This window comes from Limnohabitans sp. (assembly GCF_031539105.1).
In the GTDB taxonomy this organism is placed as follows: domain Bacteria; phylum Pseudomonadota; class Gammaproteobacteria; order Burkholderiales; family Burkholderiaceae_C; genus Limnohabitans.
Window position 1 is genome coordinate 1 of the sequence record NZ_JAVKLM010000009.1, and the last position, 114,092, is coordinate 114,092.

General features: G+C 56.7%; 113 protein-coding genes and 2 tRNA genes (1 of these 115 running past the window's edge). 46 read left to right on the top strand and 69 right to left on the bottom strand.

Translation table 11 applies throughout. The features are described from left to right. Position 1 precedes the first annotated feature (1 nt). A complete protein-coding gene (locus RMR24_RS01890) occupies positions 2-3,010 on the top strand; it encodes an Rne/Rng family ribonuclease (protein WP_310613400.1) in 3,009 nt (1,002 codons plus the stop codon). An 89-nt stretch (positions 3,011-3,099) separates the two neighbouring features. Here the strand turns inward: RMR24_RS01890 and RMR24_RS01895 are convergent, their stop codons facing one another. From RMR24_RS01895 to hemC, 4 genes are read right to left on the bottom strand one after another with little or no spacing between them, the layout of a single operon-like run. Then, the gene (locus RMR24_RS01895; RefSeq protein ID WP_310613401.1) at positions 3,100-4,398 is read right to left on the bottom strand and encodes a heme biosynthesis HemY N-terminal domain-containing protein; all 1,299 of its coding nucleotides are present in this window, start codon (positions 4,396-4,398) and stop codon (positions 3,100-3,102) included. Between the two features lies 1 nt (position 4,399). After that, positions 4,400-5,500, bottom strand: a complete 1,101-nt coding sequence (locus RMR24_RS01900; protein ID WP_310613402.1) for a uroporphyrinogen-III C-methyltransferase — start codon at positions 5,498-5,500, stop codon at positions 4,400-4,402. After that, a complete protein-coding gene (locus RMR24_RS01905) occupies positions 5,497-6,297 on the bottom strand; it encodes a uroporphyrinogen-III synthase (RefSeq protein WP_310613403.1) in 801 nt (266 codons plus the stop codon). The genes RMR24_RS01900 and RMR24_RS01905 overlap by 4 nt, the downstream gene beginning before the upstream one ends. Before the next feature lie 16 nt (positions 6,298-6,313). Next, positions 6,314-7,189, bottom strand: a complete 876-nt coding sequence (gene hemC / locus RMR24_RS01910; protein WP_405023298.1) for a hydroxymethylbilane synthase — start codon at positions 7,187-7,189, stop codon at positions 6,314-6,316. A 176-nt stretch (positions 7,190-7,365) separates the two neighbouring features. Here hemC and argH point away from each other — a divergent pair, with 176 nt between their 5' ends. The 10 genes from argH to RMR24_RS01960 all read left to right on the top strand — a co-directional run bounded on the left by argH (position 7,366) and on the right by RMR24_RS01960 (position 17,714). After that, entirely contained in the window at positions 7,366-8,814 is a 1,449-nt protein-coding gene (argH, locus tag RMR24_RS01915; RefSeq protein WP_310613405.1) for an argininosuccinate lyase, read from the top strand. Then, positions 8,814-9,293, top strand: a complete 480-nt coding sequence (locus RMR24_RS01920; protein ID WP_310613406.1) for a DUF2127 domain-containing protein — start codon at positions 8,814-8,816, stop codon at positions 9,291-9,293. Before argH ends, RMR24_RS01920 begins: the two co-directional genes overlap by 1 nt. An 86-nt stretch (positions 9,294-9,379) precedes the next feature. Further along, a complete protein-coding gene (locus tag RMR24_RS01925; protein ID WP_310613407.1) occupies positions 9,380-10,627 on the top strand; it encodes a hypothetical protein in 1,248 nt (415 codons plus the stop codon). 6 nt (positions 10,628-10,633) lie between these two features. Then, positions 10,634-11,170 carry a hypothetical protein gene (locus RMR24_RS01930; RefSeq protein ID WP_310613408.1) on the top strand — a complete coding sequence of 179 codons (537 nt, stop codon included), beginning with the start codon at positions 10,634-10,636 and terminating at the stop codon, positions 11,168-11,170. 101 nt (positions 11,171-11,271) lie between these two features. Next, positions 11,272-12,426 (top strand): alpha-hydroxy acid oxidase, encoded by a 1,155-nt coding sequence (locus RMR24_RS01935; RefSeq protein ID WP_310613409.1) that lies wholly within the window; start codon positions 11,272-11,274, stop codon positions 12,424-12,426. 40 nt (positions 12,427-12,466) lie between these two features. Beyond that, positions 12,467-12,997, top strand: a complete 531-nt coding sequence (locus RMR24_RS01940; RefSeq protein WP_310613410.1) for an anti-sigma factor domain-containing protein — start codon at positions 12,467-12,469, stop codon at positions 12,995-12,997. A 32-nt stretch (positions 12,998-13,029) separates the two neighbouring features. Continuing rightward, positions 13,030-14,304, top strand: a complete 1,275-nt coding sequence (dinB, locus tag RMR24_RS01945; RefSeq protein ID WP_310613411.1) for a DNA polymerase IV — start codon at positions 13,030-13,032, stop codon at positions 14,302-14,304. Positions 14,305-14,357: 53 nt separating this feature from the next. Beyond that, positions 14,358-15,218 (top strand): phosphate/phosphite/phosphonate ABC transporter substrate-binding protein, encoded by an 861-nt coding sequence (locus RMR24_RS01950; protein ID WP_310613412.1) that lies wholly within the window; start codon positions 14,358-14,360, stop codon positions 15,216-15,218. A 1-nt stretch (position 15,219) separates the two neighbouring features. Next, positions 15,220-16,641, top strand: a complete 1,422-nt coding sequence (locus RMR24_RS01955; protein WP_310613413.1) for an ATP-binding protein — start codon at positions 15,220-15,222, stop codon at positions 16,639-16,641. Between the two features lie 2 nt (positions 16,642-16,643). Next, positions 16,644-17,714, top strand: a complete 1,071-nt coding sequence (locus RMR24_RS01960; RefSeq protein WP_310613414.1) for an HD domain-containing phosphohydrolase — start codon at positions 16,644-16,646, stop codon at positions 17,712-17,714. Between the two features lie 10 nt (positions 17,715-17,724). Here the strand turns inward: RMR24_RS01960 and queF are convergent, their stop codons facing one another. Together queF and yaaA are read right to left on the bottom strand one after the other, a co-directional pair. Further along, entirely contained in the window at positions 17,725-18,570 is an 846-nt protein-coding gene (gene queF / locus RMR24_RS01965) for an NADPH-dependent 7-cyano-7-deazaguanine reductase QueF (RefSeq protein ID WP_310613415.1), read from the bottom strand. A 4-nt stretch (positions 18,571-18,574) separates the two neighbouring features. Next, positions 18,575-19,351: a peroxide stress protein YaaA gene (gene yaaA / locus RMR24_RS01970; RefSeq protein ID WP_310613416.1), complete on the bottom strand. Its 777-nt coding sequence runs from the start codon at positions 19,349-19,351 to the stop codon at positions 18,575-18,577. 133 nt (positions 19,352-19,484) lie between these two features. On the opposite strand from yaaA, the gene RMR24_RS01975 reads away from it, so the two are divergent. Both RMR24_RS01975 and galU read left to right on the top strand, forming a co-directional pair. Next, the gene (locus RMR24_RS01975) at positions 19,485-22,529 is read left to right on the top strand and encodes a valine--tRNA ligase (RefSeq protein ID WP_310613417.1); all 3,045 of its coding nucleotides are present in this window, start codon (positions 19,485-19,487) and stop codon (positions 22,527-22,529) included. Positions 22,530-22,569: 40 nt separating this feature from the next. Then, a complete protein-coding gene (gene galU, locus RMR24_RS01980; protein ID WP_310613418.1) occupies positions 22,570-23,469 on the top strand; it encodes a UTP--glucose-1-phosphate uridylyltransferase GalU in 900 nt (299 codons plus the stop codon). A gap of 1 nt (position 23,470) precedes the next feature. Here galU and RMR24_RS01985 read toward each other — a convergent pair whose 3' ends face one another. Genes RMR24_RS01985 through RMR24_RS01995 form a run of 3 tightly spaced genes read right to left on the bottom strand, consistent with a single transcriptional unit; the run spans position 23,471 to position 24,870 of the window. Continuing rightward, entirely contained in the window at positions 23,471-23,698 is a 228-nt protein-coding gene (locus tag RMR24_RS01985; RefSeq protein ID WP_310613419.1) for a sulfurtransferase TusA family protein, read from the bottom strand. Further along, positions 23,695-24,609 carry a cysteine synthase CysM gene (gene cysM / locus RMR24_RS01990; protein ID WP_310613420.1) on the bottom strand — a complete coding sequence of 305 codons (915 nt, stop codon included), beginning with the start codon at positions 24,607-24,609 and terminating at the stop codon, positions 23,695-23,697. Before cysM ends, RMR24_RS01985 begins: the two co-directional genes overlap by 4 nt. Positions 24,610-24,651: 42 nt before the next feature. After that, positions 24,652-24,870 carry a hypothetical protein gene (locus RMR24_RS01995; RefSeq protein ID WP_310613421.1) on the bottom strand — a complete coding sequence of 73 codons (219 nt, stop codon included), beginning with the start codon at positions 24,868-24,870 and terminating at the stop codon, positions 24,652-24,654. A 217-nt stretch (positions 24,871-25,087) separates the two neighbouring features. Here RMR24_RS01995 and RMR24_RS02000 point away from each other — a divergent pair, with 217 nt between their 5' ends. From RMR24_RS02000 to RMR24_RS02020, 5 genes are all read left to right on the top strand, one after another. After that, positions 25,088-25,960: an AEC family transporter gene (locus RMR24_RS02000; RefSeq protein WP_310613422.1), complete on the top strand. Its 873-nt coding sequence runs from the start codon at positions 25,088-25,090 to the stop codon at positions 25,958-25,960. Positions 25,961-26,200: 240 nt separating this feature from the next. Then, positions 26,201-26,285 (top strand) — tRNA-Leu (locus RMR24_RS02005). A gap of 48 nt (positions 26,286-26,333) precedes the next feature. After that, positions 26,334-27,782, top strand: coding sequence for a hypothetical protein (locus tag RMR24_RS02010; protein WP_310613423.1), 1,449 nt, complete (start codon positions 26,334-26,336; stop codon positions 27,780-27,782). Positions 27,783-27,875: 93 nt separating this feature from the next. Next, positions 27,876-28,997 carry an NADH:flavin oxidoreductase/NADH oxidase gene (locus RMR24_RS02015; RefSeq protein WP_310613424.1) on the top strand — a complete coding sequence of 374 codons (1,122 nt, stop codon included), beginning with the start codon at positions 27,876-27,878 and terminating at the stop codon, positions 28,995-28,997. Between the two features lie 20 nt (positions 28,998-29,017). Further along, positions 29,018-30,019 (top strand): tripartite tricarboxylate transporter substrate binding protein, encoded by a 1,002-nt coding sequence (locus RMR24_RS02020; RefSeq protein WP_310613425.1) that lies wholly within the window; start codon positions 29,018-29,020, stop codon positions 30,017-30,019. Here the strand turns inward: RMR24_RS02020 and RMR24_RS02025 are convergent. Beyond that, complete coding sequence (locus tag RMR24_RS02025) at positions 30,016-30,930, bottom strand: NAD-dependent epimerase/dehydratase family protein (protein ID WP_310613426.1); 915 nt, start codon at positions 30,928-30,930, stop codon at positions 30,016-30,018. The two genes, RMR24_RS02020 and RMR24_RS02025, sit on opposite strands and share 4 nt — an antisense overlap. Before the next feature lie 34 nt (positions 30,931-30,964). On the opposite strand from RMR24_RS02025, the gene RMR24_RS02030 reads away from it, so the two are divergent. The 4 genes from RMR24_RS02030 to RMR24_RS02045 are packed head-to-tail and all read left to right on the top strand — an operon-like array spanning position 30,965 to position 34,009. Then, entirely contained in the window at positions 30,965-31,996 is a 1,032-nt protein-coding gene (locus RMR24_RS02030) for a CDP-6-deoxy-delta-3,4-glucoseen reductase (protein ID WP_310613427.1), read from the top strand. A 13-nt stretch (positions 31,997-32,009) separates the two neighbouring features. Further along, a complete protein-coding gene (locus RMR24_RS02035) occupies positions 32,010-33,020 on the top strand; it encodes a tripartite tricarboxylate transporter substrate binding protein (RefSeq protein ID WP_310613428.1) in 1,011 nt (336 codons plus the stop codon). Positions 33,021-33,025: 5 nt separating this feature from the next. Beyond that, positions 33,026-33,802 (top strand): DUF2189 domain-containing protein, encoded by a 777-nt coding sequence (locus tag RMR24_RS02040; RefSeq protein WP_310613429.1) that lies wholly within the window; start codon positions 33,026-33,028, stop codon positions 33,800-33,802. Between the two features lie 6 nt (positions 33,803-33,808). After that, positions 33,809-34,009 carry a DUF2788 domain-containing protein gene (locus tag RMR24_RS02045; protein ID WP_104801216.1) on the top strand — a complete coding sequence of 67 codons (201 nt, stop codon included), beginning with the start codon at positions 33,809-33,811 and terminating at the stop codon, positions 34,007-34,009. A 25-nt stretch (positions 34,010-34,034) separates the two neighbouring features. Here RMR24_RS02045 and RMR24_RS02050 read toward each other — a convergent pair whose 3' ends face one another. From RMR24_RS02050 to RMR24_RS02085, 8 genes are all read right to left on the bottom strand, one after another. Further along, on the bottom strand, positions 34,035-34,763 hold the full coding sequence (locus tag RMR24_RS02050; protein ID WP_310613430.1) for an ABC transporter ATP-binding protein: 729 nt from the start codon (positions 34,761-34,763) through the stop codon (positions 34,035-34,037). Between the two features lies 1 nt (position 34,764). Beyond that, complete coding sequence (locus tag RMR24_RS02055; RefSeq protein WP_310613431.1) at positions 34,765-35,535, bottom strand: ABC transporter ATP-binding protein; 771 nt, start codon at positions 35,533-35,535, stop codon at positions 34,765-34,767. Beyond that, on the bottom strand, positions 35,532-36,623 hold the full coding sequence (locus RMR24_RS02060) for an ABC transporter permease subunit (protein ID WP_310613432.1): 1,092 nt from the start codon (positions 36,621-36,623) through the stop codon (positions 35,532-35,534). The genes RMR24_RS02055 and RMR24_RS02060 overlap by 4 nt, the downstream gene beginning before the upstream one ends. 2 nt (positions 36,624-36,625) lie before the next feature. After that, entirely contained in the window at positions 36,626-37,555 is a 930-nt protein-coding gene (locus tag RMR24_RS02065; RefSeq protein ID WP_310613433.1) for a branched-chain amino acid ABC transporter permease, read from the bottom strand. Positions 37,556-37,558: 3 nt separating this feature from the next. Beyond that, the gene (locus RMR24_RS02070; RefSeq protein ID WP_310613434.1) at positions 37,559-38,848 is read right to left on the bottom strand and encodes a replication-associated recombination protein A; all 1,290 of its coding nucleotides are present in this window, start codon (positions 38,846-38,848) and stop codon (positions 37,559-37,561) included. Between the two features lie 76 nt (positions 38,849-38,924). Then, positions 38,925-39,455: a DNA-deoxyinosine glycosylase gene (locus tag RMR24_RS02075; RefSeq protein ID WP_310613435.1), complete on the bottom strand. Its 531-nt coding sequence runs from the start codon at positions 39,453-39,455 to the stop codon at positions 38,925-38,927. Between the two features lie 2 nt (positions 39,456-39,457). Next, positions 39,458-40,108 carry an outer membrane lipoprotein chaperone LolA gene (lolA, locus tag RMR24_RS02080; RefSeq protein WP_310613436.1) on the bottom strand — a complete coding sequence of 217 codons (651 nt, stop codon included), beginning with the start codon at positions 40,106-40,108 and terminating at the stop codon, positions 39,458-39,460. Next, positions 40,101-42,452: a DNA translocase FtsK 4TM domain-containing protein gene (locus RMR24_RS02085; RefSeq protein WP_310613437.1), complete on the bottom strand. Its 2,352-nt coding sequence runs from the start codon at positions 42,450-42,452 to the stop codon at positions 40,101-40,103. The genes lolA and RMR24_RS02085 overlap by 8 nt, the downstream gene beginning before the upstream one ends. A gap of 104 nt (positions 42,453-42,556) precedes the next feature. Here RMR24_RS02085 and trxB point away from each other — a divergent pair, with 104 nt between their 5' ends. From trxB to rpmG, 3 genes are all read left to right on the top strand, one after another. After that, entirely contained in the window at positions 42,557-43,513 is a 957-nt protein-coding gene (gene trxB, locus RMR24_RS02090) for a thioredoxin-disulfide reductase (RefSeq protein WP_310613438.1), read from the top strand. A gap of 114 nt (positions 43,514-43,627) precedes the next feature. After that, positions 43,628-43,861: a 50S ribosomal protein L28 gene (gene rpmB, locus RMR24_RS02095; protein WP_100131507.1), complete on the top strand. Its 234-nt coding sequence runs from the start codon at positions 43,628-43,630 to the stop codon at positions 43,859-43,861. Between the two features lie 25 nt (positions 43,862-43,886). Then, positions 43,887-44,057 carry a 50S ribosomal protein L33 gene (gene rpmG, locus RMR24_RS02100; protein WP_100131508.1) on the top strand — a complete coding sequence of 57 codons (171 nt, stop codon included), beginning with the start codon at positions 43,887-43,889 and terminating at the stop codon, positions 44,055-44,057. A 62-nt stretch (positions 44,058-44,119) separates the two neighbouring features. Here the strand turns inward: rpmG and RMR24_RS02105 are convergent, their stop codons facing one another. Beyond that, positions 44,120-45,331 carry a fatty acid desaturase gene (locus RMR24_RS02105; protein ID WP_310613439.1) on the bottom strand — a complete coding sequence of 404 codons (1,212 nt, stop codon included), beginning with the start codon at positions 45,329-45,331 and terminating at the stop codon, positions 44,120-44,122. Positions 45,332-45,383: 52 nt separating this feature from the next. Then, positions 45,384-46,718 carry an RsmB/NOP family class I SAM-dependent RNA methyltransferase gene (locus RMR24_RS02110; RefSeq protein ID WP_310613440.1) on the bottom strand — a complete coding sequence of 445 codons (1,335 nt, stop codon included), beginning with the start codon at positions 46,716-46,718 and terminating at the stop codon, positions 45,384-45,386. A gap of 20 nt (positions 46,719-46,738) precedes the next feature. Here RMR24_RS02110 and RMR24_RS02115 point away from each other — a divergent pair, with 20 nt between their 5' ends. Then, positions 46,739-46,975, top strand: a complete 237-nt coding sequence (locus RMR24_RS02115) for a DUF1653 domain-containing protein (RefSeq protein ID WP_310613441.1) — start codon at positions 46,739-46,741, stop codon at positions 46,973-46,975. 45 nt (positions 46,976-47,020) lie between these two features. Beyond that, positions 47,021-47,611 carry a phosphoribosylglycinamide formyltransferase gene (gene purN / locus RMR24_RS02120; RefSeq protein WP_310613442.1) on the top strand — a complete coding sequence of 197 codons (591 nt, stop codon included), beginning with the start codon at positions 47,021-47,023 and terminating at the stop codon, positions 47,609-47,611. 131 nt (positions 47,612-47,742) lie between these two features. Here purN and RMR24_RS02125 read toward each other — a convergent pair whose 3' ends face one another. Then, on the bottom strand, positions 47,743-48,300 hold the full coding sequence (locus RMR24_RS02125; protein WP_310613443.1) for an HNH endonuclease: 558 nt from the start codon (positions 48,298-48,300) through the stop codon (positions 47,743-47,745). A gap of 108 nt (positions 48,301-48,408) precedes the next feature. On the opposite strand from RMR24_RS02125, the gene RMR24_RS02130 reads away from it, so the two are divergent. The 4 genes from RMR24_RS02130 to RMR24_RS02145 all read left to right on the top strand — a co-directional run bounded on the left by RMR24_RS02130 (position 48,409) and on the right by RMR24_RS02145 (position 53,701). Beyond that, entirely contained in the window at positions 48,409-49,383 is a 975-nt protein-coding gene (locus RMR24_RS02130) for a bifunctional riboflavin kinase/FAD synthetase (protein WP_310613444.1), read from the top strand. Between the two features lie 117 nt (positions 49,384-49,500). Then, positions 49,501-52,413, top strand: coding sequence for an isoleucine--tRNA ligase (ileS, locus tag RMR24_RS02135; RefSeq protein WP_310613445.1), 2,913 nt, complete (start codon positions 49,501-49,503; stop codon positions 52,411-52,413). Between the two features lie 35 nt (positions 52,414-52,448). Then, entirely contained in the window at positions 52,449-52,949 is a 501-nt protein-coding gene (gene lspA / locus RMR24_RS02140) for a signal peptidase II (protein WP_310613446.1), read from the top strand. A 2-nt stretch (positions 52,950-52,951) separates the two neighbouring features. Continuing rightward, positions 52,952-53,701: a 2OG-Fe dioxygenase family protein gene (locus RMR24_RS02145; protein ID WP_310613447.1), complete on the top strand. Its 750-nt coding sequence runs from the start codon at positions 52,952-52,954 to the stop codon at positions 53,699-53,701. 16 nt (positions 53,702-53,717) lie between these two features. On the opposite strand, the gene RMR24_RS02150 is transcribed toward RMR24_RS02145, so the two are convergent. Continuing rightward, positions 53,718-54,701: a quinone oxidoreductase gene (locus RMR24_RS02150; protein ID WP_310613448.1), complete on the bottom strand. Its 984-nt coding sequence runs from the start codon at positions 54,699-54,701 to the stop codon at positions 53,718-53,720. A gap of 109 nt (positions 54,702-54,810) precedes the next feature. On the opposite strand from RMR24_RS02150, the gene RMR24_RS02155 reads away from it, so the two are divergent. Further along, positions 54,811-55,731 (top strand): DMT family transporter, encoded by a 921-nt coding sequence (locus tag RMR24_RS02155; protein WP_310613449.1) that lies wholly within the window; start codon positions 54,811-54,813, stop codon positions 55,729-55,731. Between the two features lies 1 nt (position 55,732). On the opposite strand, the gene RMR24_RS02160 is transcribed toward RMR24_RS02155, so the two are convergent. Further along, positions 55,733-56,527 carry an SDR family oxidoreductase gene (locus RMR24_RS02160; protein ID WP_310613450.1) on the bottom strand — a complete coding sequence of 265 codons (795 nt, stop codon included), beginning with the start codon at positions 56,525-56,527 and terminating at the stop codon, positions 55,733-55,735. After that, complete coding sequence (locus tag RMR24_RS02165) at positions 56,527-57,435, bottom strand: DMT family transporter (RefSeq protein WP_310613451.1); 909 nt, start codon at positions 57,433-57,435, stop codon at positions 56,527-56,529. The genes RMR24_RS02160 and RMR24_RS02165 overlap by 1 nt, the downstream gene beginning before the upstream one ends. 92 nt (positions 57,436-57,527) lie before the next feature. Here RMR24_RS02165 and RMR24_RS02170 point away from each other — a divergent pair, with 92 nt between their 5' ends. Next, positions 57,528-59,297 carry a cation:proton antiporter gene (locus RMR24_RS02170; RefSeq protein WP_310613452.1) on the top strand — a complete coding sequence of 590 codons (1,770 nt, stop codon included), beginning with the start codon at positions 57,528-57,530 and terminating at the stop codon, positions 59,295-59,297. Between the two features lie 34 nt (positions 59,298-59,331). Here RMR24_RS02170 and RMR24_RS02175 read toward each other — a convergent pair whose 3' ends face one another. The 9 genes from RMR24_RS02175 to RMR24_RS02215 form a co-directional block, all read right to left on the bottom strand. Continuing rightward, on the bottom strand, positions 59,332-59,754 hold the full coding sequence (locus tag RMR24_RS02175; protein WP_310613453.1) for a hypothetical protein: 423 nt from the start codon (positions 59,752-59,754) through the stop codon (positions 59,332-59,334). Between the two features lie 13 nt (positions 59,755-59,767). After that, positions 59,768-60,268, bottom strand: a complete 501-nt coding sequence (locus RMR24_RS02180) for an EndoU domain-containing protein (protein ID WP_310613454.1) — start codon at positions 60,266-60,268, stop codon at positions 59,768-59,770. Between the two features lie 20 nt (positions 60,269-60,288). Further along, positions 60,289-62,163: a gamma-glutamyltransferase family protein gene (locus RMR24_RS02185; protein ID WP_310613455.1), complete on the bottom strand. Its 1,875-nt coding sequence runs from the start codon at positions 62,161-62,163 to the stop codon at positions 60,289-60,291. Between the two features lie 14 nt (positions 62,164-62,177). Continuing rightward, positions 62,178-63,452 carry a DUF3422 domain-containing protein gene (locus RMR24_RS02190; protein WP_310613456.1) on the bottom strand — a complete coding sequence of 425 codons (1,275 nt, stop codon included), beginning with the start codon at positions 63,450-63,452 and terminating at the stop codon, positions 62,178-62,180. A gap of 115 nt (positions 63,453-63,567) precedes the next feature. After that, positions 63,568-65,079: a tripartite tricarboxylate transporter permease gene (locus RMR24_RS02195; RefSeq protein ID WP_310613457.1), complete on the bottom strand. Its 1,512-nt coding sequence runs from the start codon at positions 65,077-65,079 to the stop codon at positions 63,568-63,570. Positions 65,080-65,096: 17 nt separating this feature from the next. Next, positions 65,097-65,582 carry a tripartite tricarboxylate transporter TctB family protein gene (locus RMR24_RS02200; RefSeq protein WP_310613458.1) on the bottom strand — a complete coding sequence of 162 codons (486 nt, stop codon included), beginning with the start codon at positions 65,580-65,582 and terminating at the stop codon, positions 65,097-65,099. A gap of 120 nt (positions 65,583-65,702) precedes the next feature. Then, a complete protein-coding gene (locus tag RMR24_RS02205) occupies positions 65,703-66,461 on the bottom strand; it encodes a spermidine synthase (RefSeq protein WP_310613459.1) in 759 nt (252 codons plus the stop codon). Between the two features lie 17 nt (positions 66,462-66,478). Continuing rightward, the gene (recJ, locus tag RMR24_RS02210) at positions 66,479-68,188 is read right to left on the bottom strand and encodes a single-stranded-DNA-specific exonuclease RecJ (RefSeq protein WP_310613460.1); all 1,710 of its coding nucleotides are present in this window, start codon (positions 68,186-68,188) and stop codon (positions 66,479-66,481) included. A 4-nt stretch (positions 68,189-68,192) separates the two neighbouring features. Beyond that, positions 68,193-69,224 carry a phosphoglycerate mutase gene (locus RMR24_RS02215; protein WP_310613461.1) on the bottom strand — a complete coding sequence of 344 codons (1,032 nt, stop codon included), beginning with the start codon at positions 69,222-69,224 and terminating at the stop codon, positions 68,193-68,195. A gap of 73 nt (positions 69,225-69,297) precedes the next feature. On the opposite strand from RMR24_RS02215, the gene RMR24_RS02220 reads away from it, so the two are divergent. Together RMR24_RS02220 and lolD are read left to right on the top strand one after the other, a co-directional pair. Then, positions 69,298-70,569 (top strand): lipoprotein-releasing ABC transporter permease subunit, encoded by a 1,272-nt coding sequence (locus RMR24_RS02220; RefSeq protein ID WP_310613462.1) that lies wholly within the window; start codon positions 69,298-69,300, stop codon positions 70,567-70,569. An 8-nt stretch (positions 70,570-70,577) separates the two neighbouring features. After that, positions 70,578-71,261, top strand: a complete 684-nt coding sequence (gene lolD, locus RMR24_RS02225; RefSeq protein ID WP_310613463.1) for a lipoprotein-releasing ABC transporter ATP-binding protein LolD — start codon at positions 70,578-70,580, stop codon at positions 71,259-71,261. 41 nt (positions 71,262-71,302) lie between these two features. On the opposite strand, the gene nhaR is transcribed toward lolD, so the two are convergent. After that, positions 71,303-72,199 (bottom strand): transcriptional activator NhaR, encoded by an 897-nt coding sequence (nhaR, locus tag RMR24_RS02230; RefSeq protein ID WP_310613464.1) that lies wholly within the window; start codon positions 72,197-72,199, stop codon positions 71,303-71,305. A 105-nt stretch (positions 72,200-72,304) separates the two neighbouring features. On the opposite strand from nhaR, the gene RMR24_RS02235 reads away from it, so the two are divergent. From RMR24_RS02235 to RMR24_RS02265, 7 genes are read left to right on the top strand one after another with little or no spacing between them, the layout of a single operon-like run. After that, positions 72,305-72,820, top strand: coding sequence for an Rrf2 family transcriptional regulator (locus tag RMR24_RS02235; RefSeq protein ID WP_310613465.1), 516 nt, complete (start codon positions 72,305-72,307; stop codon positions 72,818-72,820). 30 nt (positions 72,821-72,850) lie between these two features. Next, the gene (locus RMR24_RS02240; RefSeq protein ID WP_310613466.1) at positions 72,851-73,669 is read left to right on the top strand and encodes a TatD family hydrolase; all 819 of its coding nucleotides are present in this window, start codon (positions 72,851-72,853) and stop codon (positions 73,667-73,669) included. A 4-nt stretch (positions 73,670-73,673) separates the two neighbouring features. After that, positions 73,674-74,531, top strand: coding sequence for a 3',5'-nucleoside bisphosphate phosphatase (locus RMR24_RS02245; protein ID WP_310613467.1), 858 nt, complete (start codon positions 73,674-73,676; stop codon positions 74,529-74,531). Further along, positions 74,531-75,166, top strand: a complete 636-nt coding sequence (locus tag RMR24_RS02250; RefSeq protein ID WP_310613468.1) for an L-threonylcarbamoyladenylate synthase — start codon at positions 74,531-74,533, stop codon at positions 75,164-75,166. Before RMR24_RS02245 ends, RMR24_RS02250 begins: the two co-directional genes overlap by 1 nt. A gap of 46 nt (positions 75,167-75,212) precedes the next feature. Beyond that, positions 75,213-75,884: a site-2 protease family protein gene (locus RMR24_RS02255; RefSeq protein ID WP_310613469.1), complete on the top strand. Its 672-nt coding sequence runs from the start codon at positions 75,213-75,215 to the stop codon at positions 75,882-75,884. A gap of 20 nt (positions 75,885-75,904) precedes the next feature. Continuing rightward, positions 75,905-77,101, top strand: a complete 1,197-nt coding sequence (locus RMR24_RS02260; protein ID WP_310613470.1) for a tryptophan--tRNA ligase — start codon at positions 75,905-75,907, stop codon at positions 77,099-77,101. Between the two features lie 22 nt (positions 77,102-77,123). Then, a complete protein-coding gene (locus RMR24_RS02265; protein WP_310613471.1) occupies positions 77,124-77,714 on the top strand; it encodes a response regulator transcription factor in 591 nt (196 codons plus the stop codon). Between the two features lie 54 nt (positions 77,715-77,768). On the opposite strand, the gene ccmI is transcribed toward RMR24_RS02265, so the two are convergent. The 10 genes from ccmI to RMR24_RS02315 are packed head-to-tail and all read right to left on the bottom strand — an operon-like array spanning position 77,769 to position 85,685. Further along, positions 77,769-79,100, bottom strand: a complete 1,332-nt coding sequence (gene ccmI / locus RMR24_RS02270) for a c-type cytochrome biogenesis protein CcmI (RefSeq protein ID WP_310613472.1) — start codon at positions 79,098-79,100, stop codon at positions 77,769-77,771. Between the two features lies 1 nt (position 79,101). Beyond that, entirely contained in the window at positions 79,102-79,566 is a 465-nt protein-coding gene (locus tag RMR24_RS02275; RefSeq protein WP_310613473.1) for a cytochrome c-type biogenesis protein, read from the bottom strand. Beyond that, a complete protein-coding gene (locus RMR24_RS02280; RefSeq protein ID WP_310613474.1) occupies positions 79,563-80,144 on the bottom strand; it encodes a DsbE family thiol:disulfide interchange protein in 582 nt (193 codons plus the stop codon). Before RMR24_RS02280 ends, RMR24_RS02275 begins: the two co-directional genes overlap by 4 nt. Beyond that, positions 80,141-82,060: a heme lyase CcmF/NrfE family subunit gene (locus tag RMR24_RS02285; RefSeq protein WP_310613475.1), complete on the bottom strand. Its 1,920-nt coding sequence runs from the start codon at positions 82,058-82,060 to the stop codon at positions 80,141-80,143. The genes RMR24_RS02280 and RMR24_RS02285 overlap by 4 nt, the downstream gene beginning before the upstream one ends. Further along, positions 82,057-82,524, bottom strand: a complete 468-nt coding sequence (gene ccmE, locus RMR24_RS02290) for a cytochrome c maturation protein CcmE (RefSeq protein ID WP_310613476.1) — start codon at positions 82,522-82,524, stop codon at positions 82,057-82,059. Before ccmE ends, RMR24_RS02285 begins: the two co-directional genes overlap by 4 nt. Continuing rightward, a complete protein-coding gene (ccmD, locus tag RMR24_RS02295; RefSeq protein ID WP_310613477.1) occupies positions 82,524-82,715 on the bottom strand; it encodes a heme exporter protein CcmD in 192 nt (63 codons plus the stop codon). Before ccmD ends, ccmE begins: the two co-directional genes overlap by 1 nt. Next, positions 82,712-83,455 (bottom strand): heme ABC transporter permease CcmC, encoded by a 744-nt coding sequence (ccmC, locus tag RMR24_RS02300; RefSeq protein ID WP_310613478.1) that lies wholly within the window; start codon positions 83,453-83,455, stop codon positions 82,712-82,714. The genes ccmD and ccmC overlap by 4 nt, the downstream gene beginning before the upstream one ends. Continuing rightward, positions 83,452-84,123, bottom strand: a complete 672-nt coding sequence (ccmB, locus tag RMR24_RS02305) for a heme exporter protein CcmB (protein ID WP_310613479.1) — start codon at positions 84,121-84,123, stop codon at positions 83,452-83,454. Before ccmB ends, ccmC begins: the two co-directional genes overlap by 4 nt. Then, the gene (gene ccmA / locus RMR24_RS02310; protein ID WP_310613480.1) at positions 84,120-84,758 is read right to left on the bottom strand and encodes a cytochrome c biogenesis heme-transporting ATPase CcmA; all 639 of its coding nucleotides are present in this window, start codon (positions 84,756-84,758) and stop codon (positions 84,120-84,122) included. The genes ccmB and ccmA overlap by 4 nt, the downstream gene beginning before the upstream one ends. Positions 84,759-84,761: 3 nt before the next feature. Beyond that, a complete protein-coding gene (locus RMR24_RS02315) occupies positions 84,762-85,685 on the bottom strand; it encodes a GNAT family N-acetyltransferase (protein WP_310613481.1) in 924 nt (307 codons plus the stop codon). Between the two features lie 20 nt (positions 85,686-85,705). Here RMR24_RS02315 and RMR24_RS02320 point away from each other — a divergent pair, with 20 nt between their 5' ends. After that, a complete protein-coding gene (locus RMR24_RS02320) occupies positions 85,706-85,903 on the top strand; it encodes a hypothetical protein (protein WP_310613482.1) in 198 nt (65 codons plus the stop codon). A gap of 28 nt (positions 85,904-85,931) precedes the next feature. On the opposite strand, the gene RMR24_RS02325 is transcribed toward RMR24_RS02320, so the two are convergent. The 10 genes from RMR24_RS02325 to RMR24_RS02370 form a co-directional block, all read right to left on the bottom strand. Continuing rightward, a complete protein-coding gene (locus tag RMR24_RS02325) occupies positions 85,932-86,366 on the bottom strand; it encodes a hypothetical protein (RefSeq protein ID WP_310613483.1) in 435 nt (144 codons plus the stop codon). A 10-nt stretch (positions 86,367-86,376) separates the two neighbouring features. Beyond that, positions 86,377-87,621, bottom strand: coding sequence for a voltage-gated chloride channel family protein (locus RMR24_RS02330; protein WP_310613484.1), 1,245 nt, complete (start codon positions 87,619-87,621; stop codon positions 86,377-86,379). Between the two features lie 36 nt (positions 87,622-87,657). Further along, positions 87,658-88,443 (bottom strand): hypothetical protein, encoded by a 786-nt coding sequence (locus tag RMR24_RS02335; RefSeq protein WP_310613485.1) that lies wholly within the window; start codon positions 88,441-88,443, stop codon positions 87,658-87,660. After that, the gene (locus tag RMR24_RS02340; protein ID WP_310613486.1) at positions 88,443-88,892 is read right to left on the bottom strand and encodes a hypothetical protein; all 450 of its coding nucleotides are present in this window, start codon (positions 88,890-88,892) and stop codon (positions 88,443-88,445) included. Before RMR24_RS02340 ends, RMR24_RS02335 begins: the two co-directional genes overlap by 1 nt. Before the next feature lie 25 nt (positions 88,893-88,917). Next, positions 88,918-91,362, bottom strand: coding sequence for a CHAT domain-containing tetratricopeptide repeat protein (locus RMR24_RS02345; protein WP_310613487.1), 2,445 nt, complete (start codon positions 91,360-91,362; stop codon positions 88,918-88,920). Between the two features lie 885 nt (positions 91,363-92,247). Then, positions 92,248-92,337: transfer RNA gene (locus tag RMR24_RS02350), tRNA-Ser, on the bottom strand. Between the two features lie 34 nt (positions 92,338-92,371). Then, on the bottom strand, positions 92,372-92,851 hold the full coding sequence (locus tag RMR24_RS02355) for a hypothetical protein (RefSeq protein ID WP_310613488.1): 480 nt from the start codon (positions 92,849-92,851) through the stop codon (positions 92,372-92,374). 32 nt (positions 92,852-92,883) lie between these two features. Beyond that, positions 92,884-94,206, bottom strand: a complete 1,323-nt coding sequence (serS, locus tag RMR24_RS02360; RefSeq protein ID WP_310613489.1) for a serine--tRNA ligase — start codon at positions 94,204-94,206, stop codon at positions 92,884-92,886. Between the two features lie 15 nt (positions 94,207-94,221). Further along, positions 94,222-95,157, bottom strand: coding sequence for a 4-hydroxy-3-methylbut-2-enyl diphosphate reductase (gene ispH, locus RMR24_RS02365; RefSeq protein WP_310613490.1), 936 nt, complete (start codon positions 95,155-95,157; stop codon positions 94,222-94,224). 6 nt (positions 95,158-95,163) lie between these two features. Beyond that, positions 95,164-95,622 carry an FKBP-type peptidyl-prolyl cis-trans isomerase gene (locus tag RMR24_RS02370; protein WP_310613491.1) on the bottom strand — a complete coding sequence of 153 codons (459 nt, stop codon included), beginning with the start codon at positions 95,620-95,622 and terminating at the stop codon, positions 95,164-95,166. A gap of 64 nt (positions 95,623-95,686) precedes the next feature. Here RMR24_RS02370 and radC point away from each other — a divergent pair, with 64 nt between their 5' ends. Next, positions 95,687-96,364 (top strand): DNA repair protein RadC, encoded by a 678-nt coding sequence (gene radC / locus RMR24_RS02375; RefSeq protein ID WP_310613559.1) that lies wholly within the window; start codon positions 95,687-95,689, stop codon positions 96,362-96,364. Further along, on the top strand, positions 96,361-97,002 hold the full coding sequence (locus RMR24_RS02380) for a Smr/MutS family protein (RefSeq protein WP_405023297.1): 642 nt from the start codon (positions 96,361-96,363) through the stop codon (positions 97,000-97,002). The genes radC and RMR24_RS02380 overlap by 4 nt, the downstream gene beginning before the upstream one ends. 12 nt (positions 97,003-97,014) lie before the next feature. Here RMR24_RS02380 and RMR24_RS02385 read toward each other — a convergent pair whose 3' ends face one another. The 15 genes from RMR24_RS02385 to RMR24_RS02455 all read right to left on the bottom strand — a co-directional run bounded on the left by RMR24_RS02385 (position 97,015) and on the right by RMR24_RS02455 (position 112,060). Next, a complete protein-coding gene (locus tag RMR24_RS02385; RefSeq protein WP_310613492.1) occupies positions 97,015-97,419 on the bottom strand; it encodes a group II truncated hemoglobin in 405 nt (134 codons plus the stop codon). A gap of 43 nt (positions 97,420-97,462) precedes the next feature. Beyond that, positions 97,463-100,051 (bottom strand): FtsX-like permease family protein, encoded by a 2,589-nt coding sequence (locus tag RMR24_RS02390; RefSeq protein ID WP_310613493.1) that lies wholly within the window; start codon positions 100,049-100,051, stop codon positions 97,463-97,465. Next, on the bottom strand, positions 100,048-100,932 hold the full coding sequence (locus RMR24_RS02395) for a formate dehydrogenase accessory sulfurtransferase FdhD (RefSeq protein ID WP_310613494.1): 885 nt from the start codon (positions 100,930-100,932) through the stop codon (positions 100,048-100,050). The genes RMR24_RS02390 and RMR24_RS02395 overlap by 4 nt, the downstream gene beginning before the upstream one ends. 72 nt (positions 100,933-101,004) lie before the next feature. Continuing rightward, on the bottom strand, positions 101,005-101,343 hold the full coding sequence (locus RMR24_RS02400) for a hypothetical protein (RefSeq protein WP_310613495.1): 339 nt from the start codon (positions 101,341-101,343) through the stop codon (positions 101,005-101,007). Between the two features lie 22 nt (positions 101,344-101,365). After that, positions 101,366-102,505, bottom strand: a complete 1,140-nt coding sequence (locus RMR24_RS02405) for a formate dehydrogenase subunit gamma (protein ID WP_310613496.1) — start codon at positions 102,503-102,505, stop codon at positions 101,366-101,368. Between the two features lie 15 nt (positions 102,506-102,520). Beyond that, the gene (locus tag RMR24_RS02410) at positions 102,521-102,742 is read right to left on the bottom strand and encodes a hypothetical protein (RefSeq protein ID WP_310613497.1); all 222 of its coding nucleotides are present in this window, start codon (positions 102,740-102,742) and stop codon (positions 102,521-102,523) included. After that, positions 102,739-103,368, bottom strand: coding sequence for a formate dehydrogenase FDH3 subunit beta (fdh3B, locus tag RMR24_RS02415; protein ID WP_310613498.1), 630 nt, complete (start codon positions 103,366-103,368; stop codon positions 102,739-102,741). Before fdh3B ends, RMR24_RS02410 begins: the two co-directional genes overlap by 4 nt. Before the next feature lie 10 nt (positions 103,369-103,378). Then, positions 103,379-106,342: a formate dehydrogenase subunit alpha gene (locus RMR24_RS02420; RefSeq protein WP_310613499.1), complete on the bottom strand. Its 2,964-nt coding sequence runs from the start codon at positions 106,340-106,342 to the stop codon at positions 103,379-103,381. A gap of 10 nt (positions 106,343-106,352) precedes the next feature. Beyond that, positions 106,353-106,583 (bottom strand): formate dehydrogenase, encoded by a 231-nt coding sequence (locus tag RMR24_RS02425; protein ID WP_310613500.1) that lies wholly within the window; start codon positions 106,581-106,583, stop codon positions 106,353-106,355. Between the two features lie 185 nt (positions 106,584-106,768). Beyond that, positions 106,769-107,386: a molecular chaperone TorD family protein gene (locus RMR24_RS02430; protein WP_310613501.1), complete on the bottom strand. Its 618-nt coding sequence runs from the start codon at positions 107,384-107,386 to the stop codon at positions 106,769-106,771. Between the two features lie 8 nt (positions 107,387-107,394). Then, complete coding sequence (locus RMR24_RS02435) at positions 107,395-109,494, bottom strand: 4Fe-4S dicluster domain-containing protein (protein ID WP_310613502.1); 2,100 nt, start codon at positions 109,492-109,494, stop codon at positions 107,395-107,397. Next, positions 109,421-109,975 carry a DUF3306 domain-containing protein gene (locus RMR24_RS02440; RefSeq protein ID WP_310613503.1) on the bottom strand — a complete coding sequence of 185 codons (555 nt, stop codon included), beginning with the start codon at positions 109,973-109,975 and terminating at the stop codon, positions 109,421-109,423. The genes RMR24_RS02435 and RMR24_RS02440 overlap by 74 nt, the downstream gene beginning before the upstream one ends. Then, entirely contained in the window at positions 109,965-110,555 is a 591-nt protein-coding gene (locus RMR24_RS02445; protein ID WP_405023299.1) for a DUF3305 domain-containing protein, read from the bottom strand. Before RMR24_RS02445 ends, RMR24_RS02440 begins: the two co-directional genes overlap by 11 nt. An 8-nt stretch (positions 110,556-110,563) precedes the next feature. Further along, entirely contained in the window at positions 110,564-111,655 is a 1,092-nt protein-coding gene (apbC, locus tag RMR24_RS02450) for an iron-sulfur cluster carrier protein ApbC (RefSeq protein WP_310613505.1), read from the bottom strand. A 123-nt stretch (positions 111,656-111,778) separates the two neighbouring features. Beyond that, on the bottom strand, positions 111,779-112,060 hold the full coding sequence (locus RMR24_RS02455) for an AraC family ligand binding domain-containing protein (protein ID WP_310613506.1): 282 nt from the start codon (positions 112,058-112,060) through the stop codon (positions 111,779-111,781). Positions 112,061-112,116: 56 nt separating this feature from the next. Here RMR24_RS02455 and metG point away from each other — a divergent pair, with 56 nt between their 5' ends. After that, positions 112,117-114,092 carry the 5' portion of a methionine--tRNA ligase gene (gene metG / locus RMR24_RS02460; RefSeq protein ID WP_310613507.1) on the top strand. Its footprint extends 112 nt past the window's final position, so the window shows 1,976 of its 2,088 coding nt (coding positions 1-1,976); it begins with the start codon at positions 112,117-112,119; its stop codon lies beyond the right edge, outside the window.

The following is a 114,092-nucleotide window of genomic DNA, read 5'->3' on the forward strand; positions in this document are numbered from 1 at the left end:
GATGCTCATTAATGCAACCCAGTCGGAAGAACGCCGCCTGGCCATCGTCGACGGCCAAAAGCTGCTCGACTATGAAATTGAAATCGAAGGCCGCGAACAGCGCAAAGGCAATATCTACAAAGCCGTTGTGACCCGTGTAGAGCCCTCGCTCGAAGCTTGCTTTGTGGACTACGGCGAAGACCGCCACGGCTTCTTGCCATTCAAAGAAATTTCCAAACAGTACTTTGCTGAAGGCGTGTCTGCGAGCCAAGCCCGCATCCAAGACGCCATCAAAGAAGGCCAAGAACTCTTGGTCCAAGTGGAAAAAGAAGAGCGTGGCAACAAGGGCGCAGCCCTGACCACCTTCATCAGCTTGGCCGGTCGCTATGTGGTGCTCATGCCCAACAACCCACGTGGTGGTGGCGTCAGCCGCCGCATCGAGGGCGACGACCGCGCAGAACTCAAAGAAGCGATGGACCAATTGGAATACCCCAAAGGTATGTCCATCATCGCGCGCACTGCTGGCATTGGCCGCAGCGCCCCCGAGTTGCAATGGGACTTGAACTACTTGCTCAAGTTGTGGACCGCCATCGACGGCGCCAAGGGTGCCAAAGGCGCGTTCTTGATTTATCAAGAATCCAGCTTGGTCATCCGCGCCATCCGCGACTACTTCAACCATGACATCGGCGACATCTTGATCGACACCGATGACATCTATGAGCAAGCGCACCAGTTCATGGCCCACGTCATGCCTGAGCACGCCGCTCGTGTGAAGCGCTACAGCGACGAAACGCCGTTGTTCAGCCGCTTCCAAATCGAACACCAAATCGAATCGGCCTACGCCCGCACCGTCAACCTGCCATCGGGCGGCGCGATTGTGATTGACCACACCGAAGCCTTGGTGTCGGTGGACGTCAACTCAGCCCGCGCCATCAAAGGCGGCGACATCGAAGAAACCGCCACACGCACCAACCTTGAAGCTGCGGACGAAGTGGCCCGCCAAATGCGCTTGCGCGACTTGGGCGGCCTGATCGTCATCGACTTCATTGACATGGACGAAAGCCGCAACCGCCGTGACGTGGAAAACCGCTTGCGCGAAGCCTTGCGCCACGACCGTGCCCGCGTGCAATTTGGCACCATCAGCAAATTCGGCTTGATGGAAATGAGCCGCCAACGCCTGCGCCCAGCGCTGAGCGAAGGTGCTTCGATTCCTTGCCCACGCTGCGGCGGCTCTGGCCACGTGCGTGACACCGAGAGCTCGGCGCTGCAAATCTTGCGCATCATCCAAGAAGAGTCCATGAAGGACAACACGGCTGCCGTGTACGCCCAAGTGCCGGTGGAAGTGGCCTCGTTCTTGTTGAACGAGAAGCGCACTGAAATTGCCAAGATTGAAATTCAACAACGCTTGAACGTGTTGCTCGTGCCGAACAAGACACTGGAAACACCGAACTACAAGTTGGAGCGTCTGAAGCATGACGACCCGCGCCTCGACCGCGTGGAAGCCAGCTACAAAATGGCCGAGGAGTTTGAAGACCCCACCGCCGTGACACGCCGCTCACAAGAGCCTACAAATAAGCAAACGCCCGTCATCAAAGGCGTGTTGCCTGATGCACCTGCGCCAGCGCATTTACCCAAGCCAGCAGCACCGGTGAAAGCCGCGGCTCCTGCGCACGCCGCACGCGGCGCCAAGCCAGCAGCCAAAGCACCCGAAGCCAAAACTGGCCTGTGGGGTTGGTTCACCGGTTTGTTCAGCAGCGACTCAAAAGAAGAAACCAAGCCAGCCGTAGGTGACAAAAAGCCAGGCGAACGCGGCGAGCGCCGTGATGGCCGCAGCGCCAATGGCCGAGGCGGCCGTGGTGGTCGCGGCGGTCGTGGTGGTGATCGCGCTGAGCGCGGGGACCGTCCAGAACGCAGCGCTGAAGGCCGCAACGAACGTAACGTCGAAGGCCGCAATGAGCGCAACGCCGAGGGCGTTGAGACCCGTGGCGAACGCCCTGCACGCGGCGAGCGTACAGAACGTGGTGAACGCAATGTGGAACAACGCGGTGAAGGTGGTCGCAGCGAGGGTGGCCGCGAAGGCCGCGGCCCACGCCAAGACCGCAACCGCGGTGGACGCGGCGAAGGCCGAAATGGTGAAGCCCGTCAGGTTGAAGGCCAAGCCGCGCTCGACAACAACGCATCACCTGAAGCCCAAGCAGAAGCTCGCGCCAAAGCACGCAACGAACGCATGGCCCGCGAAGAACGCGGCGAAAGCACCGAAGGCGGCAACGAGCCACGCGAACCTCGCGGTGAACGCACAGAGCGCGGCGAACGTACTGAAGGTGGCCAAGGCCGTCGCGAACGCAGTCCACGCGGTGAACGCAACGACGGTCGCCGTGAACGCGCCCCTCGCTTGGACGAAAACGGCAACCCAGAAGTCTTGCCACTCGACCCAGCTGCTGGCACCGAAGGCCAAGCACCGCAAACCGACGAAAACGGTGGCGAGCGTCGTGAGCGCCGCTCACGCGACCGTTACGGCCGTGACCGCCGTGAGCGTGGCGACCGCGCACCGCGTGAAGAAGGTTCTGCAGAACACGCCGACAACGGCCAAACTGCTGAACACGACCACGCAGCGCATGACCACACGTCAAACGAGCAAGCCCCACAAGAAGCCCGCGAGCCACGTGAACCACGTGAGCCACGCCAAGCCCGTGAACCACGCGGTGAACGTGCTGAGCGCCCTGAGCGTTCAGACCGCGCACCACGCCACGCGCCGCGTGAAGAAGTGCAACCATCAGCACCTGTGGCCCAAGCCTCAGCCCCCGCTGGCATGCCACGCATTCAAAGCTTCACACTGCCTTTGACAGAAATGCAAGCCGTGGCCCAAGGCAGCGGTTTGGAATGGGTCAACTCCAATCCAGACAGCATCGCCGCCGTGCAAGCCGCCATTGCAGCCGAGCCAAAGCCCGTGCATGTGCCACGTGAACGTGCGCCGCTGGTGATCTTGGATGAAGGCCCACTGGTGTTGGTTGAGACCCGCAAGGATCTGTAAACCATCCACACCCCGTAAGGGGTGATGAGCCCCAAACAAAAAGGCCTAGAGTGATCTAGGCCTTTTTTATTTGTGCACGCAACGCAGTTTTATGCAGCCACTTCAGCCGCTCGTTTCCAACACAACTGGGCACGCGCCGTGTCTTCTTTTTGCTCGGCCAATTGGGCCAAGATACGCCAAGCTTGGCGCTTCATATCTGCGTTGGCCAGTTGCGGTGCAGCTTGCTCCAACATCTGTTGGGCTTTGCCCCACAGGGCGTGATGCCAGCACACCATGCCAGCCAAGTAGTGCAACTCCACCCAACGTGGGTAGGTTTGCCGTGCGCGGTCGATGCTGGCCAGCCACTCGGGATCGGCGGGCAACAACACCAAGGCGCGAGCCAAAGCTTGAGCCACGCGCTCGCGAATGGCGGGCGCGCAGCTGTCGGGCTGCTGCACCATGCGGTTCCACAGGGGCGTGAGCCAGGGCATCACAGCCGTGGCTTCGCCGCTGAGTTTGATCATGCGGTGCGCTGCATGCAGCACCACTTCGGGTTGGTTGCGTTCGGTCGCTTCTAGGCTGTCCCACGCGCGCTGCAATTGGGCACTGTCGTGCGCTTCGTTCAAGCTGGCCACAGCCAACTCACGCAACAAGCTTTGTGCGGCCGTCTCTGAAAACGCGCCATGCTTGGCCAGCAAACGCGCTGTGTCTAACGCCAAAGTGTGTTGCTGATCCAAACGCGTGGCTTTGAGGCGCATGCGCAGCGCGAGGGTGCGACGTGCGGGGCCATGACGCAGACCATCCAACCACCGCAGGGCTTCGGGCGCGTCACGGTCGCTCAAGGCCCAACGGGCTGCGCCCAAATAGGCCGACTCCATCGCAGCTTCGACCGCATCATCCTTTTGGTTATGCCCCAAGGCCATGACCGATTGCAGATGTGACACACGGGCGTCCCGGTCACGCAAGGCGTGTGCGCTTTCGGCCGCCACCAGATGTGACAAAGCGCGCAACTGTTGTGTGTGTCGCAAGGGGGCGTCATCAGCGGTGCGCACCGAAGTCAGCAAGGCTTCCAACGCCAACGCTTGCTCAGCAGACTTGACGGCTCGCACATAACGGCCGCTCCACAGTTCAGACAAAGCATCCAACAAAGCCGCGTGCATCGCACGCTCTTTTTGTTGCAGGCGCCAGCGACGGGCTTGGTGGGGCAATTCAAACAAAGCCGACATGGCACGCCATGCCAAGTGCATCACCACAAACAGCACCACCAACACCAGCAACACCAAGTTGAGCGACAGGTCCACACGGTGCGGCGACCAAAATACAGTCACCGTGCTTTGGTTACCACCCGCGAACAAAGCCGAAGCGACGGCCACACCAAACAAGGCCACAAACCAGAGCGCGGCTTTCATCTCAACGCCCCGCTGCTGCAGTGGTGAGGGCCGCGATGGTGTCATCCACGCGCGGAATCTCGATTTGTTTGGACTGCGCCAGCACCTCACGCGCCAGTGCCAAAGTGGTTTGGCCTTGACGGGTTTGCATGTCAAAGTAATGGGCCAAATCGTCGTTGGCTTGCTTCATGTCGGACTGCACCACATCAAAGTGACGGGCCAACAAACCCAAACGGGCGTTGAGCAAACGCAGCTTGAGGTTTTCACGCACAAAATAGCTTTGGTCGGGCGCGAGCATGCTGGCTTCGGGTTTGTCGATGCGGCTCACGCGAATGAGGTTTCTCGCGTCGTCCCATATGTCAGACAGCACCTTCTCCCACCAGCTCATGCTGATGGCTTTGGCCCAACTTGTGGCGGGCACAGGTTGCACGGGCTTGTCTTTGGTGACCACGCCCACAGCGTTGACCATGGGCAGGGTGTCCACCACGCGCACCAGCTCGTCCAGTTTGAACAGCAAGGCAGGTGTGTCGGCCACAGCGGTGGCTTTGATGCGTTCGATGTCACGGGTCACAGCACGCATCACGGGGGCGAGGCGGGGTTGCGCGACTTTGGTCAATCGTTGCTCGGCCGAGTTGAGTGCGGCCAGCAAAGGTTGAACGCTGCCGGTGAGCTGCGCTTGTTGCTGAGCCAAACGAATGGCCGACTCAATGTCGACCACCAAGTTTTCGTCACGCGAACGCGAGAGGCTTTGCATCAGCTCTTCGAGTTGGCTGCGTTGCAGCGACACTTCACCGAGTTTGGCGTCGGTCACCGCCAAACGTGCGGCGGTTTCACGCGCCAGCTCTTCGGCTTGTTTGGACATCACACGTGCTTCCACGGCTTGGCTGCCCGTATCGGCGCTTTGGCGTGCCAGTTGTTCTTGAATGCCCGAGAGCTTGGCCCACATCAGGCCCGAGCCCACAGCACCCACCACAGCCAACACACCGATGCTGCGCGTGAACCACTGACTTGTGTCCGTTGTGCCACCGGTGTTCGCGCTATTGAACTCACTCGCGTTGGCAAGCGGTTCAGTCGTGGGGCCCAAGGGCGGGAGGTTGGAGGTGTCGTCGTGCTCTGGCTTCATGCCAGAGATTCTAATGAGACTAACAAGTCTGGTAGTGACGGCTTAGACATCTGAATCTCGCCAAAACCCAAGGCCTGCGCCGTTTGGGCAATGCGTGGATGGGTGGCGATGCAACGGGCTTTGGCCCAGCTTTGGGCTGGCAAAGCATGCCCGAGGTTTTGAATGGCCTGCGAACTACTGAAGCACCACACGCTGCCATCCGTCGCAGCTTGAACGGCTTGCGTTGTTTGCTCATGCGACCACTCAGGCGCACGTCGCTCATAAGCCACCACAAACTGAGCGCATGCACCTGCGGCTTGGAGTTGCTGGGCCAGCCAATCGCGGCCTGTGCCATTTAGCGCGGCGTCCGGCTCGGTGTTGACGTCTTGGCCCCGCACGATGAGCACAGGCTTGCCCGCCTGCACTTGGGCTGACACGCGTTGCCACAAAGCCTCTGAATCAAACTGCGCGGCGTCAACGGCAGGGCTGGCTATGCACGCCTCGGGCACACCCGCTTGCAGCAAGGCTTTGTGGGTGCCGGGTCCGGTGGCCCAACAGCGTGGGCCGTTCACCCAAGTAGCGCTGGTCGCTTGCAGCGCAGCCGGCTGGCGTTCAAAGAAATAACGCACGGCTTGAGCGCTGACAAACATCACCGCTTGAAACTCTGGCCATTGCGCCCATGCCTGCAACACAGGTTGCGCGTTGTGCATGGGCCCCACATCAATCAAAGGCAGCGCCAGCGCTTGATGGCCAGCGTTTTGCAGCGCATCCACCCACGTTTGCGCATCGCCTGCGGGTCGGGTGATGACAACGCGCATAACTGGCCGCGCAGCTTTAGTGAGCGCCTTGTTCGCGCAACTGGGCAGCCACCGATTCGCCCAGCAAGTTGGCGGCATCACGCGAGGCGGGGTCAGCCGCATTCAACGCTTGCTTGACTTCAGCACGCAGCAACACCGGCGCGCCCGATGGGTCGCCCCAAGCAGCTTGCAAGTGCAGCACGCCATCGGTCAAGGTGGCGTGTGCGGCCAAAGGCATGGAGCAGCTGCCGCCCATAGCGCGGCTCACGGCACGCTCGGCGGTCACGGTCAACCAAGTGGCGGCATCGGCCAGCGGGGCCAAGGCTTGAGCTACATCGGCGCGGTTGCTGCGCACTTCAATGCCCAAGGCGCCTTGCCCTGCAGCGGGCAACATCTCAGTGGTTTCAAAAATGTGACGAATGCGCTCGCCCAATCCCAAACGCTTCAGACCCGCAGCAGCCAACACAATGCCGTCGTACTGGCCTTCGTCGAGCTTGCGCAAACGGGTGTCGAGGTTGCCGCGCAAGGGCTCAATTTTTAAATCGGGGCGCAAGGCGCGCAGCAGCACGGTGCGGCGCAGGCTCGATGTGCCCACCACCGCGCCATGTGGCAAATCATTCAGGTGTGCGTAGGTGGACGACACCCACGCATCACGCGGGTCTTCGCGGGTCATCACGCATGCCAAGTCAAAGCCTTCGGGCAAATCCATGGGCACGTCTTTGAGCGAATGCACGGCCAAATTGGCGCGACCTTCTTCGAGGGCCACTTCGAGTTCTTTCACAAACAAGCCTTTGCCGCCCACTTTGCTGAGACTGCGGTCCAAAATTTGGTCGCCCTGGGTGGTCATGCCCAACAGCGCCACGCTGTGGCCTTGGGCCTGCAGCAAGGCTTGCACGTGCTCGGCTTGCCACATGGCCAAACGGCTTTCGCGGGTGGCGATGGTCAAGGAAACGGGAGAAGTAGAGGCAGTGGACAAAACAAAACTCACTTTTTCAGGGCCACGACGCGCGTGGCGAAATCAATTGCCGCAAATGTTAGCAGGCGCGCCATAGCGAGAAGCGGCCGCCAGCCCGATAAAATCTCAGACTTATGACAAACCAACTCGACAAAAAATCCCAAGCGTGGTCCGCCCTGTTTTCTGAACCCATGAGCGAGTTGGTCAAGCGCTACACCGCCAGTGTGTTCTTTGACAAGCGCTTGTGGCAAGCCGACATCACGGGCAGCTTGGCCCACGCCGAGATGCTGGGCCACCAAGGCATCATCGGCAAAGACGACCAAGCCGCCATTGAAAAAGGCATGGCGCAAATTTGGTCTGAAATTGAATCCGGCCAGTTCGAGTGGAAGCTCGACCTCGAAGACGTGCACCTCAACATCGAAGCGCGCCTCACCCAACTGGTGGGCGATGCTGGCAAACGCCTGCACACAGGCCGCAGCCGCAACGACCAAGTGGCCACCGATGTGCGCCTGTGGTTGCGCAGCGAGATGGACCTGATCATTGACTTGTTGGTCGATTTGCAAAAGTCACTCGTGGAAGTGGCCGAGAAAAACGTCGAAGTCATCTTGCCCGGCTTCACCCACTTGCAAGTGGCCCAGCCCGTGAGCTTTGCGCACCACCTGTTGGCCTATGTGGAAATGTTTGCACGCGATGCCGAGCGCATGAGCGACGTGCGCCGCCGCACCAACCGCCTGCCTTTGGGCAGCGCTGCTTTGGCTGGCACCACCTACCCACTGGACCGCGAACGCGTGGCCCGCACATTGAGCATGGTCGACGAACATGGCAACGCACAGGTTTGCCAAAACAGCTTAGACGGCGTGAGCGACCGCGACTTTGCCATTGAGTTCACGGCCGCCGCCAGCCTGTGCATGGTGCACATCAGCCGCATGTCGGAAGAGTTGATTTTGTGGATGAGCCAAAACTTTGGCTTCATCAAAATTGCCGACCGCTTCACCACTGGCAGCTCCATCATGCCGCAGAAGAAAAACCCAGACGTACCCGAACTCGCACGCGGCAAAACGGGTCGTGTGGTGGGCCATTTGATGGGCCTCATCACCTTGATGAAAGGCCAGCCCCTGGCCTACAACAAAGACAACCAAGAAGACAAAGAGCCGCTGTTTGACACAGTCGACACACTCAAAGACACGCTGCGCATCTTCAGCGAAATGGTGGGCGGCCAAGTCAACCCTGCCACAGGCCAGAAAGAAGGCGGCATCACCGTCAATGCCCAAGCCATGCAAGACGCGGCCAAAAAAGGCTTTGCCACCGCCACCGACTTGGCCGACTACTTGGTGAAAAAAGGCCAACCCTTCCGCGATGCCCACGAGACCGTGGCCCACGCCGTCAAGGCCGCCGCCAGCCACAACTGTGATTTGTCTGAGCTGCCTCTTGACGTGCTGCAAAGCTTTCACCCCGCCATCGAAAAAGACGTGTACGACTGCTTGAGCCTGCATGGCTCACTGAATGCCCGCAACACCTTGGGCGGTACAGCGCCCGTGCAGGTGCGTGCGCAGATTGAGCGCCATCACCAACGACTGGCTTAATGTCGGCCGCTCAAGATCCGCGTAGCGCCCTTCGCGCTATCGCGATCTTTGATGCAGCCATGGGCTTGGCCGCGCTGGCTGGCTTGATCGCCGTGCTTGATTTGCTGCACCACGATGTGCGTGCGCTGGCGATGTCCTTGATTGGCCGATTTGGGCTTGATCCCGAGTCGCATTACCCCTCGCTGCTGCTGCACTATGCCGATGTGCTGCCAGACACCAATGTGTCCATGCTGGTGTTGCTCTTCTGCGCTTTCATTGCCCTGCGATTCGTTGAAGCCACAGGCCTATGGCTAGGTAAGGTGTGGGGCGAGTATGTGGGCGCGCTGTCGGGAGGCGTCTACATTCCGTTCGAGCTGGTGCATTGGGTGCGCGAGCCCACATGGATCAGCGCGTTTGTTGTGCTGTTGAATGTGCTCATCGTGAGCTACCTCACGCACGCTTTGTGGCAACGAATGCAACTCAAGGCCGCCGCGCAATAGGTCAGCGCTTAATGCCGTCAGTGACACCAAAGCTATAAGCCCCAAATGGGTCATTAAGTTCTCAATTAATTACTTAAAATGCTGAAATGTTTAGCACTTTCAGCATAAATAAATCCGTCAGCCGCCTCATCGTTCTGGCCGTGGTTTTTAAATGCCTGATTGGAAATGCCCAAACAGAAAGTGACCCGCATCGTCGCCACTGGAATTACCAAGCGGGCATTGACACTTGGCATCTTGATGCATCCGTCGACAAAGACCCTTTACCTGGCTACAACGAAGCCAATTCAAACTTGCTGTTGCCCAACTCTTACACCCAGTGGCAATTCAAGCAAACCTCGCCCTTTGGACGCGTGACAGGCACTGAACAGTTATCGCGCAATGTGAGCTTCAATTTCAAAGCGAAAGCTGATCAGTCACAAGGCATCAAGGTCAACGAAGCCAGCTTTCAAAAAGATATCTCCCCCTCCCTAGCGCTTCGGGTTGGCGTGGTGGACTACAAAACCAGCTGGTGCAGAACTTACGACACCGACAACGGCTGGATACAAGACATTGAAGCATTCTGTGTGACACCACAGTTTCGTGACGTTTCAGGCGGAGCACCTGGCCTGCAAGCCGTGACGAATACCAATTGGAAAGACTACCAAATACAGACGCTGGCAGGAATTTACAACCCATTGCTATTGAACTACGCACCCAAGGAGTTTGGCAACGTGGTCCCTAGCCCCCAGTACTCGGTGACATCCAATAAAAAAACCAGCCTTAATTTGAACGTGCTTGACTTGATGACGTCACTCGAAACACGCATTTCATACATCCATACAGACCAAGCGGCGTATAGCCCGGAAAAAAATTTACGAGGTACGACCAAACAGGCTTACGACTTACTCTATTTTGGGCTCAACGTCCCCACGAGATATCCAGATTTAGCTGTTCGCCTCACGCATGTGCTTCAACACCAAAAGGCCACGTGCTGGTCCAGCGTCGCTCAGTTAGCAAGCAGATGCAATCTGAACGCCACCTCACAAAAACACGCGACATCCATTCAGTTGAGCTACAGACACACGAGCAAAAATTTATTTTCTTTGGGTGTGAGTGAAACAAAAATTGCACAACAAGCCGATTTCTTCACGCCTGATCTGCAAGTTTTCACACACTTGGAAGATCAGTTTTATATCCGGCTACACCAAGCATCAGCCGCTTGGCGTCGCGATTGGGGAGATGGTTTCTTTGCTGTCGGGCAATTCATCAAAGCCAAACAAACCAGCGGCCAACTAGGGATCAGAAACCCTTCTGAGGGTTACGCGTTCGGCATACGTTTGGGCTACCAATATTAAGCACCTATGCGCAAATACCTGATCGGCTTATTGGCATCCACTCTTGTGTCTGGTTGTGGAGGCGGTGGCACAGACCCCATCTCCATTCCCCTGACTGACATCGCACAGTTCACTGGCGTTTGGACATATGCGAACACCGCTTATGAACAGTGCTATCCCACTTACGACATTGACAACAACTTTGTTTACGCCCTGAAATACGGGCCCGTCACACAGACCCATCGCCTGCAGCAAACTGAGTATTATTTTTTCTCTGATGCAAACTGCAATCACCAAATGGGAACGATTGCCGATGTCTGTGACATCACTTGGTCAGTCGCAACTGGCGGCACTGACCTGACGAACACGGTCCGAATGCAATGCGCCAACTACACCCGAACTTTCATTGGCATCACACCTCAAGGCCCTGTCAATGCCAACTATGTTTACAAAGACCTCTGGCACATCAGCGATAACCAGGTGTATTTAGGCGTTTCCACTGGGCCCTTGAATGATGGCGGCTACCCAACACAGCTGGAAACCTTTGCGACATATAAGAAGTAGCCAAAACACTTATTTAATTTTTTTCATCCCCACTGTCGCACTCTTCACAGGTCTAACGCACACCTCGGGCTACCATCTGTCTCAAATTTAGGAGACACCCCATGCCCGTGATTACCAACATCGAAGACTTGCGCGTTTTGGCAGAAAAACGCGTGCCCCGCATGTTCTATGACTATGCCGACTCTGGCAGCTGGACCGAAGGCACGTACCGCGCCAACGAAGAGGACTTCCAAAAAATCAAGCTGCGCCAGCGCGTGGCCGTGAACATGGAAAACCGAAGCCTGGCCACGAAGATGGTGGGCATTGATGTGAAGATGCCCGTGGCCATTGCGCCCGTAGGCCTGACCGGCATGCAAAGTGCGGATGGCGAAATCAAAGCTGCCCGCGCTGCTGAAAAATTTGGCATTCCGTTCATCTTGTCCACCATGAGCATTTGCTCCATGGAAGACGTGGCCGCGGCCACCACCGCGCCCTTCATCTATCAGCTTTACATGATGCGCGACCGCGAAGCCATGGCCAACATGATTGAGCGCGCCCGCAAAGTCAAGTGCAGCGCCTTGGTGCTGACCCTTGATTTGCAAGTGATTGGCCAACGCCACAAAGACCTGAAAAATGGCCTGACTGCGCCACCCAGCCCCACCATTGCCAACATCATCAACCTGATGACCAAGCCCCGTTGGTGCCTTGGCATGGCCGGCACACGCCGCCACACGTTTGGCAACTTGGTGGGCCACGTCAAAGGGGTGAGCAACATGAAGTCGCTCTCCTCATGGACCAACGAACAGTTCGACCCACGCTTGTCGTGGGAAGACGTGGCTTGGGTCAAAGCACAATGGGGCGGCAAGCTCATCCTCAAAGGCATTCAAGACGTGGAAGACGCCAAGCTGGCCGCACAAAGCGGTGCAGATGCGATTGTGGTGAGCAACCACGGCGGTCGCCAATTGGACGGCGCGCAGTCGAGCATCGAAGCCCTGCCCGCTATCGTGGCCGCTGTGGGCGACCAAATTGAGGTGTGGATGGACGGCGGCATTCGCTCAGGCCAAGACGTGCTCAAAGCTTGGGCCTTGGGCGCACGCGGCACGTTGATTGGACGCGCCATGGTGTATGGCCTCGGCGCGATGGGCGAAGAAGGCGTGACAAAAGCACTGCAAATCATCCACAAAGAGTTGGACGTGACCATGGCGTTTTGCGGCCACACCAACATTCAGAACGTGAACACCAACATCTTGCTGCCGGGCACGTTTCCAACGGCGTGAGCTTCTGATTGAGGCACATGGATTGAGGCACACTTAAGGGATGAGTGAAGACACAACATCCCCTGCAGCGTCCCCCAAAGCATCCACCGGCGTCAGCGCTTGGTGGCGTGCCCTGAGTATTTTTCTGGCCCTCGTGGTGTTCATCGGCTGGGCGTTCAGCGCCAGCATGTATGAGCAATTGAAAGCGCAAATCCACCACTTGGAAGCCAAGCTGGTTGAGATTCCGCAGGTGCGCGAAGTGTCTGTGTTGTTAGACGACGCACAAGCCCCCGCCATGCTGCTGACCTACGACCCGAAAAATCAAAAGCTACAAGTGCAACGCCTCAACGACGTGCTCGAAGGCCGCGAACAAGCCCTGCATGTCTGGGCCATCGCCGAAGACGACACCCCACGCATGCTGGGCGTGCTGGCCAACAAATACAAAACCCAACAGCTTGATGTGCCGACCCAAGCCCTAGAGGGCGCACGCAGCTTAGCCATCAGCGTGGAAAACAAAGACCGTGGCCCGCGCGACGGGAAGCCACGCCAGCCTTTTCTCTTCAAAGGCTGGTTGGTGCAAAAAGCAATTTAACTCGGTGCAGCCCGGGTTGATGAGGCTGAGCTATGACCACCTCGCCTGACACAACGCACCAACGCCGCATCGCCCACCTCGACATGGATGCGTTTTATGCATCTGTCGAACTGCTGCGCTACCCGCAGCTCAAAGGCTTGCCGGTGGTGATTGGTGGGGGTCGCCGCCGCATTGACGACATGCTGGACCGCTTGCGTGAGGCGCACCCCGACTACGCATGGTCGCAAGACAAGCTGCACGAAATCCCCCTTGACTTCTTTCCGCGCATCGCAGGCTACACAGGACGGGGCGTCATCACCACCGCCACCTATGCGGCGCGACAGTTTGGCGTGGGCTCGGCCATGGGTGTGATGAAGGCCGCCAAGCTCTGCCCCGACGCCATCCTGCTACCCGTGGACTTTGACCAATACCGACACTACTCTCAGCGCTTCAAAGCCATCATCACCGACATCGCGCCATTGATGGAGAACCGTGGCGTAGACGAGGTCTACATCGACTTCACCAACGTGCCCGGTGGCCAACGCGAAGGTGGGCGCGTGTTGGCACGGTTGATTCAAAAAGCCATCTTTGACGACACAGGCCTCACCTGCTCGGTGGGCGTGGCCCCAAACAAGCTGCTAGCCAAGATGGCGAGTGAGTTCAACAAACCCAATGGCATTTCCATCGTGCTACCCGCCGATTTGGAAACCCTGATTTGGCCCCTGCCCTGCCGCAAGATCAACGGCATTGGTCCCAAGGCCGAAGGCAAGCTGGCGAAGCATGAGATTCACACCATTGGCGAATTGGCCCAACGCGACCGCGTGTGGCTGATGCAGCACTTTGGCAAGAGCTATGGCGCATGGCTGCACGACGCGGCCCACGGCAAAGACGACCGCGCGATTGAAACCGAAAGTGAGCCCGTCAGCATCAGCCGCGAAACCACGTTTGAGCAAGACCTGCACGCCGTGCGTGACCGTGAAGCCCTCAGCGCCATCTTCACCAAGCTGTGTGAACAAGTGGCCGCCGACTTACAACGCAAGGGCTATGTGGGCAAAACCATTGGCATCAAGCTGCGCTATGACAACTTTCAAAGCGTCACACGCGACCAAACACTTGGCACTTATGCCAACCAAGCCCATGCCATTCGCGCAGCCGCTGGCCAGTGCCTCAAGCGTGTGGATCTCTCGCGGCGCTTGCGTTTGCTGGGCGTGCGCGTGGGCTCGTTGATGAAGCTAGAAGACTGGCAAGCACAAGGCTTACGGGCGGATGAAGCCCCAAGCCAGCCCTACACAGAATCCTTGTTTGGGGATGAATTACACCAAAAGTGATCAATGCAAACCACAGGCGAAAATAACAAAATCTACAACGTAGGATTTTGCAAATGCACGCTCTCAAACGAACGCTATTTGGACTTTTTGTCAGCGCCTTGTTGGTAGCTAGCGCAGCAAATGCGGCTTGCTTGGGTGAACAAAGCAGCACCAAGGTCTACACCTTTGACGTGGTACCTCAGCACACGGCCGCCAAGATTTACACCACTTGGTCGCCCCTGCTGCAACGTGTGGGCCAAGAAGCGGGTTTGTGCTTTGAGCTGCGCGTGGCTGCCACCATTCCGGAATTTGAACAAAAGTTGCTCAAGGGCGAGCCCGAGTTTGTGTTTCTCAACCCGTACCACGCTGTACTGGCCAACCAAAAGAAAAAATACCAACCCATCTTGGCTGACAGCGAAGATTTGCTGACCGGCATCTTGGTGGTTCGAGCAGACAGCCCCATCAAAAGCTTGGATGAACTGAAGGGAAAGAACATTTCCTTACCCGCACCCAATGCTTTTGCAGCCTCTTTGTTGATACGCGCAGAAATGGCCAAAAGAAAGATCGACATCAACCCCGTGTTCGTGAAGACACACAGCAATGTCTACCGCTCGGTCATTGGCAAAGACGCCATCGCTGGCGGCGGCGTGAACTACACGCTCGACAACGAAGTGCCTGAAGTACGCCAGCAATTGCGGGTGTTGTTTGAATCACAGGCATATACCCCACACCCTGTGGCCACACACCCTTCAGTGCCCGCCGCTGTGCGTGAGCGCTTCCTCAAAGCCATGCTCAAACTCACGCAAGACGAAGAGGGGCGCAAGCTGCTCGATGGCATCAACCTCAGCAAGCCCCAAGCCGTGACGTATGCCAAGCATTACAAACCGCTGGAGTCCTTGCATCTTGAAAAGTTTTTGGTCTTAACCGGACAGTGACATGCGCCAACGTTTGAGCTCTGCGCAGTGGAAAAATATCAAGCCCGCCCTCTTGATTGGGCTGGCTTTGGCGCTGCTGCAAATTGGCTCGGGTGTGGCAGCGTATTACCAATCCAAGAGTTTGTTGTGGGAAGGTAAGTACCAAACCTCACAAAATTTGTCGCGCGGCTTGGTGGTGGCGGTGGCTGACCAAATGGTGTTGAAAGACTATGCCTCGATCGAGTCGCGTATTCTGCAAACCATGTCCAACATCGAAGTGGCATCGGTCATATTGACCGACACCACGGGCAAAGTGCTGTCAGCCCTCAAACGTGCACCTGGTCAAGAACCGCGCTTGATGTTTGACCCCCAATGGGTCACCACACCAGAGGTCGATCAAGCTGTTTTGCAATCTCGCGACAAAGACTTCATCACCACCTGGGTCAAGGTGAGTTTGGGCTCTGACCTCGGTTGGGTGCGCTTGCAAACCTACAACGAACTCGACAGCGCCGACCTAGGCAGTTTGCGGCAACAAAACTTGCTGCTGTCTGTGCTGTCGGTAGTTTCGGGCATCGTCATCTTGGGCGTGTTTTTGTGGCGTGCGTACTTCACAGTGGTCAAGCGTGAACACATGTTTGAAGTCAAGCTCGACGAGGCCACCAAACGCTTGCTGCAGTCAGAAAAACTCGCGTCTTTAGGCGAACTGGCAGCGGGCGTGGCCCACGAAATCAACAACCCCGTCGGCTATGTGTCGTCCAACCTCACCACCTTGCAGAAGTATTTGACGGTCTATGAAAAAGTGCTGGATGCACCCCAGGCAGACAACGATGAAATGACCGCGCTCAAGAAAAAGCTCAACTATGCGTTCATTCGCGACGACTTGCAAAACTTGGTGAAAGAAACGCAAGAAGGCGTGGGCCGCGTCAAGGCCATCATCCAAGACTTGAAAGACTATGCGCGCACCAATGCGGCCACGCACTATGTGGCGTCTGACATCCAAGTGGGATTGAAATCCACCCTCAACATTGCCCGTGTGCAACTGAAAAACCGCTGTGATGTACGCCTGGAGTTGGGCAAGCTGCCTTTGGTCGAATGTGCACCTTCGCAAATTGACCAAGTTTTTTTGAACCTCATTGTCAATGCGGCGCAGGCCATGCCTGAAGGCAAGATGGGCATGATTGACATTCGCACCGACGCCGATGACCAGCAGGTGTGGGTTGAGGTGAAAGACAACGGCCCCGGCATTCCACCCGACGTGTTGAAAAAAATCTTCGATCCGTTTTTCACTACCAAAGACCCAGGCACGGGCACGGGTCTAGGGCTTTCTGTGTCGCAAAACATTATTCAGCAGCATGGCGGCACCCTCACTGTGGACAGCACGGTGGGCGTGGGCACCACATTCAAAATCACACTTCCCATCAAACGCCCTGAGGCCAAAGGATAACGATGAGCGATACCCACGATGCATTTGATGCCAGCCAATACAAAGTATTGTGCGTAGACGATGAGCCCAATATTTTGTCGGCCCTGCGCCGCATGTTGTCGCTCGAAGGCTTTGAAGTGTTCACCGCCGACAGCGGTGCACAAGCCTTAGAGCTGCTGGCACGTGAGTCTGTGAACGTCATCATTTCTGACATGCAAATGCCGGGCATGAACGGCACTGAGCTGCTAGAAAAAGTACGCCAGCAATGGCCACACACGATGCGCCTGATGCTCACTGGTGCATCCGATGTGTCGGGTGCGATTGAGGCCATCAACCAAGGTGCAATTTACCGCTACACCGCCAAGCCTTGGAACGATGAAGAACTGCTGAGTACCCTCAAGTCAGCCATTGCTTTTGGCACCTTGGCCAACGACCACGACCGTTTAGAAGCGCTGACTGTGGCGCAAAAAGAATCGCTCAACGAGATGGTGGACACGCTTGAGTCACGTGTGCAAGAGCGCACAAAAGATCTGCGTGCAGCTTATGTGGCCTCGATCAAAGCCTTTTCCAATATCTTGGAATTGCGCCGTCCCGACTTGCTGCCCCACTCGCGTCGCGTGGCCACACTGTCCATGAAAATGGCCAAGCTCGTGGGCCTGAGTGATGACGAATGTCAATCGGTTTACATCGCAGGCTTGCTGCACGACATTGGAAAAATTGGTTTGAGCGACCGTGTGCTCAACACCAAGTTCATCGAGCTGCCTTTGGCTGACGCCAAGGTGTACCGAACACACACCACCATGGGCGAAAAGACACTCAACACCTTGGATGACATGCAAGTCGTGGCCGCCATCATTCGCTCGCACCACGAGTACTTCAACGGCACGGGATTCCCTGACGCGCTGTCAGGCAAAGCCATTCCCATCGGCGCACGCATCGTGGCCATCGTAGAAGCCTACGAAGAACTGCAATCTGGCGACTACGCCAAAGCCCAGAGCACACCGGCAGACGCAGTGCGCGTGATTTTGAGCAACAAGGGCACGCTGTTTTGCCCCGAGATGACCGACGTATTTGTAAAGGCGTTACGAAGCTAAGTGCGCTGCATCACTGGCGAGCTGTGCGCACATTAGACGGCATGGGCTGCGGGTGGCTGGTGCGCCACGGGTTGATGTCCAAGCCACCGCGACGCGTGTAACGCGCATACACCTCTAGGCGCAGCGGTTTGCAGCGACGCGTGATGTCCATGAAGATTCGCTCCACGCATTGCTCATGAAACTCATTGTGGTTTCTAAAGCTCACGATGTAGCGCAGCAAACCCGCTTGGTCAATTTGCGGTCCGGTGTAGCTGATGCGCACACTGCCCCAGTCGGGCTGGCCGGTGACCAAGCAATTGCTTTTCAACAAGTTGCTGGTCAAGGTCTCAGTCGTGGGCGCTTCGTTGAAGTTGGCTGTGAGCAACTCGGGGTTGGGTTGGTATTGATCACACTCCAAATCTAAACGGTCCAAGCTCAGGCCATCCAGTTCATGCACGGGTTCGCGGTCAAAGTTCTCGGGCATTACCAGTTGCACACCCACGCTGGCTTTGACGGACTCGCCATGCCAAATGCCCGCACTCAGGTCTTGCCGCAGGCGGGTTTGTAAATCAGCGATGTCATCGATGCGCGTGTTGTTGAAGCTGTTCAAGTAGAGCTTGAACGATTTGCTTTCGATGATGTGGGTTGACTCAGCCGGCACGGTAATGCGCGCCAAAGCCACTTGGGGTTTGCCGCGCGTGTTGAGCCAGCTCAACTCATACGCGGTCCACAAATCAGCGCCAAAAAATGGAGGTTGGGCAGGAACGCCGATTTCATCGCGCTTAGCTTGGCGAGGAATCGGAAACAACAAAGATGCGTCGTACTGGTCCACATAGGATGACGATTTACCCAGCTGGGATTGTTCAGGGGTGTTCATTGATTCAAACCTCTAATTTGCGGCGAAACACTTTGCGGTCAGGCTCAGACACTGCTGCGTCAAACGCATAGCCTTCGAGGTGAAAGCCTTCCAAACCTTTGGGCGTTCTGACTTGGTGGCTCACAGCGTAGCGCGTCATCAAGCCACGTGCGCGCTTGGCGTTGAAGCTGATGATTTTGTATTTGCCGCCTTTGAAGTCTTCAAAAACGCACTCAATCACGCGGGCTTTGAGGGCCTTGCGGTCCACCGACTTGAAATACTCTTGCGAAGCAAGGTTGACGATGATGGGCTCTTGCTCAGCACTCAGGCGTTCGTTCAAATAGTTGGCGATCTGCGAGCCCCAAAATTTGTAGAGATTGCTGCCTTTGTCGTTGGCCAATGCCGTGCCCATTTCCAAGCGATAGGGTTGCATCCAATCGAGGGGGCGCAGCACACCGTAGAGGCCGCTCAAAATGGCCACATGCGCTTGCGCCCAGTCCAAATCTTTGGGCTTCAAGGTTTTGGCGTCTAAGCCCTCGTACACATCGCCGTTGAACGCCAGCACGGCTTGCTTCGAATTTTTCGCCGTGAACTTCGGCGCCCATGCTTGGTAGCGGGCCACGTTCAAGGTCGACAGGGCATCACTCAAGCTCATCAAGCTGGCAATGTCTTGTGGGGATTTTTCTTTGAGGATGTCGATCAACTCAGCGGACTGCTTCACGAACAACGGTTGCGTGTGCGGCACATCGCCGGCAGGGGTGTCGTAGTCAAGGGCTTTGGCAGGTGAGAGCAGGAACAACATAGGGCAACAAGGCTTCGCGAAGGATGCATGAATTATCAGGGGTGACGCCTGTTCCCCTAGGTAAAATCTGGCTTTTGCCTTTAGGCTCAACGGCAGCAATGATGCATGCCGTTTTTATTTGTCAAAGACCCCCATGAGCAACACGCCCTCCACCCCAATCGAACAACCCGGCCTTGAGCGCTTGTCCAAATCGTTCGAACCCGCCGCCCTGGAAGCCCATTGGGGCCCCGAGTGGGAAAAACGCGGCTACGGCGTGGCAGGTTTCCGTGGCACGGGCACACCCGCAGCAGACGCACCCGCATTTGCCATTCAGCTGCCGCCACCCAACGTGACCGGCACGCTGCACATGGGCCATGCGTTCAACCAAACCATCATGGACAGCCTGACGCGTTACCACCGCATGTCTGGCTTCAACACCGCATGGATTCCCGGCACTGACCACGCCGGCATTGCCACGCAGATCGTGGTGGAACGCCAGCTGCAAGCCAAAGGCATCAGCCGCCATGACATGGGCACCAGCCCCGCCGAAGCGCGCAAGAACTTTGTGAGCAAGGTGTGGGAATGGAAAGAAGAATCGGGCAGCACCATCACCAACCAGATGCGCCGCATGGGCGACAGCGTGGACTGGAGCCGCGAATACTTCACCATGGACCCCAAGTTGTCCAAAACCGTGACCGAAACCTTTGTGCAGCTCTATGAGCAAGGTCTGATTTACCGCGGCAAGCGCCTGGTCAACTGGGACCCGGTGCTGATGAGCGCGGTGTCAGACTTGGAAGTCGAGAGCGAGGAAGAAGACGGCTCGATGTGGCATATCCGCTATGACTTGGCCGATGGAAGTGGCTCGCTCACCGTCGCCACCACCCGCCCCGAAACCCTGCTGGGCGACGTGGCCGTGATGGTGCACCCAGAAGACGAGCGTTACAGCGCTTTGATCGGCAAACAAGTCAACCTGCCTTTGTGCAACCGCACCATCCCCGTGATCGCCGACGACTACGTGGACAAAGAGTTCGGCACGGGTGTAGTGAAGGTGACCCCAGCACACGACACCAACGACTACGCGGTGGGCCAGCGCCACAAGCTGGACATGATCTGCGTGCTCAACCTTGACGCAACCATCAACAGCAACGCCCCAGAAAAATACCGAGGTCTCGACCGCTTCGTGGCCCGCAAAGCCGTGGTGGCAGACCTTGAAACCGCAGGCCATTTGGTCGAGGTGAAAAAACACAAACTCATGGTGCCCCGCTGCGCCCGCACCGGCCAGGTGATTGAGCCCATGTTGACCGACCAATGGTTTGTCGCCATGAACCAAGTAGGCAAAGGAGACGCCACAGGAAAAAGCATTGCGCAAAAAGCCATCGACGCTGTGCAAACAGGCCAAGTGAGCTTTGTGCCCGAAAACTGGGTGAACACCTACAACCAGTGGATGAACAACATTCAAGACTGGTGTATCAGCCGCCAACTGTGGTGGGGCCATCAAATTCCGGCCTGGTACGACGAAGACGGCAAGGTGTATGTGGCGCGCGACGAAGCTGAGGCGCAAGCACAAGCGGACAAGGTATCGCCTGGCAAGACTTTGAAGCGCGACGAAGATGTGCTCGACACTTGGTACTCGTCAGCGCTGGTCCCCTTCTCCACGCTAGGCTGGGCCGCTGGCTCCGAAGGCGTGGGCACTGGGGATGGGCGCAGCGACATTCTGAGCGAAGCGAAGAGGAGCAAGACCGTCTCCGGTGCCCACGCCCTCGGAGCCAGTGAGAGCCAACAAAGCGATTACGACCTGTACTTACCAAGCAGCGTCTTGGTCACCGGCTACGACATCATCTTCTTCTGGGTCGCCCGCATGATCATGATGACGACTCACTTCACAGGTCGCGTGCCGTTCAAGCATGTGTACATCCATGGTTTGGTGCTCGACGCGCAAGGCAAGAAGATGAGCAAGTCTGAGGGCAATGTGCTTGACCCCGTGGACTTGATTGACGGCATCACGCTTGAGCCCTTGCTCGACAAACGTACCCAAGGCTTGCGCAAACCTGAGACTGCGCCCAAGGTGCGCAAGCAGACCGAAAAAGAATTTCCAGAAGGCATTCCTGCCTACGGCGCTGATGCGCTGCGCTTCACTTTTGCGGCACTCGCGTCATTGGGTCGCAGCATCAACTTCGACAGCAAACGCTGTGAGGGCTACCGCAACTTCTGCAACAAGGTGTGGAACGCCTCACGCTTTGTGTTGATGAACTGCGAAGGCCAAGACTGCGGCCTCAAAGAACACACCAAAGCCGAGTGCGTCGTCGGTGGCCCAGCCCATGGCTACTTGAAGTTCAGCCAAGCCGACCGCTGGATTGTGTCCAAGCTGCAACGCGTGGAAGCCGACGTGGCCAAGGGCTTTGCCGAGTACCGCCTCGACAACGTGGCCAACACGATTTACGACTTTGTGTGGAACGAGTTCTGCGATTGGTATTTGGAAATAGCCAAGGTGCAAATCAACACAGGCGACGACGCTCAGAAACGCGCCACGCGCCGCACCCTGATTCGCACGCTAGAAACGATTCTGCGCTTGGCCCACCCCATCACCCCCTTCATCACCGAAGAGTTGTGGCAAACCGTGGCGGTGGTGGCCGGTCGCGTGAAGGCGGACGACAAAGCGGCTTCCATCAGCATCTCGGCTTACCCCGTGAGCCAGCCTGAGCGTATTGACGAACACGCAGAGGCCCATGTGGCACGTGTCAAGTCTCTGGTCGATGCTTGCCGCAACTTGCGCGGCGAAATGGGTGTGTCACCCGCCACCCGCATGCCTTTGTTTGCATTGACTGGCAGCGCTGAAGAACACGCGTTCATGCAAGGCGTCGCACCCGTGTTGCAAGCCTTGGCCAAGCTCAGCGAAGTCAAAGTGTTTGACGACGAGGCCGCTTGGTCTGCCGCTGCACAAGCCGCGCCTGTGGCTGTGATTGGTGAGTTGCGCGTGTGCTTGTTCATCGAAGTGGACGTGGCTGCCGAGAAGATTCGCTTGGGCAAAGAAGTGGAGCGCTTGCAAAACGAAATCACCAAAGCAGGTGCCAAGCTCAGCAATGAAGCTTTCGTGGCGAAGGCCCCGCCCGCCGTGATTGAAGAAGCCAAGAAGCGCGTGGCCGAATTCACGGCCACCTTGACCAAAGTGCAAGAGCAGCTTGTCAAATTAAAGTCATAAAGACTCCCTAAAATTGTCACAAACATAATTTTCAAAAAACATGACAAAACCACTCACCAAAGCCGTTTTTCCTGTCGCAGGCATGGGCACACGCTTTTTGCCCGCCACCAAAGCCAGTCCCAAAGAAATGCTGACTGTGGTGGACAAGCCGCTCATTCAATACGCGGTGGAAGAGGCTTATGAGGCTGGCATTCGTGAAATGATTTTTGTCACGGGCCGCAGCAAACGCGCCATTGAAGACCACTTTGACATGGCCTACGAGTTAGAAACCGAACTCGAAGCCGCTGGCAAACAAGCCCTGCTCGACATCGTGCGCAGCGTTCAACCCGACGACATGCAATGCGTTTACGTGCGCCAAGCGCGTGCACTCGGACTAGGCCACGCTGTGTTGTGCGCCGAGCACTTGGTGGGCGACGAGCCTTTCGCCGTGTTGCTGGCCGACGACTTGATGCGTGGCAAAGCCGGCGGCCCTGGTGTGTTGAAACAAATGGCAGAGGTGTTTGCACGCACGCAGTCGTCTGTGTTGGCTGTGCAAGAAGTACCACTTGAGCATGTGCACCGCTACGGCGTGGTGGCAGGTACGGACATTGGCAACCGCTTGGTCGACATTCAACAAATGGTGGAAAAGCCCAAAGCTGAAGTGGCGCCATCACGCACCACAGTGGCGGGCCGCTACATCTTGACGCCAGCGGTGTTCGAGCGCATCCGCGCGGGCGGTCGTGGTGTGCAAGGTGAGATTCAGCTCACCGACGGCATTGCCGGTTTGTTGGCCACCGAAAAAGTATTGGCCTACTCCTACGAAGGTAAGCGCTTTGATTGCGGCAGCAAAGTAGGCTTCTTGCAAGCCAGTGTCGAGTTGGCTTTAGAGCACCCAGAAGTGGGCGCTGAATTCAGCGATTACCTCAAGCAACTCAAGGTCGCATCATTCAACGCCGAATGATTCAACGCCGCTTGAGGATGTGAATGAAGTCGCTGCCCTCTGTGGTTTGCGACAACAACTCATTGCCGGTTTGCTTGGCAAACGCCGCAAAGTCACGCACCGAGCCCGTGTCAGTCGACACCACCTTCAGCACCTGACCGCTCTCCATGGCGGTCAGCGCTTTTTTGGCTTTCAAAATTGGCAGCGGGCAATTCAGGCCGCGTGTGTCCAGTTCAACATCGATGTTCATGCTGGGAACACCCCTGTCGACAAATAACGGTCACCTCGGTCACACACGATGAACGCAATCGTCGCGTTCTCGACCTGCTGCGCGATTTGCATCGCCACCCAGCAAGCCCCTGCGGCGGAGATGCCGGCAAAAATACCTTCTTCACGGGCCATGCGGCGACACATTTCTTCGGCGTCGTCTTGGCTCACATAGACCAACTCATCCACATGGCTGGCATCGTAAATTTTGGGCAAATACTCTTGTGGCCATTTGCGAATGCCAGGAATGCGCGAGCCTTCTGAGGGCTGCGCACCGATGATGCGAATGGCAGGGTTCTGCTCTTTCAAAAAGCGCGACACACCCGTGATGGTGCCCGTGGTACCCATGGCGCTCACGAAATGCGTGATGCGGCCCTGCGTTTGCGCCCACAGCTCTGGGCCTGTGGTCTCGTAGTGGATGCGTGGGTTGTCTTCGTTGGCAAATTGATCCAACACGCGACCTTTGCCTTCTTTGGACATGCGCTCCGCCAAATCACGGGCGTATTCCATGCCGCCGCTCTTGGGCGTCAAGATCAGCTCGGCACCAAACGCCTTCATGGTTTGGGCGCGCTCGATCGACAAGTCCTCGGGCATGATGAGCACCATGCGATAGCCCTTGATGGCCGCAGCCATGGCCAGCGCAATGCCGGTATTGCCCGAAGTCGCTTCAATCAGGGTGTCTCCAGGCTTGATGTCACCGCGCTCTTGGGCCCGCTGAATCATGGACAAAGCGGGACGGTCTTTGACAGAACCAGCAGGGTTATTACCTTCGAGCTTGCCCAACATCACGTTGCCGCGTTGGGCGTTGTCTGCAGCGCCAATGCGCTGCAGGGCAATCAGCGGCGTCTTGCCAATGGCATCTTCAATGGTGGGGTAAATGGGGTGTGAACTCATAGACCGATACTGTGCCACAACTCATGCACCATCGGCCAGCACTCAGCCAGTGGCTGACGTGGTTCTTTTGATTTGAATTCCCTTGAAGGGCGCACGCGCCGCATCAGGAAAATTATTATTTTCCACATAGGCACTGGCGTAGTCACCCATGTACTGATCACCCGCACCATGCGACCCTGTTTGACTTGGAATGTACAAAGCATCAGACACAGCACGACGTAGGTTGATGACACACATCCACAGCCGTTTAAAAGCAGCCATACTCGACCCCTTTTTAAAGATACAAACAGTTTATACCGTTTAATCAACTATGCAACTAATTTTGATCAAAGAGTTGGTGTCATGCAACACAGCATCGACCGGCTTTCATTTTTGAAATTTATGCCAATCAACGACTAGACAGTTGATCAACGACGAACGTTGTAAAGTCAAGGCACCAACGCTCGGAAATGTTTCAAGCGCGTTCGAAAGCACAGCCATGATTCTGAAAATTATCGACATCACCCTGCCCATATTTTTACTGGCGCTGATCGGGTTTTTTTATAGCAAACGTGTCAGCCCTGATTTATCAGGCGCCAACAAATTGATCGTTGACATTGCACTGCCCATCCTGATTTTTATTTCTTTGTCTGCCAAGTCGTTCGATCCAGTTTCTGCTCTCACCTTCACTGGCGCATCCGTTGGCTTGATATTGCTCAGTGGATTGATTGCCTTGCCACTTGCCAGGTTTTCAGGCGCGTCACGACAAGCCTTTTTGCCTTGTGTGATGTTCACCAACGTTGGCCCTGTTGGCATTCCTTTGATCGCTTTGGCCTATGGACCCGAGAGCGTCGCATTCTCTGTGGTGCTGCTGGTTATCTCTAATGTGTTGCATTTCACATTAGGCGCAGGCGTCATGAGTGGCAAAGTCGATTGGCGCATGGTTTATGCCAACCCTTTGATTTGGGCCACCGTACTTGGCGTGTTCAGTTCTGAAATGGGATGGGTACTGCCCACAGCACTTCATACATCTTTGACGATGATTGGTAACGTTTTAGTTCCGATGATGTTGATATCTTTGGGCGCGAGGCTCGCAGGAAGTCAGATTAAGGATGTCAAAGTGGGCGTCCAATCCAGCCTCATGATTTTGGGCATTCGGCTGCTTGCGACGTTTGTACTTTTGTCATTCATTCCATTACAAGGGATTGAGCGCGGCGCCCTCATCTTGTTTGCTTGCTTGCCGCCCGCAGTTTTCAACTTCATGCTCGCCGATAAATTTCAAGTCGAGCCCAACAAGGTGGCTTCGTCAGTCATCGTGGGGCATATTTTTAGCTTGGTATTTTTGCCGCTGGGTATTTGGTTGGCTTTCTAATAGCGGTCTAACTAAGCACGCTGATAGATGCAGAAGACTAAGGCAAGGTCTAAAGCCACCACTCAAGCCCGCCCCGCTCGCGCCGATACAACAGATAAGTGTCATCCCATACGGTCCAGCACTGCCCACCCGTTGCCCAACCAACCTCATCGCAGCCAACAACACACCATGGCGCAAGTTTTCTCACTGCAAGCCTGAACGATGAAAAATCTGTGCCATAATATTGCTCTTCTCTCCCGTGCCCGGGTGGTGAAATTGGTAGACGCAGGGGACTCAAAATCCCCCGCCGCGAGGCGTGCCGGTTCGATTCCGGCCCCGGGCACCATCGGTAACTCCTTACCGTCCTGACTCGATAGCGACGCCTTCAGATCTTATGAATGACGACGACTTTTCCGGCATAGTCAGAAGTGGCTCACAGCACAGCGTCTCCGTCTCAGAGCACACTGGCAATGCCAAAAAACCAAAAAATATCGTCACTTCCAACGCGGAAGAAACCGAAGCGCGCAAACTTGCGTTTGAAGAAAAAGCCTTAGCAGCTCTAGAGGCAGAGAAGGCACTGTCAGCTGCATTGGCTGAACACACAGAGCACGTTGCAACAGACGGAGAAGTTGCTGACGCCAACATCCAAAAAGTCAAAGCCAGCCAAGAGGCAGCCAATCGCCAAGGCATTCCCACCGATGGCGCAGCAAAGCCCAACGTCCAGAACGTCTCGACAGACGTTCTAGAAGCAAATAACCAAAAGGTTGGCAACGACAAAGGCATAGCTGCCAACCTGCAAAACGTTGGCAGCAGCAACATTGCCACCAACAAGCAAACTATTGCAGGTGAAAAAGCGATGGAGGCCAATCGCCAAGGCATCACGACAGATGTGATTGCCCCCAATCAGCAAAACGTCGGTGGCGGCAATATCGCGGCCAACAAGCAAAACATCTCAGGCGAAAAAGCGATAGAAGCCAATCGCCAAGGCATCCCCACCGATGGGATTACCTCCAATGTGCAGAACGTCCCCGTTGGGAATATCGACGCTAACGTACAAGACATCGGCAACAAATCACTGGCCGACAACAACCAAGCCATTGGGCAAGACGCACCCGGGCTTAACCGTCAAGGCATTGCCAACGACTCTGTCGCTGCTGCTAATTTACAAGCCATTCCCAAAGACGATGTGGCAGCCAATCGCCAATCGCTAGGCCAAGATGGCAATGCCAAAAACCAACAAGGCATCGCGACAGATGCTTCTGACGCGAACCAGCAGAAATTGGCCAACTTGGGCGGGCAAAACAACCAACAGCCACTGAAACAAGACGGCCTTGCAAACAACCAGCAAGCCATCCCGCAAGGCCCAGGCATGGCGCCAAACAACCAGCCAATCGGCACGGATGCCGCTTCACTGAATCGCCAAGCAGCGCCACAAGATGCACCAGCGGGCATCAACCGCCAAGGCGTGGACAACGGCAAGATTGAGTCGCATTTCGAGCAACTGCCCTCTGGCGAGGTTGATCGCAAAAAGGTCGACTTTCCAACCAGCACACCTAGTGGCCGCAGTGCACCAGCCTCAGTCAATCCAGCCACCTCAGTTGTGGCGAAGCCTTCACTGCTCGCCGCTGCGCCACGCACACCGCTAACCTCAGAAGAACAACAGCGACTGGCCAAGCTCAAACGCGAGCAGATAAACGATGCGTTTCATGGCCGTCTTGCAGGCATCAAGCACAACGTGGACGCACTCAACGGTCGCTTGACGGACTTTGAAGAGAAAGTTCACAAAGAAGATGGCAAGCTCGACAAAGGCAACCCAGAAGATTTCGATATTGACCTTCACTAAGGGGCTTGTCACCCAGATGCCACGGCCTTTGCGCATCTATGATTACGATCCCTGCCTGCCTCAGCCGCAGGCATTTTTGTTTTTGGAGTTTCTGTGAGCCACCTTTTTTCTGAATTTACCCTCACCTCGCCACGTGGCCCACTCAACTTGGCCAACCGCGCCATCGTGGCCCCCATGTGCCAATACTCGGCAGACAACGGCCAAGCGACCGATTGGCACTTGACGCATTGGACCAGCCTGCTCAACAGCGGCGCTGCCATGTTCATCATCGAAGCCACCGCTGTGGTGCCCGAAGGCCGCATCACACCTTTGTGTTTGGGTTTGTGGGATGACGCGACCGCTGCGGCCTTGCAAGACAAGCTGCACCGCGCGCGCAAACTCGCACCCAAGGTACCCGTGTGCATTCAGCTTGCCCATGCGGGCCGCAAGGCATCGAGCGCAGCGCCTTGGCAAGGTGGTCAGTTGTTGACCCCAGCACAAGGTGGCTGGGCAACAGAAGCCCCCTCTGCCATTCCTAACTTAGCGCAAGAAACAGCACCACACGAGCTGGATATCCAAGGCCTAGAGCGCATCAAGCAAGCCTTTGCCAAAGCCGCCCAACGCGCCGAGGCCATGGGCATTGAAGCCATCGAATTGCACGGCGCACACGGCTACTTGCTGCATCAGTTCTTGTCACCCATTGCCAACCAGCGCACCGACGCCTACGGCGGCAACTTTGACAACCGCACACGTTTTCCAATGGAAGTGTTTGAAGCCGTGCGAGCGGTTTACAAAGGCACATTGGGCATGCGCATCTCGGCCTCTGACTGGGTGGACAACGGCTGGACGCCAGAGGAAACGGCCGACTTCTCACTGCGCTTGAAACTCGCCGGCGCAGACTTCGTGCACATCTCTTCGGGCGGTGTGGCAGCGCAGCAAAAAATTGCCATTCGCCCAGACTACCAAGTGCCTTTCGCCAAACTGGTGAAACAAAAGACAGGCATGCCCACCATCACGGTTGGCCTCATCACTGAGCCCCAACAAGCCGAAGACATCTTGACCCGCGGGGATGCCGACCTCATTGCACTGGCCCGCGCTTTTCTTTACAAGCCACGCTGGGTCTGGGAAGCCGCTGCAGCTTTGCATGGCAAGGTGCAAGCCAGCCCGCAATACTGGCGCTGCATGCCGCGTGAGGCACAGGGCATTTTTGAAGCCGTGCAAATGGGGCAACGATAAAAACCAATAGGAGAGATCACATGAAACACCTCACACGCCGCAACCTCAACGCCGCATTGATTGCCACCACCGTCATCAGCGCAGGCGCCTTCATCGCGCCACTCGCCGCGCATGCACAAGCCGATGTCTACCCAAACAAACCCATCACCTTGGTGGTGCCCAACCCACCCGGTGGCTTGGTGGACACCTCGGCCCGTTTGGTCAGCGAGCCCTTGGCACGCCTGACCGGTCAATCGGTGGTGGTGGACAACAAGCCTGGCGGCAGCGGCAACTTGGCCTATTCCAACGTGGCACGCAGTGCCAAAGATGGCTACACCGTGTTGGTGTCGTACTCGGGGTACCACATTGCCAACCCCATCTTGATGGACAAACTGCCTTGGGACTTGAAAGACCTCACGCCCATCGGTCTCATCACTGTGGCGACCAACGTGATTGCGGTTCACCCCTCCGTGCCTGCGAACAACTTGAAAGAGTTCATCGCGTGGGCCAAACAAAACCCAGGCAAGCTCAACTACGCCTCACAGGGTAATGGGTCGGTTTCGCACATCGGCACGGAAATTTTCAAACAACAAACCGGCATTGACATGACCCATGTGCCCTACAAGGGTTCAGGCCAAGCCATTCAAGACGTGTTGGCGGGCCAAGTGCAAGTGTTCATCAGCACGCCGCCCTCGGTCATGGGCCATGTGCAAAGTGGCAAGCTCAAGGCTTTGGCGGTAACCGGTAAAACGCGTCACCCCCAACTGCCACAAGTGCCCACAGCTTCAGAAGCGGGCTTAACTGGCTTTGAATTGGAGTCATGGGTGGCCTTGTACGTGGCCAACGGCACGCCTAAAGATGTGGTGCAAAAGTTGTCAGCTGATGTCAAGCGCAGCATGGAAATGTCCGAAACCAAGCAACGCGCCGATGCTGCTGGCGTGGAAGTGCGCTACCTCACACCCGACAACACCACCAAGCTGCTAGAGCGCGACACCGTCAGCTGGGCAAAGGCTATCAAGGCAGGCAACATCAAGTTTGATTAGGCCAATCCATCCTGCACGCGCGGGTAGTGCAGCTGCAAACGCAGCTCGCGCTTCATGCGCGTGTTCACCATGCGGCGAGACTCACTCATGAAACTCAGCTGCATGGCAGGCAGTTCAGTCTGCGCTTGATCACGGCTAATGCGCGATGGCTTGGCTAAGCCATACAAACCCGCCGCCATGTCAAAGTAGTCACCCATCAACAGCTGGCTGTCGTCGTTCACGTTGTACATGCGCTGCGGCTGACCTCGCCACAGCGCTAGCTGACAGGCGCGTGCCAAGTCATTGGCATGGATGTGGTTGGTGAACACATCGTCCTCGCGAGCCAGCACGGGCGTGCCGCGCAAAAGACGGTCACGCGGTGTGCCGCCCTCGCGGTCAGGTGCGTAGATGCCAGGAATGCGCAGCACACTCACCCGCACAGCACTCGATCGCAAGCGTCCTAAATGACGCACGCGCGCTTCAGCATCCACGCGGCGCTGGGCTCTGGGTGTGATGGGGTTCACCCTGCGGCTCTCATCTACCCACGCACCCGCACAGTCGCCATACACACCGCTGGTAGAGCCATACACCACGCTGCGAGGGGCACTGCGGCGCATGAGCATTCGGTTCAGCGCCAAAGTGCGCGGGTCTGTGCTGCCCCGCAATGGCGGGGGTGCCAAGTGCAGCACTCGCGTGGCCCAGCCCGCTAAGCGTTGCAATGAGGCAGGTGCATCCAAATTGCCCACGATGGGCGTCACACCTTGGGCACGCAAAGCAGCCACACGTTCAGGGCTAGAGGTGAGCGCCACCACGCGCACATGGCGCTGCACGCGCACCACGCGCTGGCCCACATCTCCGCAACCGATGATGAGCAAACGCTCGCGCTTGAAGCGAGAAGGCAAGGCGCCGAGGGGGGATTGATTGGAAGGCAAAATACACCCTATAAAAGTTCAAGGATACCCAAAGATGAGTTTCAACATCACGGTCCAGCCCAGCGGCCGCGCATTCACCGCCACTTCAGACGAAACCTTGCTGGCCGCCGGCCTGCGCCAAGGCATTGGCCTGCCCTATGGCTGCAAAGACGGTGCTTGCGGCTCCTGCAAATGCAAAAAGATTTCAGGCGAAGTCACCCACGGCAAACACCAAGAAAAAGCCCTGAGCCCTGAAGAAGCGGCCAACGGCTTTGTGCTCACCTGCTGCGCCACCGCCCACAGCGATGTGGTGCTGGAGTCTCGCCAAGTGGTGGAAGAAGGTGCATTCCCCATTAAGAAAATGCCTGTGCGCGTGATGTCGTTAGAGAAAGCCTCACACGACGTGATGATCGTCAAGCTGCAACTGCCTGCCACCGACCCCATGAAATTTCACGCGGGTCAGTATGTCGACTTTTTGCTGCGCGATGGCGACCGACGCAGCTACTCGATGGCCAATGCGCCTCACACCTTTGTGGAGGGAGCGCCCGCGATTGAGCTGCACATCCGCCACATGCCCGGTGGCAAATTCACGGACCACGTGTTTGGCGCGATGAAGGAAAAAGAAATCCAACGCATCGAAGGCCCACAAGGCAGCTTCTTCTTACGTGAAGACTCTGACAAGCCTTTGGTGTTCTTGGCGTCTGGCACTGGCTTTGCGCCTATCAAGGCTATTCTTGAACACATGCAACACAAAGGCATCACTCGCCCAGTGACCCTTTACTGGGGTGGTCGTCGCCCTGCGGACCTGTACATGCACAACTGGGTGCAGGCACAAGCTGCTGCCATGCCTAACCTCACCTACGTGCCTGTGGTGTCTGACGCTTTGCCTGAAGACCACTGGACAGGTCGCACAGGCTTTGTGCACGCCGCCGTGTTGCAAGACCACGCAGACCTCAGCGGTCATCAGGTGTACGCCTGCGGTGCACCCATCGTGGTGGACTCAGCCCGTGCGGCTTACACCCAAGCGGGTTTGCCATCGGATGAGTTCTATGCGGACTCGTTCACTTCAGCGGCTGACAAAGCCTAAATCCAAGAAAACCATGCAAAGCCTTCACACCTTTCCACGCCGCCATCTGCTTCGCCTCTTGCCGGCTTTGATGAGCTTGGGTGTCGGGCTTTGCACCTTGGGTGCACACGCACAAAACTTTCCAAGCAAACAGATCCGCTGGGTCGTGGTGGCACCCGCAGGTTCCTCTCTTGATGTCATTGCTCGCGCCATGCAAGACAAGCTCAAAGACAACTTGGGGCAGACCGTTGTCATTGAAAACAAGCCACAAGCAGGCGGCACCCTAGGCACCAACGAAGTGGCTAAGTCGCCGCCCGATGGCTACACCTGGGTCATGTCGTACAACGGACCTTTGTCGTTTGCGCCTTACCTGTACCCCAAACTGCCCTATCAGCCGCTGAAAGATTTGCAGCCGGTGATGACCACCACATCACAACCCAATGTGATTGCTGTGAACGCCCAGTTGCCTGTGGGCAATATGCGCGAAGCCGTCGCACTGATGAAAGCATCCCCCGGCAAATACAACTTTGCATCGGTAGGCAACGGCAGCTCGTCGCACTTGACGATGGAATACATCAAGGCTGTGACCAACACCTTCGCTGTGCACATTCCCTTCAACGGCAGCCCGCCCGCCGTGATGGCCACCATGTCGGGTGAGACACAGTTCATGGCCTCAGTTCCTACCGTCATTTCACCGCAAGTCAAACAAGGCCGCTTGAAATATCTAGCCGTCACCAGCGCACAACGCTACCCACTGCTGCCCGATGTGCCCACCGTCGCTGAAAGCGGTGTACCTGAACTCAAAGGTTTTGAGGCTTTGGCGTGGAACGGCGTGCTCGTGGCCGCAGGCACACCTCGCGCGACGGTAGACCGCATCAACACCGCTTTGAATGCGGCCTTGAATGACGTGTCAGTGAAAGAACGCCTCAAGTCGGCAGGCCTTGAGCCTGTGGGCGGCACGCCGGAACAATTTACTCAATTGATTCATGATGAAGCTGTCAAATGGGCGCCCATCATCAAGCGCTCAGGCGCGCGCATAGACTGAACCCCATGCAACTCATCACACGCCACCCAGCCCTTGAGGTCAAAGACATTGAAATGATCAGACCCATGCACTGGCTCGCATTGGCATGGAAAGACATGGAACGCTGCCCCACAGCAGGCGTGACACATGGCTTGATTCTCGCCACCATCGGTGCTGGTTTGTTTTGGTTTGCACGTCACGATTTTTGGTGGATTGCCGCGATGCTGTCAGCTTGCATGATCGTGGCCCCCTTGCTGGCTATGGGCTTGTACGACATCAGCCGACGCTTAGAGCGTAACGAAGAAGCGACCTTGACAGACGCTTTTCGCATTTGGACCTGTGGCGACAAACGTTTGATTCAATTTGGTTTGCTGTTGGCGCTGTCCAGTGCAGGGTGGTTGGTGTGCTCTGCTGCATTGATTCACTGGATGTTGCCCGCCATCGTGCACACGCCCGCTGACTTCATTCGCCTGGTGGTACTACAACCCGAATTTGGTTTGTTTGAAATTTGGGTGCTGATGAGCGCGTTCATTGCTGCACCCATGTTTGCCTCTACCTTGGTCACCCTTCCTTTGCTGATGGACCACCCCACACTCAGCGTGCAACAAGCGGTGCTCACCAGTTGGCGCGTGGTGGCGATGAACCCATTAGCCATGGCCTGCTGGGCAGGCATTTTGTGCCTGTTCACTGCGCTGGGGATTGGCTCTGCATTTTTAGGTTTGCTCGCTGTGGTGCCAATGCTGGGCCACGCCAGTTGGCACGCTTACCGCGACTTGGTTGTTTACGACCCAACGGCGCACTGAGCTTGTATGACAGAAGAACAATTCGCCCAATTCGGGCTGACATTTGGCGTGGGCGGCTTCATGCTGTACATGCTCTTCATCATTTTTCAGCTTGCGCGTGAATCCAAGGCCGGTAAGTTCGGCACCTTTGTGTTGTTCTTGGTGTTGGCCTTTGGCATGCTGGGCTTTGTAGCCAAACAAGTGTTGATTTGGATGATGGAGGGCTAAGCCCTCCTCTCTTCAAAGCGCAGGCTTATTCGCCCAGATAAGCCTCACGCACTTTGGGGTCGTGCAACATCTCATGCGCGTCGCCACTCAAGGTGATCAAGCCCGACTCCATCACATAACCACGGTCTGCAATTTGCAGCGCACGGCTGGCGTTTTGTTCGACCAACAACATCGTCACGCCTTGGGCGGACACCTCTTGAATCACTTCAAAAATCTTGTCCACCATGATGGGCGACAAACCCATCGATGGCTCGTCAAGCAACAACACTTTGGGGCGGCTCATCAACGCACGGCCCATGGCCAACATTTGCTGTTCGCCACCCGACATTGTGCCTGCGAGTTGATCACGACGCTCTTTGAGGCGGGGAAAGGTGGTGAACACACGTTCAATGTCGTCGGCAATCGCTGCGTTGTCGTCGCGAATGTAGGCGCCCATTTGCAAGTTCTCCACAATCGTCATACGTGTGAACACACCGCGACCTTCGGGCACCATGGCCAAGCCTTGTTGCACCAAGTCCCAAGGGCCTTGGCCATCAATGGTTTTGCCCGCCAACGCAATGTGGCCACCGCCCAAGGGCAATAGGCCAGTGATGGCTTTCATGGTGGTGGTTTTGCCTGCACCGTTTGAGCCGATGAGCGAGACCAGCTCGCCCTCGCGCACCTCTAGGCTCACACCCTTGACGGCTTGAATGCCGCCATAGCCCACCTTCACATCCTGAACGCTCAGCAGCACCGCTGCATGGTCTTGCTTCATCTCAATGCCCTCCCGTGCCGAGATAGGCTTCAATCACTTGCGGGTTGCGCTGCACCTCAGCCGGCGTGCCTTGGGCAATCACCTTGCCATAGTCGAGCACGGTCACGCGGTCGCACAAGCCCATGACCAACTTCACATCGTGCTCAATCAACAGCACGGTGCGGTGGTCACGACGAATTTTGTCAATCAACTCGCGCAGCTGCACTTTCTCAGTGGCGTTCATGCCAGCGGCGGGTTCGTCTAATGCAATGAGTTGCGGGTCGGTGGCCAAGGCGCGGGCGATTTCTAAGCGACGCTGGTCGCCATAGCTCAGCGTGCGCGCTTTGTAGTCGGCCAATTTGGCAATGCCCACATAGTCCAGCAGCTCGCGGGCGCGTTGCTCAATCGCCAGCTCTTCGGTTTTGAATTTGGCAGTTCTGAAGATCGCGCCTAGCAAGCCAGAGCGCGTGCGCACATGTCGGCCCACCATCACGTTTTCGAGTGCCGTCATCTCGGCAAACAAACGGATGTTTTGAAATGTGCGTGCAATGCCCGCTTGCGCCACCAAGTGCACTTCGGTCGGCTCATACGGCTTACCTGCCAACTCAAAGCTGCCGCTGTCGGGTGTGTACAGCCCCGTGATGACGTTAAAAAACGTGGTCTTGCCAGCGCCGTTGGGGCCAATCAGGCCATAGACCTGACCGCGCTCAATTTGCATGCGCACATCCGTCAAGGCTTGCAAACCACCAAAGCGTTTGGAAATGCCCGAGACATTTAACACGAGGTCGCTCATCGCGCACCTCCTTGTGGGTTGAGGTTCTTGCCGTGTTCAGGCGTGGGCCATAAGCCGCGTGGACGCCACAACATGATGGTGACCATGGCCAAAGCAATCAGCAACTGGCGCAAGATGGCGGCGTCTAAGCGGCCATCCGTCATGGCTTGCAAGGGGCCAGCCACATAGCGAAGCATCTCGGGCAACGCGGCCAACAACACCGCGCCCAAAATAACGCCGGGCAAATGCCCCAAGCCACCAAGCACCACCATCGCCACAATCATCACCGACTCCATGAGGCTGAACGATTCAGGGGACACAAAGCCTTGGAAAGCGGCAAACATCGCACCCGAAACGCCACCAAACGAAGCGCCCATGCCAAAGGCCATGAGCTTCAAGTTGCGCGTGTTCAAGCCCATGGCCTTGGCTGCAATTTCGTCTTCACGAATGGCCATCCATGCGCGGCCAATGCGGGAATATTCGAGGCGGTGACACACCACCACACTCACGACCACCAATGCGAGGAACAGGTAGTAATACAAGGTGACCGAGGGCAACTCGATGAAGCCCAAATCCAAACGCTTGGACAAGGGATAGCCAAACACACGCACCGCATCAATCTGCCCTAAGCCCTTGGGTCCGTTGGTGATGTTGACGGGGTGGTCAAGGTTGTTCAAAAACACGCGAATGATTTCGCCAAAGCCCAAGGTGACGATGGCCAAGTAGTCGCCACGTAACTTCAAAGTGGGCGCACCCAACAGCAAACCAAACAGACCCGCCAAACCAGCCGCCAGTGGCAACACAAGCCACAGGCTCAAGTGCAAGCCATCCGGAAACATCACGGCAATCCACGGAAATACATCGGTCAAATGGGGAGATGCCAACAAACCAAATAAATACGCGCCCACGGCAAAGAACGCCACATAGCCCAAGTCAAGCAAGCCTGCGTAGCCCACCACAATATTCAGCCCCAAAGCCAGCAACACATACAGCAGCGACATGTCTGCAATGCGCACCCACGCATTGCCAAAGCTTTGCAGCACAAGTGGCAAGGTCAACAACACAGCGGCCATGAGCCAACGGTTAGAAAATATTTTGTGTCGCAACATACTCAAGCCCTGTCTGCCACGCGTTCACCCAACAGGCCTGAAGGGCGCAGCGTGAGCGTGACGATCAACACCACAAACGCCAAGATGTCGGTGTAATGGCTACCCAGCACACCGCCCGTCAGCTCGCCCAAGTAGCCAGAACCGATCGATTCAATCAAGCCCAACAGCAGACCACCCAACACCGCGCCACCCAGGTTACCGATGCCACCAAACACGGCAGCGGTAAAGGCTTTGAGGCCAGGCAAGAAGCCCATGGCGTGATGTGCCGTGCCGTAATTCATGGCCCACATCACACCCGCAATCGTGGCCAACACGGCGCCGATGATGAAGGTGGCAGAAATCACGACATCGGGCTTCACGCCCATGAGACTAGCCACACGCGGGTTCTCTGCTGTGGCACGCATCGCGCGGCCCAGCTTGGTGCGGTTGACCAACCACGACAGCACCGCCAAGGCAACCACCGTGAGGCCCAAGATCATCAGCTGTGTGGGCGTGATCACCGCCTCGCCAATTTCAAACGGCGTGGTGGGCAACAGTGCAGGGAAAGGCTTGTAGTTGGGCTTCCACACAATCATGGCCAGCGTTTGCAGCAAGATCGACATACCAATGGCGGTGATCAGCGGTGCTAGCTTGGGCGCATTGCGCAGCGGGCGATAGGCAATTTTTTCAATGGCGAAGTTCAGTGCTGCCGCAGCAATGGACGCCAAGACCATGGAGATGATGAGCAACACCCAGCCCGGCGTGTTGGGCATGAGCGGCTGCAAAAACCCGATGACCGACCAGCTACACAAAGCACCAATCATCAACACCTCGCCATGCGCGAAGTTGATGAGGTTGATGATGCCGTAGACCATGGTGTAGCCCAAAGCCACCAACGCGTACATGCTGCCGAGCACCAAGCCGTTGATGACTTGTTGAAGCAAGACGTCCATTTGTTATTTACCTGCTTGTTGGTTTTTGTCGCGCAAGTGGCGCAATTTGTCAGCGATTTTGATCTCTAAACCGCGCTCCACAGGGCGGTAAAAGCCCGTATTTTCTAGACCCTCAGGCATGTAGTTTTCACCCGCAGCAAAGCCATCTTCTTCGTCGTGGGCATAGCGGTAGCCCTTGCCCCAGTCCATATCTTTCATCATCTTGGTCGGCGCATTGCGCAGGTGCATGGGCACAGGGCGCGTGCCGTCTTTTTTGATAAGGGCTTTGGCTTCGTTGTAGGCTTTGTAGACCGCGTTCGACTTCGGCGCGACCGCCAGATACACCACGCACTCGGCCAAGGCCAACTCGCCTTCGGGCGAACCGAGACGCTCGTACACCTCTGCCGCGTCCAGTGCCAAACGCAAGGCGCGGGGATCGGCCAAGCCAATGTCTTCGGCGGCCATGCGAATCAAACGGCGCGCCATGTATTTGGGCTCGGCACCGCCATCCAACATGCGGACCAGCCAATACAACGCTGCGTCGGGGTCAGAGCCACGCACCGATTTGTGCAACGCACTGATGGTGTCGTAAAACTGTTCGCCACCTTTGTCGTAACGGCGCATGCGTTCGCCCAACACACGCATGAGCCATGCGTCGTTGATTTCTTCTAGCTTCTCGCGGTTGGCCGCAACCGACAAGGTTTCTAGCGTGTTGAGCAAGCGACGCGCATCGCCATCGGCATAAGCAATCAGTCGCTGTAAGGCGGCCTCTTCCAACGCAGGCACAGCACCTAGCGCTTGCGCTTTGGCAATGATTTGCGTCAGGTCTTCCACACTCAGAGACTGCAACACATAGACCGCGGCCCGTGATAGCAAAGCGGAGTTCACTTCAAACGAAGGGTTCTCAGTGGTCGCGCCAATGAAGGTGAACAACCCCGATTCAACATGCGGCAAAAAAGCGTCTTGCTGGCTCTTGTTAAAGCGGTGCACCTCATCCACAAACATGATGGTGCGTTTGGGATCCAGCGAATCGCGGGCGGCAATAGCTTGCTCCACCGATTCACGAATTTCTTTGACCCCGCCAAGCACAGCGCTGATGGACAAGAACTGCGCATCAAACGCATCCGCCATCAAACGGGCGATGGTGGTTTTACCCACGCCGGGTGGGCCCCACAAAATGCAGCTGTGTGGTTGGCCTGACTCAAACGCCACACGCAGCGCCATGCCTTCGCCCAGCAAGTGTTGCTGGCCAATGACATCGCCCAGCGTGCGCGGGCGCAGGCGTTCGGCGAGTGGGATGTGGGTGGATGACACGCTAAAAAAGGCTTTGATTGGAACGAGCTCTGAGTGTAGCGAAGGGCTTAGCTTTCGACTGGCAACATGTATCCACTCAGCTCAATAAACCTGCCGCTTGAAACACCTCACGCCAAGCCTCGCATTTACGCGCGAATGTCCAGCTGGCATGCGCAGGGCTGGTCGATGGCAGTCGGTACACGGACAAACCCAAAGCGCGGGTGAGCTTGGCGTGCTTGAAGCTTTCACCGCCGTTGTGTGCAATCGCCACCAAGTCAGGGCAATGTTCGCGCAAGCTTTGCAAATCGTTAGATTGGGCATTTTGAATGTGGGCATCCAAGCTGCCCACGCGTTCACACGCGGCATACACATCCCACAAACCCACGCCATGGCTGAGCAACCATTGCGCACGCTCGGTGTAGGGCATAGCCAACACCTCTGCTGCATTGGGCGACAACAGCGTGGCCATGATTTTCCAAAATTGGTTTTGCGGGTGACCGTAATACTGCTGCGCTCGCAGCGAAGCCACACCAGGAAAGCTGCCCAGCACCACCAAGCGTGTGTTGGCGTCCAGCAAAGGTGATAAGCCTTGCAACACGGGCTTGGCCTGTGTTGGGATCGCGCTCATGCTCAAGGTCGAATGACGCTAACGCCTTTGGGCACCGCAAAGTTGAACTGCGCTGCGCCTAGGTTGGCTGGATTCACTTCAAAACGCTCAAAGCTGAGTACCGAGCGCTGGCCCATGGCGTCAAAAATTTCTAATTTAGACAGGCTAACCTGTGCACCATCGGCTCGCAGGCCCATGCGCACCGATTGGATGGTGCTCTCGCGGTTCTTAGGCGTGGCTTGCACCCATTGCAGCCCATCAGCATCGGCTTGCGCCTCTAGGCTGAATTCTTTTTGCAAGGCACTCAAGTCCACCGCAGTAGCCACCAAGGCGGCAGGGGTGCTGCCTAAGGCTTGCGCTTGTTTGCGTGCTGTTACTTGTTCTAGGTCGGCGTCATACAGCCACAAGGTTTGACCGTCGGCCACGATGACTTGTGGAAAAGGTTTGACGTAATCAAACCGAAAACGTGTAGGACGCATGAACGAAAACTGCCCTGTGGACGTTTTGCTACGCACCGTGGTCTGCCCTGCTTTCGCAGGTGGTGTGACCACTTGCGTGAAATCAGAGCGGCCACTCTTGGTGAATTTCAAAAACGTTTCCAGTGTGTCGAGGCTGTTCGCGCAGGCCAAGTTTGCGCTCAGTAGCAACGCCGCCAAAGCAGCACACTTATTCATCACGCTTAGGCACCAAAATTTCACGCTGACCATTGCTGCTCATGGCGCTGACCATGCCCGCCTTCTCCATGTCTTCCACCAAGCGTGCGGCGCGGTTGTAACCAATCTTCAAGTGGCGTTGGACCAACGAGATGCTGGCCTTGCGATTCTTCAGCACCACCTCTACGGCTTGGTCATACATCGGGTCTTTTTCAGCCGACACTTCGCCAAACAAATCAGGGCCAGAGGCATTGCCGTCACCATCGACCGTGCCGCCTTCGAGAACGCCTTCGATGTAATCAGGTTCACCTTGGCTCTTCAAGTAGTTCACCACGCGGTGCACTTCTTCGTCGCTCACAAACGCGCCATGTACACGCACCGGAAAGCCTGTGCCGCTGGCCATGTACAACATGTCACCCATGCCCAACAGCGCCTCAGCACCCATTTGGTCAAGGATGGTGCGGCTGTCAATTTTGGAGCCTACCGAGAACGCAATGCGCGTGGGGATGTTGGCTTTGATGAGGCCCGTGATCACATCCACACTGGGGCGCTGCGTGGCCAAAATCAAATGGATGCCCGCCGCACGCGCCTTTTGTGCCAGACGTGCAATGAGCTCTTCAATCTTCTTGCCCACCACCATCATCAAGTCGGCCAACTCATCAATCACCACCACGATGTGTGGCAGGCGTTGCAGTGGCTCAGGCTGTTCGGGTGTCAAGCTGAAGGGGTTGTAGATGAACTCTTCACGCGCTGCGGCTTCGTCAATCTTGGCGTTGTAACCGGCGAGGTTACGCACGCCGAGTTTGCTCATCAGCTTGTAGCGTTTTTCCATTTCGCCCACGCACCAGTTCAGGCCGTGCGCGGCTTGACGCATGTCGGTCACGACAGGGGCCAGCAAATGTGGAATACCTTCGTACACCGACATTTCCAGCATCTTGGGGTCGATCATCAGCAGGCGCACATCGCGTGCTTCGGCCTTGTAGAGCAAGGACAAAATCATGGCGTTGATACCCACCGATTTGCCCGAGCCCGTGGTACCCGCCACCAAGACGTGAGGCATCTTGGCTAAATCGGCCACGATGGGATTGCCCACAATGTCTTTGCCCAAACCCATGGTCAGCATGGACTTAGATTCGTTGTAAACGTCCGAGCCCAAAATCTCACTCAAGCGAATCGACTGACGCTTGGCGTTGGGCAACTCCAGCGCCATGAAGTTTTTACCAGGGATGGTTTCGACCACACGAATCGACACCAGCGACAAAGAACGCGCCAAGTCTTTGGCGAGGTTCAACACTTGCGAGCCCTTCACGCCTGTCGCGGGCTCAATCTCGTAGCGGGTAATCACAGGACCGGGCGACGCAGCCACCACACGCACTTCCACGCCGAAGTCTTTGAGTTTTTTCTCAATCATGCGGCTGGTCATTTCCAGCGTTTCGGGGGCCACGGTGTCTTGGCGAATCAGCGGATCGTCCAGCAAGTCGACTTGCGGCAAACGCGAATCGGTCGCGGCATCGGTGAACAAGGTTTTTTGGCGCTCTTTGGCAACGCGTGCACTCTTGGGCACTTCCATCATTTCCGGCTCGATGTGCACAGCGATAGGCGGGTGTTCTTTGATTTCCACACGCTCTTCAAACACCACCTCTTCGCGCTCGCGGGCAGCCACGAGGCCATAGGCCACGTCTTCTTCGCGCTCGCGGCGCTCGCGCCATGTTTCGTACCAACCGTCTAGCAAAGCGCCCATGTTTTCGGCTGTTTGTCCCCATGAAAAACGGAACACCCACGAAGCACCGACCACACCGAACACAATAAATATCAAGCCCGAGCCATTGAAACCCAGCCAGTTGAGACTCGATGGACCCACCAGATAACCCAACACACCGCCACTGCTGTGACCGGGCAAGCGGTCTTCGAAGCGGTACATGCGCGTCCACTCTAGACCGGTGCTGGAAATCAGCAACAAAGCCAAGCCCATCCAGAACGCAAAGCGGGTGTAGCGCCAGCCTGTGTGTTCGGGGGCTGGTTCGTCTTCATCACGCAAACGGTTAGCCAAAGCCGCCAGCCAAGCCACCAAAGCAGCGGCATAGCACCACCACACCGAGTAGCCCAGCAAGAAAAAGCTCAAGTCACCAAACAAAGCGCCTAAGCGGCCGCCAAAGTTGCGTACCGTGCCGCTTGCACCCGAGGTCGTCCATGCGGGGTCTAGCGACGAATGGGTGAGCAGAGCCAGCAACCAAAAGGTCATGAACACAAAGCCAGCCGTCAGCGCAATTTCTTGCGCAAAGCGGCGAAAACCTGTGGGCTTGTGGTCCCCATCGGCCGAAGATGCGCGTGGGTCGTTCTTTAATGTATTGAGCGAGTAAGTCATGTCTAGAGGCAGAGCTTACCCGAGCGGCAACCTTGCGCCGTCAGGGGTAAAGGGAGAGGTTCTTACAATCTTGCCTTTATTGTCTCTTTGATTGCGCTCCTCAAATGTCTACCACCCAACACGCCCAAGTTTTGATTCTCGGCTCCGGCCCTGCTGGCTACACCGCCGCCGTTTATGCGGCCCGCGCTAACCTCAAGCCGCTGTTGATCACTGGCATGGCCCAAGGCGGCCAATTGATGACCACCACCGAAGTCGACAACTGGCCCGCCGACGTGAATGGTGTGCAAGGCCCAGAGCTGATGCAACGCTTTCAGCAACACGCTGAGCGCTTCAACACCCAAATCGTGTTTGATCACATCAACAAGGTCGATTTCTCCAAGCGCCCCTTCACTTTGACTGGCGACAGCGGCACCTACACCTGCGACAGCCTCATCATCTGCACCGGAGCGTCGGCCAAGTACTTGGGCTTGCCCTCTGAAGAGGCTTTCATGGGCCGCGGCGTGTCGGGTTGCGCCACATGCGATGGTTTCTTCTACCGCGACCAAGTGGTCAGCGTGGTCGGCGGCGGCAACACCGCTGTGGAAGAAGCCCTGTACCTATCTAACATTGCTTCTAAAGTGCACTTGGTGCATCGCCGTGACACCTTCAAGGCCGAAGCCATCATGATCGACAAGCTCATGGAAAAAGTCGCCGCAGGCAAGATCGTGCTCGAAACCAACAGCACCTTGGACGAAGTGCTGGGCGACGCTTCGGGCGTGACAGGCATTCGTTTGAAGAGCACAGCCGACGGCAGCACCCGCGACATTGCCACCCAAGGTTGCTTCATTGCCATTGGTCACTCACCCAACACTGGCATTTTTGAAGGCCAACTGGCCATGAAAGGCGGCTATTTGCTGACCAAGAGCGGCTCAGAGGGCTTTGCCACCATGACCAGCGTGCCCGGCGTCTTTGCGGCTGGCGACGTGCAAGACAACATTTACCGCCAAGCCATCACTAGCGCGGGCACGGGCTGTATGGCCGCCTTGGACGCCCAACGCTTCTTGGAGCAAGGCGTCCATTAAAAGACGCTACAATCTCAGGCTTTGCTGAATTCAGTGAAGAGATGGGTTACCGCCACCCTTTTTGGCGAGGTGAGGCGCTCGTGGGAACGACCGCCGTTGATATGGAGTGTCCACATGGCACGCGTATGTGAAGTAACGGGCAAAGGCCCAATGTCTGGGAACAATGTTTCCCACGCAAACAACAAGACAAAACGTCGTTTTTTGCCTAACCTGCAATACCGCCGTTTCTGGGTAGAGACTGAGAACCGTTGGGTGCGCTTGCGCGTTTCTAGCGCAGCTCTGCGTTTGATCGACAAAAACGGCATCGACGCCGTGTTGGCTGACTTGCGCTCGCGCGGTCAAGCTTAATTCCAGTTACTGAAAGGACACGATCATGGCATCCAAAGGCGGACGCGAAAAAATCAAGCTGGAATCGACAGCCGGCACAGGTCACTTCTACACGACCAGCAAAAACAAGAAAACAATGCCCGAGAAAATGTTGATCATGAAATTTGATCCCAAAGCTCGCAAGCACGTTGAATACAAGGAAACCAAACTGAAGTAATTCAGATTGGCCCAATAAAAAACCCGCCTAGGCGGGTTTTTTATTGTCTGTGCGTTTTGTGTTTACACGCGTGCAGCACGCATTTGCATGGAGAACTCTTGCAAAGCAGCAATGCCGCTGGCCTCAGCGCGTTTGCACCATGCTTGCAGGTCAAGCGCCAGCTGGGCACGGTTGTGGTTGGTGTTGAGCCAGAGTTGGCGCAATTCTTCACGCATCTTCACCATGGTGTCCACGTTGGGCAAGGCAGCGCGGGCTTGAGCCAGTTGCTCTGCCACGGTGGCAGGCACTTTCTCGGCGTCGCGGTGCATCCAGCGTTTGGCGGCAGCCAAAACAGAATCGGCAGGCAAGATCGGCATGTTGGACAGCTCTTGGTTCATGGCCAAGCGCAATTGACGGGCGTAATTGGCCATCACTTCGTAGCGGTTGGCAATGACAGCTTCCAACGTCTTTTCGTCGGCCACGGGCTTGATGTCACCAAAGGCCAACTTCGGCACTGTTTTCTTCACAGTAGCCAAACCGCAGGTTTCCAAAATGCGGATGTACAACCAGCCCAAGTCGAACTCGTAAGGCTTGACCGACAACTTGGCCGATGTGGGGTAGGTGTGGTGGTTGTTATGCAACTCTTCGCCGCCAATGAGGATGCCCCATGGCGAAATATTGGCGCTGGCGTCTGGCGCCTCAAAGTTGCGGTAACCCCAGTAGTGCGCTGCGCCATTGATGATGCCAGCCGCAGTGATGGGAATCCACATCATCTGCACGGCCCACACGGTCAGGCCCAAGGCGCCGAACAAAGCCAAGTTGATGACGAGCATCAACGACACACCCAGCACCGAGTGAGGGGTGTAGACATTGCGTTCAATCCAGTCGTTGGGCGTGCCGTGGCCAAAACGCTCAAGGGTTTCGAGGTTCTCGGCTTCTTTGCGGTACAACTCGGCGCCCGTGAACAACACGGTTTTGATGCCGTGCACATGGGGGCTGTGTGGGTCATCCGCTTGCTCGCACTTGGCGTGGTGCTTGCGGTGAATGGAGGTCCACTCTTTGGTCACTTGGGCCGTGGTGAGCCACAACCAGAAACGGAAAAAGTGCGACACCACAGGATGCAAATCCAAAGCCCGGTGTGCGGAGTGGCGGTGCAAATAAATGGTCACGCTGGCGATGGTGATGTGGGTGAGCACCATCGTGACGATGAAGACTTGCCAGCCAGAGAAATGCAGCAAGCCGTAGCTCAGCCAGTTCAACGTGGCGTCAAGCCAAGCCCAATTGGGTAACAACATGTAATGTCTTTCAACGTGTAGAGATCAACTGTCAATTTTAAAGTTTTGGGCCTTATTTGGCTACCCAAATCGCAGCAAAGAAGCCGTCCGTGGCATGTATGTGGGGCCAAAGACGCAAATACAAGCCGTCTGTCGTACAAAGAGATGCGGCATTGGCTACTTTTAGTTCGGTCAAGGTGTCGGCTGCTGACAACGGCTCAAAGTTAGGGTGCGCTGCGCCGAAGGCTTGGGCAATGGCCTCGTTCTCTTCGGGCAACACGCTGCACGTGGCATACACCAAGCGGCCACCCGACTTCACCAAGCGCGCGGCGCTGGCCAAGATGGAGGTTTGCTTTTCAGTCAGCTCTTGCACAGCCTTGGGTGATTGACGCCATTTCAAGTCAGGGTTGCGGCGCAAGGTGCCAAGGCCCGAACAAGGCGCATCGACCAACACGCGGTCAATCTTGCCGCTCAGGCGCTTCACGCGCTCGTCGCGTTCGTGCGCAATAGCAGATGGGTGCACGTTGGACAACTTGCTACGTGCCAAACGAGGCTTGAGCGATTCCAAGCGATGGCCCGAGGTGTCAAACGCATATAAGCGGCCGGTGCTGCGCATGGACGCGCCAATGGCAAGCGTCTTGCCGCCCGCGCCCGCACAAAAGTCGACCACCATCTCGCCGCGCTTGGCATCGAGCAACAAGGCCAACAACTGCGAGCCCTCGTCTTGCACCTCAATCGCGCCACGCGAAAACGCGTCAAGCCCCGACAAAGCTGGCTTGCCTTCAATGCGCAAACCCCAAGGCGAGAACGGTGTGTCCACGGCCTTGATGCCCGCGAGCTTCAACTCGTGTTGCACATCGGCGCGTTTGTCGGTGAAGGTGTTCACGCGCAAGTCCAGCGGTGCGCCGCCATTCAGGCGCGCGACCAAAGGCCAAAAGCCCTCGCCCACTTGGGCTTTGAGCGGCTCCACCAACCACTCGGGCATGTTGTGGCGATGGCGCTCCATCAGGTCGGCAGGGCTGACCGCTTCGCAGGCTTCGAGCCAAGCGGCTTCTTGTTTGTTCAAAGCGCTGTTCAGAAAATCGAGCGGGCTGTTGTTGGCATGCTTGGCGCTTTTGGGTGCGTTGTTGGCAGGCGCTTGGTCTTTCAAGTGCTGGGCAAAGCCAAGGATGGCCAAGCGACGCTCTTTGGGGCCAGAGCCCGAGGGCGCAAAGTGGTCGAAGCGCAGTTTGTTGCGCAACACGTTGTAGGTGGTTTCGGCCAAGGCCGCACGCTCGCGCGGGCCGAAGGCATAGGTTTTACGGTAATCACGGAAAAACTTAGACACCACTGCGTCGGCAGGGTGGTCAAACTTCAAAGTGAGGCGAACAAGCTCAGTACAAGCTTCAAGGAGGGCTTTTGGATGCATAGGGTGTATTGTCCCACCCTATGAACGACCAAGACCTGCCCCCATTGCAAGAAACTCCCATCGGCCTCTACCGCCACTACAAAGGCGGCCAATACGAGGTGATTGGCACCGTACGCCACAGCGAAACACTAGAACCCATGACCCTGTACCGCGCCCTCTACGGTGCGCACGGCCTGTGGGTGCGTCCTGCGGCCATGTTTAACGAACAAGTGTTGATTGACGGCGTGATCCAGCCGCGTTTCGTTAAAACCAACTAAGCCGTGTATGCAGCGGCGTTGCCTGCCCCGCGATAATTCGCGGCAATGAAAAACATCGTCATCCTGATTTCTGGCGGCGGCTCCAACATGGCCGCCATCATTCGCACCGCAGAAGAACAAAACTGGGCCAAACGCCTCAACGCCCGCGTGAGCGCCGTCATCAGCAACAAAGCCGACGCCGAAGGCTTGGCCTTTGCCAAACAACACGACATCGCCACTGCGGTGGTCGACCACAAAGCCTTTGCCGATCAGCCACAACCCCGCGAAGCCTTCGACGCCGCCTTGATGACCGAGATCGACCAACACCAGCCCCACCTTGTGGTTTTGGCTGGCTTCATGCGCATACTCACCCCAGGCTTTGTGGCGCACTACGAAGGCCGACTCATCAACATCCACCCCTCATTACTGCCAGCCTTCACAGGCCTCAACACCCACGCACGCGCCATCGAAGCCGGCTGCAAATTTGCCGGAGCCACGGTGCACCGTGTGACCGCCGAACTAGACCACGGCCCCATCCTCGCGCAGGCGCTAGTGCCCGTGCTGCCCAACGACACCGCAGACACACTGGCTGCACGGGTGTTGACGCAGGAACATTTGATTTATCCCAAGGCAGTGGCGGCGTTATTGGCAGATTAACAACCACCGATTGAAGAAGCCCGCAGCTGAGAGGGATATGGGCAGCTGACGATTTCTGGTACCCCAGCATGAGGAAGCTGCCCATATCCCTCTCGGCGGAGCGTCAGAAACGCAAGGCAAGCCAGACAGGATCAAGCCAAGAGCCGAGAACTCTTAGGCACATGCGCCATCAAAAATTCCATCTGGTCCGCCAAGATACGGCGATTGCGCAAGATGAAGTCCTCCCACAACGAAGGCTCATAAGGCGTGTAAAGCAAAGGCATACGCGCTTGCTCAGGCGTGCGGTTGCCCTTGCGGTGATTGCACGATTTGCACGCCGTCACCACATTCATCCACACATTGGGGCCGCCTTGGCCAATGGGTCGAATGTGTTCGCGGGTGAGTTCTGACTCGTGGAAGTGGTCACCGCAGTAGGCGCAAACGTTGCGATCACGGCTGAAGAGTTTGTCGTTGGTCAGACCCGATTTCAAATCAAACGGGTTGATGTTGGGCACGCCCTTGGTGCCGATGATGCTGTTGACCGTGATGATGGACTGCTGCCCCGTGATGGCATTGGTGCCGCCATGAAACACCGCCACCTCGCCGCCAGACTCCCAGCGTACTTCGTCGGCCGCGTAATGGAGGACCGCTTCTTCCAGCGATATCCACGACTGCGGCAGCCCTTGGGCAGACAGTTTCAAGACCTTCACACCTCACCTCCATTCGCTAAAAAACGACCGATTGGGAATGCACATCTATCGCTGACAATATACCTTTATTGGGTGACGGTTTCATGTTCGTCGCCCCACACTCAAACCATGCAAATTTTTCGAGGTTTTCATCACCCCCAGTTGGCTTCAGCCTGCGCGCTGACGATTGGCAACTTTGACGGCGTGCACCGTGGCCACCAAGCCATGTTGGCCCTGCTGAAAAATGAGGCACGCCACCGTGGCGTACCCAGTTGCGTGATGACGTTTGAGCCTCACCCGCGCGACTTCTTTGCCAAGCAGCACCAACAGCCCGACCTGGCCCCCGCCCGAATTGCCTCACTGCGCGACAAGCTCAACGAGCTGCGTGCGTGCGGCATCGATCAATGTGTGGTGCTGCCGTTTGACCAAGCCTTTGCCTCTCAAGAGCCTCAGGCCTTCATCGAAGACGTGCTGGTCAAAGGCCTCGGCGTGAAATACGTGCTGGTGGGTGACGACTTCCGCTTTGGGGCCAAACGCGCGGGCGACTACGCCATGCTGGACGCCGCAAGCGCCAAGCTCGGCTTTGATGTGGCCCGCATGAACAGCTACGAAGTCCGGGGCTTGCGCGTGTCCAGCTCAGCCGTGCGCGAGGCCATGGGCCGTGGCGCGATGCAAGAAGTGGCGCAGTTGCTGGGCCGCCCCTATGCCATTTCGGGCCATGTGGTGCATGGCCGCAAACTGGGCCGCGAGTTGAACTGCCGCACGCTCAATCTGCGTTTCAGCCACTGGAAGCCCGCTGCCAGCGGCATCTTTGTGGTGCAGGTTTACGGCCTGAGCAATCAGCCCTTGGCAGGCGTCGCCAATTTGGGCATCCGCCCCTCGCTCGACACTTCAGATGTGAATGGTGGCCGCGTCCTGCTCGAAACCCACTGCCTCGACTGGCCCGCCAGCCTAGGCCCTGAGGGGGGCTACGGTAAAATTATCCGCGTGGAACTGCTGCACAAATTACACGACGAGCTGAAGTACGACGGTCTGGACGCCTTGATGCAAGGCATACACAAAGACTGCGACGATGCACGCGCTTGGCTCGCAGCCCGAATTTGACGGGGCGTGCAGCCCCCTCTTGCTGCACATTGCCCCGCATCTGCCTGATTTAGCTAGCTGCCCCGCTTTTGGGTTTAGCAGCCAGCCTCCTCTTAATGCCTCCGACCTGAGATAGCCATGACAGACAAAGCCACCCCAACTTCCACGGACTACCGTTCCACGCTCAACATGATGGACACCTCGTTCCCCATGCGTGGTGACTTGCCCAAACGCGAACCCGCATGGGCCAAACAGTGGAACGAAGAAGGCTTGTACAAAAAACTGCGCGTCGCCCGTCATGGTGCACCGCTGTTTGTGTTGCACGACGGCCCACCCTACGCCAACGGCAAACTGCACATTGGCCACGCGCTGAACAAAGTGCTCAAAGACATGATCGTCAAGTCCAAGCAATTGGCTGGCTTTGACGCGCAATACATCCCCGGCTGGGACTGCCACGGTTTGCCGATCGAGAACGCCATCGAAAAACTGCATGGCCGCAAACTCAGCCGTGACGACATGCAGGCTAAGAGCCGCGCCTTCGCCACTGAGCAAATCGAGCAACAGCGCGAAGACTTCAAACGCCTCGGCGTCTTGGGTGACTGGGAACGTCCCTACCGCACCATGGACCCCGCCAACGAAGCGGGCCAACTGCGCGCCTTCAAACGCGTGATGGAGCGGGGCTTTGTGTACCGTGGCTTGAAGCCCGTGTACTGGTGCTTTGACTGCGGCTCGTCACTCGCTGAGTTTGAAATTGAATACGCCGACAAAAAAAGCGACACGCTCGACGTGGCTTTCTTATGCGCACAACCCGAGAAGCTGGCTGCTGCGTTTGGTTTACCCAAGCTCGACAAAGAAGCCTTTGCGGTCATCTGGACCACCACCGCATGGACCATCCCTGCCAACCAAGCGCTCAACATGAAGGCAGACATCACGTACGCCTTGGTCGACACCGAGCGGGGTTTGTTGATGTGCGCGGCCTCGTTGGTGGAGAAATGTCTGGCGCGTTGGAAGCTCGAAGGTCAGGTCATTGCGACCACCACGGGCGACAAACTGGGCCTGATTGAATTCAACCATCCGCTGTCACATGTAGACGCCGGCTACCAACGCACCGCCCCCGTGTTCTTGGCCGACTATGTGGGCGAAGGCGACGGCACAGGCATCGTGCACAGCGCGCCAGCCTACGGCGTGGATGACTTCAACTCATGCATGGCCAACGGCATGAAGTACACCGACATCTTGAATCCTGTGCAAGGCAACGGCGCCTACGCGGCAGATTTTCCGTTGTTCGGTGGCCAGCACATCTGGAAAGCTGTGCCCGTCATTCTGGAAGCCCTGCAAAACGCAGGCCGCTTGATGGCCACACAAACCATCACGCACAGCTACCCCCATTGCTGGCGTCACAAAACGCCCGTCATCTACCGCGCGGCTGCGCAGTGGTTCATCCGCATGGATGCGTTTGACAGCACCACCGAAAAAACCACGGGCAAGTTCATCACCGACAAGTCGAGCAAGTCGCTGCGCGAACTCGCGTTGCACGCGATTGACCAAACGCACTTCTACCCAGAAAACGGCCGCGCACGTTTGCGCGACATGATTGCCAACCGCCCCGACTGGTGCATCTCGCGCCAACGCAGCTGGGGTGTGCCCGTGCCGTTCTTCTTACACAAAGACAGCGGCGAGTTGCACCCACGCACCATGGCCATCATGGACCAAGCGGCGGACATCGTCGAAAAAGGTGGCATCGAAGCCTGGAGCCGTGTGACGGTGGAAGACATCCTCAACCAGTCCGGCGACGACGCAGCCAGCTACACCAAGAGCACCGACATCTTGGAGGTGTGGTTTGACTCAGGCTCCACCTTCCAACACGTGCTGCGCGGCAGCCACAAAGATGCCTACAACTTTGGCGTGAACCACCGTGCGCCTTTCCATGTTTCGCCAGACAACTCCACACCAGAGGCTGACCTGTACCTCGAAGGCCACGACCAACACCGCGGCTGGTTCCACAGCTCGTTGTTGCTCGGCTGCGCCTTGTACGACCGCGCACCCTACAAAGGCCTGCTGACCCACGGCTTTGCCACCGACGGCCAAGGCCGCAAGATGAGCAAGAGCTTGGGCAACACCGTCGCACCACAAGAAGTGAGCGACAAGATGGGCGCAGAAATCGTGCGCTTGTGGGTGGCATCGACCGACTATTCGGGCGACCTCAACATTGACGACAAAATCTTGGCCCGCGTGGTCGATGCGTACCGCCGCATTCGCAATACGCTGCGCTTCTTGCTCGCCAACGTGAGCGACTTTGACCCAGCGACAGACGCCGTGGCGTTTGATGACTTGTTGGAAATCGACAAGTACGCGCTGTCTCGCGCTGCGCAAGTGCAAGCCGACATTCGCGCGCACTTTGATGCGTATGAGTTCCACCCCGTGGTGTCGAAGTTGCAGCTGTATTGCTCAGAAGACTTAGGCGCGTTTTATTTGGACGTGCTCAAAGACCGCCTTTACACCACAGCACCTAAGTCGCTCGCACGCCGCAGCGCACAAACCGCGTTGCACCAAATCACACATGCCATGCTGCGTTGGATGGCGCCGTTCCTCAGCTTCACCGCTGAAGAAGCTTGGACCACGTTTGGTAAATCTGAGTCGATCTTCTTGGAGACCTTCACTGACCTCAGTGCAAGCAACGCCGCGATGATGGACAAGTGGCGCGCTGTACAGCACGTGCGCGAAATTGCCAACAAAGAAATCGAAAACAAACGTACCGAAGGTTTGGTGGGTGCATCGCTGCAAGCCGAGTTGATCATCCACTGCGATGGTGCGGCTTATGAAGCCCTCGCCTCTCTGGGCGACGACTTGAAGTTTGTGTTCATCACCTCTAAGGTGGCACTCGTCAAAGGCGAAGGCTTGACCGTCGAAGTCAAAGCCAGCGAAGCCAAAAAGTGCGACCGCTGCTGGCACTACAGCGATGACGTGGGCAGCAACCTCGATCACCCCACCCTGTGCGGCCGTTGCGACAGCAACTTGCATGGCAGCGGTGAAGTGCGTCACTTCGCTTAAACATCGCTAAGTCTCAGCGCCCAACGAAAGCACACATGGCACGCCACACCTTCATTCGCAACACCACGTCTTACTGGGTTTGGCTTGGCATTGCTGCGGTGGTATTGATTGCTGACCAATTCACCAAAGTGCTGATCGTCAGCACGTATCAGCTGAGTGAAGGTTTTGCTGTCAGCAGCTTTTTCAACATCGTGCGCGTGCACAACGAAGGCGCTGCGTTTTCGTTCCTCGCCACGGCGGGTGGCTGGCAGCGTTGGTTGTTCACGGGCCTTGGTGTGGTGGCCACTTTGGCGATGGTGTGGATGTTGAAGAAACACCCAGGCCAAAAGCTGTTTGGTTTTGCCATCGCCTGCATCCTAGGTGGCGCAGTGGGCAATGTGATTGACCGCGTGCTGTATGGCTACGTGGTGGACTTCCTTGATTTTTATTACGCTGGCATCCATTTTCCCGCGTTCAACATTGCCGACAGTGGCATCACCGTGGGTGCAGCCTGCCTCATCTTGGATGAAGTGCTGCGCGTGCGCCGCGGAAACTAAACATGCAAATACTTCCCCCAAAAACTGTTGACGTTGCCGAACTGAACACCGCGATTACACAAAAAGGCTACGGCATGCTCAACGCCGCCAGCGTGGCGCAATGGGCAGGTTGCACGGTTGACGCGCTGAAGGCTCTGTCGCCCAGCTGGAACGACATGCCGCCCGACAACTACCTCAAAGACGGTGGCCGCTACCGTCGCCGTTTGCACAGCAGCTTTGTGTTTGAACACAGCACACTCGCCCAAGTCCCCCATCGCGCGCATTGGCAGTCCGTCGACTACAACGCGCTGCACGGCGGCATGGAGCGTTGGTTCGAACCTATGCACGCCAACACAGTGGCTGCACCTGCGTGGGCACAATTGCTCACCGCACTGGCAAACACCGCAAGCCAAGTGCGCGGCACACCCAACACCAAGTGGTGCATCGAAGCCCATCAGTTCCGCATTGACACCACCGACGGCATTGGCCGCCCCACACCCGAAGGCGCGCATCGCGATGGCGTGGATTTTGTGGCGGTCTTCATGGTCAACCGCACCGACATCAAAGGCGGCGAGACGCGCGTGTTTGAAGCCAACGGCCCCCAAGGCGAACGCTTCACACTGAGCGAGCCTTGGTCGTTGATGTTGTTAGACGACACCCGCATGATTCACGAAAGTACGCCCATTCAGCCCTTGGCTCTCGGCGGTCATCGCGATACGCTGGTGCTCACCTGCCGGGCAGACAAGTTTCAGGACGCCGAACCCAGCGCCTGAAACCCCTGCGCTGTCATCACAAAGTGATGAGGGTGCAACCCGTGGTCTTGCGGGCTTCCAAGTCGCGGTGCGCTTGGGCAATGTCGGCCAAGGGATAAGTTTGGTCGATGTGAATCTTCACCTTGCCGCTGGTCACGGCTTCAAACAAATCGTCAGCCATCGCTTGCGTGCTTTCGCGCGTGACGATGTGGCTGAACAAAGTTTGACGTGTGAGGTAGATCGAACCCTTGGGGCCCAAGATGCCAGGGGCAATGGGGGCAGGTGCACCAGAGGCATTGCCAAAGCTGGCCATCAAACCAAACGGTGCAATGCAATCCAGTGACTTGTCCCACGTGTCTTTACCCACTGAGTCGTACACCACTTTCACGCCTTTGCCGCCTGTGATTTCTTTCACGCGCACAAGGAAGTCTTCGGTGTTGTAGTTGATCACGTGTGCTGCACCATTGGCTTTGGCCAATTCGCATTTGGCATCGCTGCCTGCAGTGCCGATGAGTTGATAGCCCAAGGCCTTGGCCCATTGACAAGCAATCAAGCCCACACCGCCAGCGGCAGCATGGAACAAGATGAAGTCACCCGCGTGCAAGCCCCCTTGTGGCAAGGTGCGCTTGAGCAAATACTGCGCCGTCAAACCTTTGAGCATCATGGCTGCGCCGGTTTCAAACGAAATGGCGTCTGGCAATTTGCACACGCACTTGGCGGGCATTACGCGCTCTTCGCAATAGCTGCCGGGTGGTTGGCTGGCATACGCTGCACGGTCGCCCACTTTGAGGTGGGTCACGCCTTCGCCTACGGCGTCGATGATGCCGGAAGCTTCCATGCCCAAGTGCAAGGGCATGGGCAGTGCGTACACGCCGCTGCGTTGGTACACATCGATGAAGTTGAGGCCAATGGCTTTGTGGCGAATGCGAATCTCGCCTGGGCCGGGTTGGCCCACGGTCACGTCAACGAGCTTGAGCTCTTCGGGGCCGCCGTGTTGTTCGATGATGACTGCTTGGGTCATGGGTGATGCTCCAGAGATAGGTAATTTTTCAGACGCCGAATCCTGCCACGAATTAGGTGCCTTGCGTGTCGCACAGGTTATCAGGCACCTCGGGTAAAGTGCTGCCCTTATGCCTGTTGTTCCTCACGCTCTCACGCCGCGCAATGCGGCGCTTTTATTGATTCCTCCACTGCTGTGGGCAGGCAACGCCGTGATTGGCCGCATGATTTCGGACCAGATTCCGCCCATCACGCTGAACCTCTTTCGCTGGGCCTTGGCCTTTGTGCTGGTGCTGCCGCTGGCGCACAGTATGTTGCGCCGCACCAGCCCCTTGTGGGCACACTGGAAACGCTACGCCTTGTTGGGCTTGCTGGGCGTGGGCTGCTACAACAGCTTGCTGTATTTGGCGCTGCAAACCTCCACACCTATCAACGTGACGTTGGTGGGCTCCAGCATGCCCGTATTCATGTTGCTGGTGGGTGCGCTGTTCTTCAAGCAAACCGTGCGCAAACGCCAGATGGCAGGTGCACTGCTGTCCATCCTCGGCGTGCTGGTGGTGCTGTGCCGTGGTGACTGGCATGCACTGGCGAATGTGCATTTGGTGCTGGGTGATGTGTTTGTGCTGATGGCTACGGCTGCATGGTCTTGGTACAGCTGGCTGTTATCGCGCACCCAAGAGCCGTTAGAGGCGCGGAGCAATTGGGCCAACTTTTTGATGTCGCAAATGGTGTTTGGTTTGTTTTGGTCTGCAGCGTTCAGCGGCGCGGAGTGGTCGGGCCTCACGGGCATTGCCGATGCACACATCAGTTGGAGCTGGCCTTTGATCGCCGCGCTGATATATGTGGCTGTCGGACCAGCCGTGTTGGCTTACCGCTTTTGGGGTTTGGGCGTGCAGCGCGTGGGGCCCAACATTGCAGGCTTTTTTGTGAACCTGATTCCTGTGTTCACCGCCACCTTGTCAGCCTTGGTGTTGGGCGAAATGCCGCAGGTGTATCACGCAGCGGCATTTGCGCTCATCATCAGCGGCATTGTGGTGTCGTCGCGCAAGTAACTTAGTAAGTGCCTGGGTACAGACCACCATCGGGCAAGATGTTTTGCCCTGTGATGTAGCTAGCTTGCACAGAGCACAAGAACGCACAGATGGCACCAAATTCTTGCGAGTTGCCAAAGCGGCCCGCTGGAATTTGCGCTTCTTGCACAGCACGAATGTCAGCCAGGCTTTGGCCCATTTTCTCAGCGGCAACTTTGTGCGTGGCAGCCAAACGGTCCGTATCGAATTTTCCTGGCAACAGGTTGTTGATGGTCACATTGTTGGACGCTAGTTTTTGCGTACGAGCAGCACCCGCCACAAAACCAGTCAGACCTGAACGCGCACCGTTGGACAAACCCAAGATGTCGATGGGCGCCTTCACCGCGCTTGAGGTGATGTTGACGATGCGGCCAAACCCACGCGCCGCCATTCCGTCCACCGTGGCTTTGATGAGTTCAATCGGGGTGAGCATGTTGGCGTCCACCGCCTTGATCCAATCGTCACGCTCCCAGTTGCGAAAGTCACCAGGCGGCGGGCCACCTGCGTTGGTCACCACGATGTCAAAATTTTTGCCGGGTCCGCCAGCCACTGACCAAATCGCTTCACGGCCGGCCACTGTGGTGATGTCTGCCGCCACGGCGAGGATGGTGGTGTCCAGTTTGCGCAACTCTGTGGCCGCAGCCTCTAGTGTCTCAGCACCACGCGCGACGATGACCACATGCACGCCTTCACGCGCCAGAGCTTGCGCGCAACCAAAGCCCAAACCTTTGCTTGCACCACCCACCAATGCCCATTTGCCTTTGAGTCCTAAATCCATCACTTCACTCCGTACTTAGAAACAATAAATACACCGCTCACCACCAGCAGCGTGCCCGCGCCAATCCATATATTGAGTGGCTCGTCCAACAACAACACACCCAGCGCGATGGTGGACATGGGGCCAATCATGCCAGTCTGCGCAGTCAGTGCGGCACCAATGCGCTCTATCGCCATCATCACCATGAGCACAGGGGCAACGGTGCACGCCACGGCATTGAGCACGCCGAGCCACAACACCTCGACTGGCACCACCGCCGTCGACAGCGGACGCAGCACCACAAACTGTGCGATGCAGCACACACATGCCACACTGGTGGCCCAGCCCACCAAACGCAACGAGCCGATGCGCTGCACCAGCTGGCCGCTGTAAAGCAAATACACGGCATAGCTCACGGCGCTGCCCAATACCAAGCTGCTGCCCAAGGCAACATGGCCCCCTGCCAACGACAGCTCGTGCGAGAACACCAACAACACGCCGCTATAACTGATGGCCATGGCCAACATACGGATAGGGTGAATTGGTTTCTTGTAAACCGCCCACCCTAGCAACACCACCAAGGTGGGGTTGAGATAAAGGATGAGTCGCTCTAGGCTTGCTGTGATGTACTGCAAGCCCAAAAAATCAAGGTAACTCGACAAGTAGTAGCCTACAAAACCCAAGCCCACGATGTCCATCACATCACGTCGCGTCAGCGGCTTCTCACGCGCAATGGCTTGACGCTCGGCCCACAAACCCATGGCAATGAAAAACGGCAACGCAAACAGCATGCGATACATGATGACTGTGACCGCATCTACCCCGTACAAATAAGACAACTTGACGATGATGGCTTTACCGCTGAAGGCAATCGCACCAGCTGTGGCAAGCAGAAGCCCTGACAGAGCAGGACGTTGTGAATGGGGCATGAAAAAAAACAGTGGTTTTCATTGGAGAAAACCCGAGTTTATGTGAGGCAACAAGACCAAGTGTCACCAACGCTCAGTACCATTAGAGGGGTATGTCATCCCTTGAACTCACCCTGCTGTACTTGTGCGCTGCTGTGGTCAGCGTGGTGGCATGTCGCCTGCTGCATTTGCCCGCCATGCTGGGCTATTTGTTTGCGGGTGTGGTGATTGGCCCCAACGCTTTGGCGCTGGCCAAAGAATCGGTGGCGGTTGAACACTTGGCCGAATTTGGTGTGGTGTTTTTGATGTTCGTCATCGGGCTGGAGTTCAACCTGCCCAAGCTCATGCGCATGCGCAAACTGGTGTTTGGTTTAGGGCTAGGCCAAGTGGTGTTGACGCTGATCGGCGCATTTTTGTTCAACCTTGCGGTGGGCTTTGCGCTCAAAGAGTTGGGCTACATCTGGCGCTTGAGCTGGCAAGCGTCTATCGCGCTGGGCAGTGCGCTGGCCATGTCAAGCACAGCGATTGTGGTCAAGCTCATGGCGGACCGCGTGGAGATGGAGTCGCCCCACGGCCAACGCGTGATGGGCGTCTTGCTATTTCAAGATTTGGCCGTGGTGCCGCTGCTGGTGCTTATCCCCGCGCTGGCTGACATGGGTGAGCACAACATTTGGCGCGTGCTGTCCATCGCCATGCTCAAAGCCACCGCGCTGGTGGGCTTGCTGCTTTGGGGTGGACAACGCGTCATGCGGGCTTGGCTGCGCGTGGTGTCGCGCCGCAAGAGCGATGAACTGTTCATGCTCAACCTGCTGTTCATGACGCTCGGCCTAGCATGGCTCACCGAGCTGGCGGGCTTGTCTCTGGCCATGGGTGCGTTTTTGGCCGGCATGCTGATTGCCGAGACCGATTTCAAACACAAGGTGGAGGCAGACATTCGCCCCTTCCATGATGTGTTGCTGGGTTTGTTCTTCATCACCATCGGCATGAAGCTCGACTGGGAAGTGTTGATCGACAGCTGGGCGTGGGTGCTGCTGCTGTCGCTGGTGCCATTGTTTCTCAAAGCGGGTTTGGTGTTTGTGCTGGCCCGCCTCACGGGTGCCCCTGCGGGTGTGAGCCTGCGCACCGCGCTGTACCTGGCGCAAGCCGGTGAATTTGGTTTTGTGTTGTTGACCTTGGGCCTGCAAAACGCACTCATTCCCGCCGCGTGGATGAGCCCCATCTTGGCGTCCATGGTTTTATCGATGATTGCCACGCCGTTCTTGGTGATGAACGCCGACCGCATCGTCAACCGCCTCATCAGCAACGACTGGTTGCTGCAATCGTTGGCGCTCACGGGCATGGCACAACGTTCGCTGAAGATTGAAAACCACGTCATCGTTTGCGGGTATGGGCGCAGCGGTCATAACTTGGCTGACTTACTCACCTTAGAGAACATACCCTTTGTTGCACTGGACTCTGACCCTGAACGCGTGCAAATGGGCCGTGACCACGGTCACCTGGTCGAACTGGGCGACGCCACCCAATTTTCTAGCCTGATGTCCGCAGGCTTGGTACGTGCATCAGCCGTGGCCGTGACCTACCCCGACTTGCCCTCGGCGCTGAAAGTACTGGCGTGGGTAAAAGAACACGCACCTCACGTGCCCGTGATTGTGCGCACCCACGACGACGAACACCTCGAAGAACTGCGCGCTGCAGGCGCTGCCGAAGTGGTGCCTGAAGTGATTGAAGGCAGCCTCATGCTGGCCAGCCAAACCTTGGCGCACATTGGCATTCCCCTGAAACGCGTGATTCGCTTGGTGCAAGGCCAACGTATGACGCGCTACGCGCTGATGCGCAATGCCTTGAAGCACAAAGAAGGTTTGGGCGAAGTTGAGCCCCGTTAACTCAGCGGCTCAAGCGATTCATCTCTGAATTTTTTCAATGCTTGGCAGCTTTTGCCAAGAAATCACGCCAGGCCTGCAGCACAGCGTTCACCTCAGCCAGGGCAAACCGGCCTTCGGGCAAATTCCACCAGTCCGTGTCTTCTGGCCCCACATTGCTTTGGTTGAACTGCACGCCATTGGTTTTGAAATCCACGCAAAACATGTCGCCATCGGCAAACCACTCGGTCAGGCTGTGGTTTTGTAATTGCGCCAAGGCGCTCAACGCTTCGTCGCAACGCACCACGTCCGCCATGTCACTGGTGAGCCAACTGCACACAAAGCGGTTGAGCGGATGCTGGGCATCATCACTGACGTGCCCCTTAGGCGCACGCCATTCACACACGGGATAGGTCACGGGCTTGGCTGTTGAGCCTGGCACTGGTAATTCTTGGTGGTGGAAAAAATGAATGTGTTGCATGGTCATTGGCTCATCATTTGGCATAGACGGGATACGCCGTGACGCGCGGTGCGGTGTAGCCCTCGACACGCACACCGCTGGGCGTGAGGGCACTCCACTTGTCACCACGGATGGTTTTGTTCGGACTGCTCCAAGCCGCATCGAGTTCAGACACCACACGCTCAGCCGTCCACGCTTTAGGAAACATGGTGTTTTGCATGGGCTTGCCGTTGCGGTCTGTTTTGGTTACCCACTGACCAGGGCGCGTGGGGTCTGCCATTTGCACATGGGCACGGTACACACCCGTGGCATCGGGTGCTGATTCACTGCCGGGAATCACGCGCACATCGCCACTGAGCAAGGTGTGCCCGCCTGTGGGCAGCCCAGTGCGGCGATTGAAATCAGCGCCCAAAATGTGTTCCATGTCGATGGGTGAACGCGCACTGGCCAAGCCAGACATGGCCAACAAGCACACGGTCAACGCCAGCAACACCGTGGCTCGCCACGCACCGATTAAATTTTTGTTCAAAAACATACGTCACTCTCTCTTGTTCATCACTCGCCCAACACCACGCCTTCGCGGCGAGGGTCAGCGCCGCTGATCCATTCAGATTGGCCAGATTTGTTTTGATGCACCACGGCTTGCAAGCCGCTGGTCAATGCTTGTTCGCGAACCTCATGACCGCGCTCACGCAAGGCGGCAAGGTTAGCAGGTGCGAACCGCCCGCTTTCCAACACCAAGGGTCCGCCCACACTGCCAAAGTTGGGCAGCGCAATGGCTTGCTGCGGGCTTAGGCCCCAGTTCAACACACCCACCAAAGTTTTGGCAGTGAAGTGAATGATCATCGCGCCACCGGGGCTGCCCACACTCATGATCAACTGGCCCGTGGCTTTGTCAAACACCAAAGTGGGCGACATCGACGAACGCGGGCGCTTGTTGGGTTGCACGCGGTTGGCCACCATACGCCCTTGCGCGTCGCGAGGGGCAAAGCTGAAATCAGTCAGTTCGTTGTTGAGCAAAAAGCCTTTGACCATTTGACGCGAGCCAAACGCGTCTTCAATCGTCGTGGTCATGGCCAGCGCGTTGCCCTGCCCGTCGACGATGCTGATGTGGGATGTGCCGTATTCGGGCTGATCGGCCATCGGCGCAAAGCTGCTGCGCTGCGCATGCACAGGCACGCCGGGCAAGGCTTGCAGCATGGCGGTGGGACGAATGAGTTTGGCGCGCTCGCGCAAATAAACGGGTGACAACAAGCTTTGCCACTCACCGCTGGGTGCGGGCGCAAAGTCGGGGTCGGCCACATATTGGGCGCGATCGGCAAACGCGAGGCGGGAAGCCTCGGTGTACAGATGCAACCAACGCGGGTCTGGGTTGCCATCCACCGCATCGGTGGGTGACGACATCAACGAAGCAGGCGTGTGCTGAAGCATGCCTAATATTTGGCCCATCGCAATCGCGCCCGAGCTAGGTGGCGGAAAACCGCACACGCGGTACACACGACTTGCGGCTGCATGGTCAAAGCACAGTGGCGTGCGTTCTTTGGCTTGGTAATTGGCTAAGTCGCTCAACGTCAAACGGCCAGGATTGCTGGGATGCTGCTGCACTTTGCGCACCACGGCCTCGGCTACCTCACCGCTGTAAAACGCTTGCACGCCCTCAGTGGCGATGCGTTGCAGCACAGTGGCCAGTTCTGGGTTGCGCAGCAGATGGCCGACTGCGTGTGGTTCGCCATTGGCTTGGTAAAAGTAAGCGCGTGCCGTTGGGTCTAAGCGTAAATACGCATCGGCCTTGAGCTGCGCATGCAAGCGCGGACTGATGGCAAAGCCTTGCTTGGCCAGTGCAATGGCTGGCTCAAACAACTTGGCCCACGGCAGCTTGCCGTGTTGTGCATGCGCTTGCGCCAACATGCGCAAGACGCCGGGCGTACACACAGCACGGCCGCCGACCACCGCTGCATGAAACGCGAAAGGTTTGCCATCGGCATTGAGCAAAAGGTCTTCGGTAGCTGCGGCAGGCGCTGTTTCGCGACCGTCGAAGGCTTGCACTTGTGGACTGCCTGACCTGCCATGAGTGGCGCTGCTGTGCAACAAAAACGCACCACCACCAATACCGCTTGACTGCGGCTCGACCAAGCCCAACACCATTTGCACGGCAATGGCAGCATCCACTGCCGCACCACCTGCCTTCAGCACATCAAAGCCTGCTTGCGTGGCCAATGGGTTGGCCGCAGCCACGGCAAACTTGCGGGTAAGCACATCGGCTTTGCGTGTGAAACCTGTGGCAATCTCGGGTTGCAGCGGTGCATGACTTGTGGTGATCGGTGTGGCGCACGCACCGAGCAAAAGCAAGACAGCGACAGCGAAGCTGCGACGCGAAGCGCTTAAGCAAGCAAAACGACTTAGCCTGCACTGCGGCTTGAACAAGCTCATGCCAGGCTCACCTGTCACTTCTTGAATACTTTGTTGTGTAGTCGCCGCATCGACAACCAAACGATCAAGCCCACAAATGGCAAAGCACAAGCGGCTGTCAGATCGGGTGAAAACGGCCAGCCCACTCTCTCGGCGCCTTTGGCTAAGTAGTTGACTAAGCCCGTGAAGTAATAGGTGATGGCCGCCACCGACAAACCTTCCACCGTGGACTGCAGCTTGAGCTGCACGTCTTGGCGTTGGTTCATGGTGGTGAGCAACTGTTGGCTGCTTTCTTGCTGCTCAAAGTCCACGCGCGTACGCAGCAAATTGCTCATGCGTGAGACGCGTTCAGACAAAGCATTTTGGCGACGCGCTGCCCAATCGCAAGTGCTGCGTGCGGGCGACAAGCGGCGCTCCATGAACTCGGCGATGGTTTGCATTCCGGGCAAGCGCGACTCGGCAATGTCGTGAATTCGACGATCGACCAACTCAAAATAAGCACGCGTGGCAGAGAAGCGTGAGTGGCTGCTAGCGTATTGCCCTTCCACCTCTCCCGCCAAGCGGGTAAGGCGATCAAGCAATCCTGCCTCATCAGCACTGCTGGCATTGCGAATGGCGTTCGCCAATGCAGCCAATTCGCGTTCAGCATCGGCCAGTGCGTGCGAAGCTTCTCGGGCGGCAGGCACACCCAACAAAGCGGCCATGCGGTAGGTTTCGATCTCTAGCAGCTGCTGCACCAAACGCCCATGTCGACGCGGCGTGAGCGAGCCCGTGAGCAACACGATGCGCGAATAGCCATCAGGATGTAGTTGAAAGTCGGTGTAGACCTCGCCATGACCCTCGGCCACAGTCGAGGCCACCAAGGTGTCGTCGTGCAGAACCTTGGGTATGTCTTCATGGATGTCCACCGTCGACGAAGGCAGCAGCCACACATGCAAACGCGCCAAGCATTCGCCCGGCAGCTGCGTCAGCCATTTTTGAGGCACGGCTTGCACCGCCGTCATGGGATCGGACTGCGCGAACACATCCGAGCTCACAGGCCGCATGAAAGTCCAAGACACAAACTCGGTGTGCAATTCCCACCGCAGGCGATACGCGCCTAAATCCATGCGCACATGGTTGGTATGGGCGTCGGGAGCAGGCAAATGGTGGTCACGCAAGAGCTGAGCCAAATGATCGCGGCTCGCTTGCGCACTGGCACGGTCCACCCACATGACCACGCGCGAAATCACCTGTGGCGCTTGCATGGGCTCGGGCGGGCGTGCGTGCACTTCGTTGTGCAGGGCCAGTCGTTGGGGGTGGTCGATCATTGCGGCCTTTCAGACAAAACTTATTCAGGCATCAATATAAGCGATACCAAATCATGCACCCATGAAAAACGGCACCCGAAGGTGCCGTTTGAAGGTTGAAACAGTTTGAACTGAATTACTCTTCCACGAAGGCTTCTTCGCGTTTGGACTTGATGGACGGCAACAGCACGATGACCAAGAGCAAGGCAGCGGCAGCCAACAAGCCAGCAGACAGAGGACGTGTACCAAATACGGTCCAGTCACCGCGCGACAGCAACAGCGCACGACGCAGGTTTTCTTCCATCATCGGGCCCAAGATGAAGCCCAGCAGCAAAGGCGCAGGCTCCACACCCAACTTCATGAAGGTGTAACCCACCAAACCAAAGCCAGCCACCATCCAGATGTCGAAGGTGTTGTTGTTGGTCGAGTACACGCCGATCGCGCAGAACAGCACGATGGCGGGGAACAAGAAGCGGTAAGGCACAGACAACAACTTGATCCACATGCCGATCAAAGGCAGGTTCAGAATCACGAGCATCAAGTTACCAATCCACATCGAGGCAATCAGACCCCAGAACAACTCAGGGTTGCTGGTCATCACCTGTGGGCCGGGCTGGATGTTGTGAATGGTCATCGCACCCACCATCAAAGCCATCACGGCGTTGGGTGGAATACCCAAGGTGAGCAATGGAATGAAGGAGGTTTGTGCACCAGCGTTGTTGGCCGCTTCAGGAGCTGCCACACCACGGATGTTGCCTTGACCGAAAGGCACTTCGCCTGGACGTAAGCTGGTTTTTTTCTCGATGGTGTAAGCCGCAAACGCAGCCAACAACGCACCGCCACCAGGCAACACGCCCAGCAACGAACCCAGCGCTGTACCGCGAAGCACCGCAGGCATCATGTTCTTGAAGTCTTCCTTGGTGGGGAACAAACCTTCCACCTTGGCCGTGAACACTTCGCGCTCGTCTTCGGGTTGGGACAAGTTCGAAATGATCTCGCCGTAACCGAACACGCCCATCGCCACCACCACGAAGCCAACACCGTCGGTGAGTTCGGGTATGTCAAAGCTGAAACGTGCCACGCCAGAGTTGACGTCGGTACCGATCAAGCCCATCAAGAGACCCAACACGATCATGGCAATCGCTTTAAGCAAAGAGCCCGAAGCCAACACCACCGCGCCGACCAAGCCCAAAATCATGAGCGAGAAGTATTCGGCAGGGCCAAACTTGAAGGCGAGTTCTGTCAAAGGAGGCGCGAAGGCCGCCAAGATCAACGTACCCACAGAACCGGCGAAGAACGAACCCAAACCGGCTGCAGCCAAGGCTGGGCCAGCGCGGCCTTTACGAGCCATTTGGTAGCCGTCAATGGTGGTCACCACCGAGGAAGATTCACCAGGCAAGTTGACCAAAATCGCGGTGGTTGAACCACCGTATTGGGCGCCGTAGTAAATACCAGCCAACATGATCAGCGCCGACACAGGGGGCAGCGCGTAAGTGGCGGGCAACAACATGGCGATGGTCGCCACGGGGCCGATGCCTGGCAACACGCCAATCAGCGTGCCCAAGATACAACCGATCAAGGCATACATGAGGTTGATAGGCGTGAACGCCACACCAAAACCCAATGAGAGGTTTGCAATCAAATCCATTTTTTATTTCTCCCGGCTCAACCAGTGATGAAGGTGGGCCACACAGGCATCTGCAATTTCAGCAGCATGATGAAAGCCAAGTAGCTTCCGGCCGACAAGACAGTGGCCAAGATGAGCACGTCTTTCAAAACAAACGTATCGCCTGCTTTGCTGGCAATGATGACCAAGGCGAAGATCGCAGCGATCAAGCCCATGGCAGGAATGCCAAATGCAGGCAAGCCAGCGAGCAAGATGCCAAACACAATGTTGGCACCCAATACAAAGACGATGGGCTTCCAAGCAAAGGCGCCAACAGGCTCGCCGTCTTCGGTGTGCTCAACCAGTGAGTAAAACGTGATGAACGCACCCAACACGGCCAAGAAAATTCCTAGCAGTAGTGGGAAGTAACCGGGGCCCATGCGTGCGCCCGTACCCACGTTGTAATTGGTTGCGCCCCAAGCGAAACCTGCACCGACCAATGTGAACATCAGGCCGGAGAAAAAGTCTTTTTGACTTTTGATCATTTCATCTCCTCTATTCAAAAGCAAATATGCGCTGAATTATGGGGGCCCCACTGTGTTGCCTCTGATGTGGGTTACACCTATTTTTAACAGGACAAAATTCAGGGGTAAACCCTTAATCCATCAGGCTTTCAAGGGCTTGAACACCCTTAACCACTTGGTCGCAGGCAAAGGCCAACGCGCTTGAATGGCCTCGGCACGCGCCATGAGTTCAGCACGCTTCGGTGCACTGGGTGTGCGCTGCGCCAGCACCACCGTGTTGCCCTCACGTGTGGGCTTGAACGCCCACAATGCATCCGTGCCAAACGCCTTGGCCATCTTGGCCAAACTTTGCTCGTAGCTTGAACTGCGCCCAAACAAGTTCACTGTCATGCATCCTTCGTCCGTCAGCAAGCTGCGGCAGTCGGCATAAAACTCAGCGCTGTCGAGCACAGGGGATGCGGCTTCATGGTCATACAAATCAACTTGCAGCGCGTCAATCTGGCCACGCCAGTGGTCGTGCTTGGCCACCTCGGCAGCGTCGCCCAACACCACTTGCAACTTAGCGCTGTCGGCGGGCAACTTGAACCACAGGCGGCAGGCGGCCACCACTTGCGGGTTGAGCTCGATGGCAGTCGTTTTCATGCGCAGGTGCTTGAACGAAAACTTGGTGAGCGACGCCGCGCCCAACCCCAGCTGCATGGCGTGCAACTTGCCAACTTTGTCGAGGTCCACAAACAAGAGCCACGCCATCATCCGCTGCACGTATTCAAGGTCGATGTCAAAAGGCTTGTCGATGTTCATCGAGCCTTGCACCCACGGCGTGCCGAGGTGCAGGTAGCGGGTGTCGCCGTAGTCAGAGAAGTTGACTTCTGGGAGTTCTAGTTTTTTCTTGGTTGCCATTGCGTAGTTTTCGTTTTTTATTCAGCCATGCCTTCGACCACAAAGCGCACGCGTTTGTTGCCCTGCCATTCATCCGCCTCTAAGCGAAACGCCAAATGCGCCAGCGGGGGCAAGGGGTCGACGCGACCAAACCAAATGCCGTCCACCGGCTGACCGTGGTGGCGCAGTTTGAGCGCCAAATGTTTTTCACCCACCAGTCGTTGGCCCAACACCTCCACCTCTTCGCTGAACGTGGGCGGTGCAAAGCCTTGCCCCCACACTTCACGGGCCAAGGTGTCGGCCAACTCGGGGCGGCGGTATTCGGGCAGCAAAGGGCCATCGGTTTCTAAGCGGCGTTGCAAGGTGGCTTCATCCAGCCACTCTTGCGCGACTTGCTGCAGGGCTTCTTCAAAGGTGGCAAGGTTGTCTTCTTCCAAGGTGCAACCCGCCGCCATGGCGTGACCGCCAAAGCGCAGCAGCACTTCGGGGTGACGCTTGGCCACCAAGTCCAACGCATCACGCAAATGAAAGCCGGGGATAGAGCGTCCCGAGCCCTTCAGCTCATGTCCTTTACCCGCCGCTTGGCTAGGCGCAAACACAAACGTGGGTCGATGGTGTAAGTCTTTGAGCTTGGCCGCCACGATGCCCACCACACCCTCGTGAAAGTCGGGGTCGAACACACACAAAGCTGACGGCGGTTCTTCTTCGGGGTCAAACATCTCTTGCGCCAGCTCTAGGGCTTGCTCGCGCATGTCGCCTTCAATCTCGCGGCGCTCGCGGTTGATGCGGTCTAGCTGTGTGGCCAACTCGGTGGCGCGTCCCACGTCGTCGGTGGTGAGGCATTCAATGCCCAGCGTCATGTCTGACAAACGCCCTGCAGCATTGATGCGGGGGCCAAGTGCAAATCCAAAATCTTGCGAGGTGCATTTCTCGCTGGTGCGACCCGCTGCTGCAAACAGCGCGGTCATGCCCGCAGGCATTTGCCCCTTGCGCACACGCGCCAAACCATGGGCCACCAAGCGGCGGTTGTTGGCATCGAGCTTCACCACATCTGCGACTGTGCCCAGCGCAACAAGTGGCAACAAGGTATCTAGTTTTGGCTGTTGCTCCGCTGTGAACACACCGCGTTTTCGCAACTCCGCACGCAAGACCAGCAACACATAAAACATCACACCCACACCGGCGAGCGCTTTGCTTTCAAACGTGCAACCGGGTTGGTTGGGGTTGACGATCGCATCCGCCTCAGGCAACACAGCCGCGGGTAAATGGTGGTCGGTCACCAGCACTTGCAAGCCCAGCCTGCGCGCCGTGGCCACACCCTCCACGCTGGCAATGCCGTTGTCCACGGTGATCAGGACATCCGCACCACTGGCTTTGACGCGCTCGGCAATCGTTGGCGTGAGGCCATAGCCGTCCACCACGCGGTCGGGCACGATGTAGCTCACCTGCTTCGCACCCAGCAAGCGCAAACCGCGCAAGGCGACGGCGCATGCAGTGGCACCGTCACAGTCGTAGTCGGCCACGATGCAGAGTTTTTTATTGGCAGCCATGGCGTCGGCCAACAACACGGCCGCAGCTTCAATACCTTTCAAGCCCGTGGGCGGCAACAAGTGCGCCAGCGATGCATCGAGCGTGGCCGCATCTTGTATGCCGCGTGCGGCATACAAACGCGCCAACAAGGGATGCACACCCGCTTGCTCGAGCGCCCAAATGCTGCGCGGTGGCATGTCGCGTGGGATGAATTGCATGGGCTTAGTCTTTCAAAGGCGCAACGGCCAGCACGGTGTCTAAAGAAGTCGGGGCGAAGTGTGTGCGCACGCGTTGCCACAAGGATGGCGAAGCGCTGTCGTACACATGGAATTCATACTCGCCGCACAACACCAAACGTTGGGTTTCGCCTGCGGCCACGCGCGACAACATGGGTGCGACGACGTGGGCATCGACGTGTTGCCAGCCTTCAAGCCAACCGATGAGGTCTTGTTGCAAAGCACTTGCGCGCAAGGTTTGGATGACGGCAGGCTCTTGCTTGCGACCAGTTGTATCACTAGGAAAAGCGCCCGTGCCGTGTATCCAAAACGAGTTGATGGTCAAGCTCCGACCCTCATTGACGGGATGGGTGTAGAGCAACATTTGCATTTCGTTTTGCAAACGGCGCAACACTTTGGCGGCGGGGCTGAGCGCGTCGGCAGCCACATGGCTGCCCACCAACCACGGGTCGATGTTGCGGCCAATCACACGGTCTAGCGAAGCGGTGGGCAAGTCAGCCAACAACGGCGACTGCGCCAGCCACTGACCAGGCTTGTAAGGGTGCAAGGCAATGCCATCTTCGGCAAAGAAACTTTGCATGGCTTTGAACAACGTGGCGTCTGTGGCGTCGTCGATTTGCAAATACGCGGGGTCACCCAGCGTGACTTGGCCGTTGCTCACATGCCAGTTGCACAGGGTCATGAAGGCCCAGCCGAGTGACGATGCATCCGTCGCTGCAAGGCCGTGCTCAGCCGCCGCACGCGCTGCCCAAGGCAAGCCACCATCGGTCGCAGGCCAGCCGATGGTTTGCGCCCAGGCGCGTTCATGCGGCGGCGATAAGGTGGCCAGCAAGGGCTCTTGCGCCTTGTCCACTTGCACATCCACACGCTGAGCTTGCGCCAGCCAAGCACGCAAATGGGGCAGCTCGGCCTTGGCCAACACCGATGCCTCTGGGCCGTGGGCAGTCCACAACGAAAAGGGAATCAGAGTTGTTTCGCGCGCAGCGTTGAGTGGCGCAGAGGTCAGCACAGAAGTCATAGCCTTGATTGTCCGTGATGCAGCCAGACGCTGCGAAAAGGCATCCTTTCCTCTACGGGATAATCAAGCCCACATGCAACCCACCTCCTCCAAACTCCCCTACGAATTGCTGATTGGCTGGCGTTACACACGCGCGGGTCGCGTGGCAGGCCGCAACGGTTTTATTTCGTTCATTTCGGGCGTGTCCATGCTGGGCATTGCACTGGGGGTGGCAGCGCTCATCATTGTGTTGAGCGTGATGAATGGCTTTCAAAAGGAAGTGCGCGACCGCATGTTGGCCGTGGTGTCGCACGTCGAACTGCTCGCCCCGGGTGGCGAAGGCTTTGCCGATGTGAAGGCGCTCATGGCCCAAGCCAAACAAAACACCGAGGTCATGGCCGCCGCACCCTTCGTGTCACAACAAGCCCTGATGGCGCGTGGCGAAGACATGCGCGGCGCGATGGTGCGCGGCATTGACGCCGAGCCCGAAACACAGGTGAGCGACTTCACCCTACAAATTCCGCCCGAGGTGCGCGCCACCTTGCAGCCTGGCAGCTTCAAGGTGGTGTTGGGTGGCGAGTTGGCCACGTCAATGGGCGTGCGCGTAGGCGACCAAATCACACTGATTGCCCCCGGCGGCCAAGTGACGCCCGCAGGTGTGATGCCGCGCCTCAAACAACTGCATGTGTCGGGCGTTTTTGATTCGGGCCATTACGAATACGACGCCTCTTTGGCACTGCTGCATATCGAAGATACGCAGCGCATCTTCCGCCTCGAAGCGCCCACGGGTGTGCGCCTGAAAATCAAAGACAGCCAGCAAGCTCGCAGCGTGGCTTATGACTTGGCCATGCAGCTTGGCCCCGATGTCATCGTGCGCGACTGGACTCGCCAGAACCGCACTTGGTTTGCGGCAGTGCAAGTGGAAAAACGCATGATGTTCATCATCCTCACACTGATCGTGGCTGTGGCCGCATTCAACCTCGTCACCACCTTGGTGATGACCGTGACCGACAAGCGTGCCGACATTGCCATTTTGCGTACGCTGGGCGCGAGCCCCCAAAGCATCATGGCCATTTTTGTGGTGCAGGGCGCCACGGTAGGTGTGATGGGCACTCTGGGCGGATTGCTGCTGGGCCTGAGCGTGGCATTCAACATTGATGTGATCGTGCCCGCCATTGAACACCTGTTGGGCGCGAGCTTCTTGCCGCGTGACATTTACCTCATCAGCCGCATGCCCAGCGACCCACAAGCAGCCGATATTTGGCCTATCACCCTTATCTCTTTGGTGTTGGCGTTCTTGGCCACCATTTACCCCAGTTGGCGCGCCAGTCGCGTCAACCCGGCTCTTGCCTTGCGCTACGAATGAGGCAAAACATGAACCACGCACCTGTTCTCATAGCCAACCACATCAGCCGTCGTTTCCATGAAGGCCCGCTGGATGTGACCGTGCTGCAAAACGTAGACCTGTCAGTCAACGCTGGCGAAACCTTGGCCATCGTTGGCTCATCGGGCTCGGGCAAAAGCACCTTGTTGCATGTGTTGGGCGGCTTGGACGCGCCCACCGCAGGCACCGTGTCGTTGATGGGTCAACCCTTGGCGGGTTTAAGTGCCAGGGCCTTGGGCGAGCTGCGCAACCAACACTTGGGTTTTGTGTATCAGTTCCACCACCTGCTGCCCGAGTTCAGCGCACTCGACAACGTGGCCATGCCCTTGTGGATTCGCCGCATGGACCGAGCCGCTGCCAGCGCACAAGCGCAGGCCATGCTGGAAGCCGTAGGCCTGGGCCCCCGCATGCACCATCGCCCGGCAGAGCTGTCAGGTGGCGAGCGTCAACGCGTGGCGATTGCCCGCGCTTTGGTGACGCGCCCTGCATGTGTGTTGGCCGACGAACCCACGGGCAACTTAGACCGCAACACCGCAGACAACGTGTTTGCCCTCATGCTGAAACTGGCCCGAGAGCACAACACCGCATTTGTGCTGGTGACGCACGATACCGCTTTGGCTGCGCGTTGCGACCGTCAGTTGCACCTGAGTGCTGGCGTGCTGCAAGCCAGCTGAACCGCAGCGATACGTAAAGCGCTCAGTCACGGACTAAATATTTAGCCGCTGAACAAACGCCCACGCGCGTTTTGTGTGATGGCCGCCACGCAAGGGTGGGAAATTCGGCGCTCCACCGACACCGCAAAAAACTCTTCCACCAGCTCTTCGCTGCGGCCCAACACCTCCACGCCAAATTGCGCCACAGTTTCGTTTTCCAAGATGCTGGGCGACATGAACAGGCCCCGCCCTTCGCGTCCAAACGCGGTCATCAATGCGCCATCGTCAAACTCACCCACCACGCGCGGCTGAATTTTGTGACGCACCAACCAACCATCGAGCTGCTGGCGCACTGAAGAAGACGAGCCTTGAATCAACATGGGCGCGTCGTGCAGACACTGCGGAAATTTGCCTTTCAAAGTGGCGCGCAATGCAGGCGTGCAAAAAAAGCTCATGGGCGTGGTGCCCAACGCGTGGTTAAACGCCTTCACGCTGATGCGCTTAGACAGCGGTTCGTCGGCAATCACCAAATCGAGCCGATGCAACGCCAGCTGCGCCAGCAGGTCTGGAAATTTGCCTTCGCTACCGATCAAGCGCACGGGCTCTGCAATTGACAAAGCGGGCTCGAGCAATCGATACGCCACCGACTTTGCCACCGAATCGGCCACGCCAACCCGAAACTCCAGCGTACGCACCCCTGATTGGGTGTTGGACATGGCGGTTTCTAGCTCTGAACCCAAGGCAAAAATATCGTCGGCGTAGCTGAGTGCCTTGCGCCCGTCTTCGGTCAGCTCGAGCTGGCGACCACTTTTACGAAACAGCTGGCGACCCAAACTTTCTTCCAGCAATTTGATCTGCCCAGACAAGGTTTGCGGCGTGGTGTGTAACTGCTCACCTGCGCGCATGATGCCGCCCGCGCGAGCTGTGACCCAAAAATAGTACAAATGTTTGAAATTCATGACGCTATTAAACTTCGATTTTTTCGAATAAATAAAACAATAAATACGAATTTACACGAAGTAAATTTCTGCGTAAAGTCCTCTCACTACCGATAGGAGGACTCCATGCGTTTAAGTACCAAAAGCCGTTTTGCCGTGACTGCCATGATTGACATGGGCCTGCGCCAGCACCAAGGCCCTGTGTCATTGGCTGCCATTAGCCAGCGCCAACACATCTCAATCTCCTACCTCGAACAAATCTTCAGCAAGATGCGCCAGCATGGCTTGGTGGAAAGCACGCGCGGCCCGGGTGGCGGCTACACCCTCAACCGCGACGCGAATCACATCAGCGTGGCCGACATCATTTATGCAGTGAACAGCCCTGATGAAGCAGAACAGCTGCCCGCCGACGCCGAACAAAACGGCTATGTATCTGCCGAAGAGTTGTGGTCTAGCCTGAACCAAAAAATGGACGACCACATGCAAGCCATCAGCTTGCACAGCCTCATTGCAGCCCAGCTCTCGAAAGGCGGCAGCGCACCCAGCAACAACTCACCCAAGCGCGGTGTGTTTGCGCAAAAGCCAGCTGCATCAACTCTGCCCAAAGTGCCTAACTCAGTCTTTGCGCTGGGCAACGCTTAAGCTCAGTCAGACTGACATTTGCACTGATTCATGTGGATTGACACGCACGCGCACTTAGACGCTGCTGAGTTTGAGACCGACCGCGCTGCCGTGCATCTGCGTGCACGCGCAGCGGGTGTGGCCAAATGCGTGATTCCCGCTGTCGAAGCAAGCAACTTTGACACCGTGCGTTTGCTGGCACATACCCAACAAGACGCCTACGCGCTGGGCATTCACCCGCTCTACACACCTCAAGCCACTGACGCGCATCTGTCGCAACTTGATGCCGCATTGCACGCTCACCGAGATGACCCAAGATTGGTGGCCGTGGGTGAAATTGGCCTCGATGGTTTTGTGCCCGAGCTCAACACACCCGAGGCCTTGGACACACAAAAAAAGTTTTACAAAGCCCAACTCAAGCTGGCCCAACAACACCAGCTCCCCGTCATCTTGCATGTGCGCCGCAGTGCTGACTGGCTGCTCAAAGGTTTGCGCGACACGCCTGTGGTGGGTGGCATTGCCCACGCCTTCAATGGCAGCTTGCAACAAGCCCAAGCCTTCATCGCCTTGGGCTTCAAGCTGGGCTTTGGCGGGGCACTCACGTATGACCGCGCGTTGCAGCTGCGCCGTTTGGCCAGCGAGCTACCGCTCTCAGCCATCGTGCTGGAAACCGACGCGCCTGACATTCCTCCGCACTGGCTCTACACCACCGCCGAGCAACGCGCCGCAGGCCAGCCCCAAGGCCGCAACGAACCTGCCGAGCTGCCACGCATCGCCCAAGTGCTGGCCGACTTACGCGGCATCCCTTTAGACGCGCTGGCGGCAGCCACCAGCGCGAATGCACGAGAAGCCTTGCCACGCCTACAATGAAGGCGTGACTTCATCCATCCTCAACGCCGACCTACACTGCCACTCCGTGGTCTCGGATGGCACGCTGACACCTGAACAATTGGCCGCTCGCGCCAAGGCCAACGGTGTTGAACTTTGGGCTTTAACCGACCACGACGAAGTGGGCGGCCAAGACCGCGCCCTGGCTGCTGCTCACACCCATGGCATGAAGTACCTCACAGGCGTGGAAATCTCCATCACCTTTGCCAACAAAACTGTGCACATCGTGGGCCTCGGATTTGACGCGCACGACCCACAGCTGAACACAGGCTTGCGCCAAACACGCGGCGGCCGTGGTGAACGCGCCAAAGAAATGTCTGAAGGCCTTGCAAAAGTTGGCATTCACGGCGCCTACGAAGGCGCTCTGAAATACGCAGGTAATCACGCGCTAATTTCGCGCACCCACTTTGCACGCTTCCTCGTTGAAACAGGTGTGTGCCAAGACACCAACGAAGTATTTCGTCGCTTCTTGACCGAAGGCAACCCGGGCTTTGTGCCGCACCGCTGGGCTTCGCTCAAAGACGCGGTGCAATGGATTGTTCAGGCCAAAGGCATGGCGGTCATCGCCCACCCAGCGCGCTATGGCTTCACGCCCAATGAAGAATTTGCACTCTTCACCGAATTCAAAAACCACGGCGGCCAAGGTGTCGAAGTGGTCACGGGCAGTCACTCGGTGGCTGAATATGTGACCTATGCCGACATGGCCAAAGAGTTTGACCTCTTCGCCTCACGCGGCAGCGATTTCCACAGTCCCTCGGAGAGTCGCATTGACTTAGGCACCCTGCCTTGGCTGCCCGGCCAACTCACACCCGTGTGGGAAGCGCTCGCACACCGAATTCAATAGTGGCTCAGTTTCTTCAAGTTCACCCCGATAACCCTCAACCCCGTCTGCTCAAGCAAGCGGTGCAGCTGTTAGAGCGTGGCGGCATCGTGGCCGTGCCCACCGATTCCAGTTATGCCTTGGTCTGCCACCTCGACGACAAAGCGGCGGTCGAACACATGCGCCGCATTCGCCAAGTGGACGACAAACATCACCTCACCTTGATGTGCCGAGATTTGTCCGAGCTGGCGAATTACGCCAAGGTGGACAACCGCCAATATCGCTTGCTCAAAGCGGCCACGCCCGGGGCTTACACGTTTATCTTGGAAGCCACCAAGGAAGTACCCCGCCGCGTCAGCCACCCACAACGCAAAACAATCGGCCTGCGCGTGCCATTGAACAAAACCCTGCTCGACTTGCTCGAACTCCACGGGGCACCACTTCTGGCTACCACGCTCATCGCCCCTGGCGAGACCGACCCCATGAACGACGCCGAAGAAATTCGCGACCGGTTTGAGCACGAGCTGGCCGCCGTGATTGACGCCGGCGCTTGCGCGCTAGAACCCACCACCGTGGTTGACCTCACGCCCATGGACGGCGGGGGTGACCCCGAGGTCATCCGCGAAGGACGAGGCCCGCTGAGCACTTTGGGCCTGTAAGCCGCCCCACAGCTAGCCCCAAAGTGTTGAATGCGACAATGACACCGTGAATTTCCCAGAGCTGATTCAAACCATCCTGATCTATGCCTTGCCCGTGGTCTTTGCCATCACGTTGCACGAGGCCGCGCACGGCTACGTGGCGCACAAACTGGGTGACAACACCGCGTGGATGTTGGGCCGAGTCACCTTAAACCCCATACCGCACATCGACCCGTTAGGCACAATTGCGATGCCTGTGTTGCTTTACCTTGCCTCGGGCGGCAACTTTTTGTTTGGCTACGCACGTCCTGTGCCCGTGCGTTTTGGCAATTTGAACTACCCCAAACGCGACATGATTTGGGTGGCGCTGGCGGGACCCGCCATCAACTTCTTTCAAGCACTAGCCTGGTTGTTGGCCTTCTATTTGATGAAGCATTTCGGCGTGACCGAAACCTACTTTTTGAAAATGAGTTTGGCTGGCGTCGTGGTGAACGTGTCGATGTTTGTGTTCAACCTGTTTCCGCTGCCACCGCTTGATGGTGGCCGAGTATTGGTCGGCTTGTTGCCATGGCGCGCCGCAGTGTGGCTGTCCAAGGTTGAGCCCTATGACATTTACATGGTGTTGGCGCTGGTGGCGTTCAACCAACTCGACGATATTTGGATGGGGCCCTTGATGAAGTGGACCGTGTTCGCTTTATCGCTGTTGCTCAGTCCTATTGAATTTTTGTTGCATCCCTGATTTTGAAAAGTAAGCACGATATGAAAGAACGCGTTCTCTCCGGCATGCGCCCCACGGGTGCTTTGCATTTGGGTCACTACCACGGCGCTTTGAAAAACTGGGTGCGTTTGCAGTCCGAGATGGATTGCTACTACTTCGTAGCCGACTGGCACGCCCTCACCACCCACTATGAAAACCGTGAGGTGATTGAGAAGAACGTGTATGAAATGGTCATCGACTGGCTCGCTGCTGGCCTTGACCCCAACGCTTGCACCATCTTTTTGCAAAGTCGCATTCCTGAGCATGCCGAGTTGTTCACACTCTTGGCCATGGGTACCCCGCTGGGATGGCTCGAGCGCGTGCCCACTTACAAAGACCAACAAGAAAAGCTCAAGGACAAAGACCTGTCCACTTATGGCTTCTTGGGCTATCCCTTGCTGCAAGCTGCCGATATTTTGATTTACAAAGCCAAGCATGTGCCTGTGGGCGAAGACCAAGCCAGCCACGTCGAGCTGACGCGCGAAGCCGCACGGCGCTTTAACCACTTGTATGGCCGCGAAATCAACGCCGAAGAAAAAGTCCAAGCTTCACTGGCCAAACTGCCAAAAGACAGCATCAAGCGTTTTGAAAAATCGCGCAAAGCCTACCAAGAGACCGGTGACGCCAAAGCTATGGAAGGTGCGCTTGGCTACATCGCCTCCACGCCCGAGCTCGACGCACAAGACCGCGAGCGACTAGAGGGCTACTTCAAAGGCACAGGTAAAGTCATCTTGACCGAGCCACATGCCCTGCTGACCGAAGCCAGCAAGCTGCCAGGCTTGGACGGCGCGAAGATGAGCAAGAGCTACAACAACTCCATCGCCATTCGCGAAGACCGCGCCACGATTGAACAAAAGGTCAAGCGCATGCCCACCGACCCCGCACGCCAAAAGCGCACCGACGTGGGCAACCCAGACAAATGCCCCGTGTGGCAATTCCACATGGTCTATAGCGATGTGAGTCAACGTGAATGGGTGACACAGGGCTGCAAGACGGCAGGCATTGGTTGCCTAGACTGCAAACAACCCATCATTGAGGCTATCTTGCGCGAGCAGCAACCCATGCTCGAACGCGCAGAGCCTTACATCAGCAACCCCAAGATTGTTCGTGACATCGTCGATGCTGGTACGGATAAAGCACGCATCACAGCTCAGGAAACCATGAAGGAAGTCCGGTCCGCAATGGGGCTAAACTACTAATATTGATTCAGGAGTAATAAAAATGATTATGTACATCATTGACGACCATCCTTTGGTGCGTCAAGCCATCGCCATGTTGTTGCGCCGCATGCGTCCCGCATCGAAAGTCATCGAATTAGAAAAGTTCAGCGAATTGCAAGCAGCCATCATCAAAAATGGTGATCCGGAATTGTTTGTGCTCGACTTGTTGCTCCCCGGCGTCAAAGGCACCTCAGCGGTCAAAGACATCAAAGGCATGTATGCCACCGTACCTTTGGCTGTGATTTCTTCCATGCCTTCTGGCGAAGCTGAAGAAACCTGCATCGAAGCCGGTGCTGACATTTATATCGAAAAGTCCAGCCCTGCCAACGAAATTTCATCAGCCATCCAAGGCCTGTTTGCTGCCGAAAACGGCGACGAAGAGGTGGTGGCCATCGGTGAGACCAAGTTGTCTAAGCGCCAAAAACAACTCATCGTGATGTTGGACCGTGGCTTGAGCAACCGCGACATTGCTGCCGAGTTGGACATCAGCGAACACACGGTGAAGGTTCACTTGTGGCGCTTGTTCCGTCGCTTGGACGTGAAGAGCCGCACACAGACGCTGCACTTTGCACGCATGAACGGCTTGCTGTAAGTAGTCAGCGCTCATCAAACAAAGGCCCCGCAGTTTTTAACTGCGGGGCCTTTGTCATGGTGCAGCCTGCAAGGTGTCACGCACCATCAAGTTCAAGCCTTTGCTGCCTGGCTTCACAGGCGTCAAGCTGACACCGTAGTCACCGGGCTGCGCCATGGCCTGGCCGCTCTTTGAAATGCGCACACGCACCGTCACCTCGTCCATGCCCGAGAGCTTGACCGCGGGATTCATGGCAGTGCTGTCGTCGAGCACAAAGTCAAAAGGCAATTTATCAGCCGTGGTGCGCACGATGGCCACGGGCATGCGTGAGCCTGCCACGGGCGTGGCATACACAAACACCGTGTCGGTAGACGCGACCAAGCCTTGAAGCTCTTTCACCAAAGTCACTCGGCCACTGATGCTGGTAGCGGATAGAGCAGCCTTGCTGACTTGTGTCTCAGCGGCACTGAGCGCGCGAGCGGGAATCGCAGGCAAACCCATCTTGCTACGGGCTTCGGCGATGGCGCGGTCTAACTCGGGTGCATCAGGTGAATCAGCGGGCACCACTTCACGCGCACGCTCCCAGTAGCGCAAGGCGGTGTTGAAATTCATCTCGGCATAAGACGCACTGCCCGCCAAAAACAAAGCGTTCAAGTGGTGCGGATCAGCCGTGAGCACGCGCTGAATGATGGACCAAGGCTCACCCGCAAAGCTGCCGCCGTTCTTTTGCGCCAACACTTCGGCACGCTCAATCAACAGGTTGTCATCGCGACTCAGCGCCAAGGCTTTGGCATAAGCCTCTGCAGCCTCTTCAAAGTGGCCACGCGCACGCTGAACGCGTCCGAGCATGACCCAGCCATCCATGCTGTTGGGTTCGTCTTGCAAACGACGCGTGAGTGCGGTGGCCATCTCGGTCAGTTTTTCTGGCGTCACTTCAGCAGACGTATCCACGCCTTGCTTGAGCGCCATGGGGTCGAGCGCGGCAGGTTCACCCAACACGCTGTACATCAGCAGGGACGATACGGGCACCACAAACACCAGCAAGCCAATGGCCAGCCAAGGCTTGTGCCACAGCACTGCGCCAGAAGCAGCAGGCGCATGAGCCGCAGCCGAATGGGTTGAGCCCTGGGTGCCGACGTCGGCCAACAAGCGTTGCGAGAGTTCATCACGCGCGGCTTTGAGCTCTTCGTAGTTGAGGTTGCCCATCACAAATTCGCGGTCGAGCTCAGCCATTTGGTCGCGATACACCGCGGCGTTGGCTTGGTCGGGGTTGTTGATGGCATCTGCTTGGTGCGCCGCCAAACGTGCACCCTGTTGAGAACCACGCCACAGCGCCACGCTCAACACCAGCATCACCACAGCCATCATGGCCACGGCAACATAAATAAAAGCGAGTGCAGGATTCACATCAACCTTTCAACAGTTGCTTGGCGCGTTCGCGCTCGTGGTCACTCATGGCTGCAGGTGCAGCTAAAGCGCGGCGTTGACGCAAATACACACCGAGGAAGATGGCAGCGATCACCAGCAACACAAACGGACCAAACCACAACACCCAAGTCAAAGGCTTGACCTCGGGGCGGTACAACACAAAGTCGCCGTAACGAGCGACGAGGAAATCTTTGACTTCTTGGTCTGACTTACCTGAACGAATGAGCTCGCGCACTTCGTTGCGCAAGTCGTCGGCCAACTCGGCATGCGAAGAAGCCAAAGATTCGTTTTGGCACACCATGCAGCGCAGCTCTTGCGAGATGTCAACCAAGCGGGCTTCGAGCTTGGGGTCTTCGGCCATAGGCACGGCCTCGCGACCAATGCTTGCAGAAGCAAAAAACACCATGCTGACCGCCATTGCGGCATTCAGAATCAAACGTTTCATGACTTGTTCAACTCCGAAATCAGCGGCAAGATTTTTTCAGCCAACAACGCGGGTGTGACCGCGCCCACAAACTTGTAACGAATCACGCCGGCCTTGTCGATGACGTAGGTCTCGGGCACACCGTACACACCGTAATTGATGCCCACGCGACCATCGAGGTCCATGACTGTGGTGGTGTAGGGGTTGCCGTGGCGCTTGAGCCAGACTTGGCTGCGCTCTCGCGCGAGCTTGAGCTTCTCATCAAATAGGGCTTTGTACGCGGGGTCTTGCGGCTGAATTTCTTTGTAGCTCAGACCCACGATGGGCACTTGGTTTTTTTCTGAAAACGCCACAAGTACCGGATGTTCCTCACGACAGGCCACACACCAAGTGGCCCACACATTGAGCATCCACACTTGGCCTTGCATGTCGATGGGTGAGAACTTGGCGTCGCCTTTGTCTAAGGTAAACAAGGTGAAGTGCGGCGCAGGCTTGCCAATCAAGGGGGAGGGAATTTCACGCGGATCGCGCTTCAAACCCACAGCCAAAAATACAACCAGGCCAAAAAACAAAACCAGCGGTATGAGTACCTTTTTCATTTGCGGTATCTCCGGTCTAGGGAGGCTAACACACCACCAAAGACCATCAGCAACACACCGCCCCACAGCCAAGGAACAAAGGGCTTGTAGTACACGCGCATGCTCCACTCGGTACGGGCATCGTTCAAAGGCTCGCCCAGCGACACATATAAGTCGCGCATGAAGCCCGAATCAATACCCGCTTCTGTCATGGCCATGGCCGATGAAAAATAGCGGCGTTTTTCGGGCTGCAAAATTTCAATGATTTTGTCGTCGCGCAACACCTGCACATCAGCACGCACGGCTTTGTAGTTGGGGCCACGCACTTCGTCGAGTGAATTCAAGCGGAAGGCGTAAGGCGCGATGGTGACCACATCACCAATTTGCATGCGTACATCGCGCTCGACCTCGTAACACTTCACACCGGTAATGCCGATGACCAACACCGCCATCCCTAGGTGAGCCGTGTGTTGCCCCCAGAAAGATGCGCCAATACGGCCGGGCTTGCCCACACGCTCAATGACTTGCTGGGCTGTACCCAAAGCCACCCAGCAACCAAGAAACAAACCAAACACAGCGCCGATGGACCAGCCTCCCAGCACAAACGGCAAAAGCACTGCCAACGCCAGAGCGCCTACAAATGTCCAACGCAACTTGTGCGCAATCTCGCGCACATTCGCATCACGCCAACGCGCCACAGAACCTGGAACCATCAAAAACACGGTGGGCACCAGCAGCGGTGCAAACACGGCATTGAAATAAGGAGGCCCCACCGACAGCTTGCCCATGTTGAGCGCATCAATGATGAGTGGGTAAATCGTGCCCAGCAACACCGCTGCGGTGGCCACCACCAGCAACACGCTGTTGGCCAACAAGAACGACTCACGCGACACCAGCTCCATGCGACCACCCAAGGCCACACGTGGTGCACGCCACGCAAACAGCGTGAGCGAGGCGCCCACCACCACCGCCAGGAACACCAAGATAAACACGCCACGCTTGGGGTCTGACGCAAACGCGTGCACCGAAGTCAACACACCAGAGCGAACCAAGAACGTGCCAAGCAAAGACAAGGAAAAAGCCGCAATGGCCAATAAGACAGTCCAAGCCTTAAAGCTGCCACGCTTCTCGGTCACCATCAACGAGTGAATCAGTGCCGTGCCAACCAACCAAGGCATGAGCGAGGCGTTTTCTACCGGGTCCCAAAACCACCAACCGCCCCAGCCCAATTCGTAATACGCCCACCAAGAACCGAGGCCAATGCCAAAGGTCAAAAATGTCCACGCCACCACCGTCCATGGACGCGACCAACGCGCCCATGCGGCGTCCAGGCGACCGCTCATCAAAGCAGATACCGCAAACGCAAACGCCACGGCCATGCCCACGTAGCCCATGTAGAGCATGGGTGGGTGAATCACCAAGCCTGGGTCTTGCAGCAAGGGATTTAAATCTTTGCCGTCTAAGGCCGCAGGCAGCAGACGCTCAAACGGGTTGGAGGTGGTCAAGATGAACAACAAAAAACCCACCGAAATCAAACCCAACACACCAATCACACGCGCCACCATGTCGAGAGGCAAGCTGCGCGAGAACAACGCCACCGCCACCGTCCACAAGGACAGCAACAACACCCACAGCAAGAGCGAGCCTTCGTGCCCACCCCACACCGCCGCGAATTGGTAGGGCTTGGGCAGCAGCGAGTTGGAATGCTGCGAAACATACAGCACAGAAAAATCGTTGTTTAAAAACGAAGTGGCCAACGCACCAAATGCAAACGCCACCAAGGCAAACTGCAATGCGGCCGTCGGACGCGCCAACGATTGCAAGGTAACTTGCATTTGCGGCTGGCGCACCAAAGTGCCTGCGATGGGCAGCACACCTTGCATCACCGCCACCAAGGCGGCGAGCATGAGTGCGAAATTACCGAGTTCTGGAATCATGGATTGGCCTTAGGGGTTGGCGCTTGCACAGACTTGGCGGCTTTTGCCGCAGCAGCTTGGTCCATCGCGTGTTGGGCTTCGGGTGGCATGTAGTTTTCATCGTGCTTGGCCAGCACCTCGGTGGCCACAAACAAACCGTCGTCCCCCAGCTTGCCCTGCGACACCACGCCTTTGCCTTCTTTGAACAAATCGGGCAACAGGCCCACATAGGTCACGGGCATTTCATGCACAGTGTCGGTGATGACAAAGCGCACGGTGTTGCCATCGCGCACCAAGCTGCCTTCTTTCACCATGCCACCTGCGCGAAAGGTACGACCCTTAGGTGCTTCACCGTTGCTCACTTGCGTGGGCGTGAAGAAAAACACCAAATTGCTTTGAAAGGCATTCAGCACAAAAGCCGCTGCCGCACACAACACCACAATGCCAGCGGCAATCAGTGCAAATCGTTTGGTTCTTGGTTTCATCACATCAATTCTTCAACAGGTAATTGAGCCACCGCCTGCTCGGCTTTCAATTGATTCAGCACAAGGCGATGCGCCCAACGGGCTTGCCACACTTCCACGGCCAATAGCAAAGCCGTCACACCCACGCTGCCCCACACATAGATGGCATAGCCGCCCATGGCCCAAAACTGGCTCCAGCTTTCCCACCTCATGGCTTCACCTCATCGAGTTCATGCACCCAAGTGGCGTGGCTCTCGCGCTGCAAGATGAGCGTGCGCACCCGGTAAAGCACCAAGGCCACGGTGTAAAACCAAAACGCCAAGGCCATGAGCAACATGGCCCACAACATGATGGCCGCCATGCTTGAGCCTTGCGTCACCGACACCGAGGCACCTTGGTGCAAGGTGTTCCACCACTTCACCGAGAAGTAAATGATGGGCACATTGATCGCACCCACGATGGCAATGAGCGCGCCGGCACGGTCGCTGCGGCGCGTGTCGTCAATGGCAGACGTCAAGGCGATGTAGCCCAAGTACAAGAAAAACAAAATCAGCTCAGACGTGAGGCGTGCATCCCACACCCACCAAGCACCCCACATGGGCTTACCCCAGAGCGCACCAGTCCACAGCGACAGAAACGCAAACAACGCACCGGTAGGTGCCAAAGCGCGCGTCATCATGCCCGACAGGCGTGTGTTGAAGGTCAAGCCCAACACACTCCAAAACGCCATGGCCAAGTAAATGACCATCGACATCCAGCTCGCAGGCACGTGCACGAAGATGATGCGGTAGCCCTCGCCTTGCTGAAAGTCAGTAGGCGCTACAGCAAAGCCCAGCCACATACCAGCCAGCATCAGCGCTGTGGCTAACGCGGCAAACCAAGGCCACGCTTTGCCTGCCAAACCATAAAAGGTGTGCGGTGCAGCGTAGTGAAACCAATTGATATTTTTCATTCCAACGCGATCCGTAAAGCCGCTGCACATGCAAACGGGCTGAAAAATGCAGCAGGCAACAACAGGGCCATCAAAATTGAAAAGTGCGCCTGCGCACCCAAACCGCTCGCTTGCGCTTCTACGGCACCTGCACCAAACACCAACACAGGGATGAACAAAGGCAACACCAGCAGCGACAACAACACCCCGCCACCGCGCACACCCAAGGTCAACGCGGCACCAATACCGCCGACCAAAGACAAAATAGGCGTACCCAACAGCAGTGCCAATGTCAGGGTGACCAAGGCCTCCTCCGAGAGGTCAAATTGCAGCCCTAAAACCGGGGCCAATAATACCAACGGCACTCCTGACACCAGCCAATGCGCCAAGAGTTTGGCACTGATCAGTAAGGGCATTGGCGTGGGTGACAAAGCCATTTGCTCCAGCGTGCCGTCGCGGTAATCGGCCTCAAACAAACGCTGCAAAGCCAACATGCTCGACAGCAACGCCCCCACCCACAGCACGCCAGGAGCCACCAAGCGCAAAGTGTTCAGCTCTGGGCCAATGCCCAACGGAAACAAAGCTGCCACCACCACAAAGAAAAACACCGCCGTCAGCACTTCGCTCTTGCGGCGCATGGCCAAGAGCAAATCGCGCCGCAACACGGCCATGAACGCGCCGCCACTCATGCCATGCCTTTCAATCGGTAAGTTTGCACATCGACCGACGCGCCATTGGCGGTGGTCAGTGCGAAAGGTTGATGGCTGGTGAACAGCACCATGCCACCGTCGGCCACATGTTGGGCCAGCAGGCCGCGCAAGCCGTCAACGGCTTTGGCATCCAAGGCCACAAAAGGCTCGTCCAACACCCAAAGCGGCGATTGGCTGGCCAGCAACCGCGCCAAAGCCGTTCGGCGCTTTTGACCTTGCGACATCACGCGTAGCGGCAAATGCTCGCGGCCACGCAAACCCATACGCGCCAAAGCCACCATGGCTTGTGCTTCGCTGAGGGTGCGCCCAGACACTGCGGCATCCGACATGAGGTTTTCTAAAGCCGTCAACTCTTCTTTGAGCGACAAACCGTGGCCTAAATAAAACAGCGACGAACGAAACGCTGCGGCGTTTTGTTGGATGGTTTTGTCATGCCAACACACGTCGCCCGCATCAGCGGGTGACAAGCCGCAGAGGATGCGCAGCAAGCTGGTTTTACCCACACCGTTGTCACCCTCGAGGTGCAAGGCTTGACCTGCTTTCAACTCGAAACAGACATTGGCAAACAACGGCTTGTTGCCTCGGCTGCATGAGAGGTTGGAGACGCGCAGCATAGCTTAAATGAAGGTTCCTGCGCAGGTGAGCACTTGGCCGCCGGTGCTCATCTTGAAACGCGCAATGCCTGCGCTGCGCGTGGTGTTGACACCGCCGAGGTCGAGCTTGCGCACACCGCGCTCGCGCAAGGCTTCAATGCCTTTCCACAAAATCAAATTGTGAGCGTGCAAGTCGCGGCCGGCATCGCTGGTCCAGCCCACTTGGTAGGTGGCAGCTTCGCCGTGAATCAAAAACATCATGCCCGCCACGCGATCGCGGCCCACGTCAGCACGCATGGTCAAAATGGTTTTGGCAGGTTGTTGGCGCGAGGGCACATACAAGTCAAAGAAGTGCAAAGGTAAGCCATGCAAGCCGCGTTGCTCGCGCTGCTGCATTTCCGCGTCTAACAACCACCGGTATTGGCCAGCATTGGTGCCCACGCGGTGGATGGTGAGCTCGGAGTTTTCTGCACCACCCAAGCGGTGACGCCAACGCTTGTCGAGCTGCGCGCGCAACTCGTCCATTGACGGGGTGAGGTCAAGCATCACGGTACTGTGGCCTGTCATCACACGACGCCAGCGCGAGAGGCCAAGCTCTGGGCCTTGCGCCTGTAGCGGCGTGAATGCGACCACACGCAAGTTCTTTAATGGAATGGTTTTCTTGAGTGCTTTGTAAACATGCGCTTTCTCAGCGCCCGAGAACGGCTGCAACCACACTGGCCCCAAGGAGCACAGCGCCATATTGGCCAAGCCGCCTGCAAATCGGCGCACGATGAACTGAGCCAAGGCCACGGGTGCCCCGTCTTGGTCCACATATGCACGCAGCACACCCACACCTAGCGTTTTCATGCACGCCCCGTAAGCCCAGTCTTGTTGCAAGGGTGCAGCGGCGGTGGCATGGTGTGCGTCCCACTCGGGATAGCTCAAGGTGTCCCAGTTGACGTTCATGCGCCTAAAATCCTTGCACCATGTTGAACAAACTTCGCCTTCGCCGACAAGCCGAGACCGTGATGGGTCATCGCTTGGAAGAACCCCGCCTCACGCTGATGTTTGTGCTGTGGGTGTTTGTGTACGTGGGTTTGCCCCTGCTGGCCATTAGTAGCGCGGTGGATTTGCTCATTCAGCAAATCACGGGCAACTGCACCGGTTTTTGGTGCTGGTTTTAAAAGCAAAGCCATCATTGTTTGCACGGCCTTAACGGGGCATGCCGCAAGGCCCCGTGATGCTGACACGAACTTTTTTACCCATGTAAGTGGTGTCAGTAAAAGCCGTCACGATCACTGTGGCTTGCTCAATGCGAATCTCTGACTCTGCGCCCGTGACCTTGTGTTTGCGAAACGCGCCCATTTCTTTAGCCGTCGTTAAGTTTTTACCTGTGTACTCTTCGGTGGCCAAGCTGTTGGCGACCAACATATAAGGTTCGGGGCCGTTCATCTTGAGAAAGATGTTTTTGCCCATGGATTGAATTTCAATCACGACTTTTTGCGGTTTGATCTTGAGGTCATCCATGGCTGGAATGACGCCCTCCACCTCACATGGCATTTTGAAAGTCTGGGCATACACAGGCGCAACAAAAACAGCCATGCACAACAGTGTGGCTTGCAGCAAACGGGTGAGGTTCATGGTCATGGTTCCCATTCTAAGAAGACTGAGACGGCGCATCGGTCTTGCGGTGCGCTACGCGCTGAGCGCGGTAAATGCCGTTGTGCCCCGAGCACACATAGCTAATCACACAAGCCAGCGCGGCAAACACACCAATCTCTGCGCCAAATAACTCCATGGCCATCAAGGTCGAGGCGATGGGCGTGTTAGCAGCCCCTGCAAACACAGCCACAAAACCCACCGCGGCGAGCAATGCAAATGGCACATCGAGCAAGGGTGCCAAGGCATTGCCTAAGGTCGCGCCGATGAAAAACAAAGGCGTCACTTCGCCGCCTTTAAAACCTGAACCCAGCGAAGCAATGGTGAACACCATCTTGCCCAAAAAGTCAGTCGGCGCGAGTGGGTGGGCAAACGCTTCCACCATCACGGGAATGCCCAAACCGATGTAGCGGTCAAAACTACCCCACATCACCACGGCGGCGATCACCGCGCCTCCTAGCAAAGGGCGTAACGGTGCGTAGGCGATGTGCTTTTTCATCAGGTCACTCAGCGCGTGCGTGCTGTTGGCAAACAGCTTGCCGGTTAAACCAAACACTGCGCCTGCCAACACCATGGCCGCCAACAACCACGCTGTGATTTGTGGCACCAAGCCCACTTCGTACTGCGTGTGTTGCACGCCCCACAACAAGCCCACTTGATCGGCCAGCACAGCCGCCATGACACAGGGCAACAAAGCCTCGAGACGCATGCGACCAATGGCCAGCACCTCTAAGGCAAATACCGCGCCCGCCAAGGGTGTGCCAAACACCGAAGCAAAGCCTGCGCTGATGCCAGCCATCAACACCATGCGGCGGTCCGCCGCATTGAGCTTAAATAAGTGGGTGAGCTGGTCAGCCAAAGCGCCGCCCATTTGCACGGCAGTGCCTTCACGTCCGACCGACGCGCCAAACAAATGCGACACCACCGTACTGACCAACACAAACGGAGCCATGCGCAGCGTCACTACTTTTTTGGGGTCGTGAATTTCGTCAATCAGCAAGTTGTTGCCGGCCTCAACGTGCTGACCAAACTTGAGATACACCCAGCCCACCAAGAAACCCGCCACGGGCAAGCCCCAAATCAGCCAACGGTTGGCTTCGCGGGTCAGGGTAGCCCAATCAAGCGCAAAGAGAAACAGGGCTGAGGCTGAGCCGGCAAGAACAGCCACCAACGTCGCCAAGGCCAACGCCTTCAAGACATATTTAAAGAGATCGATCGACGCGTGGCGACTAAACAAGTGCATGGGCGTATTTTGGCCCATTCACAAACTCAGCAAGCGTTACAGATAATCCTTTAAACCCGTATAAATCGACATCGCTGTCGTGCCAGCGGCTATGAGGCTGCCACCTATTTCTTCTATTTTTTGAATCTTCTCGTGCATGTCCATTGGCGAAGTACTGCCATTTGAAAACTTTGACACGAGGGCGCTTAAAAACGGCCCGTCTTTCTTTTTCACCACCCGATGAGCTCTGTGATAAGCCACTCCGCCCAACAGCATGCCCGTTAAGAAGCTGAGCGTGATGCTGGCTGCATACTCCAAAAACTCGCGCCACTCAATCATGCTTTGCGGCAGGATGGGCGTGTGGTCTACCCAAGCCGTGATGGCGCTCATGCCAATCACAGACGAAGCGGCCAAAAACGCCGTCGCAATGAACCACCCCAACAGCGAACGCTTTTGTGTCTTAAATAGGTAAAAAGCAAAAGGTAAGGGCAATGCCACAGAGGCTATTCGCAAATAAAGCATGTTGATGTCGTAAATCACGACGATCAATGCGTGCGCCAACAAAAGCAAAGCCAAGGGGATGAAGATGAACTGCCCCACGTCTGTGATCAACCGCCAAGGTGTGGCTTCTTTTTTATCCATGCGTGACCGCTCAGCGACCAACAACGCCTCTAGCTCATCCACCCTGGCTTGTAATTCAACCGGGTCTTGATGCTCGGCCAGTTTTGTTTCCAGCTCTTTGACTTTTTCAAGCAACGGACGGAACAAATACAAATCACGTGTGCAAACCTTGCACACATTGGCTTTGTCATCAACTGCGCTGAGACAGTACACGCACTGCATTACTTAACAACCACCAAAGTCATCACGGTATTGGATTCACGACCATCAACATCTTTCACGGTGATCTTCACTGCGTGTTCACCGGGTGGCACTTCGGCTTTTGCAAAGTCAATGCCGTTTTCTGTGATTGCCCCTTTAAGGCGCGGTGTCAAATCAACTGCCGTGGCCTTGAGGTAAGTCACCTTCACAGCCGAGGCATCGATCTTGTTGCCGCCACGGCTTTCAAACACCACCTTCAAATCGAACGGGCCTTTGATTTCTGGTGCAGTCACATCAGGAGAAATCACCTTGATACCAGGGCCACGCGCAATGCCACGGGTCTTAAGCTCGCCGCTGGCGGCTGGCATTTGCGCTTCTTTGGGCGTGATCAAAGGCGCTGCCATGACGGTGACCGCGGTCAAGGCGAATGACATGCCCAAAGCACACATGATTAGATTTTTTTTCAACATACCAACTTTCTTTTATGAAATGAACTCAATCCCCAACCACCACAAACGGAGCCCAGAACAAGGGGTGCGCATAAGAATATTGGCTTTTCCCCTTAGCGTCTTGAGACCCAGAGCCTAAGTTATCAATCATGTTAACCATAGAGGCTTGCAAATACTCCGCCTTGTTTTGGCCTTGCTTTTGCTGCTGTCGTTTGAACATATCTGTCATCAACTTACGGGCTGCTTCGGAGTCCACCGGCCAGTTTGACACCAACAAGGCCCGCGCGCCTGCATAGAAAAAAGCGCGTCCCAAACCAGACACAGCCTCAGCACCCGCACCTTCGCCAGAAGCGGTGTTACAAGCAGACAAAACCACCCAATCGGCATTGAGTTTGAGGGTCAAGATTTTTTCCATGGTCAGCAAGCCATCGCCTTTGACCTCACCCGTCACACTGGGCGCACTCAAAGCTAAGGCGGGTTGTGACAAACCATCCAGCTCTCCGGGAACCAAACCGTGTGTGGCAAACATGACCACTTGTCGCTTGGACAAGTCCATTTCCATCACACGGGCCACACTGGCATCTTTGTTGAGAAAGATGTCTTGGCTTGGATCCGCCGAGAGGGCTTTGCCAATTTCTTGCAACTCTTCTTTGGTGTCGGGCAAGCGCGGTAGCAATGCCAGCTCTGCACTGCTGACACCTGCCGTCTTGGGTGCGCTGCGCAATTTGAGTGGAATACCGCGTGTGGCCATTTGATTACCCGCACGGGCCGCTGTGTTGGCTGCGATCTTGGCTTGCTCATCGCTGAAAAATGGATCACCAAAACCCACAAATGTGCGGCGATCCGTCGGTGGTGCTGGCAAATTGCGCAACGCAGCCAAGGCGGTGACCGAAGGCAACTGGGCCACAGCAATGTCTTTGATCAACCAAGCCGTTTTACGGTACTCCGTAAAGTCGCCACCCTTGGCTTTGGCAGGCTGCGCATCTAGCTTCGTGGTGAGAAGAGCCAATGGCAGCTGGCCGAGCTCGGCGTGCGGCACGGTCAGCATGACTTTTTTGCCCTGTAACGCGGTGTGCACTGGCTCCAAAATGGTGTTGTACAAGCTGTTGGATAACGCCACATCAAAGGCAGGAATCTCGTCAATCGTTGCAACGCCAGCATCGAGTGACTTTCGCAGTTTGCTCACAATCTCAGCCATTTTTTCCCGGCCCAAAGGGAAGCTGTGAAATTGAGGGGCGCCCGTTTTGGTAATGGCCCAAACAAAACCCTCTTTTTCAGCAAAGTACCACGACACCAACACCTCATCGGGCTTTAACAGCTGACGCGTGCGCTCGATCGTGGATGGCTTGGGGTTGACCAAGTCGGCATAGTCTGGGAATTTTTGTTCAATCTCTTTGCGAAATTTTTCGCGATCCGCTTTAACTTGGACGATGTCAATTCTTAACTTAGCCTGAATTGCTGGCAACTGCTGCTCTGTTGGCGCAGACATAAGCCCTGTTAACACGCCCTCTAAAGATGCCGCACGGCGCTGCGCATCTTGTTCTTTTCGGGCTAAGGCTGCCAACTGTGGGTCTTTGATATTGGCACGCGCTGCGCTCGCATTGAGTGCGCGTTGCACACTACTGCCTCGCGCTAAATCTGCAAGGCTAAAGGCTTCTGCGGCAACTTGAACCGCAATTTGTGGATGAGTTTTGGTTTGTTTTGCCAACAAAGAAATGTTGTCTTCCAATATTAAGACAGTGCGCTCTTGTTGCTTGGTCGAAGCGGTTTGATTTTCAGCATCGTTACGTACACGATCAATCAACTTGGGCATGACCTTGTGATACATCTCACGTGCTTGGTCATCTTTGCCTGTGGCGTGAATGGCCATGGCGTTGAAGGCTTGCAAGTAATTTAGACGACCTTCTGACACATTCTCTTTTTTGGTGGCTGCAGTGAGCATTTCGTGCGTCATCGCATGCGCATCATTACCCTTGCCCAGTTTGAGCATGGCGATAACCCAATCTAAGTCAGCGGCTGAAATGTTGTGGCCCTCTTGCTTGGTATGGGCAATGTCGGCCTTCATTTTTGAAAAGACCTTGTCCGCGTCGGCATATTTGCGATCGGACACCAAGGCAGCACCTAAAGCTTTGCGGCTATTGACCAGCGATAAGGATTCATCGGAAGCGCCACTAGCTTCAAAGGTTTTGATCGCCTCTTGTGCCAACAGCACCGCCTCAGCAGGCCTACCTTGCTCAGAAATAATCCGTGCAAGTCGGTTCAGAGCAGAACCGACCTCTACAGAATTGCGGCTAAATGTTTTGAGAGCCAAGTCCAAAGCCTCTCGGACTTGAGTTTCGGCATCGACAAGACGGCCTTGCATCATGATGGAGTGCGCCAAATCGAGCTGTCGTGCAATTTTGAATTGCTTTGTATTTTTCAACGATCTAGCGGCACGCTCCTGATCAGGACTAGGTGGGGAATTTGACTCACGTTCAAAACGCTCAGTCATCACCTCCATTTTGCGAATACTCAATCGCGATGAACGTTCCGCTTCTATCCAGCGACCTTGCGCCATGAAATTGAAAGAGCGAGCGGCATCAAGATCAGACTCCCAAGATGGGCCAAGATTGGTGAAATTAGGACTTCTCCTTAGCAACACCATTGAGCTATCCGCGTCTCGCAACGCAGTCTCCGAAGCCTCAAAATTACCTGCTTGTGAATAAGACCCGACCAATAACCTGTTGGTTGACATGTAAAAACCAAAAAGTGATTGGGGTATAGCGGCCTTAGCTTGCTCAAACGCGGTGATCGCGTTTTTTAAATTTCCGCCTCTTGATTCATAAATACCTAAGTCAAGCATTGCCTCGAGGTGTGATCGTGGGCTCTTACTTTTGTATTTGTCCGTCGCCGATTTGATATCAACAATTGCAAGGTCATTTCGACCAATCATTTGATAAGCCGTTGCACGCTGCTTGTAATAAACATGCATTTGCTCTACATCTGAGCCATCGGGGACCGGACTGGCTATGGTTGCTTTTGCCTTAGCAAGTACTTCAGGATCTGACTTGGTACGCTCAACAGCGTTTAGGACATCCTTGACAGATCGAGGTGGCGCTTTGATGACAATCTCTTCTTCAACAGGATCGACTGATTTCTGGTCTTGCGCAAAAACTGACATGGCCGTCAGCTGCAAAACCATTGCACCGATGAACCAAAATTTTGAATGTGTGAAATGACGCATATGCACCCCGAACTGGTTGTCGCCAATAATCTTTAATATCGTTAAATATGATAAATGCTTACCAAGCTAATGCTTAGAACAGATTTGTAAATTTAATATCAGCGATTGACCAATGAAAAAACCCCGAGAGCTAGGCTGTCGGGGTCATTCAATTGGCGGAGAAGGAGGGATTCGAACCCTCGGTAGGGTCGCCCCTACGCTTGATTTCGAGTCAAGTACATTCGACCACTCTGCCACTTCTCCTGATTCGGTGTCGTTTGTCGAAGCCGTAATTCTATCAGGGGCGACGTGCGCCGGCCCCGCCCAAGGGCTGAACCACCACACCGGCTCCCGCAGGCGCTCCGCTTGTGCTACCTACAGGACTGACTGTCATTGAAGCCAGCGATCCGTTGAACAAACCACTGTCTTCAATTTCGATGGTGGCCGCGCGGTCTGCACGGGTGAATACCAGCAAACTCTTTTTCCCACGCACCGAAGCCACCATGGTCCAACCTTGGCGAGGCAGTTGCTCAGCAAAGAAGTTGTAACTGGCATTGGCGTCTGTCGGCACCTCAAACACCGCACGACCCAACCACCCCTCACCCACACCAAATATCAGCGACTCGGCTGTGCGCAGCTTGGTGCCCGAGGGCATGGGCATGCGGCCAAACTGATCCATGCTGGGACGCTGGGCATTCTCCGAATTGCTTTGCGAATCGGTGGTGGTGCCGCACGCGGTCAGCAACGCTGTCGCCAACAAGAGAAGAAGTTTTTTCACAGCGTTCTTTCTTTCAATTTTTGCGAACTGCATCAACCACGCAACTCAGTCACGCCACCCATATAAGGGCGCAGCGCTTCAGGCACGCGCACACTGCCATCGGCTTGTTGGTAGTTTTCGAGCACGGCCACCAATGTGCGGCCCACGGCCAAGCCTGAACCATTCAAGGTGTGCACAAGCTCGTTCTTGCCTTGGGCGTTTTTGAAACGCGCTTGCAAACGGCGCGCTTGGAAGGCTTCGCAGTTCGACACCGAGCTGATTTCTCGGTAGGTGTTTTGCGCAGGCAGCCAGACTTCGAGGTCGTGCGTTTTGGTGGCGCCAAAGCCCATGTCGCCGGTGCAGAGCAACATCACACGGTAAGGCAAGCCCAGCTTTTGCAGCACAGCCTCGGCGTGACCCGTCATTTCTTCCAAGGTCTCGTAGCTCTTGTCTGGGTGCACGATTTGCACCATCTCGACTTTGTCGAATTGATGCTGGCGAATCAAGCCGCGTGTGTCGCGGCCAGCACTGCCTGCCTCAGAGCGAAAGCATGGCGTATGTGCGGTGAGCTTGATAGGCAACTCGTTTTCAGCCAAAACCACGTCGCGCACGAAGTTGGTCAACGGCACTTCGCTGGTGGGGATGAGGTAAAGCGCCGTGCTTTCGCTGGTGACTTCGCCTTCTTGACCGCCCTTTTTGGCTGCAAACAAGTCTTCTTCAAACTTAGGCAACTGACCTGTGCCTTTGAGGCTGTCGGCATTCACGATGTAGGGCGTGTAGCACTCGGTGTAGCCGTGCTCTTGGGTTTGCACATCGAGCATGAACTGAGCGAGCGCGCGATGCATACGGGCAATTTGCCCCTTCATCACCGTGAAGCGTGAGCCAGAAAGTTTGACGCCCATTTCAAAGTCGAGGCCCAAAGGCTCGCCCAAGTCGACATGGTCTTTGGGTTCGAAGCCCAAAGGTGCGGGGTCGGTGCCAATGGGGCTCCAGCGGCGCAACACCAAGTTGCCGTGCTCGTCTTCGCCGGTGGGCACGCTGTCGTGCGGCAAGTTGGGCACAGCCAGCAAAAGCGATTGCAGCTCTGGCTGCAAGGCATCTAGGCGCAGCGCCGAAGCATCAAGTTCAGTTTTGATATCGGCCACTTGCGCCATCACGCCATCGGCGCTCTCGCCTTTGGCTTTGAGCATCCCGATTTGCTTTGATAACGCATTGCGGCTGGCTTGCAGCTCTTCGGTGCGGGTCTGCAGGGTTTTGCGCTCAGCCTCTAAAGCTTGGTACGCGTCCACATTCAGAAAGGCCTGTGGGTTCTTGCGAGTTTCGAGTTTGGCAATGACACTGGGCAAGTCGCGGCGCAGTTGGTTGATGTCGAGCATTGAATTTCAGTCCTTTTACTTCAGCCCTTTGGGCAGAGGGAATTTGATGGTTTCTTCCACGCCATCGAGGGTTCGCACAGACACGGCACCCAAGGCGCGCATGCGGGCAATGACTTGTTGCACCAAGATGTCGGGGGCCGATGCACCAGCGGTCAGGCCAACGCGGGTCACGCCTGCGAACCACTCTTCTTTGAGTTCGTCGGCGTTGTCGACCATGTAGCTTTGTGCGCCCGAACGCTGCGCCACATCGCGCAAACGGTTGCTGTTGGAGCTGGTGGGGCTGCCCACCACGATGACCAACTCCACCTCATTGCTCAACACCTTCACCGCGTCTTGGCGATTTTGGGTGGCGTAGCAAATGTCTTGCATCTTGGGCTTGCGAATATTTGGAAAGCGTGCCACCACTGCATCAGTGATGTGCGCGGCATCGTCCACGCTGAGCGTGGTTTGTGTGACAACGGCCAGGCGTTCGGTTTGCTTTGGAGACACATGCGCCACATCGACCACGTCTTCCACCAAGTAAATGCCGTCCAACAACTGGCCCATCGTGCCTTCGACTTCGGGGTGGCCTTTGTGGCCAATCATGATGAACTCAAAGCCCTCTTTGTGCAGCTTCGCCACTTCCACATGCACCTTGGTCACCAGCGGACAGGTGGCATCAAACACGGTGAAGCCGCGTCGCGCTGCTTCTTCTTCCACAGACTTGGGCACACCGTGGGCGCTGAACACCAGCGTGGCCCCTGGGGGCACGTCTGCCAAATCTTCGATGAAGATGGCACCGCGCTGTTTGAGATCTTCCACAACATACGTGTTGTGCACGATTTCATGGCGCACATACACGGGCGAACCAAACTTCTCGAGTGCACGGTCCACGATGTCGATGGCGCGGTCCACGCCGGCACAAAACCCACGGGGTTCGGCGAGGACGATTTCTTGTAGCTGGTTACTCATGGCGACTTACAAAATACCGATGACGCGCACTTCAAACGTCACGGGCTGGTTAGCTAAGGGGTGATTGAAGTCAAACAGCACTTGGTCGTCGCTGACTTGCTGCACCGCGCCAGCGAAAGAGCCTTGACCCGTGGGCGCAGGAAACTGCACCACATCGCCCACGTTGTATTGCTCGTCAGGGTCGCCAAATTCTTTGAGCAAGCTCTTGCTCACCCATTGCTGCATTTCGGGGTTGCGCTCGCCAAAGGCTAAGCCAGCGGCCAGCTCAAACGTGGTGTGTGCGCCCTCTTCGAGTCCCAACAAATGCTGTTCCAAGGCAGGCGATAACTCGCCCGATCCCAGCGACAGCGTGGCAGGTTTGTCGTTGAACGTGTTGATCACGTCGCCTTGCGGTCCCGAAAGCCGATAGTGCAGCGTTAAAAAAGAATCGGGGCCGATGGTAGGGTGAGCGTTGGATGCAGTCATGGGACTCTCTGTGTTGAACCACCTATTGTAGAAAGCTCTCGCCATGGACCGAATGCCCGAACCCATGACCATTGCGCAACTCCCTGTCGAGATGCGCCCGCGCGAAAAACTGCTCAAACACGGGGCAGCGGCGTTGACGGACACCGAGCTGCTAGCCCTCTTCCTGCGCACAGGCATCAAAGGCAAAGGTGTGTTTGTGATGGCCCAAGAGTTGCTGGACCGCTTCAAGGGGTTTGCTGGCCTGATTCACGCCAGCGCGGCTGAGCTCAAAACCTGCAAAGGCATGGGCGGAGACGCCAAACGTTCTCAACTGGTGGCAGTGCTGGAAATGGCGCGCCGCGCCCTGACCCAACAATTAACTGAAACCACTGTGATGAATTCGCCCAATGCAGTGAAACAATACCTGCAGCTAGAACTGGCCCAACTCAAACACGAGGTATTTGCAGTTTTGTTTCTTGATGCCCACAACCGACTGCTGTCGTACCAGCCCATGTTTCGCGGCTCGCTGTCGCAAACCATGGTCTACCCACGCGAGGTGGCCAAGACCGCCCTAGCTTTGGGCGCGGACGGCGTGGTGCTGGCCCACAACCACCCTGGCGGCACCGTGAAGCCATCGCAAGCCGACATGAAACTCACCCGCACGCTGCAAGAAGCGTTGGCACTCATTGACGTGACCGTGCGCGACCACATCATCGTGGCGCAAGGCAAGTATTTGTCGATGGCCGAAGAGGGGCTGCTGTGAAAGCTAAATCCTTGCAAGACTTGGGCGCGATTCGCCAACAGGTGAACGATGCAGCCGTGGCCGCCGCTGCAGCGGAAGAAGCCCGTCGCGAAGCAACCCGTCGTGCTGAGGCAGAGCGCAATTTATTCACCAGCACGATTGGCAAAGTCAAACCCATTGCAGCCAAAGACCGTGTGTTCATTGCCCCACCCCGCCCTGCGGCACGCCCCTTGCAACAAGACTTAGACGACCAAGCCGCGCTGGTGGAAAGCATGAGCGACGAGTTTGATGTGACCACCCTTCTTGACGTGGATGACCAACTCAGCTTCAGACGCCCCGGCATCGGCACTGACGTGACGCGCAAACTGCGCAAAGGCGAATGGAGTCTGCAAGGCCAGCTTGACCTGCACGGTCTACGCAGCGATGAAGCTCGCGAAGCACTGGGCCAATTTGTGCGTGACTCAAAGCGCATGGGCTGGCGATGCGTGCGTGTGGTGCATGGCAAAGGCTTAGGCTCGCCCGGCAAAGAGCCTGTGCTGAAAAGCAAAGTGCAGCGCTGGTTGGTGCAGAAAAACGAAGTGCTGGCCTTTGTGCAGGCCAAGCCTTCGGATGGGGGGGCTGGGGCGTTGGTGGTGTTGCTGGGGCCGAGCAACCTCTGAACACGCAAAGGCTTAAACGCCTTTGTTACGCATCCAATCTGCGGTCTGAAAGAAACTGGTTTTCAAACGGGTGCGCAAGTCTTCAGGCACGCCGGTTTCACCCATCGCCTGGTCCATGCACGTCACCCACTGGTCGCGTTCTTTGATGCCAATGGCAAACGGCATGTGGCGCATGCGCAGGCGCGGGTGGCCGTTTTTTTCAATGTAATAGTCGGGCCCGCCCAACCAACCGCACAAGAACATGAACAAACGTTCACGCGCGTTGGCCAACTCAGGGCCATGCGCAGCACGCAGTTCTAGGTAACCCGGCTCTAGATCCATTAAGTCGTAAAAACGGTCGACCAACAGCTTGACGTGCGGCTCACCGCCTATCCATTCAAACGGGGTTTCAAAAGGTGGTTTTTCTTCGGTTTGCATCAGCTAATTTTCAATCAAGGTGTTCAGTTCGTGGTTCGCCACATCAATGACTGGCTTGTCGTAGTGTCTGTACGACAGGGCGGCGCAGCACATCACGCAGGCCCCACCAACCTGCGGCCAAGGCCAACAGCGCCCCCACCACCGCACCCAACAAAGGCACCCACGGACTGGCAGTCCATTCAAACTCAAAGGCAAATCGGGCCAAGCCCCAGCCCATCGCCATGGCCACACTCGTCGCAAGCAAGCCCGCCAGTGCGCCGACGCCTGCCAACTCGGCCCGTTGCACACGGGCCAACAGTTGGTTCGACGCACCTAAGGCACGCAACACAGCGTACTCACGCGCCCGCTCTTCGCGTGTGGCGGTGACGGCCGCAAACAACACCACCAAGCCCGCAGCCAAGGTGAACAAGAACAAAAACTCCACCGCACTCACCACTTGGCCGAGCACGCTTTGAACTTGGTTCAACGTGGCGCCCATATCCACATTGGTGATATTTGGGAAGTTGCGCGTGAGTTGGTTGTCAAAGCTCTGCCCCGTTACGCGCGGCGGCGCACGAAATGCGGCAATGTAGGTGGTGGGCACATCAAAACCCGCATCCGTCGTCAAGCGACTGATGGGGTACATGACAAAGAAGTTCGCGCGCATCGATGTCCAGTCCACTCGCCGCACCGACGTGATGTGAGCTTCGCGCGTCATGCCTGCAATGTCAAAGCGCAGGCTGTCGCCCAGTTTGAGGTTCAAGGTTTTAGCAATGCCTTCTTCAATGCTCAAGCCTTTGGGGTCTTCGGCTTGCCATGTGCCAACCACCACTTTGTTGTGGGCAGGCTGCTCGGCGCTGTAGGACACATTGAACTCGCGGTCCATCAAACGCTTGGCGCGTTCATCGGTGTAGCTGTCAGGGGTCACGGTGTTGTTGTTCACCGCCACTAAGCGGCCGCGCACCATGGGGTACCAATCCAGTTTGTTCACACCCGCTTCGCGCAGGTTTTGTAAAAACGGCTCTGACTGCGAGGGCTGAATGTTCAGCACAAAACGGTTGGGTGCATCGGCCGGTGTGGCGTTGCGCCAACTGCTGATGAGGTCGGTGCGCAGCAACACCAACAAGGCCAAGGCTAACAAGCCAACAGCCAATGCGCTCACTTGCACCATGGCATACACAGGGCGAGCGCTGATTTGTCGCGTGGCCAACATGAGCCAAGGCGGCGCAGCGCCCTCCACCACACTGCGGCGCAATAACCACACGGCCAGCCAAGCCATGCCTGCAAACACCAACACCGCACCCGCAAAACCACCCACAACCATGAGGCCGAGTTTCACATCGCGGCTCACGGCCACCAACAACACGGCAAAGCCTGTGAGGCCTAAGGCCCACACACTCAGCGTGGTGGCTTTGAGTTCACCCACATCGCGGCGCATCACGCGCAGTGCGGGCACGCTGGCCAGCTGCAACACCGGCGGCAAACCAAACGCGAGCAACAAGGTCAAACCTGTCCCCAAGCCATACACCAGTGGCCACACGCTAGGCGCAGGCAAAGCAGTCTCGACCAAGCCTTTGAGCAAAGCCACGAACACCAAATGCACGGCATAGCCCAAGGCCAAACCCAGCAGGCTGGCAAAGCTGCCCACCCACACAAACTCTGCGGTGTAAGACAAGGCGATGTGGTGCTGGCTCAAGCCCAGCACGCGCAGCATGGCGCAATCGTCCAAATGGCGTGCAGCAAATGCGCGTGCGGCCAAGGCCACTGCCACTGCACTGAGCAAGGCCGCGAGCAACGCAACCAAGTTCAAGAACTTACCTGCACGGTCCAAGGTTTGGCGCATCTCGGGGCGTCCTGCATCCAACGATTCGACACGCACGCCACGCACCTCAGGCTTTTGGCATTCGGCCTGCGCCCATTCTGCAAAATCAGCCACAGCGGCTTCGTCGCCCACCAGAGCCAGCCGCCAACTGACGCGGCTGGCGGGTTGAATCAAACCTGTGGCTTCGATGTCGTCCATGTTGATCATCACGCGCGGCGCAAAGTTCATGAAGCCCGCGCCACGGTCAGGCTCGGTCACCAACACTTGTGAGATGCGCACACGCCTCTCACCCAACACCAGCGCATCGCCCACATCCAAGCCCAAAGCCTCCAAGCCCCCTGCATCGACCCAGGCCTGACCCCGCTCGGGCACTTGCTTGGTTTTACGCGACGCTTGCACACCAGCAGGTGTCAAAGGAAGTTGAGCTTGCATAAGGTTGTCTGCCACGCGCAATTCGCCGCGCAGCGGATAGCCCACCTCCACCGCTTTGAGCGCCACCAATTTGCTGTTACCCTCACCACCCGCTGCGGGCACGCCACGCGCCATGGTGGGAAACGTCAGCGTGGTAACGCTTTGCAAACCCGTCTGTGAGGCGCGTTGCGTGAAGTGGCTGGGTGTAGGGTAATCGCTCGCCACCACCACGTCGCCGCCTAAGAGTTGACGTGCATCACGTTGCAAGCCGCCGTTCAGACGGTCAGCCAAAAAACTGACCGAGCTGAGTGCGGCTACACCCAAAGCCACCGCCACCACCAGCAAGCGCAGCTCACCCGCACGGGCATCACGCCACAGCGTACGCCAGGCTTGTGCCCACCACGTCACACCCGCATTCATACGCTGGCCACCTTGTGCACGCCGCCAACTGCCAGCGAGGGATCCAGCTGCACACGCTCTCGCGCGGTGTAGCAGAGAAAGTGTTTATTCGTTGCGCGGCCTATCGTGCACAACTGCAATCGGGTCGCCACGTCGTAGCCCATCTGCGTGATGCCGCTACGTGACACCACCACAGCAACGCCCATTTGTGCCGACTTCATCACCATCTCGCTGGTCAAGCGGCCTGTGGTGTAAAAAATCGAATCGGCATCAGCGACCACGCTGTGCATCCACATCCAACCCGCAATGGTGTCGATGGCGTTGTGCCGACCCACGTCTTCTACAAAGATTTGCATGTGCTCGCCGCTAAACAAGGCACAGCCGTGAACCGAGCCTGCTGATTTGTAAGTGCTTTCTTGCACGCGAATGGCGTTGAGCAACGCATACAAACGCGCTTGGCTGATGCGTGCTTCTGGCAAAGACAAGGTGTCGATCTCGCCCATCAAGTCGCCAAACACGCTGCCTTGTCCGCAACCGGTGGTGACCACACGTTTTTCGGTGCGTGCCGCAATGTCGGCAATCCCGTGGCGGGTTTTGACAGCAGCCACGCCCGCGCCGTCCTCGCCTGCATCCCAATCGACGGTGATGGATTCGACCTCGCTCACATCGCCCACCAAGCGCTGGTTGCGCAAGTAGCCCAACACCAACAGCTCAGGGTGTGCGCCCAAGGTCATGAGGGTGACGATTTCACGTTTGTCCACATACACCGTCAGCGCACGCTCGGCAGGAATAGACACTTGTTCGTGCACACCGTGCTCGTTGACCACCTCAATGTGGCGAGTCAGTTCGGCTTGGGCTTGGGTGAGATGAGGGAACACAGAGGTAGAAGAGGCTAAAGACATAAGCAGACTAGGCTACAACAAAAAGGGCCGTCACCTTTCGGCGCGGCCCAATGAACAGCGAAGCTGTATGGTTTACTTTTTCACCGGAGCAGCAGCTACAGCAGGAGCCGAGGCAGCCGCTACAGGCGCAGAAGCTGCAGCCTCTGGCGGGGTGTAAACAAACTTACCGGGGTCAGCACAAGGTGCTGTGGCCACTGGCTTGCCAGCTTGTGCTTTGTTGGTCTTTTGCACATGGGCTGCCACTTTGTCTTGTGACTTACACAGCAAATAGGCGTCAGTTTTGCCAGCATGGGCTGTCTTGGCGGCAGCTTCAGCAGCTTTGGCTTTGGCTTCGTCGGTCGGTGCGGGCAGTTTGGCAAAGGCCGTGGCGCTGACCGCGGCCAAGATCAATGCAAGAAGTGCTTTATTCATAGTTGTTCTCCTGTTCAGCGCCTCAAGCGTGCGCTGTGGTGCCCGATTTTTCTTCTGAGCGATGGGCGGGAATCTTGCCCGCTTTGATGTCGTCATGCCAAAGTTCGTGGTGTTCTTTGGCCCATGTTTCGTCCACATAGCCAGTTTTCATGGCTTTGTAAGCGCCTTCCATGCCGACCGTGCCCATGTAAATATGACCGATGAACATGGTCATCATCAACAAGGTTGCTACAGCATGAATCATGTGTGCGATTTGCATAGTGCCGCGCTCGTACACAAGGAAAGGAATGATTTTGTCGAGCACAAAGCCCGACGCCACCACCACCAAGCCCAGGCCAAATACGCCGCCCCAGAACACCACTTTTTCACCGGCATTGAAGCGGTGTGAAGGCACTTCTGATCCACCGAACATGCCACCAGCTTTGATGATCCAAACCCAATCTTCTTTGCTAGGCCAGTTGTCTTTCAAGAAAGTGAAAAACACCACCGTCAACGACACAGCAAACAAAGGGCCTGCGAAGTTGTGTGCGTTTTTGAGCAAGTAAGTGATGAAACCAAACAGCGAATCACCAATGATGGGCTGCATGAAGAACTTACCAAAGGCCATGGTGATGCCAGACAAAGCCAACACCACAAAAGCAATCGCATTGGTCCAATGGGCTGAGCGCTCAAACGGTGTGAAGCGTTCAATCTCCACCCCTGTAGGCGTGCCATGCAGCATCATCGTGCCCTTGCGCCAGTAGAAGACACCGACAGCGCCCAACACGATCAACAGCAGCGAACCACCATAAGGAATGATCCAGTTGTTGCGCACTTGACGCCATGCTTCACCACCGTTGGTGAGGCGTGAGCCAGGGTATTGCACAAACGGTTGAATCAACACGCCAGCCTCGGGCGCTTGTGACTTGGGCAGGCTGCTGTAGCCTTCCACGCCAGCACCCACGCCGCGCCACATAGGCGCGTTGTTGCCGGGTTGGACTTTGCCACGTTCGCCGTTGGTTTGCTCGGCATAGCCAGGCGCATCGCTGGCGTCAGGCTTGACGTCTTGGATATTGACGCTTTTGACAGCCAAGGCTGCCGCAGGCGCTTTGTCTTGTGCGACAGCCGACAGTGCGAACACCGTCAGGGCTGCACACAACACCGATTGAAAAGAGCGGTACATGATGTGCCCCTTGGTTTACGGTGCGCGACTGTGGTCGTTTTGGCCGTATTGGCCGCGTGCACGCAGATGTTGCTCCCAGCTGGTTTTGTCGCCGGCTGTCCAGCCTGCTTCCACAAAACTATTGGTTGCACCGCTGTAAGCAGTCGCGTCGTTTTTGGTGCCGAGGCTTTGGGCTTTCTCACCGCAAGCAGTGAGAGCAGCCACACTCAACACGATGAGTGACATGCGTTTCATCATTTCTTCACTCCTTCAACTTTGGCGGGCGCTTGGCCTGCTTGCTTAGAGCCGTAAGCCGTGCCCCAGCCCCACACTTCCGCACCCTTGTTGCGCTTGACCACGCGGTTACGGAAGATGTCGGCCACCATGTCGCCGTCACCGGCGAGCAAAGCTTTGGTCGAACACATTTCGGCACAAGCAGGCAACTTACCTTCGGCCAAACGGTTGCGACCGTATTTTTCAAACTCAGCATGGCTACCGTTGGCTTCTGGGCCGCCGGCGCAGAAGGTGCACTTATCCATCTTGCCGCGTACACCGAAGGTGCCTTGGCTTGGGAACTGAGGTGCGCCAAATGGGCAAGCGTAAGAGCAGTAGCCGCAGCCAATGCAAATGTCTTTGTCGTGCAAGACCACGCCTTCGTCAGTCTTGTAGAAGCAGTTCACGGGGCAAACAGCCATACAAGGCGCGTCCGAACAATGCATACACGCGACAGAGATTGATTTCTCGCCGGGTACACCGTCGTTCAACGTGACCACACGGCGGCGGTTCACACCCCATGGGACTTCGTGTTCATTTTTACAAGCGGTGACGCAACCGTTGCACTCGATGCAACGCTCTGCGTCACAAATAAATTTCATGCGTGCCATTTAATTCTCCTTAGGCGCGTTCGATGTCGCAAACGGTGGTTTTGGTTTCTTGCATCATGGTGACGCTGTCATAACCATAGGTGGTGGCCGTATTGACGGCTTCACCGCGCACGATAGGCGCAGCACCTTTGGGGTAGTACTTGAGCATGTCTTCACCTTGCCAGCGACCTGAGAAGTGGAAAGGCATCCAAACGGTGCCAGTGTCCACACGCTCGGTGACCAAGGCTTGCACGTTCAAACGTGCGCCGGTGGGGCTCTTCAACCACACGCGCTCGCCGTTGCGAATGCCACGGTTAGCCGCTGTCTTGGGGTTGATCTCGACAAATGCTTCTTGTTGCAACTCGGCCAACCATGGGTTGGAACGGGTCTCTTCGCCGCCACCTTCGTACTCGACCAAACGGCCAGAGGTGAGGATGAGTGGGAACTTCTCGTGCACCTTGTCGGCGATGTTTTTGTCTTGGATCGTTTTGTACAAGGTGGGCAGACGCCAGAACGCTTTTTTGTCGGCGTGCGTGGGGTACTTTTCCATCAAGTCGGGGCGCGTGCCATACAAAGGCTCGCGGTGCTGAGGGATTGGATCTGGGAAGTTCCACACAACGGCACGCGCTTTGGCGTTACCGAAAGGATGGCAACCGTGGTTTTGCATGAACACACGCATCATGCCGCCCGAGTTGTCAGTCTTCCAGTTCTTACCTTCGGCCAATGCTTTTTCCGCATCGGTGAGTTCGTCCCACCAGCCGAGCTTCTTGAGCAACACGTGGTCGAGTTCAGGGTAGCCCGTGGTGATGTCAGCGCCTTTGGAGTGCGAACCATCTTCGGACAACAAGTTTTTGCCATCTTTTTCCACACCGAAGTTGGCGCGGAAGTTACCGCCGCCTTCCATGACGTGTTTGGAGGTGTCGTACAGGTTGGGTGAGCCTGGGTGCTTGAGTTCGGGCGTGCCGTAGCAAGGCCAAGGCAGGCCGAAGTAGTCACCACCAAAGTCGTAGCCAGTTTCTTTGTCTTTGCCGCCTTTGGACTTGAGGGTCTTCACGTCGAACAAATGCATGTTCTTCATGTGAGCCTTCAAGCGCTCTGGGCTTTGGCCGGTGTAGCCAATGGTCCAAACCGACTTGTTGATTTCGCGCAAGATGTCTTCGACCATGGGTTCGTCCATGCCTTTGACTTTTTGCAGCTTGTAGTTCTTAACCAGCTCAGGGCCAAAGCCCAGTTTTTGCGCGAACTGATACATGATCATGTGGTCAGAACGGCTCTCCCACAATGGCTCAATGACCTTCTCACGCCATTGAATAGAGCGGTTCGATGCCGTGCATGAGCCACTGGTTTCAAACTGCGTGGCAGCAGGCAACAGGTATACCGCGCGGTTGGGGTTGAGGTCTTCGGCTTTGCCGGGCATGGCTGCCATGGCGGCAGTCGCTGATGGATAGGGATCAACCACCACCAACAAGTCCAGCTTGTCCATGGCGCGCTTCATCTCCAAACCACGGGTCTGCGAGTTGGGAGCATGGCCCCAATAGAACACTGCCTTGAGGTTGCTGTCTTGGTCGATGAGTTCGTTCTTCTCCATCACGCCGTCGATCCAGCGTGACAAAGTGATACCGGGCTTGCTCATCATGGCAGGTGAAGCAAAGCGGCCTTTGATCCAATCAAATTCAACGCCCCACGCTTTGGCGAAGTGCTTCCATGAGCCTTCCACCAAGCCGTAGTAGCCAGGCAATGAATCAGGGTTAGGACCCACGTCGGTCGCGCCTTGCACGTTGTCGTGACCACGGAAAATGTTGGTGCCGCCGCCGGACTTGCCGATGTTGCCTAAGGCCAACTGCAAGATACACGAGGCACGCACGATGGCGTTACCTGTGGTGTGCTGTGTCTGGCCCATACACCACACCACGGTACCGGGGTTGTTTTCGTGCAGCATCTTGGCCACGAGGGTCACTTGTTCAGGTGACACGCCGCAGACTTCTTCGACTTTGTCGAGCGTCCACTTGGCCATGACTTCTTCTTTGACCTTGTCCATGCCGAACACGCGGTCGTTGATGTACTTTTTGTCTTCCCAGCCATTTTTGAAGATGACGTGCAACAGACCAAAGATGAAAGCGATGTCAGAGCCTGAACGGATGCGAACGTACTCATCAGCCTTGGCTGCTGTGCGCGTGAAACGCGGGTCGACCACGATCATCTTGCAGCCGTTTTCTTTGGCGTGCAGCATGTGCAACATCGAAACGGGGTGGGCTTCTGCAGCGTTAGAGCCGATGTACATTGCGACCTTGCTGTTTTGCATGTCGTTGTACGAGTTGGTCATCGCGCCGTAACCCCAGGTATTGGCTACACCAGCAACTGTGGTGGAGTGGCAAATACGGGCTTGGTGGTCACAGTTGTTACTACCGAAGTAGCTGACAAACTTGCGCAGCAAATAGGCTTGTTCGTTGTTGTGCTTGGAGGAACCAATCCAGTACACACTGTCTGGACCAGAAGTCTTGCGCAAGTCGATCAACTTAGCACTGATCTCTTCCAATGCGGTATCCCAGCTGATGCGTTCGTACTTGCCGTTCACCAATTTCATGGGGTAACGCAAGCGGAACTCACCGTGGCCGTGCTCACGCAGGGCCGCACCTTTGGCGCAATGAGCGCCGAGGTTGATGGGGGAATCAAACACGGGCTCTTGGCGCACCCAGACACCGTTTTCAACCACGGCATCCACAGCGCAGCCCACCGAGCAGTGGGTACAAACGGTGCGCTTGACTTCAATCTTGCTTGCGCCGTCGCTAGAAAACGCGCCAGAGGCATTGGCTTTTTTGACCAAGCTCAGCTGCGTGGCAGCCAAGCCCACACCAATGCCCAAACCAGAGCGGCGCAAAAAGCCACGACGGTCAAGGGTTGGCAAAGCTTGTGACAAGCCGCGTTGCAAGCGGCCTACAAAGGCTGAGCTGCCAGTGGTTTGGGCAGCCGAATCGGTTTTACGGGTTAATAACATGTGGGCTCCTTCAGACGCGGGTGGTCTGGTAGTAACGCTTGACGTGTTCGCTCAAGCTGTAGCCGCCACCGTTTTCGGGCGCGGGGGGGAGTTTGTTCAGTTCAGCAGAAGGGGTGCTGAGGCCGGGCATCGCAGTGACTGCGGCAGTGGCCGCACCGACAGCAGCGGCACCCATGAAAAAGCCACGACGCGACGGTGTTGGTTGCGAATTGGCTTGGTCTTTAGCTTGTTCTTTTTGCATTTAGAGCTCCTCGTGATGTCGTGGGTATGCACGACTTTGCATAATGTACCAATGATGTGAGTTCGCGCAGTACGTAGAAACGTCAGTAAGCCCAAAACTCGGTCGGGATTTGTGACAAAAAAATGTTTTTTGTCACGTAGGCGTCTCACGCACCTATCAAAAGAAAAAATGAGGTCCTGTCATCCTTAAGCCAGCATGTCAAAACCCTGGGCTTCCACACTGACAAACGCACGCGTCAGCTCGGCCAAGACGGCATAAAAACGTGCACGCGGCGTGGCTTGCAAGGCATCACAAAACGCAGGCAACCAGGGTTGCACATGGGCGGCAAAAAACTTGGCTTGCTGCGTGAGGTTAGACACGGACACATCATCGCCCGCCACCAAAAAGCGCATAACCTCAAACACATAAGACACATGGTCTTCAGTTTCAGACATGGTGGTGTCGTCGCGACCCAAGCCCAGTGCGGCCAAATCGGTACGCAATTGCGCCAAGGGCTTTTCATTCAAAAAGCCAGTTAAAAAGTGCGAAGCAAACACATACACCTCGGGCTTGCCCACACCGCCAAACAGGGCGTTGTGCTCGGCTTGGATGGTCTGGTCGTCCATGTCGCGAGCCACACCCACCAGCTGACGCCAAGGCTCTTCCAAAAAACCACCTGAGGCAGGCGCATCAGTTGCGGCTACACGCAACTGCGCCAACAGCTCGGGGCGTGCGGGCGCGTAAAACAACTCGGAAATCAAACCGTACAGCTCGGCGCGTGCGGTTTCTTCGTCAAGGGCAGAGGACAAATGAGGTTCGGTCATACAAATATTTAAACGATTTTTTGCTCGTCGCCGGCAGAGTAAATGTCAATCACGCGGCAGTCACCGCACATCTTGAGGCGCTCCAACGCGGCGCCCTGAAACATGGAATGGCCAGCCAGTTTGCCAATCATGGCTTCGATGCCTTTGAGCGTGCCAAAGGGTTTGCGGCAACGCACGCAGCCGTAGGGCTGGGTTTCGTTGAGCACACGCACTTCTTTGCGTTGAGGCGTGAGCAACAAACGTGGCACAAGGCTGAGCGCTTTTTCGGGGCAGGTGCTGACGCACAAGCCGCACTGCACGCAGTTCTTTTCAAAGAAGCGCAACTGAGGCGCTTGTTGGTTGTCTTGCAGCGCGTTGGCGGGACAGGCGCTGACACAGCTCATGCACAAGGTGCAACTGTCTTTGTTGACCTCAACCGTGCCGAAAAGCGAGCCATCTTTGGGCAATGCCAAGGCTTCTGGGGCGGTGGCAGTTTTCAAAACTGGCGCGTGCTCCAGTAAGTGGTCGATCACCATGCTCAGCGTGCTGCGTTTTTCAGCCATCACCGCAAACGTGGCGGCGGGCACGGAGCTGCTCAGTCGTTGTTTGCCTGTGGTGAGACGTTGCAGTTCGCCATCGAGCTCCATGGCTTGTGAGGCGTGCACCAACTGCACGGACATCTGGCCAGCCTTGGCGTAGCCCAAGCCTTCGAGCATGGTCTGCGCTTGTGCCATTTGCGCTTGTAAGCCGTCGGCATATTGCGGCGCTTCTTCGGCCGTGTTGAGCACCAGCACTTGCGCGGCGCCATAGGCCAAGGCCGTGAGCCACACATCCAACCCAAGGCTGGCGGTGTGCCACAACGACACGGGAATCACATGCGCTGGCAAACCTTTGGCCACTTTGAGCTGTGCCGCACGGCCCAGTTCATTCACCAAGGCAAGGCCCGCGTCTTGGCTGTGCAACAAGATGACTGCGTCTTTACCGCCTGCTTTTTGGTAGGTGCCGAGCAAGGTCTTGAGCTTGACGCCTTGCTCGCTTGCACGTGGGTAAGCGTAGGTCAAGGCACCTGTGGGGCACACCGTGGTGCACGCACCGCAGCCCACGCACAGGTTGGGGTTGACCTTGATTTGTTGGCGCGACTTGTCAGAACTCACCGCTTCGGCAGAGCAAATGTCTACGCAAGCGTTGCAGCCCACTTGTTCGTTGCGGCTATGGGCGCAGAGTTTTTGTTTGTAGTCAAAGAACTTGGGCTTTTCAAACTCACCCACCAACTCGCGCAAGCGCAGCAAGTTGGCGGCCGTGGCGCCACGGAAATAGCCTTGGGGCAACGCGTGGCGGTTGAATGCGGTTTGCTCGCGCAAATCGAGCACGAGGTCAAACTCCGCCGTTTCTTCTTGCGCCTCGCGCTGAAAATTAATTGCACCAATCGCACCGCACGCTGTCACGCAGTCGCGGTGCGAACTGCATTTGCTCAGGTCAATTTGGTAATCCAAACCAATCGCTTGCTCGGGGCAAGCGGCCACGCAAGCGTTGCAGCGTGTGCACAGATCTAGGTCAATCGGGTTGTTGTTTTGCCAAGTGAGCTTGAACGCACCCAACCAGCCGTCCACGCGCAGTACCTGGCCGCCCAGCACGGGATAACGGCGGCTTTGTGCGCCGCCAGCCACGCCAGCGCCTTGGGTGAAGATCGTCACGTTCAGCGTATCGGCCAGCAAGGCTGCGGCTTGTTCGGCTTCATCCATCTGCCCCAAAATCAGCAGACGCCCTGCACTCTTAAAGGTGACGGTGGGCACGGGCTCGGGGTCAGGCAAATGCGCAGCGGCTAAGAGTGCTGCAATTTTGGGAGATGCGTTTTTGGCGTCTGCACTCCAGCCACCGGTCTCACGGATGTTGACAAATTTAATGACCGATGTTTTGGCTTGCGCCTCCACAGCCAAGTCGCCAAACAGGCGTTGCTCTTGGGTGCAGGCCACCACCACGTCGTCCGTGCCTTGCACGGCTTGGATGAAAGCGCCCGCTTCACGGCGGCACAAAGCGGTGTGCAGCGTGAGCGGCTCAGACAGGCTTTGGCTCAGTGCCTTCGGGTCTAGCGGTTGGGTCTGGTTGCAGTCGCAAATCAGCGTGGTCATGCGTGTTGGGCTCAGGGTTAGAAGTATTTTCAGCAGGGACGGACTGTGCCACGACTTTGACGTCGTCTGGCTCGTCATCAAATAAATTCAATGTTTTGGCACTGGTCATCTGGCGCAACATGGCCAAGGGCAGCGGGTCGGGGATGCCGTAGTCATCGATGTAAATGTCTAAGCGGTCCATCACATTGAAGTGCGGGTCGGCAAACAGCTTTTTCATGGCTGCGTTTTTCACATCAGGTGCGACGCCTCGGACCATGAAACCCGTGAAGTCAGACTCAGGTGTGAGTTGCTGGGTGTCGGCCAAGGTCGGAACAGGCGCGGGAGTTGTTGGATGCACCGATGTTGGCAAGCTCGCTGACACATGGACAACTTCTGCCACAGCAGGTTTGGGCTCGTCTAACGGACGCCCCTCACGCACATCAATTTTGCGGCGTGACCAGCGGCTTAAAAAGCCAGCGGGGCTGTCATCGTCATTGGCCATGACCGCCTCCGTTGTGCTGGCCGCCACCGCGAATTTTTTCAGTGCTCACGGACGCCGGGTTGCCAAAGCGGTCTTGCAAAGTTCGGAAGCTGTCAGGCCGACGGCGGCGCTTGGCTTCGACCACCCGGTGTTCGTCGATGAATTCACGCATCCAAGCCACCACTTCGCTGGGGGCGGGCACTTGATCTACGTTTTCTTGGGCGTCTAGCCAGCGGCCAGCGTCGTGATAACTCAGACTGACCATGGTGGGCACAGCCATCACGTCGTCGCCGATGCTGGGCTCTTCTTCCATCCGCCACAACACAAACCAGCACGGCGCAGGTGACGAAGCGTTGAGGTAGTAGCCCTCGGCATCGTCTTTGAACAGCTCCACCGTGAAGCCAGGGTGCAGCCAAATTTGTTCGTCATCCGTTTGGCGCATGCAGCGCGGCTCGGTGCCAAAGTGCTCGGCATGCGGCTGCACGTCGTGACCCGTCACGTCGTGCAGCACCCAACGCCAAGGCTGCCATCGGCTCATGTCGCCGGGCACGCGCTCGCGGCGCATGACGACGGCGACTTGGAGGCTAGGACGTTGCGTCATGTTGGACATCAAGTCTCTTTGGAGATTTTGATACTCGGGAACTTGCTCGAAAAGTCTTTGGCTTTCGCGGCAATCTTCACCGCCACTTGACGAGCCACGGCCTTGTAGATGGTGGCAACTTCGCCATCAGGATCGGCCACCACGGTCGGTTTGCCGCTGTCGGCTTGCAGGCGAATTTGCATATTCAGGGGCAATGCGCCCAAATAGTCCATGCCGTCTTTTGCGGCCAATTTCTTGCCGCCATCTGCGCCAAAAATGTGTTCAATGTGTCCGCAATTCGTGCACACGTGCACGGCCATGTTCTCGACCAAACCGAGGATGGGCACGCCCACCTTTTCAAACATCTTGATGCCTTTTTTAGCATCGAGCAATGCAATGTCTTGCGGTGTGGTGACGATGACCGCGCCGGTCATGGGCACGCGTTGGCTCAGTGTGAGCTGAATGTCGCCCGTGCCGGGGGGCATGTCGACGATCAAATAATCCAAGGCTTTCCAGTTGGTTTGGCGCAGCAGTTGCTCCAGTGCTTGCGTGGCCATGGGGCCGCGCCAAATCATGGCTTCGTCTTGGTCCACCAAGAAGCCGATGGACATGACTTGCACGCCGTAGTTCTCCATCGGATCCATGGTTTGGCCGTCGCTGCTCTCAGGGCGGCCTTCAATGCCCATCATCATGGGCTGGCTGGGGCCGTAAATGTCGGCGTCCAGCAAACCCACGCTGGCGCCCTCGGCGGCCAAGGCCAAGGCCAAGTTGGCGGCGGTGGTGCTTTTGCCCACGCCGCCTTTGCCCGAGGCCACGGCAATGATGTTTTTGACTTGAGGCAACAAGGCCACACCGCGCTGCGCGGCGTGCGCCACGATATTCATGGTGATGTTGGCCGACACGTTGCTCACGCCCGGCACGCTCTTGGCAGCGGCGATCAGCTCTTTGCGAAAACCCGCAATTTGGCTTTTGGCGGGGTAGCCCAGCACCACATCAAACGACACGTCGCCGCCGTTGATTTGCAGATTTTTCAGCGCTTTGGTGGTGACAAAGTCTTTGCCCGTGTTGGGATCGATGACCGTCTGCAGGGCGGCAGTCAGGGTTTGTTCATTCAGAGACATAAAAACTTCTTAATATTGAAATAGGAATTGCGGGCAAGTCTATCGCGCCACGTTTGACCGCACGCAGCAGAGGCCATCCCTGCGACTGAGCGCAGATAAAAATAAGGCTCGCGCTAGCGCCGATCAGGCGTTTTTGCGCGCGACCCAATAAGTCGCGCCTTCGGCGCCGTAGCGCTCCGCATGTGGCAGATCGGGCTTTAACTCAAAAATAGAGCCTGGTACGAGGTGCTGAGTCTGGCCATTCATGGTCAGCCACATCTCGCCTTGTGTCAGCAAGGCGTGCACGCCAAACGGATGCGCGTGGGTGTCCAACACGGTGTTGGGGGCCCATTCGCGCTCGATCACTTCGTCATAGCCAGCAGCTAGGGCTTTTTGTTGAAATTCGTCAAAGTTGGGGAGGTCCATGGGTAGATTCTCCAGGAACTAAAATCGACCCCTTCGCCTTAAGGTCTTGTTCTCAAATGTCCCAGCGCCAGCTTTTCGTCACCACCGCCCTGCCCTACGCCAATGGCAACTTTCATATCGGTCACATCATGGAGTACATCCAGGCCGACATCTGGGTGCGTTTCCAGCGCATGCAGGGCCACCAGGTCGATTTCGTGGGCGCAGACGACACACACGGCGCGCCCATCATGATTGCCGCCGAGAAGGCGGGCATCACCCCACAACAGTTTGTGGCCAACATCGCCGCAGGTCGCAAACCTTATTTGGATGGCTTTCACATCCAGTTTGACAACTGGCACAGCACCGACGCGCCCGAAAACCACGAACTGGCTCGCCAGATTTATCGTGACTTGCGCGACATCCCCGAATCTGAAGGTGGCTCGCTGATCGAACGCCGCACCATTGACCAGTTCTTCGACCCCGAGAAGAACATGTTCTTGCCCGACCGCTTCATCAAAGGCGAATGCCCCAAGTGCCACGCCCACGACCAATACGGCGACAACTGCGAGGTGTGCGGCGCGGTCTACGCCCCCACCGACCTGATCAACCCGTTCTCAGCCTTGTCGGGTGCCAAGCCTGAGCTGAAAAGCTCAGAGCATTTCTTTTTCAAGCTGTCCGACCCACGCTGCGTAGCATTCTTAGAAAAGTGGACACAAGACGGCAAGCTGCAACCCGAGGTGGCCAACAAGGTCAAAGAGTGGTTCAGCGTGCGCACCAACCCCGATGGCACAACCAGCGAAGGTTTGGGCGATTGGGACATTTCGCGTGACGCGCCTTACTTCGGCATTGAAATCCCGGATACGGCTATCAATGGGGCGCCAGCCAAATACTTTTATGTGTGGCTCGATGCGCCCGTGGGCTACTTGGCTTCGCTGAAAAACTTGCTCGACAAACGCGGCGAAGATTACAACGCCTACATGGCGAACGACAAGCTGGAGCAATACCACTTCATCGGCAAAGACATCGTCACCTTTCACACGCTGTTCTGGCCCGCCATGCTGCATTTCAGCGGCCGCAAAACGCCCAACAACGTGTTTGTGCACGGCTTCCTCACCGTCAACAACGGCGAGAAGATGAGCAAGAGCCGTGGCACGGGCCTGGACCCACTCAAGTACCTCAGCCTGGGTATGAACCCCGAATGGCTGCGCTACTACCTGGCCACCAAGCTGAACAACAAAAACGAAGACATCGACTTTAACGCCGAAGATTTCATGCTGCGCGTGAACAGCGATTTGATTGGCAAGTTCGTCAACATCGCATCGCGTGCGGCGGGCTTCTTGACCAAGCGTTTTGAAGGCAAGCTCACACAAAGTTTTGGCGAACAAGGCACCGCGTTGTTGAGTGATATTCACGCCGCCAAAGACAGCATCGCCCAAGCCTACGACGCCCGCGAATACGGCAAAGCCGCCCGCGAAATCATGTTGCTGGCCGACAAAGTCAATTCGTATGTGGACCAACACAAACCTTGGGACTTAGCCAAAGACGCCGCCAACAACGAGGCCTTGCACCAAGTGTGCTCGTTGCTCATCAACGCGTTTGCCGAGCTGAGCCGCTACTTGGCCCCTGTGTTGCCTTCATTGGCCCAAGCCGTTGAAAGCTTCACTGGCACCAGCATGCAAAACTGGAACGCCACAGGCAACGTGGCCAACATTCAACCCTACCAACACCTCATGCAACGCGTCACCCCAGAACAACTCGAAGCCTTGTTTGAACCCCCAGCCGTGGTGGAAGAAAAAGTCACCCCGGGTGGCGAAGAAATCGCACCCACCATTAGCATCGACGACTTTGCAAAAGTCGATTTGCGCATTGCCGAAATCGTCAACTGTGAAGCGGTGGAAGGGTCCACCAAATTACTGCGCCTCACGCTCGATGTGGGCGAGGGTAAAACGCGCAACGTGTTCTCAGGCGTGGCCAGCATGTACAAGCCTGAAGACCTCAAAGGCAAGCTCACGGTGATGGTGGCTAACTTGGCCCCGCGCAAGATGAAATTTGG

Bases quoted from the DNA above. Each gene is read 5' to 3' on its own strand.
- RMR24_RS01890 (WP_310613400.1), top strand. From the start codon at position 2: ATGCTCATTAATGCAACCCAGTCGGAAGAACGCCGCCTGGCCATCGTC.
- RMR24_RS01895 (WP_310613401.1), bottom strand. From the start codon at position 4,398: ATGAAAGCCGCGCTCTGGTTTGTGGCCTTGTTTGGTGTGGCCGTCGCT.
- RMR24_RS01900 (WP_310613402.1), bottom strand. From the start codon at position 5,500: ATGAAGCCAGAGCACGACGACACCTCCAACCTCCCGCCCTTGGGCCCC.
- RMR24_RS01905 (WP_310613403.1), bottom strand. From the start codon at position 6,297: ATGCGCGTTGTCATCACCCGACCCGCAGGCGATGCGCAAACGTGGGTG.
- hemC (WP_405023298.1), bottom strand. From the start codon at position 7,189: ATGTGGCAAGCCGAGCACGTGCAAGCCTTGCTGCAGGCCCAAGGCCAC.
- argH (WP_310613405.1), top strand. From the start codon at position 7,366: ATGACAAACCAACTCGACAAAAAATCCCAAGCGTGGTCCGCCCTGTTT.
- RMR24_RS01920 (WP_310613406.1), top strand. From the start codon at position 8,814: ATGTCGGCCGCTCAAGATCCGCGTAGCGCCCTTCGCGCTATCGCGATC.
- RMR24_RS01925 (WP_310613407.1), top strand. From the start codon at position 9,380: ATGTTTAGCACTTTCAGCATAAATAAATCCGTCAGCCGCCTCATCGTT.
- RMR24_RS01930 (WP_310613408.1), top strand. From the start codon at position 10,634: ATGCGCAAATACCTGATCGGCTTATTGGCATCCACTCTTGTGTCTGGT.
- RMR24_RS01935 (WP_310613409.1), top strand. From the start codon at position 11,272: ATGCCCGTGATTACCAACATCGAAGACTTGCGCGTTTTGGCAGAAAAA.
- RMR24_RS01940 (WP_310613410.1), top strand. From the start codon at position 12,467: ATGAGTGAAGACACAACATCCCCTGCAGCGTCCCCCAAAGCATCCACC.
- dinB (WP_310613411.1), top strand. From the start codon at position 13,030: ATGACCACCTCGCCTGACACAACGCACCAACGCCGCATCGCCCACCTC.
- RMR24_RS01950 (WP_310613412.1), top strand. From the start codon at position 14,358: ATGCACGCTCTCAAACGAACGCTATTTGGACTTTTTGTCAGCGCCTTG.
- RMR24_RS01955 (WP_310613413.1), top strand. From the start codon at position 15,220: ATGCGCCAACGTTTGAGCTCTGCGCAGTGGAAAAATATCAAGCCCGCC.
- RMR24_RS01960 (WP_310613414.1), top strand. From the start codon at position 16,644: ATGAGCGATACCCACGATGCATTTGATGCCAGCCAATACAAAGTATTG.
- queF (WP_310613415.1), bottom strand. From the start codon at position 18,570: ATGAACACCCCTGAACAATCCCAGCTGGGTAAATCGTCATCCTATGTG.
- yaaA (WP_310613416.1), bottom strand. From the start codon at position 19,351: ATGTTGTTCCTGCTCTCACCTGCCAAAGCCCTTGACTACGACACCCCT.
- RMR24_RS01975 (WP_310613417.1), top strand. From the start codon at position 19,485: ATGAGCAACACGCCCTCCACCCCAATCGAACAACCCGGCCTTGAGCGC.
- galU (WP_310613418.1), top strand. From the start codon at position 22,570: ATGACAAAACCACTCACCAAAGCCGTTTTTCCTGTCGCAGGCATGGGC.
- RMR24_RS01985 (WP_310613419.1), bottom strand. From the start codon at position 23,698: ATGAACATCGATGTTGAACTGGACACACGCGGCCTGAATTGCCCGCTG.
- cysM (WP_310613420.1), bottom strand. From the start codon at position 24,609: ATGAGTTCACACCCCATTTACCCCACCATTGAAGATGCCATTGGCAAG.
- RMR24_RS01995 (WP_310613421.1), bottom strand. From the start codon at position 24,870: ATGGCTGCTTTTAAACGGCTGTGGATGTGTGTCATCAACCTACGTCGT.
- RMR24_RS02000 (WP_310613422.1), top strand. From the start codon at position 25,088: ATGATTCTGAAAATTATCGACATCACCCTGCCCATATTTTTACTGGCG.
- RMR24_RS02010 (WP_310613423.1), top strand. From the start codon at position 26,334: ATGAATGACGACGACTTTTCCGGCATAGTCAGAAGTGGCTCACAGCAC.
- RMR24_RS02020 (WP_310613425.1), top strand. From the start codon at position 29,018: ATGAAACACCTCACACGCCGCAACCTCAACGCCGCATTGATTGCCACC.
- RMR24_RS02030 (WP_310613427.1), top strand. From the start codon at position 30,965: ATGAGTTTCAACATCACGGTCCAGCCCAGCGGCCGCGCATTCACCGCC.
- RMR24_RS02035 (WP_310613428.1), top strand. From the start codon at position 32,010: ATGCAAAGCCTTCACACCTTTCCACGCCGCCATCTGCTTCGCCTCTTG.
- RMR24_RS02040 (WP_310613429.1), top strand. From the start codon at position 33,026: ATGCAACTCATCACACGCCACCCAGCCCTTGAGGTCAAAGACATTGAA.
- RMR24_RS02045 (WP_104801216.1), top strand. From the start codon at position 33,809: ATGACAGAAGAACAATTCGCCCAATTCGGGCTGACATTTGGCGTGGGC.
- RMR24_RS02050 (WP_310613430.1), bottom strand. From the start codon at position 34,763: ATGAAGCAAGACCATGCAGCGGTGCTGCTGAGCGTTCAGGATGTGAAG.
- RMR24_RS02055 (WP_310613431.1), bottom strand. From the start codon at position 35,535: ATGAGCGACCTCGTGTTAAATGTCTCGGGCATTTCCAAACGCTTTGGT.
- RMR24_RS02060 (WP_310613432.1), bottom strand. From the start codon at position 36,623: ATGTTGCGACACAAAATATTTTCTAACCGTTGGCTCATGGCCGCTGTG.
- RMR24_RS02065 (WP_310613433.1), bottom strand. From the start codon at position 37,555: ATGGACGTCTTGCTTCAACAAGTCATCAACGGCTTGGTGCTCGGCAGC.
- RMR24_RS02075 (WP_310613435.1), bottom strand. From the start codon at position 39,455: ATGAGCGCGATCCCAACACAGGCCAAGCCCGTGTTGCAAGGCTTATCA.
- lolA (WP_310613436.1), bottom strand. From the start codon at position 40,108: ATGAATAAGTGTGCTGCTTTGGCGGCGTTGCTACTGAGCGCAAACTTG.
- RMR24_RS02085 (WP_310613437.1), bottom strand. From the start codon at position 42,452: ATGACTTACTCGCTCAATACATTAAAGAACGACCCACGCGCATCTTCG.
- trxB (WP_310613438.1), top strand. From the start codon at position 42,557: ATGTCTACCACCCAACACGCCCAAGTTTTGATTCTCGGCTCCGGCCCT.
- rpmB (WP_100131507.1), top strand. From the start codon at position 43,628: ATGGCACGCGTATGTGAAGTAACGGGCAAAGGCCCAATGTCTGGGAAC.
- rpmG (WP_100131508.1), top strand. From the start codon at position 43,887: ATGGCATCCAAAGGCGGACGCGAAAAAATCAAGCTGGAATCGACAGCC.
- RMR24_RS02105 (WP_310613439.1), bottom strand. From the start codon at position 45,331: ATGTTGTTACCCAATTGGGCTTGGCTTGACGCCACGTTGAACTGGCTG.
- RMR24_RS02110 (WP_310613440.1), bottom strand. From the start codon at position 46,718: ATGCATCCAAAAGCCCTCCTTGAAGCTTGTACTGAGCTTGTTCGCCTC.
- RMR24_RS02115 (WP_310613441.1), top strand. From the start codon at position 46,739: ATGAACGACCAAGACCTGCCCCCATTGCAAGAAACTCCCATCGGCCTC.
- purN (WP_310613442.1), top strand. From the start codon at position 47,021: ATGAAAAACATCGTCATCCTGATTTCTGGCGGCGGCTCCAACATGGCC.
- RMR24_RS02130 (WP_310613444.1), top strand. From the start codon at position 48,409: ATGCAAATTTTTCGAGGTTTTCATCACCCCCAGTTGGCTTCAGCCTGC.
- ileS (WP_310613445.1), top strand. From the start codon at position 49,501: ATGACAGACAAAGCCACCCCAACTTCCACGGACTACCGTTCCACGCTC.
- lspA (WP_310613446.1), top strand. From the start codon at position 52,449: ATGGCACGCCACACCTTCATTCGCAACACCACGTCTTACTGGGTTTGG.
- RMR24_RS02145 (WP_310613447.1), top strand. From the start codon at position 52,952: ATGCAAATACTTCCCCCAAAAACTGTTGACGTTGCCGAACTGAACACC.
- RMR24_RS02150 (WP_310613448.1), bottom strand. From the start codon at position 54,701: ATGACCCAAGCAGTCATCATCGAACAACACGGCGGCCCCGAAGAGCTC.
- RMR24_RS02155 (WP_310613449.1), top strand. From the start codon at position 54,811: ATGCCTGTTGTTCCTCACGCTCTCACGCCGCGCAATGCGGCGCTTTTA.
- RMR24_RS02160 (WP_310613450.1), bottom strand. From the start codon at position 56,527: ATGGATTTAGGACTCAAAGGCAAATGGGCATTGGTGGGTGGTGCAAGC.
- RMR24_RS02165 (WP_310613451.1), bottom strand. From the start codon at position 57,435: ATGCCCCATTCACAACGTCCTGCTCTGTCAGGGCTTCTGCTTGCCACA.
- RMR24_RS02170 (WP_310613452.1), top strand. From the start codon at position 57,528: ATGTCATCCCTTGAACTCACCCTGCTGTACTTGTGCGCTGCTGTGGTC.
- RMR24_RS02175 (WP_310613453.1), bottom strand. From the start codon at position 59,754: ATGCAACACATTCATTTTTTCCACCACCAAGAATTACCAGTGCCAGGC.
- RMR24_RS02180 (WP_310613454.1), bottom strand. From the start codon at position 60,268: ATGTTTTTGAACAAAAATTTAATCGGTGCGTGGCGAGCCACGGTGTTG.
- RMR24_RS02185 (WP_310613455.1), bottom strand. From the start codon at position 62,163: ATGAGCTTGTTCAAGCCGCAGTGCAGGCTAAGTCGTTTTGCTTGCTTA.
- RMR24_RS02190 (WP_310613456.1), bottom strand. From the start codon at position 63,452: ATGATCGACCACCCCCAACGACTGGCCCTGCACAACGAAGTGCACGCA.
- RMR24_RS02195 (WP_310613457.1), bottom strand. From the start codon at position 65,079: ATGGATTTGATTGCAAACCTCTCATTGGGTTTTGGTGTGGCGTTCACG.
- RMR24_RS02200 (WP_310613458.1), bottom strand. From the start codon at position 65,582: ATGATCAAAAGTCAAAAAGACTTTTTCTCCGGCCTGATGTTCACATTG.
- RMR24_RS02205 (WP_310613459.1), bottom strand. From the start codon at position 66,461: ATGGCAACCAAGAAAAAACTAGAACTCCCAGAAGTCAACTTCTCTGAC.
- recJ (WP_310613460.1), bottom strand. From the start codon at position 68,188: ATGCAATTCATCCCACGCGACATGCCACCGCGCAGCATTTGGGCGCTC.
- RMR24_RS02215 (WP_310613461.1), bottom strand. From the start codon at position 69,224: ATGACTTCTGTGCTGACCTCTGCGCCACTCAACGCTGCGCGCGAAACA.
- RMR24_RS02220 (WP_310613462.1), top strand. From the start codon at position 69,298: ATGCAACCCACCTCCTCCAAACTCCCCTACGAATTGCTGATTGGCTGG.
- lolD (WP_310613463.1), top strand. From the start codon at position 70,578: ATGAACCACGCACCTGTTCTCATAGCCAACCACATCAGCCGTCGTTTC.
- nhaR (WP_310613464.1), bottom strand. From the start codon at position 72,199: ATGAATTTCAAACATTTGTACTATTTTTGGGTCACAGCTCGCGCGGGC.
- RMR24_RS02235 (WP_310613465.1), top strand. From the start codon at position 72,305: ATGCGTTTAAGTACCAAAAGCCGTTTTGCCGTGACTGCCATGATTGAC.
- RMR24_RS02240 (WP_310613466.1), top strand. From the start codon at position 72,851: ATGTGGATTGACACGCACGCGCACTTAGACGCTGCTGAGTTTGAGACC.
- RMR24_RS02260 (WP_310613470.1), top strand. From the start codon at position 75,905: ATGAAAGAACGCGTTCTCTCCGGCATGCGCCCCACGGGTGCTTTGCAT.
- RMR24_RS02265 (WP_310613471.1), top strand. From the start codon at position 77,124: ATGATTATGTACATCATTGACGACCATCCTTTGGTGCGTCAAGCCATC.
- RMR24_RS02275 (WP_310613473.1), bottom strand. From the start codon at position 79,566: ATGAAACGTTTGATTCTGAATGCCGCAATGGCGGTCAGCATGGTGTTT.
- RMR24_RS02280 (WP_310613474.1), bottom strand. From the start codon at position 80,144: ATGAAAAAGGTACTCATACCGCTGGTTTTGTTTTTTGGCCTGGTTGTA.
- RMR24_RS02285 (WP_310613475.1), bottom strand. From the start codon at position 82,060: ATGATTCCAGAACTCGGTAATTTCGCACTCATGCTCGCCGCCTTGGTG.
- ccmE (WP_310613476.1), bottom strand. From the start codon at position 82,524: ATGAAACCAAGAACCAAACGATTTGCACTGATTGCCGCTGGCATTGTG.
- ccmD (WP_310613477.1), bottom strand. From the start codon at position 82,715: ATGAGGTGGGAAAGCTGGAGCCAGTTTTGGGCCATGGGCGGCTATGCC.
- ccmC (WP_310613478.1), bottom strand. From the start codon at position 83,455: ATGAAAAATATCAATTGGTTTCACTACGCTGCACCGCACACCTTTTAT.
- ccmB (WP_310613479.1), bottom strand. From the start codon at position 84,123: ATGAGTGGCGGCGCGTTCATGGCCGTGTTGCGGCGCGATTTGCTCTTG.
- ccmA (WP_310613480.1), bottom strand. From the start codon at position 84,758: ATGCTGCGCGTCTCCAACCTCTCATGCAGCCGAGGCAACAAGCCGTTG.
- RMR24_RS02315 (WP_310613481.1), bottom strand. From the start codon at position 85,685: ATGAACGTCAACTGGGACACCTTGAGCTATCCCGAGTGGGACGCACAC.
- RMR24_RS02320 (WP_310613482.1), top strand. From the start codon at position 85,706: ATGTTGAACAAACTTCGCCTTCGCCGACAAGCCGAGACCGTGATGGGT.
- RMR24_RS02325 (WP_310613483.1), bottom strand. From the start codon at position 86,366: ATGACCATGAACCTCACCCGTTTGCTGCAAGCCACACTGTTGTGCATG.
- RMR24_RS02330 (WP_310613484.1), bottom strand. From the start codon at position 87,621: ATGCACTTGTTTAGTCGCCACGCGTCGATCGATCTCTTTAAATATGTC.
- RMR24_RS02335 (WP_310613485.1), bottom strand. From the start codon at position 88,443: ATGCAGTGCGTGTACTGTCTCAGCGCAGTTGATGACAAAGCCAATGTG.
- RMR24_RS02340 (WP_310613486.1), bottom strand. From the start codon at position 88,892: ATGTTGAAAAAAAATCTAATCATGTGTGCTTTGGGCATGTCATTCGCC.
- RMR24_RS02345 (WP_310613487.1), bottom strand. From the start codon at position 91,362: ATGACTGAGCGTTTTGAACGTGAGTCAAATTCCCCACCTAGTCCTGAT.
- serS (WP_310613489.1), bottom strand. From the start codon at position 94,206: ATGCTCGACATCAACCAACTGCGCCGCGACTTGCCCAGTGTCATTGCC.
- ispH (WP_310613490.1), bottom strand. From the start codon at position 95,157: ATGAGTAACCAGCTACAAGAAATCGTCCTCGCCGAACCCCGTGGGTTT.
- RMR24_RS02370 (WP_310613491.1), bottom strand. From the start codon at position 95,622: ATGACTGCATCCAACGCTCACCCTACCATCGGCCCCGATTCTTTTTTA.
- radC (WP_310613559.1), top strand. From the start codon at position 95,687: ATGACCATTGCGCAACTCCCTGTCGAGATGCGCCCGCGCGAAAAACTG.
- RMR24_RS02385 (WP_310613492.1), bottom strand. From the start codon at position 97,419: ATGCAAACCGAAGAAAAACCACCTTTTGAAACCCCGTTTGAATGGATA.
- RMR24_RS02390 (WP_310613493.1), bottom strand. From the start codon at position 100,051: ATGAATGCGGGTGTGACGTGGTGGGCACAAGCCTGGCGTACGCTGTGG.
- RMR24_RS02395 (WP_310613494.1), bottom strand. From the start codon at position 100,932: ATGTCTTTAGCCTCTTCTACCTCTGTGTTCCCTCATCTCACCCAAGCC.
- RMR24_RS02400 (WP_310613495.1), bottom strand. From the start codon at position 101,343: ATGAATAAAGCACTTCTTGCATTGATCTTGGCCGCGGTCAGCGCCACG.
- RMR24_RS02405 (WP_310613496.1), bottom strand. From the start codon at position 102,505: ATGTACCGCTCTTTTCAATCGGTGTTGTGTGCAGCCCTGACGGTGTTC.
- RMR24_RS02410 (WP_310613497.1), bottom strand. From the start codon at position 102,742: ATGATGAAACGCATGTCACTCATCGTGTTGAGTGTGGCTGCTCTCACT.
- fdh3B (WP_310613498.1), bottom strand. From the start codon at position 103,368: ATGGCACGCATGAAATTTATTTGTGACGCAGAGCGTTGCATCGAGTGC.
- RMR24_RS02420 (WP_310613499.1), bottom strand. From the start codon at position 106,342: ATGTTATTAACCCGTAAAACCGATTCGGCTGCCCAAACCACTGGCAGC.
- RMR24_RS02425 (WP_310613500.1), bottom strand. From the start codon at position 106,583: ATGCAAAAAGAACAAGCTAAAGACCAAGCCAATTCGCAACCAACACCG.
- RMR24_RS02430 (WP_310613501.1), bottom strand. From the start codon at position 107,386: ATGACCGAACCTCATTTGTCCTCTGCCCTTGACGAAGAAACCGCACGC.
- RMR24_RS02435 (WP_310613502.1), bottom strand. From the start codon at position 109,494: ATGACCACGCTGATTTGCGACTGCAACCAGACCCAACCGCTAGACCCG.
- RMR24_RS02440 (WP_310613503.1), bottom strand. From the start codon at position 109,975: ATGGCCAATGACGATGACAGCCCCGCTGGCTTTTTAAGCCGCTGGTCA.
- RMR24_RS02445 (WP_405023299.1), bottom strand. From the start codon at position 110,555: ATGACGCAACGTCCTAGCCTCCAAGTCGCCGTCGTCATGCGCCGCGAG.
- apbC (WP_310613505.1), bottom strand. From the start codon at position 111,655: ATGTCTCTGAATGAACAAACCCTGACTGCCGCCCTGCAGACGGTCATC.
- RMR24_RS02455 (WP_310613506.1), bottom strand. From the start codon at position 112,060: ATGGACCTCCCCAACTTTGACGAATTTCAACAAAAAGCCCTAGCTGCT.